This window comes from Brevibacillus sp. FSL L8-0520, from assembly GCF_037963895.1.
GTDB classification, from domain to species: Bacteria; Bacillota; Bacilli; order Brevibacillales; family Brevibacillaceae; genus Brevibacillus; species Brevibacillus borstelensis.
Genome location: NZ_CP150171.1, coordinates 507,501 through 622,843, shown reverse-complemented (window position 1 = coordinate 622,843; position 115,343 = coordinate 507,501). Strand labels below are relative to the sequence as shown.

The 115,343-nt window shown below is 52.5% G+C and carries 110 protein-coding genes and 2 riboswitches (2 of these 112 cut by a window edge); of the genes, 37 read left to right on the top strand and 73 right to left on the bottom strand.

The window, feature by feature from the left end:
* Window positions 1-244, bottom strand: partial view of a cytochrome ubiquinol oxidase subunit I gene (locus tag NSQ24_RS03425; RefSeq protein WP_003389838.1) — the 5' end (the start) only. Its footprint begins 1,070 nt before the window's first position; the window shows 244 of its 1,314 coding nt (coding positions 1-244); the start codon lies at window positions 242-244; its stop codon lies off the left edge, out of view.
* A 375-nt stretch (window positions 245-619) separates the two neighbouring features.
* On the opposite strand from NSQ24_RS03425, the gene NSQ24_RS03420 reads away from it, so the two are divergent.
* On the top strand, window positions 620-1,375 hold the full coding sequence (locus tag NSQ24_RS03420) for a class I SAM-dependent methyltransferase (RefSeq protein WP_122958059.1): 756 nt from the start codon (window positions 620-622) through the stop codon (window positions 1,373-1,375).
* A gap of 663 nt (window positions 1,376-2,038) precedes the next feature.
* On the opposite strand, the gene NSQ24_RS03415 is transcribed toward NSQ24_RS03420, so the two are convergent.
* From NSQ24_RS03415 to NSQ24_RS03405, 3 genes are read right to left on the bottom strand one after another with little or no spacing between them, the layout of a single operon-like run.
* Window positions 2,039-2,227: a hypothetical protein gene (locus NSQ24_RS03415; RefSeq protein ID WP_024983798.1), complete on the bottom strand. Its 189-nt coding sequence runs from the start codon at window positions 2,225-2,227 to the stop codon at window positions 2,039-2,041.
* 22 nt (window positions 2,228-2,249) lie between these two features.
* Window positions 2,250-2,435: a hypothetical protein gene (locus tag NSQ24_RS03410; RefSeq protein ID WP_024983799.1), complete on the bottom strand. Its 186-nt coding sequence runs from the start codon at window positions 2,433-2,435 to the stop codon at window positions 2,250-2,252.
* Between the two features lie 12 nt (window positions 2,436-2,447).
* Complete coding sequence (locus NSQ24_RS03405; RefSeq protein ID WP_024983800.1) at window positions 2,448-2,783, bottom strand: sigma factor-like helix-turn-helix DNA-binding protein; 336 nt, start codon at window positions 2,781-2,783, stop codon at window positions 2,448-2,450.
* A gap of 274 nt (window positions 2,784-3,057) precedes the next feature.
* Here NSQ24_RS03405 and NSQ24_RS03400 point away from each other — a divergent pair, with 274 nt between their 5' ends.
* On the top strand, window positions 3,058-3,609 hold the full coding sequence (locus NSQ24_RS03400; protein WP_024983801.1) for a hypothetical protein: 552 nt from the start codon (window positions 3,058-3,060) through the stop codon (window positions 3,607-3,609).
* Between the two features lie 115 nt (window positions 3,610-3,724).
* Here the strand turns inward: NSQ24_RS03400 and NSQ24_RS03395 are convergent.
* Both NSQ24_RS03395 and NSQ24_RS03390 read right to left on the bottom strand, forming a co-directional pair.
* Window positions 3,725-5,055, bottom strand: a protein-coding gene (locus tag NSQ24_RS03395) for an IS1182 family transposase (RefSeq protein WP_122958896.1) whose coding sequence is annotated in 2 segments (ribosomal slippage) — window positions 3,725-4,515 and window positions 4,515-5,055 — 1,332 coding nt in all. Because the reading frame shifts where the segments join, the coding sequence is not laid out codon by codon here.
* A gap of 165 nt (window positions 5,056-5,220) precedes the next feature.
* The gene (locus NSQ24_RS03390) at window positions 5,221-6,186 is read right to left on the bottom strand and encodes a hypothetical protein (protein ID WP_024983355.1); all 966 of its coding nucleotides are present in this window, start codon (window positions 6,184-6,186) and stop codon (window positions 5,221-5,223) included.
* A gap of 875 nt (window positions 6,187-7,061) precedes the next feature.
* Window positions 7,062-7,166, top strand: a riboswitch (SAM riboswitch).
* A gap of 81 nt (window positions 7,167-7,247) precedes the next feature.
* Here NSQ24_RS03390 and NSQ24_RS03385 point away from each other — a divergent pair.
* Complete coding sequence (locus NSQ24_RS03385) at window positions 7,248-8,549, top strand: homocysteine synthase (protein WP_339167244.1); 1,302 nt, start codon at window positions 7,248-7,250, stop codon at window positions 8,547-8,549.
* A gap of 133 nt (window positions 8,550-8,682) precedes the next feature.
* Here the strand turns inward: NSQ24_RS03385 and NSQ24_RS03380 are convergent, their stop codons facing one another.
* Window positions 8,683-9,189 carry a GNAT family N-acetyltransferase gene (locus tag NSQ24_RS03380; RefSeq protein ID WP_339167242.1) on the bottom strand — a complete coding sequence of 169 codons (507 nt, stop codon included), beginning with the start codon at window positions 9,187-9,189 and terminating at the stop codon, window positions 8,683-8,685.
* 226 nt (window positions 9,190-9,415) lie between these two features.
* Here NSQ24_RS03380 and NSQ24_RS03375 point away from each other — a divergent pair, with 226 nt between their 5' ends.
* Window positions 9,416-9,901, top strand: a complete 486-nt coding sequence (locus NSQ24_RS03375; RefSeq protein WP_227277770.1) for a MarR family transcriptional regulator — start codon at window positions 9,416-9,418, stop codon at window positions 9,899-9,901.
* Between the two features lie 69 nt (window positions 9,902-9,970).
* Window positions 9,971-11,170: an MFS transporter gene (locus NSQ24_RS03370; RefSeq protein WP_024983352.1), complete on the top strand. Its 1,200-nt coding sequence runs from the start codon at window positions 9,971-9,973 to the stop codon at window positions 11,168-11,170.
* A 62-nt stretch (window positions 11,171-11,232) separates the two neighbouring features.
* Here the strand turns inward: NSQ24_RS03370 and NSQ24_RS03365 are convergent, their stop codons facing one another.
* The 9 genes from NSQ24_RS03365 to NSQ24_RS03325 form a co-directional block, all read right to left on the bottom strand.
* Window positions 11,233-11,841, bottom strand: a complete 609-nt coding sequence (locus NSQ24_RS03365; RefSeq protein WP_003389845.1) for a TasA family protein — start codon at window positions 11,839-11,841, stop codon at window positions 11,233-11,235.
* A 100-nt stretch (window positions 11,842-11,941) separates the two neighbouring features.
* The gene (locus NSQ24_RS03360; protein ID WP_003389846.1) at window positions 11,942-12,481 is read right to left on the bottom strand and encodes a signal peptidase I; all 540 of its coding nucleotides are present in this window, start codon (window positions 12,479-12,481) and stop codon (window positions 11,942-11,944) included.
* A gap of 312 nt (window positions 12,482-12,793) precedes the next feature.
* Window positions 12,794-13,885, bottom strand: coding sequence for a hypothetical protein (locus NSQ24_RS03355; RefSeq protein WP_339167240.1), 1,092 nt, complete (start codon window positions 13,883-13,885; stop codon window positions 12,794-12,796).
* A gap of 12 nt (window positions 13,886-13,897) precedes the next feature.
* A complete protein-coding gene (locus tag NSQ24_RS03350) occupies window positions 13,898-14,548 on the bottom strand; it encodes a hypothetical protein (RefSeq protein WP_243014784.1) in 651 nt (216 codons plus the stop codon).
* Complete coding sequence (locus tag NSQ24_RS03345; RefSeq protein WP_243014785.1) at window positions 14,541-15,812, bottom strand: TasA family protein; 1,272 nt, start codon at window positions 15,810-15,812, stop codon at window positions 14,541-14,543. The genes NSQ24_RS03350 and NSQ24_RS03345 overlap by 8 nt, the downstream gene beginning before the upstream one ends.
* A complete protein-coding gene (locus tag NSQ24_RS03340; protein ID WP_003389850.1) occupies window positions 15,809-16,354 on the bottom strand; it encodes a signal peptidase I in 546 nt (181 codons plus the stop codon). The genes NSQ24_RS03345 and NSQ24_RS03340 overlap by 4 nt, the downstream gene beginning before the upstream one ends.
* A 468-nt stretch (window positions 16,355-16,822) precedes the next feature.
* Window positions 16,823-17,977: an HD domain-containing phosphohydrolase gene (locus NSQ24_RS03335; protein ID WP_051925502.1), complete on the bottom strand. Its 1,155-nt coding sequence runs from the start codon at window positions 17,975-17,977 to the stop codon at window positions 16,823-16,825.
* A gap of 45 nt (window positions 17,978-18,022) precedes the next feature.
* Window positions 18,023-18,646 carry a response regulator transcription factor gene (locus NSQ24_RS03330; RefSeq protein WP_024983347.1) on the bottom strand — a complete coding sequence of 208 codons (624 nt, stop codon included), beginning with the start codon at window positions 18,644-18,646 and terminating at the stop codon, window positions 18,023-18,025.
* Entirely contained in the window at window positions 18,639-20,198 is a 1,560-nt protein-coding gene (locus tag NSQ24_RS03325) for a sensor histidine kinase (RefSeq protein ID WP_039070406.1), read from the bottom strand. The genes NSQ24_RS03330 and NSQ24_RS03325 overlap by 8 nt, the downstream gene beginning before the upstream one ends.
* A 257-nt stretch (window positions 20,199-20,455) precedes the next feature.
* Here NSQ24_RS03325 and NSQ24_RS03320 point away from each other — a divergent pair, with 257 nt between their 5' ends.
* The 5 genes from NSQ24_RS03320 to NSQ24_RS03300 all read left to right on the top strand — a co-directional run bounded on the left by NSQ24_RS03320 (window position 20,456) and on the right by NSQ24_RS03300 (window position 26,304).
* Entirely contained in the window at window positions 20,456-21,508 is a 1,053-nt protein-coding gene (locus tag NSQ24_RS03320) for a helix-turn-helix domain-containing protein (RefSeq protein WP_243014788.1), read from the top strand.
* On the top strand, window positions 21,505-22,734 hold the full coding sequence (locus NSQ24_RS03315; protein ID WP_003389856.1) for an MFS transporter: 1,230 nt from the start codon (window positions 21,505-21,507) through the stop codon (window positions 22,732-22,734). Before NSQ24_RS03320 ends, NSQ24_RS03315 begins: the two co-directional genes overlap by 4 nt.
* Window positions 22,735-22,846: 112 nt before the next feature.
* Window positions 22,847-23,785, top strand: a complete 939-nt coding sequence (locus NSQ24_RS03310; protein ID WP_003389857.1) for a MoxR family ATPase — start codon at window positions 22,847-22,849, stop codon at window positions 23,783-23,785.
* Between the two features lie 3 nt (window positions 23,786-23,788).
* Window positions 23,789-24,982, top strand: a complete 1,194-nt coding sequence (locus NSQ24_RS03305) for a DUF58 domain-containing protein (protein WP_339167237.1) — start codon at window positions 23,789-23,791, stop codon at window positions 24,980-24,982.
* Window positions 24,979-26,304: a DUF4129 domain-containing protein gene (locus NSQ24_RS03300; protein WP_039070403.1), complete on the top strand. Its 1,326-nt coding sequence runs from the start codon at window positions 24,979-24,981 to the stop codon at window positions 26,302-26,304. The genes NSQ24_RS03305 and NSQ24_RS03300 overlap by 4 nt, the downstream gene beginning before the upstream one ends.
* A gap of 144 nt (window positions 26,305-26,448) precedes the next feature.
* On the opposite strand, the gene NSQ24_RS03295 is transcribed toward NSQ24_RS03300, so the two are convergent.
* From NSQ24_RS03295 to NSQ24_RS03280, 4 genes are all read right to left on the bottom strand, one after another.
* A complete protein-coding gene (locus tag NSQ24_RS03295) occupies window positions 26,449-26,799 on the bottom strand; it encodes a multidrug efflux SMR transporter (RefSeq protein ID WP_003389860.1) in 351 nt (116 codons plus the stop codon).
* Window positions 26,800-26,816: 17 nt separating this feature from the next.
* Window positions 26,817-27,131: an SMR family transporter gene (locus NSQ24_RS03290; RefSeq protein WP_003389861.1), complete on the bottom strand. Its 315-nt coding sequence runs from the start codon at window positions 27,129-27,131 to the stop codon at window positions 26,817-26,819.
* A gap of 50 nt (window positions 27,132-27,181) precedes the next feature.
* Entirely contained in the window at window positions 27,182-27,724 is a 543-nt protein-coding gene (locus NSQ24_RS03285) for a TetR/AcrR family transcriptional regulator (protein ID WP_003389862.1), read from the bottom strand.
* Window positions 27,725-27,928: 204 nt separating this feature from the next.
* On the bottom strand, window positions 27,929-28,354 hold the full coding sequence (locus NSQ24_RS03280) for a hypothetical protein (RefSeq protein ID WP_141334161.1): 426 nt from the start codon (window positions 28,352-28,354) through the stop codon (window positions 27,929-27,931).
* Window positions 28,355-28,430: 76 nt separating this feature from the next.
* On the opposite strand from NSQ24_RS03280, the gene NSQ24_RS03275 reads away from it, so the two are divergent.
* Window positions 28,431-28,916: a hypothetical protein gene (locus NSQ24_RS03275; protein WP_122958070.1), complete on the top strand. Its 486-nt coding sequence runs from the start codon at window positions 28,431-28,433 to the stop codon at window positions 28,914-28,916.
* Window positions 28,917-29,180: 264 nt separating this feature from the next.
* On the opposite strand, the gene NSQ24_RS03270 is transcribed toward NSQ24_RS03275, so the two are convergent.
* Together NSQ24_RS03270 and NSQ24_RS03265 are read right to left on the bottom strand one after the other, a co-directional pair.
* On the bottom strand, window positions 29,181-29,393 hold the full coding sequence (locus NSQ24_RS03270) for a YezD family protein (protein WP_024983341.1): 213 nt from the start codon (window positions 29,391-29,393) through the stop codon (window positions 29,181-29,183).
* Between the two features lie 141 nt (window positions 29,394-29,534).
* Complete coding sequence (locus NSQ24_RS03265) at window positions 29,535-29,804, bottom strand: DUF2325 domain-containing protein (protein WP_024983340.1); 270 nt, start codon at window positions 29,802-29,804, stop codon at window positions 29,535-29,537.
* Window positions 29,805-30,524: 720 nt separating this feature from the next.
* Between NSQ24_RS03265 and NSQ24_RS03260 the strand changes: the two genes are divergently transcribed.
* A complete protein-coding gene (locus NSQ24_RS03260; protein ID WP_024985259.1) occupies window positions 30,525-31,970 on the top strand; it encodes an IS1182 family transposase in 1,446 nt (481 codons plus the stop codon).
* Between the two features lie 154 nt (window positions 31,971-32,124).
* Here NSQ24_RS03260 and NSQ24_RS03255 read toward each other — a convergent pair whose 3' ends face one another.
* From NSQ24_RS03255 to NSQ24_RS03235, 5 genes are all read right to left on the bottom strand, one after another.
* Window positions 32,125-33,147, bottom strand: coding sequence for an NADH:flavin oxidoreductase/NADH oxidase (locus NSQ24_RS03255; protein ID WP_003389870.1), 1,023 nt, complete (start codon window positions 33,145-33,147; stop codon window positions 32,125-32,127).
* Between the two features lie 235 nt (window positions 33,148-33,382).
* On the bottom strand, window positions 33,383-34,045 hold the full coding sequence (locus NSQ24_RS03250; protein ID WP_024983338.1) for a hypothetical protein: 663 nt from the start codon (window positions 34,043-34,045) through the stop codon (window positions 33,383-33,385).
* A gap of 207 nt (window positions 34,046-34,252) precedes the next feature.
* Window positions 34,253-35,353, bottom strand: a complete 1,101-nt coding sequence (locus tag NSQ24_RS03245) for a citrate synthase/methylcitrate synthase (RefSeq protein WP_339167234.1) — start codon at window positions 35,351-35,353, stop codon at window positions 34,253-34,255.
* 101 nt (window positions 35,354-35,454) lie between these two features.
* On the bottom strand, window positions 35,455-36,531 hold the full coding sequence (locus NSQ24_RS03240; protein ID WP_339167232.1) for a DUF418 domain-containing protein: 1,077 nt from the start codon (window positions 36,529-36,531) through the stop codon (window positions 35,455-35,457).
* A gap of 135 nt (window positions 36,532-36,666) precedes the next feature.
* On the bottom strand, window positions 36,667-37,566 hold the full coding sequence (locus NSQ24_RS03235; RefSeq protein ID WP_024983336.1) for a LysR family transcriptional regulator: 900 nt from the start codon (window positions 37,564-37,566) through the stop codon (window positions 36,667-36,669).
* Window positions 37,567-38,059: 493 nt separating this feature from the next.
* Between NSQ24_RS03235 and NSQ24_RS03230 the strand changes: the two genes are divergently transcribed.
* Together NSQ24_RS03230 and NSQ24_RS03225 are read left to right on the top strand one after the other, a co-directional pair.
* Window positions 38,060-39,712, top strand: coding sequence for a DUF6583 family protein (locus NSQ24_RS03230; RefSeq protein ID WP_003389877.1), 1,653 nt, complete (start codon window positions 38,060-38,062; stop codon window positions 39,710-39,712).
* 191 nt (window positions 39,713-39,903) lie between these two features.
* Entirely contained in the window at window positions 39,904-43,056 is a 3,153-nt protein-coding gene (locus NSQ24_RS03225; protein ID WP_003389879.1) for a S8 family serine peptidase, read from the top strand.
* A 140-nt stretch (window positions 43,057-43,196) separates the two neighbouring features.
* Here the strand turns inward: NSQ24_RS03225 and NSQ24_RS03220 are convergent, their stop codons facing one another.
* Genes NSQ24_RS03220 through NSQ24_RS03205 form a run of 4 tightly spaced genes read right to left on the bottom strand, consistent with a single transcriptional unit; the run spans window position 43,197 to window position 45,719 of the window.
* A complete protein-coding gene (locus tag NSQ24_RS03220) occupies window positions 43,197-44,219 on the bottom strand; it encodes an NAD-dependent epimerase/dehydratase family protein (RefSeq protein WP_339167230.1) in 1,023 nt (340 codons plus the stop codon).
* Between the two features lie 19 nt (window positions 44,220-44,238).
* Window positions 44,239-44,820 carry an ATP-dependent Clp endopeptidase proteolytic subunit ClpP gene (clpP, locus tag NSQ24_RS03215; protein ID WP_003389881.1) on the bottom strand — a complete coding sequence of 194 codons (582 nt, stop codon included), beginning with the start codon at window positions 44,818-44,820 and terminating at the stop codon, window positions 44,239-44,241.
* 48 nt (window positions 44,821-44,868) lie between these two features.
* Complete coding sequence (locus NSQ24_RS03210) at window positions 44,869-45,123, bottom strand: hypothetical protein (RefSeq protein ID WP_003389882.1); 255 nt, start codon at window positions 45,121-45,123, stop codon at window positions 44,869-44,871.
* A complete protein-coding gene (locus NSQ24_RS03205; protein ID WP_024983330.1) occupies window positions 45,120-45,719 on the bottom strand; it encodes a helix-turn-helix domain-containing protein in 600 nt (199 codons plus the stop codon). The genes NSQ24_RS03210 and NSQ24_RS03205 overlap by 4 nt, the downstream gene beginning before the upstream one ends.
* 224 nt (window positions 45,720-45,943) lie before the next feature.
* Between NSQ24_RS03205 and NSQ24_RS03200 the strand changes: the two genes are divergently transcribed.
* From NSQ24_RS03200 to NSQ24_RS03190, 3 genes are all read left to right on the top strand, one after another.
* Window positions 45,944-46,225, top strand: coding sequence for a hypothetical protein (locus tag NSQ24_RS03200; protein ID WP_003389884.1), 282 nt, complete (start codon window positions 45,944-45,946; stop codon window positions 46,223-46,225).
* A 36-nt stretch (window positions 46,226-46,261) separates the two neighbouring features.
* Window positions 46,262-46,390, top strand: coding sequence for a hypothetical protein (locus tag NSQ24_RS03195; protein WP_003389885.1), 129 nt, complete (start codon window positions 46,262-46,264; stop codon window positions 46,388-46,390).
* Between the two features lie 287 nt (window positions 46,391-46,677).
* Window positions 46,678-47,844, top strand: a complete 1,167-nt coding sequence (locus NSQ24_RS03190; RefSeq protein WP_003389886.1) for a cation:proton antiporter — start codon at window positions 46,678-46,680, stop codon at window positions 47,842-47,844.
* 102 nt (window positions 47,845-47,946) lie between these two features.
* On the opposite strand, the gene rpmG is transcribed toward NSQ24_RS03190, so the two are convergent.
* The 3 genes from rpmG to NSQ24_RS03175 form a co-directional block, all read right to left on the bottom strand.
* A complete protein-coding gene (gene rpmG, locus NSQ24_RS03185) occupies window positions 47,947-48,096 on the bottom strand; it encodes a 50S ribosomal protein L33 (RefSeq protein ID WP_003389887.1) in 150 nt (49 codons plus the stop codon).
* Between the two features lie 59 nt (window positions 48,097-48,155).
* On the bottom strand, window positions 48,156-49,364 hold the full coding sequence (locus NSQ24_RS03180) for a GTP-binding protein (protein ID WP_327969998.1): 1,209 nt from the start codon (window positions 49,362-49,364) through the stop codon (window positions 48,156-48,158).
* 286 nt (window positions 49,365-49,650) lie between these two features.
* The gene (locus NSQ24_RS03175) at window positions 49,651-50,610 is read right to left on the bottom strand and encodes a hypothetical protein (RefSeq protein ID WP_024983327.1); all 960 of its coding nucleotides are present in this window, start codon (window positions 50,608-50,610) and stop codon (window positions 49,651-49,653) included.
* A gap of 327 nt (window positions 50,611-50,937) precedes the next feature.
* Here NSQ24_RS03175 and NSQ24_RS03170 point away from each other — a divergent pair, with 327 nt between their 5' ends.
* Genes NSQ24_RS03170 through NSQ24_RS03160 form a run of 3 tightly spaced genes read left to right on the top strand, consistent with a single transcriptional unit; the run spans window position 50,938 to window position 54,453 of the window.
* On the top strand, window positions 50,938-52,305 hold the full coding sequence (locus NSQ24_RS03170) for a hypothetical protein (protein WP_024983326.1): 1,368 nt from the start codon (window positions 50,938-50,940) through the stop codon (window positions 52,303-52,305).
* Between the two features lie 35 nt (window positions 52,306-52,340).
* On the top strand, window positions 52,341-53,051 hold the full coding sequence (locus NSQ24_RS03165; RefSeq protein ID WP_003389892.1) for a response regulator transcription factor: 711 nt from the start codon (window positions 52,341-52,343) through the stop codon (window positions 53,049-53,051).
* Complete coding sequence (locus NSQ24_RS03160; RefSeq protein ID WP_039070395.1) at window positions 53,038-54,453, top strand: HAMP domain-containing sensor histidine kinase; 1,416 nt, start codon at window positions 53,038-53,040, stop codon at window positions 54,451-54,453. Before NSQ24_RS03165 ends, NSQ24_RS03160 begins: the two co-directional genes overlap by 14 nt.
* A gap of 81 nt (window positions 54,454-54,534) precedes the next feature.
* On the opposite strand, the gene NSQ24_RS03155 is transcribed toward NSQ24_RS03160, so the two are convergent.
* A complete protein-coding gene (locus tag NSQ24_RS03155) occupies window positions 54,535-55,167 on the bottom strand; it encodes a nitroreductase family protein (protein ID WP_024983324.1) in 633 nt (210 codons plus the stop codon).
* 190 nt (window positions 55,168-55,357) lie between these two features.
* On the opposite strand from NSQ24_RS03155, the gene NSQ24_RS03150 reads away from it, so the two are divergent.
* Entirely contained in the window at window positions 55,358-56,104 is a 747-nt protein-coding gene (locus NSQ24_RS03150; protein WP_122958074.1) for a glucose 1-dehydrogenase, read from the top strand.
* 292 nt (window positions 56,105-56,396) lie between these two features.
* Here NSQ24_RS03150 and NSQ24_RS03145 read toward each other — a convergent pair whose 3' ends face one another.
* The 3 genes from NSQ24_RS03145 to NSQ24_RS03135 are packed head-to-tail and all read right to left on the bottom strand — an operon-like array spanning window position 56,397 to window position 58,733.
* Entirely contained in the window at window positions 56,397-58,055 is a 1,659-nt protein-coding gene (locus NSQ24_RS03145; protein WP_003389896.1) for a b(o/a)3-type cytochrome-c oxidase subunit 1, read from the bottom strand.
* Between the two features lie 15 nt (window positions 58,056-58,070).
* On the bottom strand, window positions 58,071-58,538 hold the full coding sequence (locus NSQ24_RS03140) for a cytochrome c oxidase subunit II (protein ID WP_003389897.1): 468 nt from the start codon (window positions 58,536-58,538) through the stop codon (window positions 58,071-58,073).
* 33 nt (window positions 58,539-58,571) lie between these two features.
* The gene (locus tag NSQ24_RS03135; RefSeq protein ID WP_031932603.1) at window positions 58,572-58,733 is read right to left on the bottom strand and encodes a hypothetical protein; all 162 of its coding nucleotides are present in this window, start codon (window positions 58,731-58,733) and stop codon (window positions 58,572-58,574) included.
* A gap of 731 nt (window positions 58,734-59,464) precedes the next feature.
* On the opposite strand from NSQ24_RS03135, the gene istA reads away from it, so the two are divergent.
* On the top strand, window positions 59,465-60,973 hold the full coding sequence (gene istA, locus NSQ24_RS03130; protein WP_024985313.1) for an IS21 family transposase: 1,509 nt from the start codon (window positions 59,465-59,467) through the stop codon (window positions 60,971-60,973).
* Window positions 60,973-61,695 (top strand): IS21-like element helper ATPase IstB, encoded by a 723-nt coding sequence (gene istB / locus NSQ24_RS03125; protein ID WP_122915621.1) that lies wholly within the window; start codon window positions 60,973-60,975, stop codon window positions 61,693-61,695. Before istA ends, istB begins: the two co-directional genes overlap by 1 nt.
* Window positions 61,696-61,721: 26 nt before the next feature.
* Here istB and NSQ24_RS03120 read toward each other — a convergent pair whose 3' ends face one another.
* From NSQ24_RS03120 to NSQ24_RS03110, 3 genes are all read right to left on the bottom strand, one after another.
* Window positions 61,722-61,949 (bottom strand): hypothetical protein, encoded by a 228-nt coding sequence (locus NSQ24_RS03120; protein ID WP_339167225.1) that lies wholly within the window; start codon window positions 61,947-61,949, stop codon window positions 61,722-61,724.
* Between the two features lie 621 nt (window positions 61,950-62,570).
* The gene (locus NSQ24_RS03115; RefSeq protein ID WP_003389899.1) at window positions 62,571-63,227 is read right to left on the bottom strand and encodes a response regulator transcription factor; all 657 of its coding nucleotides are present in this window, start codon (window positions 63,225-63,227) and stop codon (window positions 62,571-62,573) included.
* Window positions 63,202-64,293: a PAS domain-containing sensor histidine kinase gene (locus NSQ24_RS03110; protein ID WP_003389900.1), complete on the bottom strand. Its 1,092-nt coding sequence runs from the start codon at window positions 64,291-64,293 to the stop codon at window positions 63,202-63,204. The genes NSQ24_RS03115 and NSQ24_RS03110 overlap by 26 nt, the downstream gene beginning before the upstream one ends.
* A gap of 222 nt (window positions 64,294-64,515) precedes the next feature.
* Here NSQ24_RS03110 and NSQ24_RS03105 point away from each other — a divergent pair, with 222 nt between their 5' ends.
* The gene (locus NSQ24_RS03105; RefSeq protein WP_339167223.1) at window positions 64,516-65,685 is read left to right on the top strand and encodes an MFS transporter; all 1,170 of its coding nucleotides are present in this window, start codon (window positions 64,516-64,518) and stop codon (window positions 65,683-65,685) included.
* Between the two features lie 70 nt (window positions 65,686-65,755).
* A complete protein-coding gene (locus tag NSQ24_RS03100; protein WP_152562223.1) occupies window positions 65,756-66,280 on the top strand; it encodes a GNAT family N-acetyltransferase in 525 nt (174 codons plus the stop codon).
* A gap of 309 nt (window positions 66,281-66,589) precedes the next feature.
* On the opposite strand, the gene NSQ24_RS03095 is transcribed toward NSQ24_RS03100, so the two are convergent.
* The 8 genes from NSQ24_RS03095 to kdpA form a co-directional block, all read right to left on the bottom strand.
* On the bottom strand, window positions 66,590-67,630 hold the full coding sequence (locus tag NSQ24_RS03095) for a copper amine oxidase N-terminal domain-containing protein (protein ID WP_039070388.1): 1,041 nt from the start codon (window positions 67,628-67,630) through the stop codon (window positions 66,590-66,592).
* A 121-nt stretch (window positions 67,631-67,751) separates the two neighbouring features.
* The gene (gene yunB / locus NSQ24_RS03090; RefSeq protein WP_194247070.1) at window positions 67,752-68,405 is read right to left on the bottom strand and encodes a sporulation protein YunB; all 654 of its coding nucleotides are present in this window, start codon (window positions 68,403-68,405) and stop codon (window positions 67,752-67,754) included.
* Between the two features lie 96 nt (window positions 68,406-68,501).
* Window positions 68,502-71,297 carry a calcium-translocating P-type ATPase, SERCA-type gene (locus NSQ24_RS03085; RefSeq protein ID WP_024983317.1) on the bottom strand — a complete coding sequence of 932 codons (2,796 nt, stop codon included), beginning with the start codon at window positions 71,295-71,297 and terminating at the stop codon, window positions 68,502-68,504.
* A gap of 130 nt (window positions 71,298-71,427) precedes the next feature.
* On the bottom strand, window positions 71,428-72,090 hold the full coding sequence (ytaF, locus tag NSQ24_RS03080) for a sporulation membrane protein YtaF (protein ID WP_003389907.1): 663 nt from the start codon (window positions 72,088-72,090) through the stop codon (window positions 71,428-71,430).
* Between the two features lie 172 nt (window positions 72,091-72,262).
* Entirely contained in the window at window positions 72,263-73,219 is a 957-nt protein-coding gene (locus NSQ24_RS03075; RefSeq protein WP_003389908.1) for a sporulation protein, read from the bottom strand.
* 354 nt (window positions 73,220-73,573) lie between these two features.
* Window positions 73,574-74,131 (bottom strand): potassium-transporting ATPase subunit KdpC, encoded by a 558-nt coding sequence (gene kdpC / locus NSQ24_RS03070; RefSeq protein WP_172920763.1) that lies wholly within the window; start codon window positions 74,129-74,131, stop codon window positions 73,574-73,576.
* Window positions 74,132-74,173: 42 nt separating this feature from the next.
* Entirely contained in the window at window positions 74,174-76,213 is a 2,040-nt protein-coding gene (gene kdpB / locus NSQ24_RS03065) for a potassium-transporting ATPase subunit KdpB (protein ID WP_172920764.1), read from the bottom strand.
* An 87-nt stretch (window positions 76,214-76,300) separates the two neighbouring features.
* Window positions 76,301-77,974, bottom strand: coding sequence for a potassium-transporting ATPase subunit KdpA (gene kdpA, locus NSQ24_RS03060; protein ID WP_339167220.1), 1,674 nt, complete (start codon window positions 77,972-77,974; stop codon window positions 76,301-76,303).
* A 747-nt stretch (window positions 77,975-78,721) separates the two neighbouring features.
* Window positions 78,722-78,866: riboswitch (cyclic di-AMP (ydaO/yuaA leader) on the bottom strand.
* A 238-nt stretch (window positions 78,867-79,104) separates the two neighbouring features.
* Here kdpA and NSQ24_RS03055 point away from each other — a divergent pair.
* Together NSQ24_RS03055 and NSQ24_RS03050 are read left to right on the top strand one after the other, a co-directional pair.
* Window positions 79,105-79,485, top strand: a complete 381-nt coding sequence (locus NSQ24_RS03055; RefSeq protein ID WP_003389914.1) for a DUF2294 domain-containing protein — start codon at window positions 79,105-79,107, stop codon at window positions 79,483-79,485.
* A gap of 37 nt (window positions 79,486-79,522) precedes the next feature.
* Window positions 79,523-80,080, top strand: coding sequence for a DUF3267 domain-containing protein (locus NSQ24_RS03050; protein ID WP_024983313.1), 558 nt, complete (start codon window positions 79,523-79,525; stop codon window positions 80,078-80,080).
* Between the two features lie 108 nt (window positions 80,081-80,188).
* On the opposite strand, the gene NSQ24_RS03045 is transcribed toward NSQ24_RS03050, so the two are convergent.
* From NSQ24_RS03045 to NSQ24_RS03015, 7 genes are all read right to left on the bottom strand, one after another.
* Window positions 80,189-80,392 (bottom strand): copper ion binding protein, encoded by a 204-nt coding sequence (locus tag NSQ24_RS03045; RefSeq protein ID WP_003389916.1) that lies wholly within the window; start codon window positions 80,390-80,392, stop codon window positions 80,189-80,191.
* A gap of 64 nt (window positions 80,393-80,456) precedes the next feature.
* A complete protein-coding gene (locus NSQ24_RS03040) occupies window positions 80,457-80,627 on the bottom strand; it encodes a hypothetical protein (RefSeq protein WP_155807946.1) in 171 nt (56 codons plus the stop codon).
* Between the two features lie 19 nt (window positions 80,628-80,646).
* Window positions 80,647-83,064, bottom strand: coding sequence for a heavy metal translocating P-type ATPase (locus NSQ24_RS03035; protein ID WP_338462723.1), 2,418 nt, complete (start codon window positions 83,062-83,064; stop codon window positions 80,647-80,649).
* Between the two features lie 106 nt (window positions 83,065-83,170).
* Window positions 83,171-84,721: a diguanylate cyclase gene (locus NSQ24_RS03030; protein WP_339167218.1), complete on the bottom strand. Its 1,551-nt coding sequence runs from the start codon at window positions 84,719-84,721 to the stop codon at window positions 83,171-83,173.
* Between the two features lie 261 nt (window positions 84,722-84,982).
* The gene (locus tag NSQ24_RS03025) at window positions 84,983-85,900 is read right to left on the bottom strand and encodes a pseudouridine-5'-phosphate glycosidase (protein WP_003389919.1); all 918 of its coding nucleotides are present in this window, start codon (window positions 85,898-85,900) and stop codon (window positions 84,983-84,985) included.
* Window positions 85,901-85,903: 3 nt separating this feature from the next.
* On the bottom strand, window positions 85,904-87,004 hold the full coding sequence (locus tag NSQ24_RS03020) for a carbohydrate kinase (protein WP_003389921.1): 1,101 nt from the start codon (window positions 87,002-87,004) through the stop codon (window positions 85,904-85,906).
* Between the two features lie 261 nt (window positions 87,005-87,265).
* Window positions 87,266-88,204, bottom strand: coding sequence for an EamA family transporter (locus NSQ24_RS03015; RefSeq protein WP_003389922.1), 939 nt, complete (start codon window positions 88,202-88,204; stop codon window positions 87,266-87,268).
* A 109-nt stretch (window positions 88,205-88,313) separates the two neighbouring features.
* Between NSQ24_RS03015 and NSQ24_RS03010 the strand changes: the two genes are divergently transcribed.
* The 9 genes from NSQ24_RS03010 to NSQ24_RS02970 all read left to right on the top strand — a co-directional run bounded on the left by NSQ24_RS03010 (window position 88,314) and on the right by NSQ24_RS02970 (window position 95,043).
* The gene (locus NSQ24_RS03010) at window positions 88,314-89,000 is read left to right on the top strand and encodes a GntR family transcriptional regulator (RefSeq protein WP_003389923.1); all 687 of its coding nucleotides are present in this window, start codon (window positions 88,314-88,316) and stop codon (window positions 88,998-89,000) included.
* Complete coding sequence (locus tag NSQ24_RS03005) at window positions 89,000-89,485, top strand: GNAT family N-acetyltransferase (RefSeq protein ID WP_024983308.1); 486 nt, start codon at window positions 89,000-89,002, stop codon at window positions 89,483-89,485. Before NSQ24_RS03010 ends, NSQ24_RS03005 begins: the two co-directional genes overlap by 1 nt.
* Before the next feature lie 99 nt (window positions 89,486-89,584).
* Complete coding sequence (locus tag NSQ24_RS03000; protein ID WP_024983307.1) at window positions 89,585-89,770, top strand: hypothetical protein; 186 nt, start codon at window positions 89,585-89,587, stop codon at window positions 89,768-89,770.
* 191 nt (window positions 89,771-89,961) lie between these two features.
* The gene (locus tag NSQ24_RS02995) at window positions 89,962-90,417 is read left to right on the top strand and encodes a MarR family transcriptional regulator (RefSeq protein ID WP_003389926.1); all 456 of its coding nucleotides are present in this window, start codon (window positions 89,962-89,964) and stop codon (window positions 90,415-90,417) included.
* A 116-nt stretch (window positions 90,418-90,533) separates the two neighbouring features.
* On the top strand, window positions 90,534-91,160 hold the full coding sequence (locus NSQ24_RS02990) for an FMN-dependent NADH-azoreductase (RefSeq protein ID WP_122958081.1): 627 nt from the start codon (window positions 90,534-90,536) through the stop codon (window positions 91,158-91,160).
* Between the two features lie 82 nt (window positions 91,161-91,242).
* Window positions 91,243-91,629 carry a DoxX family protein gene (locus tag NSQ24_RS02985; RefSeq protein WP_003389929.1) on the top strand — a complete coding sequence of 129 codons (387 nt, stop codon included), beginning with the start codon at window positions 91,243-91,245 and terminating at the stop codon, window positions 91,627-91,629.
* A gap of 101 nt (window positions 91,630-91,730) precedes the next feature.
* Window positions 91,731-92,492: a pirin family protein gene (locus NSQ24_RS02980; protein WP_122958082.1), complete on the top strand. Its 762-nt coding sequence runs from the start codon at window positions 91,731-91,733 to the stop codon at window positions 92,490-92,492.
* A 151-nt stretch (window positions 92,493-92,643) separates the two neighbouring features.
* On the top strand, window positions 92,644-93,990 hold the full coding sequence (locus tag NSQ24_RS02975) for a cytochrome ubiquinol oxidase subunit I (protein WP_003389931.1): 1,347 nt from the start codon (window positions 92,644-92,646) through the stop codon (window positions 93,988-93,990).
* Window positions 93,991-94,014: 24 nt separating this feature from the next.
* On the top strand, window positions 94,015-95,043 hold the full coding sequence (locus tag NSQ24_RS02970) for a cytochrome d ubiquinol oxidase subunit II (protein ID WP_003389932.1): 1,029 nt from the start codon (window positions 94,015-94,017) through the stop codon (window positions 95,041-95,043).
* 52 nt (window positions 95,044-95,095) lie between these two features.
* On the opposite strand, the gene NSQ24_RS02965 is transcribed toward NSQ24_RS02970, so the two are convergent.
* The 7 genes from NSQ24_RS02965 to NSQ24_RS02935 all read right to left on the bottom strand — a co-directional run bounded on the left by NSQ24_RS02965 (window position 95,096) and on the right by NSQ24_RS02935 (window position 103,944).
* Complete coding sequence (locus tag NSQ24_RS02965; protein ID WP_003389933.1) at window positions 95,096-96,613, bottom strand: acetyl-CoA hydrolase/transferase family protein; 1,518 nt, start codon at window positions 96,611-96,613, stop codon at window positions 95,096-95,098.
* A gap of 468 nt (window positions 96,614-97,081) precedes the next feature.
* Window positions 97,082-97,399, bottom strand: a complete 318-nt coding sequence (locus NSQ24_RS02960; protein ID WP_255320311.1) for a multidrug efflux SMR transporter — start codon at window positions 97,397-97,399, stop codon at window positions 97,082-97,084.
* A gap of 20 nt (window positions 97,400-97,419) precedes the next feature.
* Window positions 97,420-98,073 carry a LytTR family DNA-binding domain-containing protein gene (locus tag NSQ24_RS02955; protein WP_024983303.1) on the bottom strand — a complete coding sequence of 218 codons (654 nt, stop codon included), beginning with the start codon at window positions 98,071-98,073 and terminating at the stop codon, window positions 97,420-97,422.
* A 199-nt stretch (window positions 98,074-98,272) separates the two neighbouring features.
* A complete protein-coding gene (locus NSQ24_RS02950; protein WP_003389938.1) occupies window positions 98,273-99,742 on the bottom strand; it encodes an alanine/glycine:cation symporter family protein in 1,470 nt (489 codons plus the stop codon).
* 311 nt (window positions 99,743-100,053) lie between these two features.
* Window positions 100,054-101,505, bottom strand: coding sequence for a SulP family inorganic anion transporter (locus NSQ24_RS02945; protein WP_338463493.1), 1,452 nt, complete (start codon window positions 101,503-101,505; stop codon window positions 100,054-100,056).
* Window positions 101,506-101,827: 322 nt separating this feature from the next.
* Window positions 101,828-103,120, bottom strand: a complete 1,293-nt coding sequence (locus tag NSQ24_RS02940) for an MFS transporter (RefSeq protein WP_339167212.1) — start codon at window positions 103,118-103,120, stop codon at window positions 101,828-101,830.
* Window positions 103,121-103,449: 329 nt separating this feature from the next.
* Window positions 103,450-103,944 (bottom strand): hemerythrin domain-containing protein, encoded by a 495-nt coding sequence (locus tag NSQ24_RS02935; protein WP_003389942.1) that lies wholly within the window; start codon window positions 103,942-103,944, stop codon window positions 103,450-103,452.
* Window positions 103,945-104,117: 173 nt separating this feature from the next.
* On the opposite strand from NSQ24_RS02935, the gene NSQ24_RS02930 reads away from it, so the two are divergent.
* Window positions 104,118-104,822 carry a Crp/Fnr family transcriptional regulator gene (locus tag NSQ24_RS02930; protein WP_003389943.1) on the top strand — a complete coding sequence of 235 codons (705 nt, stop codon included), beginning with the start codon at window positions 104,118-104,120 and terminating at the stop codon, window positions 104,820-104,822.
* A 166-nt stretch (window positions 104,823-104,988) separates the two neighbouring features.
* Here NSQ24_RS02930 and NSQ24_RS02925 read toward each other — a convergent pair whose 3' ends face one another.
* The 10 genes from NSQ24_RS02925 to NSQ24_RS02880 all read right to left on the bottom strand — a co-directional run.
* On the bottom strand, window positions 104,989-105,177 hold the full coding sequence (locus NSQ24_RS02925) for a hypothetical protein (protein WP_003389944.1): 189 nt from the start codon (window positions 105,175-105,177) through the stop codon (window positions 104,989-104,991).
* A complete protein-coding gene (locus NSQ24_RS02920; protein WP_031932617.1) occupies window positions 105,167-105,694 on the bottom strand; it encodes a Rieske 2Fe-2S domain-containing protein in 528 nt (175 codons plus the stop codon). The genes NSQ24_RS02925 and NSQ24_RS02920 overlap by 11 nt, the downstream gene beginning before the upstream one ends.
* Before the next feature lie 124 nt (window positions 105,695-105,818).
* Complete coding sequence (locus tag NSQ24_RS02915; RefSeq protein WP_003389947.1) at window positions 105,819-106,388, bottom strand: 4Fe-4S dicluster domain-containing protein; 570 nt, start codon at window positions 106,386-106,388, stop codon at window positions 105,819-105,821.
* The gene (locus NSQ24_RS02910) at window positions 106,381-108,555 is read right to left on the bottom strand and encodes a molybdopterin oxidoreductase family protein (protein ID WP_003389948.1); all 2,175 of its coding nucleotides are present in this window, start codon (window positions 108,553-108,555) and stop codon (window positions 106,381-106,383) included. The genes NSQ24_RS02915 and NSQ24_RS02910 overlap by 8 nt, the downstream gene beginning before the upstream one ends.
* Complete coding sequence (locus NSQ24_RS02905) at window positions 108,542-109,582, bottom strand: hypothetical protein (protein WP_003389949.1); 1,041 nt, start codon at window positions 109,580-109,582, stop codon at window positions 108,542-108,544. Before NSQ24_RS02905 ends, NSQ24_RS02910 begins: the two co-directional genes overlap by 14 nt.
* Window positions 109,583-109,929: 347 nt before the next feature.
* Window positions 109,930-111,441 carry a nitrate/nitrite transporter gene (locus tag NSQ24_RS02900; RefSeq protein WP_172920770.1) on the bottom strand — a complete coding sequence of 504 codons (1,512 nt, stop codon included), beginning with the start codon at window positions 111,439-111,441 and terminating at the stop codon, window positions 109,930-109,932.
* A 195-nt stretch (window positions 111,442-111,636) separates the two neighbouring features.
* Window positions 111,637-111,813 carry a hypothetical protein gene (locus NSQ24_RS02895; RefSeq protein ID WP_155808001.1) on the bottom strand — a complete coding sequence of 59 codons (177 nt, stop codon included), beginning with the start codon at window positions 111,811-111,813 and terminating at the stop codon, window positions 111,637-111,639.
* A 388-nt stretch (window positions 111,814-112,201) separates the two neighbouring features.
* The gene (locus NSQ24_RS02890) at window positions 112,202-113,647 is read right to left on the bottom strand and encodes an ATP-binding protein (protein ID WP_172920771.1); all 1,446 of its coding nucleotides are present in this window, start codon (window positions 113,645-113,647) and stop codon (window positions 112,202-112,204) included.
* Window positions 113,644-114,342: a response regulator transcription factor gene (locus NSQ24_RS02885; protein ID WP_003389952.1), complete on the bottom strand. Its 699-nt coding sequence runs from the start codon at window positions 114,340-114,342 to the stop codon at window positions 113,644-113,646. The genes NSQ24_RS02890 and NSQ24_RS02885 overlap by 4 nt, the downstream gene beginning before the upstream one ends.
* Window positions 114,343-114,686: 344 nt before the next feature.
* Window positions 114,687-115,343 carry the 3' portion of a hypothetical protein gene (locus tag NSQ24_RS02880; protein WP_171506549.1) on the bottom strand. The gene runs 249 nt beyond the window's last position, so the window shows 657 of its 906 coding nt (coding positions 250-906); its start codon lies off the right edge, out of view — the gene reads right to left on this strand; its stop codon occupies window positions 114,687-114,689.

Here is a 115,343-nt window from a genome sequence, read left to right as displayed (position 1 = left end):
AAAGCAGGCTGAGCTGAAGCCCGATACAGGTGCCTGTCACGACACCGACCGCAACGGTCACGGTAAAGCCCTTTACCCAGCGGCGGGCCATCAGCGTGTACATTGGATCTTTGCGCCGGATGCCCAGCCATTCGGCAATCGAAATGATTACGGGAATGCCTACGCCCATAGCGGCAAAAATGATGTGAAACCCAAGCGTCAACGAGGTCAAGATACGAGCCAGCATCGTGTTGTCCAGTTCCATACGTTGTCTCCCCTCCCGAAAACAACATTTTCACAGTGGTTATATGTGAATGTGATCACAATCCTCTTTATCATATGGCTTGTGCATGCATTATGCTGTGAACAACGAAGGACGAATTGGTTACGGAAAAACGGCGAATTGGTTACGAAAATAAGGCGATGCTCGGTCATCGGCCAAAGCGCCTCTGCTGTGGTATGATTTGAAGCAACGAAACGGAAAAGGAGTGGTTGGGATGTCCGCATTTTGCACGTGCTCTTTTACTCGTATTCAAGAGGGATGGGGATCATAACTTCTTGTCTTCATTCAGAAAATTGTTTCCCTGTCCCCTCTTCATCTGAATGAACAGAAAGCAGGACAAACAGGGGGAATTTGATCATGAGCATGGAGATTTTCTTTGACATTCACAGCAATCTGCCCCGGGAAGGCCCCGGAAACAATGATTCGACCCGAAAAGCTTTTTCGTATGTCAAAAACATTCCGGGCGATGCTCGCATTCTCGATGTTGGCTGCGGTCCGGGCATGCAGACCATGGAGCTGGCAAAGCTTTCGGACGGCCCGATAACGGCAGTCGATACGCATCAGCCGTTTCTGGACGAACTGGCCCGGCGAGCTGCGGAAGCAGGGGTTTCCCATCGGATAACGCCTGTAAATGCCTCGATGTTTGCGTTGCCCTTTGAGCCTCTTTCCTTTGACGTGATCTGGTCGGAGGGAGCGATCTACATCATGGGCTTTGGCGAAGGGCTGCGGGCATGGCGTCCTCTGCTGAAATCAGGAGGATACCTGGCTGCAACAGAGCTTTGCTGGCTTCGGGATGAACGTCCTGACGAAGTGGAGCGGTTTTGGGCTGAGGCTTACCCGAGCATGAAAACGGTTGAACAAAACCTGCGGATAATCGCTGAGGCAGGCTACACCTTGCAGGAGCATTTTGTTCTGCCGGATTCGGCCTGGTGGGATGACTACTATGAACCGATGCGTGAGCGGATCAGTCATCTGCAGGATCGGTACAAGAACGACCGGGACGCGCTCGCGACGCTGAAAGAAGCCAGCCGGGAAGTTGAGCTGTACCGAAAGTATTCCAGCTATTACGGCTACGTGTTTTACGTGATGCAAAAGAGCGATTCAATCGACTGAGATGATCGCTGTTTGTAACAGACAAAGGGAAAGCCTCTAGCTCTCCTCTTTTTTCTCAGGCAACTTGTCCCAGATGACGATGTTTAGCGTGGCGATCGGTTCCAAAAAAAGCGCCCAAATTGCCAAGCGCTTGGCAATTTCTACGCCACAAAAAACGAAGAAAAACGGAGCTAGAGCGAGATCGCACTTTTTTGACCAAAAAACCCATTTTGTTCACGCCTGGCGGACAATTCTTATCGATCGCCAGGGCGTTAATTGCCGAAAACGGCAAAAAACGGCCGAAAATGGAGATTCGAACACAAGGTGACATAATACCGATATTTATTCAGCACCCTAGCGTAACTGACACAAATTTATGTAAGAAGATCCAGCATAGCGAAGCTTTTGAAAAAACCCCTTTGTCAATAGAGATTGAACTGTGACCCGTAAGATGGACACTTTAAAAAAGTGACCCTCTTGCGGGTCACAGTTCAAAAAGGGGGGATTAGTCATTTCTTCATGGTTTTCAGTTCTTTACACAAACGCTGCTGACTCATCAATACTCCAAACAGTGTAGCTCCTGACAGAAGAAGTAAAACTGTTATGATTGTGGCCATGTTCATTTCCTCCTTATCATTTGATATAATTGTGAGCAGAAAGAAATCGCCATTTTCTTTCTGCTATTTATTTTTCCAGGGAAGGATCGGATACTTCGGATTCTTCTTTTTTTTGACTTTCTTGCTCTTTGTTAGCTTGTAAGGACACGTTTACTATGTCCCGTATTTGAATGGTTAAACTTACATGTCGGTAAATAATGCAGATGGCTAAAACTGCAACAAGTCCAGCAATTATGGTGATCGTTGTTTCATTCATCCTTCCTCCTCCTTTTCTCTGATCATGATGAGATCAGTTCCAAAACTGCTAAATGTAAACTTTGCAGACTATCTTCGAGTGGCATACGTATAAACCACGTCATTTTTTCTAGTTCGGGTTGTAAGTATTTTAGTAAGGCTTCCTGCGCTTCCCGATTTCCTCGTTGCGCATCATGCACCAATTTGCAAAAGACATCATCTTCCAGCATTACGTTCCTCCTTTAGGCAAAGACAATTTTTTTATGAAGTCTTTGTAATCCTTGTACTTTGCAGGCGTGGAGTCGAGAACGGGAGATACGGAGTTCTTGCGCTACTTCACGTTCCGTTCTCCCTTCAATCACCACTCGTTGAATGATGAACCTCTCACGTTCAGGTAAGCTGTTGAGCAGTTCTTCGACAAATAACTGGGAATCAATCGAGTCGTGGTACGGAACTTCCTTGTGATCGTCAAGGAACATTTCCCGCCGATACTGCTTTTTGGCTTGGTATTGTAACTTCCAAGCCGTCCGTTTGATCTGCTGAAGAAATTGAACTTTTGTCCATGTCTGTTTTGGCATAGAATCCCCCCACCTACTAGGTACAAAAAGGGGGGTTTTTGCTCACCTTCTCTCTATAAATTTTTATAAAAGCAGGAACACACGTTCTATTTTACCAAATTTTATGTGATTAACCGAGACCTTTTTCCTGTCACTAGTAGAATATTTTTGGGGAATATTGGTTTGTAAACAATTCGAATTGTCACATAAAACAATTCTTTTCATTTGTAACTTTTTACCTTTTCCTGCGTCTAAAAAGGTGAGGCTACAAAAAAGGATATGGAGGGTGTTTCATTTGAAAAAACTAGCGTTCGTTCTTCCTGTTGCTTTATCCGTTACACTTGGATGGTCAGGATCAATTTCCCCCGTTTTTGCTGAAACGGTTGCTCCAGCACAAGCTGCACAAAAACAAGGCACTATTGAGCATATGAAAGTAGTACGAGTTGATGGAGTTACCATTGCCGTATATGATACTTGGTTTAATCCAAAGAACGGATCGCAACGAAACGACTATCTTTACTTCTATGAGGATACTAGGGATATTAAGAAAGATACCAGATTCAGTAACGAGGAATCTTCTTTGTTTCAAAGAACAGCTAACAATTATAAAGATAAGCGTTGGACATCCGTCGAGGCTGTAGAGTTGAACGGAAAACAAGTGGAAGTGTTAAAGGCGAATAATAATGCAAAGGGTAACCCTGCTTACCATATGGCCTATATCGACAAATCTACTGGTATGCCAATAAAAGTAGAGGACTATAACAGCAATAACGAAGTTATGGCGGTCTATCTATACTTTTTTGATTATGTTCATGAAATAGGTGACAGGTTTATAGAGGAAAAGTAAAAAGCGCGATTTCTCGCGCCCAGGCTGTCGAGAAACCCCACAATATGTTGGAGTTTCTTCTTTCATAACAATAAAATTGAGCACGAAGTGCTGGAAGTCTTAGATAGCACCACACCTAACATGCCTTTGCAAGGTGGAGTGCTATCTTTTTTATATTTTGAACGGTTGCTGTCAGCAACGCTTGCTCTTGGACATTTTCACGTCCGCGCAACCTACAATAGCGAAGTCCATGCAGTTCTTTGGCATCTGCAAAACTTCGCTCTATCGTTTGGTATCTCAACCTGTATAGGTATTTTCCTGACTTACTTAAGCGGTTCTGTCGAACCCATTCTTTACTCTCTTCCCATACATGCCTGGTTATCACCTTTTGGTGATTTTTTGACCGTGTACACATAGTGAGCATCGGACATGCCTTACATATTTCTTTATTTGACTTATACATTCTGTATCCGTTACGGTCAGTTGTCGAATAAGCAAGCTCATGTTTTTGGGGGCAAATATAGACATTCTTTTCGGGATCATATTTAAACCGCCATTTGGCGATAAGGCCTTTAACAGGTGAAAAAGCTCGATGGCCAATGACGGCAAAGATATTTAGATCGTGCAGAGCCTTGCAGATTGGAGTAGTTAAATAGCCAGCATCCAATGCAACGGCTTCAATGGTATCTGTAAACCCAAACTTCTCAATTTGGTGTTGTAGCCGATCTACATAAGGAACAGAATCATGAACGTTACCCGCAGTCACGTGTACATCAGTTATGATATTGTACTTATGATCGACTGTCCGATGATCGAGATAGAAAAAGCCTTCAGGCTTTCCGTCACGAACCATGTAACCACTGTCCGGATCAGTAGTACTCACCTTGATTTCCTTTTCTTCCTTCACATCCTCTCTAGGCTTCAATCCTTTTTTCCGTGTGCTTCACGGTCTTCATTAATGGCTGCTTCTAAATCACTAAGGTAGGCTCGACTAGATTTTTCAATAACATGCTTCTTAAATTTACGTTTGTTCGCATTTGCTTTCAGATGAGTGGAATCACTTATCAAAACACGTCCGCCAACCATGCGATGTTGGATAGCAAGGCGAACGATTTCATCAAAAATCTCTTGGAAAACATTTGTGTTTTTAAAACGAGTTCGACGATTCCAACTGATGGTAGTGTGGTCTGGAACTCGATCTGTTAGTGAAAGGCCAAGAAACCAGCGGTAAGCAATATTCGTCTGAATTTCCTTTTCGAGTTGTCTTTCTGACCGGATACCGTAAAGGTATCCAATGAAAATCATTTTAAATAAAACCACCGGATCAATGGCTGGTCTACCGTTATCTTCACAATAGTATTGGCGTACTTTTTCTCGGATGAAAGAGAAGTCTACATGCTTTTGAATAACTCGTAGCAAATGGTCCTCCGGGACCAACTCATCAAGGCATACAAATTCATATTGCATTTGTTGCTTTTTTTCATTAGAGGAAAGCACAATAATCACCCGCCAGTAAATGTAATTACAAGAATATTATAACACATTAACGCGGTGTCGTCATAAAATACAGGGAAATAAAAATGGCTGTCGACTTTCTCGACAGCCTGAGCGCGATTTCTCGCGCCTTTTTTATTACGATCGGTAGAAATCTTCAATTGCATCTAGCAGCCCCGGAGTTCCCGTCACAACTTCAAGCGTATTTCCGTAAAACACGATTGGCACATCATTGATAAGCGGGCTAAAAGTGTCAATGTAATCATTAAAGATTGCCCTCTTGCTCTTGTTGAAATCGCTATCGCCTTCCATGTTCACACCGATGAAGGCCGTAGCGGATGAGCGTTTACCACCAGCAACTGGATCTCCATATACGTCCACGACTTCATCATTACGGGCACTCCTATAAACCAAGTTCACATTCTTATCAGGAGCCGAGTGATAATATGTTGCTGGTTGAATACAAATAACATCAAAAATATTGGTGCGATTAGCGATAACTCCTATATTGTGAGCAATATTTTCCCTGTTTGCACCATAGCCATAGTATGGGCACCACATAAAGTATCTTTCATAAGTGTTGCGAATACGATAAGACAGATCATTCAACAGTTTCACCATCGGATTTGAGGTTGGTCTGGAACTGTCAAGTTTCTCCTGAATCGGATAAATGGCTTCTGTACTGAAGTAAAAACCTGCAAAATCCTTATCCCAATATGTTTGTCCCAACCGATCAACGATTGTACTTTTCACTTGTTTCATATAATCTACATAGTCAGAATAGAATTCGTCCGCCTTCTCGATAGTAGATGAATTGTTGTGAAGCATAGGGAGGGAAATGTACATTTCCTCTCCAGCAATGTCTGATCGCTTCCACACTCTTAGAAAATCCTCCAAATAGCTAATGGATTTCGAAATGACTTGCGCTCGATGTGATTTAGATTTCAGACGGTCAAACCTCGTGCTTGCATCATCCGGATGTCCGAGGTGAATAATATACACGTTAAGCCTTCGACCGTCGAGTGCGTTAAGCATACTTGTAGTTACGTTATAACCGTCGCCTGTATAAATGTGTAATCCTCGAATGCGGTTCAGTGCTATCATAATGCAAAGTCCTCCTTGTTTTTGTAAGAGATAAACGACTTTTTGACCGGTCATCTTGTCGCTTTCACTTACTAGGTAAAATACAAGGAAATTTGCTCACTCTTTTTTTTGAACAGGTAAGGGATTGGCGTGGAATAATTGATCGACGTGAGGGGAAAAAAGTGAGGAATAAAGGTGAATTAGTCATGTTCCCCTCCAAAACTCAGCTACCGCATTATTCTGAGGAACTGGAAAAAGAGAAGGAAGAAAACGACAAATTTATCAGGGACCTTCGTGTTAGGGTTGAAGATATCATGAAAAGACAAGAGCTATGCAGGCCATCTTCACGAGAACAACACCAATAGGCTAGGGGAGCTACTCCCTAGCCTCAACACAGGATATTGTGCATATGTATACCTATACCTGCCTCTCGTTATGGCCCGTACGCAGCCATCGACCGGTGCAAAAATGCGCAAGGAAAAGCATCCATCACTAGGGCGCCCACTTCGAACAGGAACCTTGCAGTAACGGATTCGCCAAAATCAACTGAATATATTCAAAGCAATAAAAAAAGCCGGAGGCCTGTGCTTCCGCTCCGATTTTTTCCTTGCGCCAGTCCCGCATTGATCAAGGACAAGGTTTCCCAGCCTACTGCAAACTCATTTTCCATGGCTCTTTCCTTTCCTCCTTATTGTTGCTGTGAGGAAAAACAAAAAGCCCAAGAGCGTACACCACCCGAAACAGCTCCTCCCCACCCTCCAGATGCAGAGAAAAGACCATACGATAGCAGCGTTCTCGAAATCACAGAAAAACCACCAATTTAGTCGGAAATTTGATTGACCTTCCGAAATTGTCCCCTTATAATACCAAATAAGCGCTATAAGAAAATTGCAAACATTTCATCAAGAGTGGTGGAGGGACAGGCCCGATGAAACCCGGCAACCTGCGCAAGGACGCATGGTGCCAAATCCTGCAGAATCGCTGATTCTGAGAGATGAAACCGCCCGGCATGTCCGAAGCCTTCCCCTCTCAGGAGAAGGCTTCGTTTTCTTTATATCTTTTGACGAGAGGAAGAGATGCCCATGTCAGACCAGCAACAGTGGAAACCGGAAACCCTTGCCCTGCACGGCGGCCAATCCGTCGATCCTGTGACAGGATCGCGAGCAGTGCCGATCTACCAGACGACGTCCTATGTGTTCCGCGATACGGAGCATGCGGCCAACCTGTTTGGCCTCAAGGAGCCAGGCAACATTTACACGCGGATCATGAATCCGACGCAGGATGTATTTGAACAGCGCGTTGCCCTTTTGGAGGGCGGGGTCGGGGCACTTGCCACTTCGTCCGGCCAGGCTGCGATTACATTCGCCATCCTGAACATCGCCCAGGCGGGTGACGAGATCGTCTCCTCCAGCAACCTGTACGGCGGCACCTACAATCTGTTTGCCCATACACTGGGCAGACTGGGGATCAAGGTTCATTTCGTCGATCCGTCCGATCCGGAGAATTTCCGGGCCAAGATCAACGAAAATACGAAAGCTCTTTTCACCGAAACAATCGGAAATCCGCGAATTGACGTCGCCGATATCGAAGCGATTGCGGCCATCGCCCACGAAAACGGAGTTCCGCTGATCGTAGACAATACGTTTGCCACGCCGCTGCTTTGCCGACCGTTTGACTACGGTGCCGATATTGTCGTTCACTCCACGACCAAGTTTATTGGCGGACACGGCACCGCGATCGGAGGAATCGTCGTCGATTCCGGCAAGTTTGACTGGAACAACGGAAAGTTCCCCGGGTTGACCACACCGGACCCGAGCTACCACGGCGTCGTCTACACGGAGGCTGTCGGACCGCTTGCCTACATTATCAAAGCGCGCGTGCAGCTCCAGCGCGATATCGGCGCGGCCGCGGCTCCTTTCAATTCCTTTTTGTTCCTGCAAGGGCTGGAGACGCTTCACCTGCGGATTGAACGCCACAGCCAAAACGCATTGGCGGTAGCCCGCTATCTTCAGCAGCATCCCGCGGTCGAGTGGGTCAACTACCCTGGCCTGGAGGACAGTCCTTACCACGAACTCGCGAAAAAGTACCTGCCGAAAGGAGCGGGAGCAATCCTCACCTTTGGCATTCGCGGCGGTGTTGCCGAGGGCAAAAAGCTGATCGAGTCGGTGAAGCTGTTCTCCCATTTGGCAAACGTCGGCGATTCCAAGTCGCTCATCATCCACCCGGCTAGCACCACTCATCAGCAAATGAACGAATCCGAGCAGCTTGCTGCCGGTGTGACCCCTGGCATGATCCGCATTTCCGTCGGTACGGAAGCCATCGACGACATCATCGCTGATCTGGAGCAGGCACTCCATGCGGCGGTAGCGGTCAGCAAGGTGTAGCTGAACATTTAACGAGCCGGGAACAGCCTTTTTCCTGAACCCGCCATAGCAAAAGGGACGACCCTCTGTCGCGAATGACGCGGACGATGGTCTTCCCTTTTTCCTTTTCCTTGGCAGAGGGGCCAAGGTGAGCTCAAATAGATTTATAGTAAAAAACAGTTGCATGCAATTCCCCATCCGCCGATCTGGCGTAGTCAGGGATGCGGCCCGCTTCCTTATATCCGAGTGAGGCATAGAGCAGGTTGGAAGGATCTCCTTCTCTCGTGTCGAGAACAAGGAGCGTCCGCCCCGCCTGCTTCGCCCTCGCCTCCGCTGCTTGCATCAATCTGCGGCCGATTCCCTTGCGGCGATAATCCGGATGGGCCATCAGTTTGGCGATTTCCGCCCTGTGTCTGCCGTTTTGCTTCGTGGATGCATGCAACTGGACGCTTCCGACAATCTCATTGTTGATTTTGGCCACAAGCAGAATGACCCCGGGCTGCATTACGTTCTCCCAGTACCGCCTTGCCTCTGCCTGCTCCATCGGCGGGAGAAAACCGACAGACGCACCATCCTCGACAACCTTTACCAAAATCTCCGAAAGCCTCTCAACATGCTCGGCAATGCGATTGCATTCTTCAACCTCTACTTCACGAAACATAGCAGACACCCCCAACTGCTGGTTTTGGCCAATCTATTCTTTCTACTATACGCTGTGGGTAATCTTTCTTACAACAAGCGATGTACTTTTAACAGACGACGTATGTTAACAGACTCTGTCAGAACGACAATTTCGTCGGCTTGCTTGCAATGCTACCGAAGCTTGTGGTACATTGGTATTGTTTCCTTGGAAACAATACTGAGGAGGAGGCTGCTCGACATTGGATGTGAAGGAAAGCATCTTCCAGCAAATTCTCGTTCTGTCTCATAAGCAGGAGGAGCGAAGAAAACAGAGACACGACCGATTGCTCGATGAAATCAACCGACTTGCTCCCGACTGTGCGCCATGCAAAAATTTGAGCCTCACCGAGCTGCACGTGATTCAATGCATCGGTCTCGGCGGCGATGCAAACGTGACGGCGATCTCTCAAAAAATCGGGGTGACGAAAAGCGCTGTTTCCAAAATCACGGCAAAGCTGCTCACAAAAGGACTCATCACGCGCTACCAGCTTCACGGCAATCAAAAGGAAGTCTATTTTCGGCTTTCACGACAGGGAGAAGCGGTTTTCTCCATCCATGAGCAGCAGCATCAAAACATCAGCAGCGAGTGGAAGGCGTTTCTGGGGCGGTACACCGCAGAGGAGCTCGCCTTTTTGCACCGCTTGCTGCAGGATGCACTGGAACTGGCTGATCAAAAACAACGCGATGAATGACATTCGATCTTCGTCGCATTACTTTTGAACATATTGTTTCCACGGAAACAAAAAAGGAGGAAAACAACCATGATACAAAAACAAACGGTTGGCTCGTCTACTATTTTATACCTGCTGGGGATTACGATTTTAATCGGTACCTTTGCCCAAAATCTATTCTTGCCGATTTTGACCGATATGCAGCAAACCTTCCATGCTTCCGCTTTTGCGATCAATCTGACCGTTTCCGTTTTTACGCTGATGCTTGCCGTGATGCAGCTCGTGTACGGCCCTCTGGTTGACCGCCTCGGCCGCCGGAGAGTCCTGCTTCCTGCCCTGCTCCTGTTTGTGGCCGCCTCCATCGGCTGCGCTTATGCCCCTTCTCTTGCCTATTTACTGTTCTTCCGGGCGCTCCAGGGTATCGGCTTTGCCGCGATTCCGATCGCAGCTGCGACGGTCATCGGGGACCTGTTTGAGGGGGCAAAAAGAGCAGAAGCGATGGGCACCTATCAAATGATGCTGGGATTGGGCCCGGCGCTTGGGCCGCTGCTGGGCGGCTGGCTGGGGGGACTTGGCGGACATCCGGTCATTTTTCTGTTTCTCGCTGTCAGCTCGCTGATTCTTTTTGGCGCCAACGCCTGGCTGCTCCCGGAAACCAGGCCGTCCGGCTTGTTGGCGACGAAAAAAGAGGGGCGACCGTTTGCCTCTATTTTGACCCATCCAGTGGGAGGAGCGATCATTTTTATCGCTTTTGCGCAAATGTTCACCTATTACAGTTTCCTCGTGTTCCTGCCTGTGCAGGCCACTCACTCCTTTGGACTGGATCCGAATGAGATCGGCGTATTGTTTCTGTGCATTTCGCTCGTATTCATTGCAAGCAGCAAAATGAGCCGTCTTCTGTTGAAGCGCTTCAGGCTTGAGCGCGCTTTGTTGATGACCGCCATCGCGAATGCCGCTGCCACCGTTCTCTTCATGCTGCTGGCCAACATATCGCTGACCGCCCTGATTTTCGGCAGCATGGCGTACGTTTTGACGCTGGGGATCGGCATGCCTTTGCATACGACGCTTTTGTCCGAGGCTTTCCTCAATGAACGGGCTACAGCCATCGGCTGCTACAATTTTGTCCGCTACATAGGGATGGCGGCGGGCCCCGTAATCGGTGCCTTCCTGTTCAAGCTGGGGGACAGCTGGCTGGAATTTGGCTTTGCCGGGCTGTTTATCGCCGTCTCTGCATGGGTTGGCTGGATTCGTTTCCACACCGCTTCAAATGTCGTCCGTCCCGGCCAGTAGTACTTGCCAAAAAATCCCCACTCGTCTTTGAGTGAGGATTTCTTTTTGCGGCAGCCAACCAATTATTTCGGCTCGCCGGCTGTTTGCTTGCCTTCCAGCTTCAGCGTCAGGTTTACGCTGTCTTCCTGGAAGCGGTTTTGATCATTGCCGTCATCTGCGAATTCAATACCCATGTAAATGCGGTCTGTCGTGTCAGGCGGCAGCGTGAGGAGCTTGGTAGCCCAACTGCTGATATCCACTTGACCGCTGTCTTTCAATTCCTTCAGCGATTTGCCGTTCAGCGGATGGACGATGACCCGCTCGGAGATCGGGATGCTCGGATCTGCGCTGGACAGCCAGTAAACCTTCAGGTGATTGTCGAGATCATCAGAGCCGTTGTCGCCGTTTTTGTCGGCTACCGTGTAATCTACGCTCATCAGCAGTTTATTGATGTCGATAGTCCCTGTGTTGGTGATGTCAAATGTTCTTTCAAACCAATCACCGGGCTTCATGTTTTCCACTTGGAAGACGGACTCGGCTGGTGTTGCGCCGATTTCCATTTTACCGGCGGCAAACGTATTGTCCTTGATTTCGCTTGTGGCATTGAACCATGCGAAGGTGCCTCCGCCGATCAGTGCCGCGCCAAGTCCTACGGATGCCAAGGTTACCGCAAATTGCTTTTTCAAGCTCATGTTTTTCTTCCTCCCACGCATTCATGATATTTATGATGACTTGAAGCCTGATACCAGAAAGAACTGCTATCAGCCCCCAAGGTATCACCGCGAGGGTGATTTACGGCTGCGGCTTTGCCGCCGTTTTCGCTTCCTCTTCCTTGATCATTCGCAAGAGCTTCCAGACCTGGCTGACGATCAGGTAGAGTCCGGGCAAGCCCAGCATCAGCAGCATGCCGAGTCCCGATCTGGCAAACTCGATAAAGTAACCGATGAGCGGAACGGAGTACTGCACTTTGCCGATAAACCGGTCTGGCGTGACCGGGGCTGTGTCCTTTCCGTCGTTGGCGTCGCCCTTGGTAATCAACTGGCCATCGCGTTTCTCGATGACGCGGTGCGTAATCGTGAGGCCTTCCGGGTCCTTGAAGGTAATGATGTCCTTTTCTTTGACCTCCTTGAAGTCGACCGGCTTTACCGCGACGATGCTTCCCGTGTTGAAGGCGGGAGCCATCGATCCGCTGAGCACGACCATGATCTGGTTGCCGAACAGAACCGTTTTCCCTCCGTTTATCTTGCTGACGAAGAGAAGACCCGTGATGGCGATGACCGCGATTAAAAACAGACTCGTCAGAATGGATATGCACTTTTTCAACAGGACCACTGGATGATCTCCCCGCTTTCCTTGGCGTTCGGCTGTATGCCGTTCACAGTTCTCATCTTACGGATTTTCCGTTTTCCCATCTTCCTGCGTCAGGGTGAACTTCCTGACTGTCCGGGATGATCCGAAGCACCGGAAAGTATGGCTGCATTTTCATACCGAGGGATGACCTTATCTCAGCTTTTCATGGTGCAGTGGAACGACGGAAACGACTTTTGGCATGAAAAAACCAGCGAGTGGTGACCCGCCGGTCTTGTTTGATCCGTTTCTGTTTGATCCGTTTACACTTTGTTTGAATGCACGCTGCTAAAGCACTCAGCCTGTCGAGGCTGGCAGACTCTCGCCGTCTTGGTTCGACGGCGGAGTATTGTCTTCTCCCGGGCTCGGAGGCGGCTGATCCTCGCCTTCTCCGCCTGGAGGCTGCGGCGTCTTTTCCCCTGTGCTCGGAGACTGAGGTTCTTCTCCTGTGTCCGGTGGCTGCGGAATTTCTCCTCCTGCTCCCGGCGGCTTCGGTGCTTCTCCTCCTGCTCCCGGCGGCTGAGGTGCTTCTCCTCCTGCTCCCGGCGGTTGCGGAATTTCTCCTCCTGCTCCCGGCGGCTGCGGAATTTCTCCTCCTGCTCCCGGCGGCTTCGGTGCTTCTCCACCCGCCCCCGGCGGTTGCGGAATATCTCCCCCTGCTCCCGGCGGCTTCGGTGCTTCTCCCCCTGCTCCCGGCGGTTGCGGAATTTCTCCTCCTGCTCCCGGCGGCTTCGGTGCTTCTCCCCCTGCACCCGGCGGAGGCGGTACAGGGGTTTCCGTCCCCGGCGGCGGAGAGCCCGGCGTACCAGTCCCCGGTCCAGGTTTGGCGGGCGGAGGTGGCGGGCTCACCTCCACGACACTCGAGCTTTCCTTGTATTCCGTAACGACCGTCAACGGAATCACGTGCCGGTAAAAACCGCCCAAGGCTGTTATGTGCAGTTCCCCTTCCAGTGTTTCATGTTCGCGCTTGACTTGATCCCGTATATGGCCGATGCGAAACTCGATGCCGTTCCCGCCGCCTTCCCGGCTGATCTCGAGGCGCCCCTCCGGCTCACCCGTCACTTTCAGATTTTCCACGTCCAGATCGAGATGCGGACGCTGCGGCTTGAATACGAGCGTAAAGGTGCCCTCGTCGATGCAAATGTCTACATCGCGTTCCTCCGTGCTTTTTCCTGCTTCCGTCTTTACTCTGGTAATCGTTACGTGCTTCTCCACCTCTGTCACGAGGCGAATCGCTTCCGTTTCCGTTGTAAAGACGTCTTCATTGGTTCCCAGACTGACAGGGACTGTCTGCTTTTTCTCACTGGTCAAAAAGGCAACTGTACCTTCGAGGGGGAGGAGCGCGAAGATCAATGCGAAAGCCATGAGGCCCGACACCAGCTTTTTCACCATTCGTCCCCCCTATTCCGCAAAAATGGCATCCAGCGTGGCCTGTTTGGCCAGGAAGCGTATTTCCAGGTTCCCCTTCAGCGCTTGAAAGCTGTGATCTACGCCTTCCTTTGGCAAATAGACGGTGATCGCAAACGTCTTGCTTCGCTGATGGGGAGAGAAATGCTCTTCCGTTCCGTTCACATGCTTCAGCCCGGGCTGCTCCTGATGCAGCCCCCGGACCAGCCCGTCATAAATGACGCTGCCGCCGCTTTCAATCCGGATGCACAGAACTTCTTCCAGCTTCTGCACGTCTTCCGGCTTGCCCGCTTCCTTCACCTCAGCCACAATCTTGTAGATAAATTCCAGATCGCTCTCTCCGCTGGAAAGGGTCGCCTCCAGCTGGCGGGCGTCTCCCGGGATCATCCGGGACAAGTCGACTGCCTGGTTGCCCCCTTCAATCACCCGCCACTTTTCGCCAAACACGCTGCTTGTAATGTCCAAAAGCCCGATGGCAAATTGGTTGCCTGTATCTTTGACCCCCTTCCACATCCAGCTGTAGGTGCCGGCTGGCTGTACCCAAAGCGAGGCGGTCAGCCCCAGCAGAAAAATACCGCCTGCCCATTGTTCGGCAAGCCGCAGGCGTTCCTTTTTGGGTCTTTGTCCGCTTCGCCGCTCAATCATATTTGTTGTCTTCCAGGTAGAGGTCTGCCTTGAACAGATGGAGGGCAAGTTTCTTCGCATCCCCGTTCTCCTCGCTTGTCTCCTTGAATCCTTCAATGCCATCGCCCACTTGAACGCCGCCGCTGTCCACTGCGTATTTATTTACGTTGGCAAAGTCATTGCCGACGATCTGCACTTCGGTCTCCCGGTCGTTTGCTACGACCACAGCGTGTTGAACGCCCGAAAACGAATTGTTTGCGATGAATGCCCCTTTGATCGTCTGATCCAGCAAGATCGCTGCCTCGGCTCCGGCAAATGTGCTGTCTTTTACCGTCAGCCCCTCCAGCGTCTTCTCTCCGCTCAGATCGGGCATCGTCCGGATTGCCGCGTCGAACTGGCCGTCAAACGTGCAGCCGCTGAAGCTGACGTTGGAGCCGACGTACAAGCCTGTCCCGCTGCCTTCAAAGCGAATGCCTTCAAAAGCGGCGTTGCTCACCTGCAGCTCATCTGCCCGGACGACGACCTTGCCTTCCTTGCCGGGAGCCGCTTTCCACGTCACCTTTTCCGGCAGCTTCATGTCGGAAAGATCGTAGCTTCCTTCTTCGAGGACAAAGGTCAATCCCGTCACGCTGTCCTTTTCCGCTTCCTTGCTGACCATCCGCAGCGTTTCCACCAGCTTGGTGCCGTTCAAATCCTGCGGTGTGAACGTCATGACAGGACCGCCCTGAGCAAAGTAATGGCCATTATCCTGCTGGGTAGCCAGGAAACCAAAGGTCACATCGGCCGACTTCTGCTGCACTTCATTTCCCGTGCTTTCCGGAAGGTATACGGAAAAATGCAGATCGTCACTTTCATCCTTGGGCAGCTCCGGAATGATCACATTGGCCAAAGTAAGCTGGCTGACCCGCCCGTGGTAAAGCAGCTCGCCGCCTTCATTTTCCCTTCGCACTTCCACGACCAGCCGATCGTACACGATGTCGTCTCCGCCTTCCTTCTCAGCCAAAAGCGCGTATTTCACCGGGACGTCACTCTGATTGTGGACCGTCAGCGTCTTTTCAAACCGGACTCCGGGCAAAAACGGCTGATCGTCGGCGGCTTGAAACCTGGCTTTCGTCTCTCCGAGGGAAATTTCCAGCTTTCCTGCCGCAAATGTACTGGAATCTTCCACTTGGCTCGTAAAGTAGGCGTACGTGCCAAAGCTGGTACTGGCTACGATGGAAGTCAGAACAGCCGTCCCCATCGCGATTCGCTTCCACGGCCAATTTTTGACCTGTTCCCACTTCATGAAAGTTCCCCCTCAATTGTCTCAGTTTGCGTACGCTTCGACCGACTCTGGCCCTTCCGATGCGAATACGCCAAAGCCACGATAAAGGCAGCCAATGCGGCGAGCAAGACAGGCGGCTTCCGAAGTCCCTCCTGGACTGCAGCCGCGTACGGAATGGTGACGACCACTTTGCCGACAACGCGGTCCGGATCGGTCCACCCTCCATCCTCACCTTGATTGGCGTCTCCTTTCGTTTGCAGATAACCGTTTTCCATTCGATGCACGATGCGGTGAGTCGTAAGGGAAAGGCCATTTTGCTCTTGCCAGTACGTAATGATATCGCCCACGCGCGGCTGCTCTTCCCCGTACCTGCGAACGATGACCATATCGCCGGCATTTATCGCGGGGGACATGCTTCCCGTAAGCACAGAAAGCACCCGCCAGCTGCCGATCCCCGGCATGCGGTCATCGTTTAAGCGGCTGGTTGCGAACAAAAAAAGATTGAGGATGACAAAGACGATCAGGATAAAAATACCGCTTCTCTTTCCCCAGCGAGCTGCCACGCCGATCACCTCTTTTTTTCATTTTACGCGGAAGTCAGGGGCCCATCTTCCATCGCCGGAAGGACTGCGCATACACATTGGGAGGAAGATTTTTATTCGCCGGGATGAGACGATCTCAGACTGAAGGATGAGGGAAACAAAAAAGCTTGCAGATCTCACCTCTCGGGGAGTGTTCGGCAAGCTGTCAGTTCAATTTCTTCTATTTTTCGGGGCGGCTGCACAGGACGAATGGGAACATACGAGAGGGTGGCCGGAGTGGCACGGATACGGGAAAGGTCTTTGCCGCAATAGGGGCAGATCCATTCGTACCGTTCTGCGCTGCTATACGATCGCTTTTGGCATTTCCCGCATTTCTTCTGCCACACTTGCCTTCCCTCCTGACCGACAGTTCATACGTTATGATTACCATTTATTTATACCATCTGCATCAGGCTTCAGGCTGTTTTCTCCTATCCTTCAGGCGGAGATTTAGCCAACCATCGGCGGGACATTGGAAACGGTGACGGGAAGGGGCATCTGTATCGAGCGCGAAAAAGCGCAAACCACACGCTCATCGTATACCGTTCCTGCCATCAGGCGGATTTGCTCGCAGGCTTCCTCCACCGTTAGCGGCTCGCGATAGGACCGGAAGGTGGTCATGGCCAGATAGCATTCCACAATCCCTAAAGCCTGTGCGAGCACTGGAATTTCATTCGCCTTCAATTGAGTGGGGTAACCGGTGCCATCGTAGCGCTCATGATGCGAATGCAGCGCAGCAACCACGCGCTGACAGGCCGGATCGTCCTTGAACAGCTCCGTCCCGATGAAGCAGTGCTCCTGAATGACCTGATATTCGTAAGTGGTCAGCTTGCCTTCCTTTTCAAATACATAATCAGGCCACTTGATCCGGCTGACGTAATGCAGGAGGGACAGCAAATTCACCTCCCAATCGCTCACCTTCTCCTCCGGAAACTCGCGGAGCATCCGCTTGATCAGCCTGCCCATCTGCTCGATCTCCCGGGAGCTGATCCGCGTTTTTCGCTCGACCGTGGGCACAAGCTCGTTTAGCAGGGTCATCGCGTATTCGCGTTTCCTCTCGTCTGCCGCCCGCCTGGCACCGCCGACCCATCTGTTCAGGGAGTAGTACCCGAGCCAAGCGCAGATGCCGCTTCCAGCCGCGAGCGAAAGGTGGGCAAACACATCCATCGCGGCAGCTTGCTCCAGTTTTACACCGAGTGAAAAAGCGTAGATCAAACAGCTCACGGTTCCCCATATAAGCAGCAACATCCGGTTGTGAAAGAATGTGAGATACAGCGGATAAATCAGAAAAATGTTCCACAATCCCGCATCATACTGCCGGTTGGACAGACAAAGAAACAACAGCAAGGCGATGACGAGAAAAGCGGACACGTGCGGTGATCTGGCGTCCGGCAGCACATAGCGCTTGTGCAGCAGGTAGACGGTCCAGGATACCGCTCCACCGATGACCAAGCCCATAACATGTACCCATGGAGAAGAGATGGCATTGGTTACTGCCAGAAGCACTGCAATCAGCGCATCGACCGTGACCAGCACAGCCAGCCAATAAAACATCCTGTCCGCCAGAAATTCGGTATGATTTCCTTTCCTCTTTCGCAGTTCCATGTAAGACCCTCTTTACCGTTTTTACAATCGGCTTTATTTGCTTATCTACCGCGGCACCCTGACCATGCCTTTTTTCAAACCGTACAGCACTGCTTGCGATCGATTGGGCTGGCCCGTCTTTCTGAGAATGCTGCTGACGTGGGTTTTGACGGTCGCCTCTGATATGTATAGCCGGTGAGCGATTTCCTGATTGCTGAGATTTTCGACAATCAATTCAAAAATCTCTTGCTCCCGCTCTGTAAATACGACATCGGCTTCTTCCTTGCGTCTCCGCTGGAGCTTGGATTGAAAGCAGGAATAGCCCATCATGACCATGTCCATGGTGTGAAGGATTTGCTCTGGTCCCGTGTCCTTCATGACGTACCCGTCTACATGGGAGTCCAATGCCCGAAAAACGTCCTCGCTTTCATCATAGGCAGTCAAAATCATCACTTTCAGCTCAGGCAGCTTCTCCTTCATCGATTTGCAGCTGTCGATTACGGAGATGCCCGGCATTTTCAGATCGGATATGATCAAGTCCGGCTTGCTGCTCATCGCCTTTGCCACGAGTTCGTCTCCGTTATTGGCTTCCTCAACCACTGTATATCGGGGCGAACTCTCCAGGATCATTTTCAGGCCCTCCCGGACGATCCGGTGGTCGTCCGCCAGCAGCAATCTTACCTTATCCATACATTTCCACTCCTTTTTTCGGTACAATCGCCACAATTTCGGTTCCTTCATTCGGTCTGGATTGAATGTGCAAGGTCCCACCCACTTCAGCAATCCGCTCTCTCATCCCCAGAAGCCCGTAGCTGTTCTTCAGGTCGGCCTTTTCTTCCGGCAAAAAACCGATCCCGTCGTCCTTGATGCGCACTGTGATTTGCAGGGAGGACGCCTCGACGGTCACCTCCAGACGGGACGCGGCGGCGTGTTTCACTACATTGGCCGAAGCCTCCTCCACCAGTCGGTAAATCGCATCGAGGATCGGCAGTGGTTCCTCTCCCAGCCTGCCGCGCGTCACAAAATCCACGTCAAGCCCGGTCCCCACCGTAATTCTTTTCAGCAATTGCTGGACAGCCTCGGTTATCCTTTGCGTCGGCCGGGCATCCCGCAGGTGTGTAATGTACTCGCGGACCTCGCTATGACACCACTGGATTCGCTCCTCCATCTGCTGCAGCCTTTCCAGAGAGCTCTCCCTCGCCTCCGGAGGCAGCGTCTGCTTGATTTGAAACAATTGGGCAGACAGGAAAAACAGTTGTTGCGCCAGCCCGTCATGCATATCCTGGGCCAGCTTTCGCCGCATTTCCCGATGGAGGGAACGCGCCATTTCATAGCGGACGCGATTTTGCTTCACGTGCTGGCAAATGACGACAGCCATCATCCGCAGCAGAAGGCATTCATAGCGGCTCACTTGCCGTTTGGGCGAAACCGAAAACAACAGGCATCCCACGGAACGGCCGTCCTGCCTAAGCGGCATGCAAGCATACGTGTCTTCTCTGCCTGTAAAGTCATGCAAAGGCAAAAGGGTCAAATGCTCCAGCCCTTCCGCTCCCAGATCGAGCAAGCGCTGAACAAAGTAGTCTCTCCGCCAGTTCCCATCTCCTTCCCGCTCCTCAAACAGACATAAATAGGCGTTTTCCGCGCGAAACATCCGTTTGACCGTCTTTTCCGCCTCATTAGTAAGATAGATATTCTGCTCCTTCTCCGACATCCGTCTCATAAACAGATATATTTGCAAACATTTGGAATAGGCCCCTTTCAGTTGTTTGATCATCGTAAAGACCCAATAAGACAGGCTGATCCAAAGCAATATGTCAAGCAGCAAGCGAAGGTGATCGAGATAGGGTTGCGGCAGCAGCAAATCGTGAGGTATCCATGCTTGAAGAACGAAGTAAGCGAGGAGAAAAAGGGCGGCGACCAGGAGAAACTGTTCCAATCGCAAAACAGCCGTCAGCCAAAGCAGCGTTGTATAGGCATACAGCATGAACGGACTGTTCGACTTTCCTGTCAGGACGATAAACAGCAGCGCCACTCCCAGATCGACCAATCCCAGAAAGAACCACGACTTCCGGGGGAGCGCGTACCAGAGCACCCCTGCATAGACGACAACCAGCCCCAAAAGGAGAAAATAAAACGTGTCGTGATTGGCTGACGACTGCATGTAGAAGGAAAAAAAGGAGAGAAACAAGACCCACTGCAAAAGATACAGCATCAGACGAATTTCTTTTAACAATTGGTTCATTCCGATTACCCTCAAAAGCTTCGTCAGAGTAAATATCGACTGATATGATGCAGACGACCTAATCGTATCCCAGTTTCCAGTCATTTACAACAAGTGTAAAATGTCGAACATCTGCTGATATTTCCAGTCTTTTCGACGGAACCTTACAGATTCGACGAAAAAGATCCGGCCAAATTTCGGTATTCGGTTTTTATTGAACAATTCATTCGGTAAATATAGAATATAAACAACTACGATTCGGAAAGGATGTCCATTCGATGAAGCTTTTGGATATGAGCTATGGCCGCAGCAGCTATCAGGTGACACTGCATTCTTCTCCTCTGTTCGAAGCAGCCTTGGGGATCGCGGCTGCTACTTATGATGAAATCCATCCTACTCTGGAAAAGCCGAGGGAGCATTGGCTGGCGATGATCGCCGCTCTCCCGCCTGACGTTCAAACAGAACTGTACGACGCGCAGCGGCATCATACTTGGAAAACGCTTTTGCAGCTGCTGCATGCTCGCCCTTTTCCCGATCTCGATGCATTCCTTTCCTATCTGGAAGGATTGCCCGGACAGCAGCTTCGTCTGGAAGCATTGCCCTACCTCGGGAGAGAACGCGAGGATGCGCGCTATCTTGCGTCAACAGGAAACCGCCTAGCAGTGGCAGAACTCCTGCAGGCTTGTGCGGGCCACAAGTTTTTCCCCGCGTACATCTCCCATGTCTCCGAGGTGGATGCAAATGAATTGCGACGCCATTTGATAACGCTTTTCCGTGGCTGGTACAGCATCCACGTACGCCCGCAAGAAACGGAGCTGGACAGTCTCTTGCAGCGCGACTGCGATCAGAAGCGCGCCATGCAGCAAAAGCTCTCTCCGGAAGCGCTCGTCGAATGGGCGACAGGGGGAAAATACGAGCCCGAGCCTTCCGTCGCTCGCGTACTGCTGGTTCCCCATACGCTGTACCGCCCGTGGACGATCCAGGCTGACGCTCCCGACACCAAGGTGTTTTATTACCCGGTCGCAGACGAAAACATGGCAGAGCAGGTCGATCCGTACCAGCCGCCGCATCTGCTCGTTCAGGCCTGCAAGGCATTGGGCGATGAACATCGCCTGCGCATCGTCAAGCATCTGGCAGAGCGCGCTCACAGCCTGCAGGAGCTGGCGGTACGGATGGACATGGCGAAGTCGACGCTCCACCACCATCTCTCCATGCTCCGCTCGGCCCGCTTGATCGAAATGGACGCCTCCAAATACCAGCTTCGGCGGACTCATGTCGACCAGCTCTCGCTTTTCCTGTCGGAATATCTGGACAAGGACTGCAGCCGATGAGGTCTTGGAAGCTGGGGGCGAACCCTTCATTTTGGCTGATTGTCTCGGGACAAGCCGTCTCCGAAATGGGGGCGAGCCTGGGAACGCTGGCAAACAGCTGGCTTCTGCTGGAGGCGACCGGTTCTCCCGCAGCAGTGGGCAGCATGTGGCTTTTGTACTTTCTCCCCTCGCTCGCCGTACAGTTGTTTATCGGACCGTATCTGGACCGCTGGGACCCGAAGCGAGTCATGATAGTTTCCCAATTGGCGAGAAGCGCAGCGTTTGCGTGCAGCTTTGCGGCTGCGCTGACGGGCTTGGGCGGAGTCTGGCCTGTCTACCTCACGTCTTTGGTAAACGGCCTGGTTCAACCGTTGTACGTCCCTGCCAGCCTGTCGCTCCTGCCCTCTGTCGTAAAGCCGGAGGCGTTGACCCGGGCCAATGCCACGCTTGACGGCACCTTGCGTCTGGCGATGGTCGGCGGCCCGTCGCTCGGCGGGCTTTTGATCGGCATTTTCGGCGGTACGGCAGCACTCGCTCTGACTGCGGCCGCCTTTGCCGCAAGCGGCACTCTTTTGGCTTTTTGCCAGAGCAGGTCTGTCAGTGAACGGGCGAAGCGGGAGGCCTGGATCTCGATGTTTGCCGAGGGTCTTCGTTTTTTTGGCAAAGAGCCGCTGCTTTTGCGTCTCGGAGTGCTGCTGTCATTTGTCCAGTTCGCCGTGGGGGTCCAGATGGTGCTGACCTTGCCTTATGTGGTGGACGAGCTGCATGGAACAGCTTCCCACGCCGGTCTGTTATTGGCTGGCTTCCCGCTGGGCTACGCCTTTGGTTCGATGCTGGTTCCAACCTTGTCCAAACGGTGGCCGCGTTCTGTCATCATGATGCTCTCCCTGCTCCTGGGCGGCACAAGCTTTGTCGCGCTGGCACTGGTCCACTCGATCTGGCTCGCCGTATGCATCGAAATCATCGCCGGCATCACAGCTCCCTTTTTCCATGTGCACAACACCAGCCTGTACCAGACAAGGGTTCCCCGGCAACTGCTGGGACGTGTGCTCTCTGTCCGCCTGCTGATTATTCGCGTCACGATGCCGCTCGGCGTCTGGCTGGGCGGACTGCTGGGGGAACAGGCGGGGATTCGCTTCGTCTATGCAGGTATGGGACTTTTGATCGTGATCGCCACTGTGCTGCTGCCTCTCCGGGCCCGCCTGCTCGAAGCCGGACAATGCGAGAGAACAGTCAACACCCCTTGATCAATCTATAAAATTTTATGAAAATTTGGCGATATCAGGATACTTGATTGTATAATGGATGACGAGTTGTTTTTTTGCAAAAACATCGGATAAAAAAGGGGTTTTTCTGAGAATGACACATCCAAAGCTGGAATCTTTGCTGGATACAATAAACAGAGTGATCGTAGGCAAGGAGGATCAGGTTCGGCTCCTTTTGACGGCTATGCTCGCACGCGGCCATGTCCTGCTGGAGGACCTGCCCGGGATGGGCAAGACTGTTCTGGCCAAAACGTTGGCCCAAGCGATTGGCGGCACCTACAACCGCGTGCAGTTTACCGCAGACCTTTTGCCTTCGGACGTCGTCGGTCTGCATGTGTTCAACCCCCGCACCAATGAATTTGAGCTGCGCCGCGGACCCGTTTTTGCCGATGTGCTTTTGGCGGACGAAATCAACCGGGCGACGCCCCGTACACAATCCGGTCTGTTGGAATGCATGGAAGAGCGTCAAGTGACTATCGAGGGCGTGACCCTGCCGCTGCCGTCCTCGCTGCTGGTGATCGCGACCCAAAACCCGATTGAATCCGAGGGTACATATCCGCTTCCGGAGGCGCAGCTGGACCGCTTTTTGTTCCGTCTGGCGCTCGGATACGGAAGCAGAGAGGATGCGCGTGAAATTCTGCGGCGTTTTCGCGGCCAGTCTCCGCTGGAACAGGTGCATGCTGTCGTCAGCCCCGACGAGATCGCGGCCTTGCAGCGGGAGACGACGGCCATCCACGTCAGTCCCGCTGTCGAAGAATACGTCATCGACCTGACGGAAGCGACCCGGAATCACCGCTCAGTGGAAGTGGGACTCAGTCCGCGCGCCATGCTCGCGCTCCTGCGCTCCGCCCAGGCCGCTGCCCTGCTCGACGGCCGCAGCTATGTCCTTCCAGATGACGTCAAACAAGTATTTCCTCCCCTGGCGGTCCATCGCATCCGTCTGTCGATGGAAGCGGAGCTGCACGTCACCGAACAGGAAATCATCCAGGAAATCCTCCGGGAAGTCCACGCGCCGGTCGAAGAGGGCGTCTAAAGCATGAGCACGCGGCAGACGTACCACGGTTTGGGCTTTATACTTCTGATCTTTGCCCTGTTTTCAGGCAATTGGTTTCTTTGGCTGTTCGGCGGGTTCTTCTTTTTTATGTCCGGGCTCGCTAGCTGGTGGGCTAGAAACCTGACCCGGTGGGTGCAGGTGGAATGGTCTGCTGATCAAAGCCGGGTCATGCCCGGCACGCCGATCACCGTCCGGCTGCGGCTTCACAACCGTTCCTGGCTGCCGCTTCCGGGGACGCTGGTCCAATTTTCCCTGCCCGACCATGTTGTCCCAGAGCAGGCAGACGAGGTGGTGGAGCGAAATGCGCGAACCTGGATACGCTTTCGCTTTCATCTGCCGATGCGAAAAACCGCGGAGCGGACATTCGTGATCACTCCGCACAAACGAGGCGTGCTCTGGCTTGGCGAAGCCCAGTTTGAAACCATTCCGCTGTTTGGCGAAGAAGCGGAGGCTCTTGTGCTCCCCTTCTCCTTTTCGGTGCTCGTGTATCCGCTGCCGCTGCCCATTCCCCCATTGGATACGGGAACAAGCGAGCCGGAGGGCAGCCGTGTCACGCGAAGCCACCCGATAGAGGACGTTACCTTTTTGCGGGGTGTCAGAGCGTATTCCCCCGGCGATCGCCTGAAGCATATTCACTGGAAGGCGAGCGCCAAAACCGGACTCTTGCAAACAAGGCTGTTCGAGCCGACGGCAAATCCGAAGTGGATCGTGATCGGTCACATCCTGCCCTCCTACGAGCCGGTTCTGCAGAAACACAACGATGCCGTCAACGAACGGACTATCTCCGGCCTGGCAGCGCTGTCCGTCCTTTGCCGCCGACAATCGCTGTCCTACGAGCTGTTGCTGACGGTCCGGCAGCGCGGCCGGGAGCATTACCACCAGACTGCCGGAAGCGGCAAGGCGCATCACATCCAGATCATGACCCATCTGGCCAAGCTCCACCAGTACGCGCCGACATCCCTCGCCGCTGCCCTGCACCGGCTTGAGCAGCAAAGCGCCGCAGAAGCGCGAATCGTCATCGTGACCCCCCGGCTGGATGAACCGGCATTGGAAATGATCGAGCGGCTGACTCGGCGCGGCTATCACATCACGGTGCTGGACGTGTCGCAGGACCAGCCTGTCATTCGCCGTTACGGACTTGCTGCTGCCAATCAAAGGAGGGTGAGCTGCCGATGAGCCGATCCTTTCTGATCCGCCAGTCTTTTCTCTTCTGGCAGGAATCCGTCCTGGCCGCTGTGCTGTTGATGCTGATCGGCTGGCTTCCCTCCCTGCCGGGTAGCGTAGCCGGCTTTGCCTGCGGCGCCACTGCTCTTCTCGCTCTGGGCCTCTGGCTGTACGAGGGCGGCGGACGTCATATCATGCTTCACTTTTTGCTCTATCCGCTGGTGATTGCGGCTGGTGTTCTCGTGTACTATTTGTTTGGCTCCCTGCTGCTTGCCGCTCTTGCTGCAGCGCTATTTTTCTGGCGGGTCCATGCCCTCTCGACGCTCACATATACCCGGGCCACACTGCAGCGGCTGTTCGTGATCGCGCTCTGCATCTCGCTCTTCCATTTGGCGATTCTCGCCTTGTTCGGGTCGATGATGAAAGACGCGGTCTACGACGCAAAGCAGCTGTCCCCCGTTTTGGTGCTGATACTCGGCGGCTATTTGCTCTCCAGTATAGGTGAGTATTTGACGCGGCAGGACACGAAGGGAGCTTTTCCGCCGTCAGCGTATGCTGCATCTCTGGGCGGGCAATTGCTCGGATCGCGCCTGCTGCTGGCCCTTGGCTATACGGCGGTGACAGGTCTTTTGCTGCTTGTCTTGAGCTTCCTTTGGGGGGTTGCCAAAAAGCCGCTCGGCGACGCGCTCTACTGGTTGTTCGGGCCTGCTTTGCGAGCGGCCGGAAATTTGATAGAACAGCTGGCAGGCGCTCTGGGGAACAACCAAAGAGTGAATGACCTGATGAACGAGTCTACGGAAGCAACGGATGAACTCCCGCTGGACGAGATGGAGTTTGCCGGAGAGCCATTATTTTCGCTTTGGGAGCCGTATCTCATCGGGGGTATTGTTGTCGTTGTGGCGGCCTCGGTGGGCTGGGCGATTTGGAAGCGGAGACGGCGGACTGCAAGTCTGAGCGCTGCTGACATCCCCGTCCAGGCTGAAACCGCCTTGCAGGAACTGACCGATGAAGGAGCCAATGAAGGACGGCCGATCTGGAATTTGGACGAGCTGCGGAAAAAGACGGCAGGCCCCGAGGAAGACCCGGTTCGCTACAGCTACTACCGCTTTTTGCTGCACATGGCAGATGCCGGCTTGCGAATCGAGCCCTTCGAGACAAGCCAGGAGTATTTGCGACGCCTGCGCCGAGAGTGGCCTCATCCGGACGCGCTCGAATTGGCTGGACGCATCACGCGGTACTATGAGCAGTACCGGTATTTGGAAAAGCCGCTGTCTTCGGAGGAGCTGGCCGACCTGCGGGATTGTGTGGAAACGATACAAAAGACTATGGAATAGGAAAGAGGGTGCCCGACTGGGACACCCTCTCTTTCATGCGTCTTCGCACCGTAGTATACCGGACTAATCGCCAAATGAAGCAAGGAATACGCCTCTCTTCCTCACGCGGGGTTTTCCTTTTCCCCGCCAAACCGGAAGTGACATCTAGGCGGCTTCTTCTGCCTCTCCATCCGATTTTTCCTTCGCTTTGTTCAAAATGACAATTCCCACGATAACAAGGACGAGCGCAACAACCTTGATCAGGCTCAGGCTTTCCTGAAAAGCGAACACCCCGATCAAAGCAGTCAAAGCCGTTCCTACTCCTGACCAGGTTGCATAGGCCGTGGAGAGCGGAATCGTCTTGAGGGCAAAGCTCAGACACGTAAACGAGGCCAAAAAACCGATGGCCACACCGATGGAGGGCCAGAGAACCGTAAAGCCTTCCGATATTTTCAGCATCGTAGAGCCGAACGTCTCCAGCGCTATCGCCAAGCTTAAATAGATCACACCTGTCACAACCGATAACCTCCCACTTATTTCGCAAGATTCAGCAGGACAATGCCAATGATCAGGATGGCAATGCCTGCGATCGCTTGCTTGTTTACTTTTTCTCTAAACAGGTACACGCCCACAAGCACGGTCAGAATCGTCCCGACGCCGCTCCAGGTCGCATACGAAAGCCCCAGCGGAAGTGCTTTCAGCGCCAGGGACAATGCATAGAAGGCCGCTCCGTAACCGATCACCACGCCGACACTCGGCAAAAAGCGCGAAAAACCGTTGGACAGCTTTAACATGGTAGAAGCGAATACCTCCAGGACAATCGCTGCCCCCAGAAATACATAGGCCATGATTCTTTTCCCCTCTCATTTGTGTACGTGCAATTCCAGGCCAGCTCCGCTCAATCCGATTCTCCCTTGGTGAGCTGGATTAATCTCGCGATGACTTTCGCTTTCATCTCGTCATTTACAGGATTGAACTGGAACATGTCGTTATACCACAGTCCATCCGCGACGAGGTAGATGATATTGGCTAACACAGGGTCGATCTGGTCTTCTCCGGTCTTGGCGTAGAACTGCAAAAAACAGTCCTCCAAAGGACGGAGCAGCTCTCGGTTCTCCATCACTCCACTGAACAATGCCGAATACAGCTCATTATTTTTTGACTTGTCGTCGCCCGTCAGCTTCAAGTACGTCCGAGTCCATCTTCCGCGAGGGTCATCGTCTTCATCGTAAATGGCTTGGAATTGCTTTTCGACTTGTTCCTTGGCATAGATGACGATGGCTTCGATCAAGGCTTCTTTGGTTGAGAAGTGATACAAAAGTCCTCCCTTGCTTACCTGGGCCTCCTTGGCAACGGCATCCAAAGTGAGCTGGGCTGCTCCTTCGGAAAGAATGACGCGAGTCGCGGCCTCGATTATGTCAACGCGTTTAGATGAACGCATATGTCATGCCCCCCTGTTTTGTCCACATCATTAGTGTACCGTCTGGACGGTTTAGTTTTCAACGTTTTTTTATCTATTCCACCTATCACCCTATCAAGACTGACTGGCTCAAGTGTTGTTCGAGGTCGAGGACTCGCTCACGTGTTGCTTATGTCCCGGACTTGTTCCCGTGTTGCTCAGGGCCTGGGCTCGCTCAAGTGTTGTTCATGCCCTGGGCTCGTTCGCATGCTGCTCATCTCCCGCCGCAGCTTCGCAAGGCTTCCGTTGACAGCCCCCCTTCCCGTGAATAATGTCTGTCTTCGCTTTTGCCATTTTTAAAAATGAATGAACCAAATGGTTAATGGAAGAGGAGAGGAAATCATGCAGGGCTTGCAGCAGTGGCTTGGCAAGCGGGTGACAATCTCTTACCTTCCCGCAAAAGCGCTTTTTCTCAGCCTGCACGTCCTCGCCAATCCCGACCACCACACCTCCCGTATCGGCCGGGTGCGCGAAAGCAGCCGTGGTTTCAAGCTGCGATGAAAAGGCCGCAAATGAGCCGTATAGCCTTGCCTTTGCCTTTACTTTGCCCTCCGTTTTTTTCAGACAAAACAGCCACCAGAGTCGGTGGCTGTTTGCTTTGTTTTCTTTCATTTGCTCGGGCTTTTTTCTGGCATAGCAGCTACCGGAATTCCTTCCGAAACAAAACGCGATCCTGTCCCTTGCCGTCATGGCTCACAAATACGGGCACGCCATCCACCTCGCCGTTCCCTTTTTCTATCTAAAATCCCATGCGCTCCTGATGGAATGCGGCGATCCTCGCGGGGTGTGGGGAAGAAGCTTTCTCCCGATCCGCCCCGAGCTCTTGCAGGCAATCCGCAAGAAGCAGCTCTCGGTCTTTACCTGTCACTTGCCCATGGACACCAGCCGGCCCATCAGTACTGGCGGTGCGATCATGGAAGCGTTGGAAGCCCAAACTATGCAGCCTTTCTGGCGGGAAGGAAACGGGCATGTCGGCATGATTTGCCGGGTAAAAGAGACGGATACCCCGTGTTTAATCGATCGTTTAACATCGATTTTCGCCATCTCCTGCGTTGACTTTGAGGGAAACAGCGAGAGAAGATTCAGTGCATTGCCATCGTTCCCGGCTGCGGGGATGTGGTCGACCGAATGCGTGAAGCGGAAGCGCTGGGCGCCGATGAGAAATCTGATGTGAAGCTTATTTCTCAGACACGGTGGTGGCTGTAGAGACTGGGCGGTTTTCCACGGGAATGGACGGCGGATCGAATCGTATAATGCAGCCCATTTACGTAAGATACTTGTTTGGCGATGATCACGGTATGGCTCCTTCCTGACACAGGTTGCCACATATTACCACTGCGGACGAGAACAAAAAAAGATAGCTCATTTCTTAGCCAAGAAGCAGAGCTATCCTGCCTATGTTTTTGTATGTAAGGAAGCTTTCTTTCGATTGTGCGAATCACCCGCCTTGCCGTGTGCGTCCGACCGGCAGCCTCTCCTTGGGCGTGGCCGTTTTTTCCAGCGGAAACCGCTTTTTCTCGGTCCGCTCGATCTGGGTGATCTGCGATTCGTGCACGATGATGTTCAGCGTCCCGTACTCCAGCCCCTCAAGAGCTTGCAAAATCATCTCCAGACGGGTGTCAACGGATTTTCCATGTCCTTTGTTCGACATACGTTCCACTCCTGTTTATGCCCGATTTGATTTGCTTTCTCGATTGCATGGTCGCGGGTTATCCGGACCTGGCGCGATTAAAGAAATGAATAATCTGCATTATTCATATCATATAAGTCGGATTTAAAGGCCAAAAAAGTACTACAACACCTTTTCCATCATCGTACACGAGCGTCTGCAAAAGACAATCGGAAGCTTTTTGGCTTTCGCCTGGCTCTTTACGTGACAAGACAGATTGTGATTGACGAAATCCGTAAACACTACGATCATTTTCGTATCAGCGGGGATGTTCACTTTGTACTGGGAATGTTTGCGTCCCGTGACGTGATAAATTTGCCGGTAACCGCGTCCGTGGAGCACATCGGTGATATTGCCCAAGCGGTCTCCGCCAATGACCAAAACTGCTGACATCGCTTCTCCCTCCAGACCTTTTCCTTTTTTCAATACCGTACAATCCGTTCGTGATTTCTGTTCGCTTGCTGTTCTCGTGTATTCCTGATCGTCAAAAGACAAGCAGAGCCCCTTGGTTGCGGGGAAACCTCCAGTTGTCCAGTCGGTTTCGCAGTGTTCGCGCGTAATTCCAAGTATTTTTATAGGTTTTTACATCATTATAAAAAGTTCGTTGTTGCCTGTCAACGGCTGTTTGTGGTGTGAACTGTTTCCGCTGGTAATTAATTGCAATTCATCGTTGTTTCGTGCTTTTAAAAATGGTGGGTGTTCGCGCGATAGTGGAGGAGATGAAACAGGGAGAAAACACTTCAGGTTCGGTGGGACACTTGCTGGGGGGCTGTACTGGCCGGCCCCATTTCAAAAGCGGAAGCCGCGTCCAAAAGCAGTATTTTCAAAGATGCGATTCAGAGTTGGACGCTAAGGGCAGCTTCCGCTTTTGGAATGGAGCCTGGGCGGTGTCCCAAAGACCTTCGCTGTTTTCTCCCTGTTTCATCTCTACAGCTTTTCGTTTTTACCGGTATTTTTAGAAGGAGAATCAAGGAAGACGCAAAAAAGAAAGACCTTCTTATTGGGAAGGCCTCAGCCTGTAGACAAAGTTCCGTAAGGAACAGGGTCTGCAGGCTTTTTTGTTGAATATAGAACATGTTACGTTTTCAAAAGTTATTTTTTAGAGGTGGCATTATGCTTAATAAGCAAGAGGCCGAAGGGCGTTATCAGATATCTGCATTCTCGCTAGATGAGTTGGTGCCAGAAGATCATCTCGTAAGAAAAATTGAAAATGCAATCGACTTTTCGTTCATCTATGACTTGGTGGAAAGCCTCTACTGTCATGACAATGGCAGACCCAGTGTTGACCCTGTAGTCTTAGTTAAAATTGCTTTCATCCAATATATTTTTGGAATTCGTTCCATGCGACAAACGATTAAAGAGATCGAAACCAATGTTGCCTATCGGTGGTTTATTGGCTATGATTTCAGTCAGCCCATTCCCCATTTCACGACCCTAGGCAAGAACTATGTTCGCCGTTTTCGGGATACTCAACTCTTCGAGTCGATCTTCCTTCGAATATTGGAGGAGGCGGTTCATCATGGATTCGTGAAGCCTGATGTGCTTTTCATTGATGCTACGCATGTAAAAGCCAGTGCGAATAAGCATAAATACGTGAAAGAAATCGTTGAAGAACAAGCGAAGAAATATCAAGAGCTGCTGGACGAAGAAATCAATCAGGATCGTATTGCACATGGAAAGAAGCCCCTTGAAAAAAAGACAGAAACTTCGAAGAAGGAGGTGAAAGTCAGCACAACTGACCCGGATTGCGGATTGTTTGTAAAAGGGGAAAAGGAACGTGTATTTGCTTATAGTTTTCATACAGCATGTGATCGAAATGGATTTGTGCTTGGTGCCAAGGTAACGCCAGGCAATGTGCATGACAGTCAGGTTTTTGAGGATGTTTTGAATCAAGTGCGAAAGACGTTTGCACAGCCTCAAGCTGTGGCAGTGGACTCGGGATACAAGACGCCTTACATCAGTAAAACACTCCTTGATGACCAGATTCGCCCCGTTATGCCCTACACAAGACCACGCACCAAAGAAGGTTTTTTTAAAAAGCACGAATATGTGTATGATGAATATTTCGACTGCTACATCTGCCCGAACGAGCAAATCTTAACATATGAGACAACAAACAAGGATGGGTACCGTATCTATCGATCAAATTCTCAAGTTTGCCGAAGTTGTCCGTTCTTGAAACAATGCACGGAAAGTAAAGACTACACAAAGAGAGTGAGTCGCCACATCTGGGCTGATTACCTCGAAGAGGTAGACCACCTCCGGCATACCGAGGAAAACAAACAAATCTATAGCAAACGGAAAGAAACGATTGAACGTGTATTCGCTGATATGAAGGAAAAGCATGGCATGCGTTGGACGACCTTACGAGGACTGGAGAAGGTCACGATGCAGGCGATGCTTGTTTTCGCTGCCATGAACTTGAAAAAAATGGCGACCTGGCTATGGAAATCAGGTCGCCAAAAGGTGAACGATCAAAACACCTTCGGTATTTTCATCAAATTATTAAACAAACTCCCTCTGCTGTTCGTTCAGCGAGGGAGTTTGTCTGCAACCTGAGACCTTCTTATTGGGAAGGCCTTTCCTTGCTTCTTGTTTCTTTAGACTTTTATTCATCTGCTTGTGGAAACAAAGCTTCGTTCCGATATCGCAACGGGTCGGTCACGCCAATCGTTTTTGCTTTGTTTATCTAACTGAGACAAAACAGCATTCCTTAAAAAGCCCGTCCGTATTGCTTTGGAGGCACGAGTTCGCCGTTTAGCTGCTTGATCGCGTGCAGCGCCCAGTACGGGTCGCGGAGCATAGCGCGGCCGACGGCGACCAGATCGGCGTCACCGTTGCCCAGCGTCGCTGCGGCAAGATGGGGGTCGTCGAGGATGCCTACGGCGATGACCGGGACGTCAAGCGCTTCCTTGATCGCACGGGCCATCGGGACCTGGTAGCCGGGATGGATGCCGGGGCGGCCACCCGAACCGATCGGGCCTTCTCCGCCGCTGGTGATGTGGAAGATGTCCACGCCCGCCTCCCGGTAACGCCGGCAAAGCTCGGTGCTGTATTCCAATCCGTAGCCGCCGTCGATATACTCGACTGCCGATATCCGCATGATCAGCGGCATTTCCGGCGGCAGCACGCTTTTGACAGCCTGGATGACTTCGATGCCGAACAGCGCGGGGTCCTGGCCGTACTCGTCGCTCCGCTTGTTGGTAGCCGGGGAGTGGAACTGGTGGATCAAATAGCCGTGCGCCCCGTGCAGCTCGATGGTGTCTACGCCAGCTTCGACAGCCCGCCGCGCTGCATCGCGGAACAGCCCGACCATTTCCTTCACCTCGTCCGTGGTGAGGGCACGCGGCGTCTTGAACTGATCGCTGAATGCGATAGGCGACGGTGCGACAGGCACTTCCGCATCCTGTGCCTTGCGTCCAGCATGAGCGATCTGGATGCCGATCTTCGTTCCGTATTTCTGCACTTCGGAGATGATTCTTGCGAAGGCGGGAACTTGCTCGTCAGACCACAGGCCGAGATCGTAATCGGTAATCCGCCCGTCCGGGTCCACATCGGTCATTTCCATGATGATCAGTCCGGTACCGCCGACAGCCCGGGATACGTAGTGGACGAAATGCCAATCGTTCGGCGCGCCGTCCTTGGCCTCTACGGAATACTGGCACATCGGGGGCATGACGATACGGTTTTTGAGCGACAACCCTTTGTACTGAAATGGGGAATCCAGCTTGATCATAGCCATACTGTTAGCTCCAGCTCCTTCCTTTTCTTTCGGTACGTTTATCATCTCAAAAGCGCCCCCGATTGGCAAAGCTTCTTGACACTTTCGTTGCAGTTTTGACAGGAGGAGACACCCGATACAACTGGTGCGGCCTTCCGCCATTCTCTGATGGCCCGCCATTTTCCTCCAATCAAGAAAAACAAAAGCCCACAAGCCGAAGCGTTCCGACTTGCGGGCAGTCCAGTGCTCCTCATTCATACAGATCTTCTGTAATGAGAACAACCTCGCCGAGGTGGCCTGGATTGTCAGGAGAGTCGCTTTTCATCTCAAGCAGATAAAAGCCGTCCACATATGTAAAGGAAGCGGAGACGGCGTCCTTTTTTGCCGGCACGCCTGCCGAATTGACCGTCAGCCCCAACGCTCCCATCACCTTCATGATATCATCCGGATATTTGTAAGGCGCTCCCTTCTCTATCGACAGCTTAATCCGCACGGCTTTCCCGTCCATAAATATGACGCTGATCGTCCCGATTCCAACCGTATAATCATTTTGTCTGTACGGCATCTGCTTTTCTGTGGACGTCAGTATCCTTTCGCCATTCTCGGATTGAATCGGTGTCCCCAGTACTGCGGAAACCTCTTCTTCCGTCTTGCCCGCAATTAATGTAATATCAAATAGTCCCGTTGCTGCATTTTCAATTTGACCAGGTTCGCTGCCGGCTGCGGCAGCCCCCGTGCCCTGCTCTGGATTGGCACCCGGCTTAGCAGTATCCGGTACGGGTGTTTCCTTTGCTTCCTGCTGTCCCTGGACGGATGCGGTCCTTTGATCAAACACATCCTGAGGCTGCGTCTTCTCTGTGGTACAGCCCGTTAGAATTGCGATAGCCACTATTAGGTATGCAATCTGTTTCATGACAACCCCCTTCCGCCTCCCCTTCATTATACGCCATCCGAGCTGAATTCACTATTTTCTGTAAATAAATATCATAGACAAACATAAAGAAAGCTTCCATTGAAGCTCTTCGAAGAGCAGATTCTTCGTTACAGGAAGCGAAAAAACCCCCTTGGGCAACCTGTATGGCCGCCTTTCGGGGGTCGTCAAAAACTTTTCCTATTTCCTTTATTCCGGCATGGAACCGATATAGTTGGACTGCGGGCGGATAATCCGGTTGTTGCTCGCCTGCTCCAGGACGTGAGCGCTCCAGCCTACCACACGGCTCACGGCGAAGGTCGGCGTGAACAGGAAGTCATCCAGGCCCACGGCACGCATCACTGCTGCGGCAAAAAACTCTACGTTGGTATGCAGCTTGCGGCCCGGTTTATATTCGTCCAAAAGCTTCAAGCCGACTTGTTCCACGTGGGTCGCCAGGTCAAACCACGGATCGTCGGCAGAGAGCTGGGAAGCTACCACGCGAAGCGCTGTCGCCCGTGGATCGATTGTCTTGTAAACGCGATGGCCAAAGCCCATCAAACGCTCGCCGTTTTCCAGCTTGGCGCGGAGCCAAGGCTCTGCGTTTTCCTTCGTGCCGATGGCTTCGATCATTTCCGTTACTTCAGAAGGAGCGCCGCCATGCAGCGGTCCTTTCAATGCGCCGATTGCCGCTGTGATCGAAGAGATCAGGTCCGATTGAGTCGAGGCGACGACTCGTCCGGAGAATGTCGATGCGTTCATGCCATGCTCCTGGGTGAGGATCAGGTAGGCATCCAGGGCCCGGACATGCGCCGGACTCGGCTCCTGACCTTTCAGCATATACAGGTAGTTGGCTGTATGATTCAGGTCCTGGCGGGGATTGAGCGGTTCGCGTCCAGCCAGGCGGGCAAAGCGGTGAGCGATGATTGTCGGCATTTTCGCGGTCAGAGAAATCACCTGATCGAGGCTTGGCGGCCATGCGTGATCGGGAGCAGCCAGCGCAGAGACGCCGGTCCTCAGCACACTCATCATATCGACATCCGCAGGTATCAGATCGAGAATGCCTTTTACATGTGCAGGCAGTTCCCGGTTGGCCCTCATTTTGTCTTGCAGCTCGGCAAGCTCCTGTGCGCTCGGCAGGTGCCCGTACCAGAGCAGGTGAGCGACTTCCTCAAAGGTGTGATGAATCGCCAGATCCCGCGCCCAGTGGCCGCGGTAAACCAGGAGTCCGTTTTGGCCATCCACCAGACTTAAATCCGTTTCGGCTACGGCAATCCCGTCTAAACCGATTGCTAACGTATGTGTTGTCATGATCACCACTCCTTTTTTCTCCGTATCTTTCCCTTAAGTATATCGATTAAAAAACACAAAGGGAAATAGAAGAAATCAGGGGTTTTGATCACTTTCTGCAATCAATTGGCAGGCGTCGCCGGCTTTGTCCTTCGACGCCCATACGTCATGAAGCGCCAGACGGTTTCCATCGGACCTCGTTCGAAATATCTCATCCAGATCGTGCTTGCGACCAACTGAAAGACATAGATGCCGATAGCCAGGTACAGCCACTGAACAAGCGGCATCGGCTGGATGTGGAAGAAATGAATGATCGTCATCACGAGAAATGTCTGCCCGAGATAGTTGCTCAACGCCATTTGACCTGCGTACCCAAAAGGTCGCAGCACGCGCTGGATCCTTTCTTTCGTCAACAGAACAAACAGGCCCGCAATAAAAAACAAGGCAGTCGGCAGGGTTCCCAGATTGACCATAATTTCACGGGCAGCGTCCATCGTTTCTCCCGGATGTACATAAGTCCAAATCATGGCGCATTCTACTGGAATGCTTAGCACCAGTGCGGTCAGACAGACGCTTTTCAAAAGCTTAACGTGCGTAGCCACAGCACTGATCAGGCCTCGTTTCCCTGCATACAAGCCCAGCAGGAACATCGTGAAAATGGCGAGAATGTCGCTGCCAATAGCGCTTGCCCAGGTGTTTATTTCCACGCCCGACAGCGTTTGCCAAAGCACGATCGCCTTTGCCGCCGTGTACAGAAGCCCTGTGCCTCCCGCCCAAGCCAGGATGGTTGATGTCTTTCTCCGATAAAACGGTATCAACAAAAATCCGATGACAGCATAAGCGGTCAGAATGTCCCCAAACCAAATCACCATATGCACAATACCAATCAAAAGCAGGGCCAGCAGCCTCCGGGTAAAGCGCCAATACACTTTGTCCCTCCGCTGCTCAGCACGAGACATGAAAATAAAAAATCCCAGGCCGAACAGGAATGAAAAAATACTATAGAACTTGGTCTGAATCATTACATCGTACAGCAGTCTCAAAAGCGCATTAATCCCCGTCTCTTCCGGCATCGGCATCTCTTCCGTATAAATAAGAAAAGAGGGCATGTTTACGATCAAAATGCCAAACAGAGCAATCCCCCTGACGATGTCGATGGAAAAGATCCGATCTCTTTTAGCGATGGGTTCCGCCCCCATTGGTTTCAACCCCTTTGTTTAATCACACTAAACAAAAAGGAGTATACTAAAAGAAAAGAAAGCTGTTCCAGCGATATTCCTTACAGTTTGCTTACAGCTTTGTAATCTCTGTTCGTTTTTCTCTACCGGGGCACGCTAATGCACAGTCTCCATCGGTGAGTACAAGGCCTCCAAAATATCGACAAAGTGCTGTGCGGCCTCGCTCAAGCCTGTTTTCGGAACGAGCAGGTAGGAAGCCGCACTGGGAACAGTCAGCCCGGGAGTAGGCAGCTCGATAAAGCGGTTCTCAAACAGCTCCCGGCTGATCGCTGACCGTGGCAAAAAGGAAACCCCGAGACCTTCTTCAATAAACCATTTGGTAATATCGACCTGGGAAACGGCCATGGTCCGAAGCGACAAGCCCCGCTGTCTGAGCAGCAAAAGCAGATCGTCCCAGTAGCCGGGGTGATTGTGGGTCAACAGTCGCTTCGTTTGCAGCTCCTGCTCCCAGTCAGGCAGCGGTGCCTCCATGTCTCCACCGTAATGCGGCACGGCAAATACGACCGGGTCTTCGTACAGTTTGTAGGCGGAAAGCTGCAGCTCACCCGGAATCATTCGCGTCAATCCGATATCAGCCTGTCCACTCTGAACGAATGGCCCAATCTCGACGGAATCAGCCAGCTTGATCGACAAGTCCACATCCGGATAAAGCTTGGTGTAGCGATGAATCAAATGGGACAACCGGGTTCGGGCAATGATCGGCGAGACAGCCAATTGAAGCTTCTCGCGGTAGCCCTGCCGCCACGCCATCAGATCTTCCAATCCGTGATGCCACTGCTCCAATAGTCCTCTTGCGTGCGGCAGGTAGCGCTTGCCTGCGGGCGTCAAGCGGACCCGCTTTCCGACGCGTTCAAACAGCTTCAACCCCAGTTCGGTCTCGAGAATGCGAATATGTTGGCTGACTGTTGGCTGCGCGATAAACAACGCCTCCGCGGTCTGATGGAAATTCTCTGTGGTTGCAGCCATCACAAACGTCTGCAAAACGCGAAAATCCAAAGGTCCCCCTCCTTTATCCTTGCAGGCTTGACCCTTGTATATATGATCGGGTCGTACCGGGTTCTCACCATTCTATTCTATATCGCAAAGAAAAACGTCCCCATGCTGCTGCCAATATTGCGAAGCACCTGCTACTTGCTTTAGGCTCGGCACTTCTTATTTTGCCATGCAGACAGGCGTACAGGAAGGGAAGACTCTTTTTTTGCGCAAGCCATCGCCACATTTGTCACAGGCAGTGTCCACCGACCGGAAATATCCGGGACTTTTGCCGTCTTGTCAGCCGTTCTCTTGTCTACCATTATCACGAAACACGACAGGAAATCCAGCCAACGGACAGGATACCCCCCCTTTTCTCCTGGTTCCATCTTCCTCTTTTTTAAACATATTACCAATTTTCGACATCTTTGCCCTCTTTATGTGGTACAATACGAAATCGGGGCGAGAAACGTCTTTTTTTGCCCCTACAGAGAGAAAATATTTGAGGAGGAAGAAAATGGAGACCACCACAAACGTGACCCCGCCTCGCAAAAGCTCGAAAAAGGCGCTGCTGATCGCCGGTGCAGTCGGGGTTGCGATTCTAGGCGGATTGGGTACTGCGTACGCCAAGCTGGACCTGTTCAAAAGTGCCAAAACGATTTATTTAGAGGCAGAGGCCAACAATGTCAAGCAACTGGCAGACGATGCCTCCCAGTCCTTTGGAGAATACGAAAAATATATCAAGCCTTACCTGGAGAAGCCTGTTCACTCCACGATGGAACTGAGCCAATTCAACATTGACGCAGATATTCCGGACCCGCAGGCTCAAAAGGTTTTGGACCTGTTGAAGAGCGCCAAGCTTGTCGTTGAAGCGAATGCGGATGAACAAAAGCGGCAGCAGTCCGGCAACTTTGAAATCCATCTCAAAGACAACAAGCTGATCAACATGGAGTATTTTGTCGACGATACGAAGATGGGCTTCCGTTTCCCTGACTTCTACCCCAAGTACGGCTATGTTGATTTGAAAGACCGCGATGTGATCAAGGAAAAGCTCGGCGAAGAGCTGCCGAAGCGCCTGGTTACCAACAAAGATATGTATGAAGCGATCAAATTCAGCCGCGAAGAGGTATCCAGCATTTTCGCTCCGTATGCGCTGATGTACGCTGAAAGCTTGAAAGACTCCCAGATCGCGATGAACAAAAACGCCTCTTTCTCCGAGGAAGGCTACAAGACAGACGCACGCGAAATCACTGTCACCTTCAACGCCGAGGAAGCGAAAGCGCTGTTTACGAAAATGGCCGAAAAGGCAAAAGCGGATGAAAAGCTGTTCGACCTGATCTACAACCGCTACCACAACGTATCAACACTGCTCATCGACAGCGGATACCCTGACGTACAGGAGCTTTCCAAGGATGAGTTCAAGAAGGAATACGAAAAAGCTTTCGACGATGCACTGAAGGATCTGAAAGATACAAAAAACTCCAAAGAACAGCTGAAAATGATCGTTCTCGTAGATGGAGACCATCAGATTCTTTCCCGCAAGCTGGTATTTGTCGAAGAGAACCAGAAAGAACAAAACATCTGGTCCAGCGTAGGCTTCAAAAACGGAGCAGACACGTACCAACGCTACTCCCTGTTCGTTGAGGATGGCGGCGAAAAAGGCGAAATGACCCTCAGCTACAAAGCAAACAAACAAGGCGACAAAACAACAGGAACGGTAGCTTTCCTGTTTGACGCCCAGCCGGACGTATTGCTCGACTTGACAACCAAATTCGAGACAACGAAGCAAGCCGACAAGGAAAACGGCACGTACGACTTCACGCTGAAAGCCAAGTCCGATTCTGATCCAGAGACGATCTCCCTGACCGGCCAAGTGACATCAGCCGTAACCAAAACAGAAAACGGACGCGATACTGACGGCACGTTCAAGGTGAACTTTGAACAATCCACTCCTGACATGCCAAAGAGCTTGAGCATGAACCTCAAGTTCAAGGAAGAATTCGGCAAGGCAATTACCATGCCGAGCTTGAGCGCTGACAATGCGGTCAACGTCGCGACTGTGACAGAAGAAGAAATGATGCAGATTCAGCAGGAAGTAGGCACTGCTGCCCAACAGTTTATGATGAAAAACATGGAGCTGTTCCAAGAGTTCATGCCTCCTATGCAATAAACCCGGGCTTTCGTTCGGATGATTCGACAAAAAACCTCTTTCTTTTGAAGAAAGAGGTTTTTTTGTCGATAAAAAAATGGCAAAACCTTGCAATGAATATAAAAAATTACTTTTCCTTTGAAGGAATACAGTTTCTCCAGACGAATAATTACCAATATTTAGAATTCTATCAAATGACAGGAGGAGAATGTGTGAAAAAACAAGCGAAATCGTTCATTCCCTTATCCCTCTCCGCAGCCTTATTGTTCAGCGTTGCTCCCGGCGGTGTCTACGCTTCCGAGGATCTGAGCAAACGGGAGCTGTCAAAGCTGAACAGCGTCACCAATGCAGTAGTGGAGCAGGGAGCAGCAACAGCCAAAATCTCTCCCCGCCTGAACACAACATCGCGGAAAGAGGTAAGCGTCATCGTGCAGCTGCAAGGAGAACCTGCCGCGAGCGAAGCGTCCTACAAACGCGGTTCGCGCTCTTCTGCCACGCGCTCGGCTGAATCGCGTGTCTCCCGCGAACAAACCTCCTTCTTGAAGGAAGCGCGCAAGAAAAATATCGATCTACATGTAGAACGCACTTTTTCACATGTCTTCAACGGGATGGAAATGACGCTGCCTGCCAACGAAATCGAGAGTCTGGCCAGCCTGCCGCAGGTAAAAGCAGTTTATGAAAACACGATCTACACCATCCCCGATGTCGAGCTTGACGCGATGAATGGCCGCGAATTCAAGTACGATATCGCTCCCCTCAAGCAGATTGGCGTCCTGGATATGTGGGATGCAGGTCTCACCGGAAAAGGGTTGAAGGTCGGTGTCATCGATACAGGTGTCGACTATCTGCATCCTGACCTGAAGGATGCCTACAAAGGCGGCTACGACTCCTACGACAATGACAAGGACCCGTATGAAGAGGCGCCCATCTCGCCCGATGACGATGCAAAAGGCGAAGGCGGCTACGAGGGCTCCTCGCACGGTACGCACGTCTCCGGGACGATTGTGGGCCGCGCCAAGAACAAAACGTCCGATGTGCAGGTAAAGGGGATCGCCTATGAGGCCGATCTCTACGTGTACCGGGTACTCGGACGAAAAGGCGGCAGCTCCGCACAGGTGATCGACGGTATCGAAAAAGCGGTGAGAGACGGCATGGACGTAATCAACCTGTCACTCGGGGCAGACATCGAAAAGAATGCCGACTCCCCCGACTCGATTGCGGTCAACAACGCGATGCGCGCAGGCGTCATCACTGTAGTAGCCAACGGCAATGCCGCCTCCGACGAGCCGGGCAGATTTTACTACACGGCCGGCTCCCCGGCAGGAGCGAAGCTGCCGATCTCTGTCGCGGCAGTGAATTCTCCAAGCATTCTGTACGACGCTTCCGCCAGCTCATCTCTCGGCCAAGACTACCAATTCCACGTCATGGCCTGGCAGATCAGGGAAGACAATTTCAGCGAGCTGATCGGCACAAATCCGCTCCCTGTCGTGTACGCCAACCTGGGCTCGGTTCAAGATTTTGAGAAGGTAGACGTAGCTGGCAAGGTCGCTCTCGTGTCCCGCGGCACCCTCGCCTTCACTGACAAAATCATCAACGCGAAAAAGGCTGGCGCTGTAGCGGTAATCGTCTTTAATGGAAACGACAAAGACGGCGATGGACAGGCAGACCTCAATCTCCCGCCGGAAGATCGCGGCGGTTATGTGGACACCATACTGGGCGACCAGATGGATGCTATCCCTACCTTTGACATGAAGGGAACGGAAGGACGGGCTCTCGCCTTGCAGCTCCTGAACAATCCGTCCAGCCCTGTCACCCTTACCTTCTCCAGCGACTATCCGACCACCAGTGACAATGGAGACAAGGTAGCCAGCTTCAGCTCCCGCGGTCCCGTGCTTGGCGACAATTACTCGATCAAGCCGGATGTAGGCGCCCCAGGGGTTTCCATTCTGTCCGCTTATCCGGCATGGTCCAAGCTGATCGACGGTGCCAGCTACGAGAAGGCATACGCTCGCTCCAACGGAACCAGCATGGCGACCCCGCACGTTGCCGGCCTTGCTCTCCTGTTGAAGGAGGCCCATCCGGAATGGACTCCCTTTGACGTAAAAGCCGCTCTGTCCAATACGGCAAAGCCGCTGTATGAGGAAGAGGATGTTCTCTACGATGTCTACTCCCAGGGAGCAGGCCGCGTCGATGGATTTGCGGCGATGAAAACTCCTGCCCTGCTGCAGACAGTAGAGCAGCTCACCATCTTAAACGAAGATTTTGAAGCGGAGACGATCGAATACAACGGCTCCAACTACAGCTTCGGTCTGCTGAAAGCAGGCAGCAAGCCTGTTTCGCAAACGCTGCAAGTCAAGAACACGTCCGATAAAGAAGTGAGCTACAGAGCCGAGGTCAACATGCACAGCTCGGTAACCACCGATCCTTATCGTCCAAAGGATACACCGGACCCGAACAACATCGATGTCAAGCTGTCGACCAAGAATATCACCGTAGACGGCGGCGAGATCGAAACCTTTACCCTGACTGTAGAGCCGCAGGAGGATGCGGAGGAAGGCGTGTACGAAGGTGAAGTTGTCCTGCGCAGCTCCGATCGCAGCATTCCCAAGCTCCATCTTCCGTTCGTCATCCACGTGGGCGACAAGCCGGAGGATACCCACTTTGGCCTCGACAATATGAAGCTGTCCAGCGCCATCCTGTCTCCGGACGGTGACGGCGAAAACGATACGATCACTGTAGAAGCATTGCTCCAGGCTGAAGGCGTCAATGTGATCGAGCTGGAAGCCTGGAGCATGGATGACACGTACATCGGTACGATGGCTGCTCTGTTTAACGATTACAAACCATTTGCTCCCGGCCCGATCACCTTCTCCAACATCGACGGCACGTACGTGAACGGTTCTCTCATACCGAAGAAGCTGGATCCAGGCGTCTACAAGCTGCGCCTGGTGGCACAAGTAGTCGACCCTGATCTGCCGAGAGGCGAACAGGTCGTCGAAACGTATGAGATCTGGAAGTCGTTCAAGCTGGAAATCAACGAAACGGAAAAAGGCAAGCGGACAACGGAGAAGAACGACGATAGCCTGAAGCAAGCGGCTGAGGAATTTGAAGGCAATGTCGTCAATACTGACAAAGTAGGCGAGGCTGTTCTGGAACTGCCGGAAGACTCTGATGCAGTGACCTATGCCGTCACCGAAAGCTCCCATCCCGAGCTGATCGACAATGCGGGCGTACTGCTTGCATTGCCGGAAGAAGGCAATGAAACCGTCACACTCTGGGTTACGATTGCATCCAAAGACAACCCGGATCAAACTGAAAAAGTGAAAGTAAAAGTGAAGCTGGAAGCTGGAGAAGAATCGCGATAACACCGCAAGAAGGGCTGTCCCCGAAAAGTAGGAACCTACTGGACGGGGAAGCCCTTCTCTATTGTTTCATCCGTTTATTCCCTGCTGCCCATGGAGGGTTGGAGATCTTCACCCTCCACGATAATCGCCATCATTTCCCTCTACGCAAGTTTCCCCAAAGCAGTGAGAATCTCATCTTCAATCGCATATAAACGTGAGTCTGGTCCCCCTGCTGCGGGAGGATGGGAGGATTCCCAGGCGATCGTCCGGGCAAAAGCTTCTGCGCGTGAAACTTTTTCGGAAAAACCGAGCAGACGGCGAATCTTCCCCGTATCGATCTCGATGTGTTGGCTGGTCTCTATCCCCAGTTGCATGGAGGGGGGCAGCATGTCGGGAGCTGCCGTTACGATACTCCCCTGCCAGCCAACTTGTGCCGCGATGCCCATGATCCAGTCACGCAGCGAGTAGCTGTCCGACTCCCCGAGGTTGAAGATTTCCCCCTTTGCCCGATCGTCCTCCGCTGCCAAAACGATGGCTGCCGCCACATCCTCCACGTATCCGCGGGTCCAGCGCCAATTGTCCAGCCCCTCCTCCAGCAGGATGTACCGTCTGCCGTCCAGCATCGGCTTCAGATACGGATACATGCGGTTTTGATAGTCTCCGGGGCCGTATACCATCGGCAGGCGGAGTACTGTTCCCGGCAGGCTGGGGCTGCTCATGACGACCCTTTCTACGAGCACCTTGTCGTAATCCTGTCTGTCTTCTCTCATGCCGCGGAACGGATACCGCTTCTCGCCCAGCGGCGACTCCTCCGTCAGCAGCCCGCGCTCGACAGGGCCGTCCTCGATCCGGTTCAGGATCTGAAACGCCCTGTATACATCACAGCTGCTGATCGCTACGACACGATCGGCAATTCCGTCGAAAACAGTCATCATACTCGTCGCATCGGACTCGGTATAAGGAAACATGTCAATCACGACATCTGCCTGATACTCGGCAAACTGCTGGCGATAGCTTTGCAGCTGCACTCGGTCCCCGATGATTCGTCTGACCTCATCAGGAAATCCACCATCTGCTTTCAACTCGCCGCGGTTGAACACCGCTACTTCGTGACCGGCCGAGACAAGCTGTCTGACCACATGCGGGCCGATAAAACGAGTCCCTCCCAGCACCAGGACTTTCATCTCCCATCTCTCCCCCGCGCTACAGTTTTTCGATCACCTTGTCGACAATTCCGTACGCTCTTGCTTCCTCTGCGGTCATGAAATAATCGCGGTCGGCATCCCGTTCCACTTTTTCAACCGGCTGCCCGGTCCGCTTTGCGATAATCTCAAACAGCAAGCGGCGATGGTTCAGAATTCGATCTGCCTGGATTTTGATGTCGCTTGCCTGTCCCTGGCTCCCGCCCCACGGCTGATGAATCATGATCTCCGCATTGGGCAGGGCGTAGCGTTTACCCGGAGCTCCTGCCAGCAGCAGGAAAGAACCCATCGAGGCGGCAGACCCGATGCATATCGTAGAAACCGCAGGCTTAATGAATTGCATCGTATCGTAAATGGCCATCCCCGCCGTGATAGAGCCCCCCGGGGAATTGATGTACAGATGAATATCCTTTTCCGGGTCCTCCGCTGTCAGAAACAGCATTTGGGCGACTACCGCATTGGCTACTTGATCGTCGATTGCGCTGCCCAAAAAGATGATCCGGTCTTTTAACAGACGGGAGTAAATATCGTAAGAACGCTCTCCATAGCTGGTTTGCTCCACTACAACCGGTATCAGATTCATGTTCATGCCTCCTGTCTTCTTGTTTACTCATTTCCACACAACGAAGAGTTACGCGGCAGCTCTCCTGCCCAGCATAGCCTGAGGGGCTGCCTGTTTGCGCTCGGCCGCTTCAAATCCGGACGACACGATGGTGACAGTAGCGGGATTCTCTTTGGGCCCGACTGTCCAACTGGTTACCGTCGCTTCCTGCTCCACTGTTCCACGGCCGCTCTCACGCGTAGGAAAGGGAATGACCGAACGATCCTGCTGCCTGACATCACTTTCCCAAATGACTACTGCTTGCTTTTTCATTACCGGCATCATTTCTCTTCTCCTCCTTGGGCGATTTGGGGATAAACAGCCAGCACAACTTGATACGCTTCCTCTGTCTCGTCATGTGCTTGATATTTCTCGACAAGCTGGCTTACCAACTGCACGTACTCCTGCACAAAAGCGCTGCGCTGCTCCTTTGTTGCCAGCCGGATACTGGTATCGACCGTCGCACTCGGGACCTCCTCCTGCTGATCCGATCTCTCCAGGAGTGTAAGGGCATCCCGCTTAATCCGTTCGGCGGCCGTGATCAGATGGGACAGCGACCCTTGATCCTTGATCCGGTCGACGGTCTCTTTCGGCCAGTTAAGCGTCTCCGACAAAATGTAGGTCCGGGCGATAGCCTGGTACAGCACCTCTACCAGATTTCTCACCTGCCGCGTACCGACCCGACGTACCAAACCGACCTTTTCCAGCGCCTTGAGATGGTAATTGACCCGTTGGGGGATTTCGTTGATCCCGCGGGCCAGTTCGGCCGCGGAGGCAGGTTCGGTCAATCGGCCGAGGATTTCCGCCCGCAGCGGATTGAGCAGAGCCATGGCCTGATCCGGCGACTCGACGACATACGTTTCCAATACTTGTTGATCCATTATATACACCTCGGAAAACTTATTGTTCACGTAAAAATATTTTATTACGTGAATCTCCCTTTTGTCAAATGGTGGAAAGGCCTTTTTTTGCAATCCATGTATCAGCCAGTGATAAAGCTGCTCCAGATTTTGTGGGTTGCACCCACTCCCGGAACGGAGTTACAATATGGGGTACCAAGAACCGAGGTTCTTGCCAGCGCCAATCAAAAGGGGGGAAATCACCGATGGAAGATCTGATTCTTCTGTTTTCGCTGGATGATTTCTTCGCCTTGCTCGCCTTGTTCGCGGGCTGCTACACCTCTGTTTCCTACATACAGAACTGGTGTCGTCCGCAGAGATTGCCTAATGGCTGGCGTTCTAGCGATACTTACGAACCTTCTATCAATCGTTGCTTGGTCGAGACGTATCCGACGGCGGCAAGGCAGCCGCAGCGCAGACTGATTCTGCGACGCTTGCGGTATGCAGACAGCGACAACGACGGCTCGGCACTCCTGTTTCCGGCATGATCAGAAAATCTGTCGTAAATAAGGAGGTTGATCAGTATGATCGCCAAGTATATCGGAGAAGCTTTGTTGGCTGTAATTGCACTCCCGCTGTTTGCTTACCAGACAGCAGAAAGCTTGCACGCTCTCGCTGATGTGTTTGCTCAGATGACCGATTACTTTAAATGAACATATTATTGGAAATAGGCAACCAGCCTGGCCGCAGCATTACGGTCAGGCTGGTTTTTCTTCTTGTCCAAATCCCACGTTTTCCCATTCGCAAAATGAGGAATACGTCTTTACTTTACCTCGGCATTCGGATATAATGATTATATAATTTAAAAAGCACGAACTTTTAGGAGGAGCCTGTCACCAGTGGCTTTCTTTTGCCTTTTTTCGCAAAAGAGCCAGTGGTGGCAGGCTCTTTTTGCTTGTTTTCCATTTGCAAACAATTTAGAAAAAGGTGGGGATACTGTATGCTAATCTTCCAACTGGCTGTGATCCTGCTCGCCTCCAAAATTGCCGGAGAAGTGAGCTCCAAGCTCGGACAGCCTTCCGTCCTCGGGAAATTGCTGATTGGGATTATCCTGGGCCCTTCGGTGCTCGGCCTGATCTCAAATACGGAGATTCTGAAAGAGATCAGCCAAATCGGTGTCATCCTCCTGATGTTTATTGCCGGGTTGGAGACCGATATAGACGAATTTAAACGAAGCGGAAAATCCTCCATGAATGTCGGCGTCGTCGGCATCGTCGTTCCGCTCGCTCTCGGATACGCTGCCGGAATGGCCATGGGACTGCCCACACTGGAGTCTGTATTCCTGGGTCTGCTGCTTTCTGCCACCAGTGTGAGCATCTCCGTCCAGGCTTTGAAGGAGCTCGGCAAGCTGAAATCAAAAGAAGGCGCAACCATCCTGGGAGCCGCCGTCATTGACGACGTGCTGGTCATCATCGCACTCGCATTTGTCATGAGCTTTGCGGGCGGTGATGTCAATCTGGGAATGGTCGTACTCAAGAAAGTGGCCTTCTTCGCGGTCGTCATCCTGCTCTCCTGGAAAGTCGTTCCGTGGGTCTTGCGGAAATTTGCTCCGTTGAAAGTGACGGAAGCGGTCGTAACGGCCGCCCTCATTATCTGTTTCCTGTTCGCCTACCTGGCGGAATACACCGGAGTGGCCGCCATTATCGGCGCGTACATCGCCGGCATCGCCATCAGCCTGACCAATTATCGCCATGAAGTAACGGAAAAAGTGGAAACGATCAGTTATTCCATCTTCGTACCGGTCTTCTTCACCTCAATCGGGGTGTCGGCCCAATTCAACGGCATTGTCGATCATCTCTGGCTGATTGTCGGCCTTAGCATTTTGGCCGTCCTGACGAAGTTTATCGGCGGAGCACTCGGCGCAAAGGTGTCCGGATTCGGCTGGCGCAGCTCGTGGGGCATCGGGTCCGCGATGGTGTCTCGCGGTGAGGTCGCCTTGATCATTGCATCGATTGGACTTGAGGCGGGGCTTTTGGCTGACAGCATGTTTGCTGTATTGATCGTCGTCGTCCTTGTGACCACGATCGTGACCCCGCCGATGATGAAGATCTTCTTCTCTGAAAAAGAGACAGGGAAAGAGCAAATTGCCCTGAGAAAAGAAGCGTAGCTGCATGCAATGCATCTGCCAAGAACCAACTGGCTTCAGCATACAAAGAAACTCTCTGCCCGGGACGAACCGGCAGAGAGTTTTTTCATGGATGCCGCAGCTTTACTTAGTTTCGCGGTGCAAAGTGTGCTTTTTTAAGCGGGGAGAGTATTTTTTTAATTCAAGCCGCTCGGGGTGATTCCGCTTGTTCTTCGTCGTGATGTAGTTCCGGTCTCCTGACTCTGTGCATTGCAGCGTTACCTGTACGCGCATCTACGCTCCTCCTTTTTGGGCTGCATCCCTTGAAAGCCCATTGATGATTCGGCTGTTTCTCACAGCGCTGTTTCCACGACAGTATCTGCTGTCGGGAGCGGATCGGCAATCGCGCTCCAATCTCCGCGGTACTCATCCTCAGTCAGCAAGCACCGATCCAGCTTCTGCTCAATCTCTTCCCTGTTCATCTCCATGCCGATAAACACCAGCTCGGTTTGGCGATCTCCATGGTCGGCATCCCATGTTTTCGCCCACTCCGGATCTTCTGCCAGGATGGCCTCCCGCTCCGCTTCAGGCAGAGCTGCGGCCCAGTACCCGGCGGCGCCGATTTCAATCGAAGTTCCTGCCTGGCTCAGCGTCATGGCCAGGTCATTGCGCGTCGCGATCCAGAAAAAGCCCTTGGCCCGCACCACCTCTTCCGGCCAGTCCTCCAGCCAGCTCGCAAAGCGCTCCGGGTGAAACGGTCTTTTGCGTCGGTAGACAAAGGAAGAGATGCCGTACTCATCCGTTTCCGGCGTATGCTCTCCGTGCTCCAGCTCTTTGATCCAGCCGGCAGAACGGCTTGCTTTTTCAAAGTCAAACAAGCCGGTATTCAGGATATCCCTCGGGTGTACATGCCCCCGGCTGGTCCGGATCAGCTTGGCATCCGGCTGCAATTTGCGCAGGACCGCTTCCAGTTCATCCAGTTGTTCCGGCTCCACCAGATCGCACTTGTTTAGGATCAGCACATCACAAAACTCGATCTGGCTGATCAAAAGATCCACGACATCGCGGCGATCTTCCTCTGCAGCTGCCTGACCGCGCTCAAGCAGGCTTTCTCCGGAGGAAAAGTCGTGCCAAAAACGGTTGGCGTCTACGACCGTCACCATCGTGTCCAGCCGGCAAACGCGGGACAGGTCGATGCCCATTTCCTCGTCGACATACGTGAAGGTTTGGGCAACTGGCACCGGTTCGCCAATCCCGGTCGATTCGATCAGAATGTAGTCATACGTCCCTTCAGTGGCCAAACGCTCCACCTCTGTCAGCAAATCCTCCCGCAATGTGCAGCAGATGCAGCCATTGGACATCTCCACTACCTTTTCCTCGACCCGGGACAGCCCGCCTCCCTGGGCAATCAGCTCCCCGTCAATATTCACTTCGCTCAAATCATTCACGATGACCGCGACTCGCATCCCTTCCCGATTGTTCAACACGTGGTTGAGCAATGTTGTTTTGCCTGCTCCCAAATACCCGCTCAGTACTGTTACCGGAATCCGATTGTCACTCATGCCTATGTACAACTCCCTGTTTGTGGATTGTGATGCGCAACAAATAAATCGTAACAATTACGATTTAACAATCATCCTACACCCCGCAAACAAAAGTTGTCAAGATAAATCGTATTCATTACGATTTAACAACTGCCTGAATCTATTTGCTCCTCCTCTGCTGGAAACAAAAAAAGCTGTCCCCGTCTGCGATAGACAAGGGACAGCCCTTAACCGTCAGTATTCAATGAAAAAGTGCTCGACAGGAGCTGTTTCCTATCTTCGGCTTTCTTGCAAGCTCACATGTTTATTTTTTTGCGGACCGAACGCTCTGAACCGAAGTCCCGACTCCTTGGCCATCTAATGTTACCTTGTACTGTTTCGGGTTATTGAGCGCTGCTTGATCGATCAAAGGTACAAACTTGGTATACTTCCACGTCAGGGCGCTGTATACGCGGCCATTTTTGGTCGGAATGGTCACAAGGATGTCTTTTACTTTGTCCGAGTTGATATAGCCGATGTTCAGCTTCGGCAGGTATCCGGCATCCAGCTTGCCTACGGAAGCAAAGAAATGCTGGCCCCTTCTTCCTTCGCGAACGACGATGCGCAGATCATCGACCGGCAGGCCAAACGCAGCTCCCTCTTTGTGTCCGACCAGCATGACATGGTCTTTGATGCCGTCACCGTTCACATCGGCATACTTGGTGTCGAGTACAAATGTGATGTCTTTATCCAGAGAGATTCCCGTATTGAGGAACACATCAGGAGACGGAAAGTTGTCTGATTCCCCCGGGCTTACAGTCAGGCCGACAAGCTTCGGCTTCTGGTTTTCCAGCTTCCAAATGCTTGTAGCGTGAGCGATCTGGTCGTTTCCGTGCAGTCCCCACATTCTTTGACGCCCCACGTATTGAATCGACCCGTTCTCGGTCACATAGGGAACCAGCTCAGCCAGCTTGTCGGAAAATCCGTTAGTCGGCTGCGTCACTTTCCCCTGCTTGTTATAAATCCCTCTGCGCAGGTACTCGTCTTTGTTTTCCTTGATATCGATATAGGTCGTCGCTCTCGTCTTGTTGTCCACGACTTTGGCGCGGAATCCGTCAATGAACTGGATCGTGAACAAGATCGACTCCTCCGGCGCAATCCGTACGATCTGAACTGCTGTCTGCTGACTTGCTTGTGCCTGAACGGGTGCTCCCGTCCACGTAGAGGTCAATGTGACTGCTCCCCCCAAAACAACTGTACATAACGCTCGTTGCCATGCTTTCATTTCTTTCTTCCTCCCTTAGTACCCAGGCTTTCCTGCTCTTTTTCTCCTGTTATCATTAGCACAGGTCCAGAGTCATGCCTCTTTTCATGTATGTCCCATCCACTTATCCGCCATATTTCGCAATGGATGGGTTTCATTTCTCTGTAATCATAAACGGTATAACCTCCTAAATTGTTGCAGGCAGGTTTCTCCATGCCCATTCTTTTTTTAAGCGGGTCTGTTTTTTTTACCGGTTTGCAACAAATTCACCTCTCGGGCAAGCTACAATAGAGTGGGAATGAAATCATGCGTCTATTTGAGCACCAACAGAAAGGAACGAAAAGACAGATGAAAAAAATCTGGCTGTATTTGGCTGTCTTGTCTGTCGCGCTGACCGGCGGCGGCTGCGGCTTTACCGATACTCCCAACGAACTGATGCGTGCGCCTGCGGCCGACGTCAACCAGCAGTCGATCAATCAGGCGGTCATGCAGTTTCTCCCCCCCGGCTCACAGCTGACCGTGCCGTTGAACCCGGCAGAGTCTAGTGCTGTCGCCCTTCACGACTTGACAGGCAACGGCTCGCCTGAGGTGATCGCCTTTTACAAGACGGAAAAAACCGACTACGAGATCGGCGTCCTGGTCTTGTCACAGAGTGGCGGAAACTGGAAAAAGACTGCCTCTTTCACCGGGATCGGCCGGGAATTGGACTATGTCGATTACGTTGACATGACCGGCGACGGAATTCCCGAGATGCTGATCGGATGGGGCGGAGGAGACGGCCTGAACAAGGAGCTTTCCGTCTATTCCCTAAAAGAAAATCAGCCCGTGGAACTGCTGAAGCAGCCTTATTCGGTCATGGCGGTAGGAGATCTTGCCGGCAATCGGGAGCAAGAGCTGGCCCTCGTCGTTCACGACAACAACAATCTGGTATCCAAAGCAGAGGTGTACGGCCCAACGGACGGGAAACTGTCCAAATGGACGGAGATCCAACTGGACGGCAATGTAAACGGCTACGAGCAGGCAGTCATCGGCAAGGCGTCCCCGACAAAAAATGGCATTTTCATCGAAGCCGGCCTCGGAGCCCATTCCGCTATGACCGAGCTGTTGATCCTGGAAAATGGCCAATTGCTCCGTCCATTGGCTGGCACCCGGGAAGAAATGGAACTGACTTTTAAACCATACAGCCTATATAGTGAAGATATTAACGATGACGGGATTATAGAAATAGGAATTCATACACAGCCGCCAGGCACGGACGAAATGGCCATGGCGGAAATCCCCTGGATCTCTTCCTACTATCAGTGGGATGGCAAAAGCGGCCTAAAGCATATGGAGGATCATTTCCAAAGCACCAGGCTTGGCATCGATTTTCGCATCCCGGATAAATGGAAGGACAAGTTTACGGTTGAGCGAAATCCCGATTCCAATTCGACCGTGGCCCACATGGTCTACTACGGTCAGAACGGCGAGCAGAAAGCGACCCTCCTCACCTTCCAATCGATCCCTCAGCAGGAGTGGGCGAAAATGGAAAAATCCTCTGAGGGCAAGCAGACGCCGTATCTGGTATTGTCAGAACAGGGCAAGCAAGTGCTCGTGGCGATCCAGCCGCAAAAGCCTGACAATCTGAGCAGTGCCGCTTTGCGCGAATACAACGCCATGCTGCTGACCTCGGACGAAATCAGACAGTTGTTCCGACCGTTGAAAATGCAGCTCTAAGCTCGGCCGGTTCGGTTTTCTAAGGAGACGAGAACATGAAAGTACTGCTGTTAGAAGATGAAAAATCAATCCGCGATTTTGTCCGCATCAATCTCAAGCGCGAGGGATGCGACGTCATCGAGGCCGCCTCTGGCGAAGAGGCGTTGACCATTGCGGACAGCCAACCGAATATCGAGATCGCCATCCTGGACGTCATGCTGCCGGGAATCGACGGATTTGAAGTGTGCGGACAGCTCCGCCGCAAGTTTCCCCGCATGGGAATCATTATGCTGACGGCGAAGAGCCAGGAGCTGGACAAAGTGATGGGGCTGGAGTTTGGCGCAGATGACTACGTCGTCAAACCATTCAGCCCGGCAGAGCTGCTCGCCCGGGTAAAAGCCCTGCACCGCAGGCTTACTGCGCTCGAGGTGCAGGAGGAAGATTCCCGCATTATCGACATTCCTCCTTTCCAACTGCTTCTCGACGAGCGGAAGCTGATCAAGCACAAACAGGAAATCGATTTGACGCCGAAAGAATTTGCCATCATCAAGCTGCTTGCAGAGAACGCCAACAAAGCAATTAGCCGCGACGACATTTTGACCGAAGTGTGGGGACAGTTCTATATCGGCGATCTAAAGGTAGTGGACGTGAACATCCGTCGAATCCGGCAAAAAATCGAAGACGATCCGGCCCATCCCGCATACGTCGAGACGGTCTGGGGCTATGGTTATTTATGGCGAAAGGAAACCGCTGATGAGGGGAATTAGAGCGCGGCTCGTCATTCATTTTGGCCTGATCCTGCTGTTGATCGTCCTCGTCCTTGAGGGGCTGTTCTACTGGGCTGTGCATACCTACTATTTCGGCACGGCCACAGAGACTCTGGTGACGAGATCGACGACCTTCACCAACTTTATCAACAAGTACGCGGACAGCTACCACTTGAGAGACAAAGCCCGCTATATATTGGAAAACGTCTCAAAAGAAGAAACCGCCAAAGTGGAAGTCCTTGATCTGACTGGAAAAGTCATTCTCAACTCTTACGGCTTTCAGACGGCAGAGGTCATCGAAACGCCAGATGTGCTCAATGCCTTGCAAACCGGCATGGGGTTGTATGTCGGCAAGTCTCCGTACACGCGGGAGAGGGTGATCGCGGTATCCAATCCGCTTGTCTACATGGGAGAGCAGGTAGGTGTCCTGCGCTACTCGATTTCAGCCGAGCCGCTGTACGCTGCCGTATACCGGATTGCGATGTACGGTGCGGGAGTCGGGGTGATCGTGGTGTTATTCGCCTTCACGTTGAGCCTGATCATCGCCAAGCGCATCGTCGGCCCGATTCAGGAGCTGACCCGGGCGGCTACACAGATGGCGACCGGAAATTTCTCCGCGCGGGCAAAAAAGCAATTTAATGACGAAGTCGGTACTTTAGCCGAGGCGTTTAACTACATGGCAGCGGAGATAAGCAAGAATGAACAGATGAAAAACAACTTTATCTCATCGGTTTCCCATGAACTGCGGACGCCGCTTACCTCGATCAAAGGCTGGGGCGAGACGTTGATTTCCGGAGGGCTGGAGGACAAGGAAGAGACGATGCTGGGGCTGGAGGTCATCTCCAAGGAGACGGACCGGTTGATTGGTCTGGTAGAAGAGCTGCTCGATTTCTCGAAGTTTCAGTCCGGTGAACTGAAATTATCGACGGAGCGCCTCGATCTGCGCGATATTGTAGAGGATGTGCGGATTCAATTCGGCCTTCGGGCACAGGACGAGGGCATTGACTTTTTCGTCCATATCCCGCCCTCTCCTGTTCCCGTGCAGGTGGACCCCAATCGGATGAAGCAGATCTTCGTAAACCTGCTGGACAATGCTTTCAAATTCACTTTACGCGGAGGCTCTATCCAGATTTCATGTCAGACGGATGAGACGCATGTAAAAGTGCTGGTCAGCGACACAGGGGAAGGCATCGCCCCGAAAGATTTGCCCCATATAACGGAAAGGTTTTTCAAGGGACAATCCAAGCGATCAGGCAGCGGTCTCGGTCTTGCCATTTGCAAAGAGATCGTTCACCTGCACGGCGGCCAATTTTCCGTGTCGAGCACCTTGGGCAAAGGAACGACGGTAACGGTCGAGCTGCCGCTGGCACAAAGCCTCACCCCTGAGGAGAAAAGCGTATAGCCGATATTTGGCCAACCAACAAACAAATTCAGCCAACAAAAAACGCCCGACCACGCGAGCGTTTTCCTTCTTTCATCCGTATTAAAAGCTGTTTTCAATCACCAATTCATCCAGTCCGAATCGCTGCGTAGGATGGGCAGGAGCGCTCGCCTTGCCCAAAGTAATGATCATCGAAGGCAAGTAGCGGCTAGGAATATTGAAAGCCTGGATCAGCTTCTCTCTGTCGAATCCACACATCGGGCAAGTGTCGTAGCCTTTTGCCTTGGCGGCCAACATCAGCTGCATGGCTGCCAGGGAAGAGTTGCGGATCGCTTCATCGCGGGCGAGCTGCGGGTTGTCTCGGTATGCGTTCTCGATTTGGCTGATCATCGTGTCGCGCACCTGCTCGCTTACGTAGCCTTGAGCCAAAGCTCCATCGTAAACGGGGCGAGCCGACTTGTCGGCCTCCAGATCAGCCAAAATCACAATCGCTGCATGAGCTTTCACCACTTGTTCCTGACCGTGGGCGATCGGCAGCAGGCGTTCCTTGTGAGCCTGATCCGTTACTACCAGAAAGCGCCAGTGCTGCAGATTCCAGGAGGATGGAGCTGTAGCTGCTAACCGCAGGATTTCATTCAGTACTCCTCTCGGAATCGCTTCATTGGGATCGTACTTTCGGACGCTGTGACGCGCTTCCATAGCTTGCTCAGCAGTGAGTTTCATGTCTGTTTGCATGATATACATCCTCCTTTATTTCATCAAGTAGCAAAGTCAATACTTACTTTACTATAGTTACATACTGCATTTCCAGCCTATTTTTGTATATCTTGCAGTTGTATGTATGAAGGTACGCTTCGCTTTCAGTTTTCAGCTATCCTTGCTATTTCATGCACCGCTATATCTACTTCATTAGGAGGGTTCCGTTATGCCGTTTTCCGAAAAAGTTGTCGTCGTTACCGGTGCAGGACAAGGTATCGGCTATGCTGTCGCCGCCATGTATGCCGCCCGGGGTGCAAGAGTCTGCATTGCCGAAAAAAACCGGGAATTGGGGGAACGGGCTGCGGCAAAAATCAGCCATGCCGGAGGAAACGTCTTTTTTCAGCAAGTGGATGTTAGCTCTCCTGCCGATATTATTCGGCTGATGGAGGAAGTCGCGGAGCGCTGGGGCCATTTGGACATCCTGATTAACAACGCCGGGGTATCCACATGGAAGTCTCCGTATGAGCTGTCCGTAGAGGAATGGGACCAAGTGATCAATACCAATCTCCGCAGTGTCTTTCTCTGCTCGCGGGAAGCCGCACTGTTGATGCGGAGAACCGGCGGAGGCGCGATCGTCAACCTCTCCTCCACGCGCGCCCACATGTCCGAGCCCCACTCCGAGGCATACGCCGCTTCCAAAGGCGGCATTCTTGCTCTGACTCACGCTCTGGCGCTTTCCCTCGGTCCGGACCGTATTCGCGTCAACGCCATCTCCCCTGGCTGGATCGAAACGGGCGACGAAGAAGCACTCCGTCCGGAGGATCATGAGCAGCATCCCGCCGGCCGCGTAGGACGTCCGGAAGACGTCGCCCGGGCCTGCCTATTTTTGACCGACGACGAGAACGACTTTGTCACCGGTACCGAGCTCGTCCTCGACGGGGGCATGACTCGGAAAATGATTTATCTGCCTTGACTTCGCTCTCTAACGAACTTCGCTTTCGATTATTTCGTTGAGCCGCCTTTCTCCATATGCAGGAAGGCGGTTTTTCTTTCTATGTACAAATTCTATGGACAAAAATTTCTTCACTCAAATTGAAAAGCCACTCGGCGTAAAACCGAGTGGCTTTTGTTGTGGCTTCTGCTTTTGCTTCTGCTTTTGCTTCTGCATTTGCTTCTGCTTTTGCTTCTGCTTTTGCTTCTGCTTTTGCTTCTGCATTTGCTTCTGCTTTTGCTTCTGCCTTTGCTTTTTACATTTGTCCCAACGTTTACCAGGTGCGAATTGGTGGCGAACCAGGCGGATTGTGGGTCAGCTGATCGGCGATCGGAATGCCGTATGCCATCACGATAAGGAAGAGCAGTACGCCCACCCATACCGGCCAGCGTTCCAGAATCCGGGGCGTATGCTGCTCCGCCTCTGTTTCCGCGATCGGGTATTCGGTCTTTCCTTTCGGGGCATAGAAGGTCAGGTAGCCCAGGATCAGGATCAGCAGTACAGCCGCTACGAACAGCAGCCCGCCGCCAAACGCCATGACGCGTTGGTAATCCATCCAGCCGAGCGCCAGCGGATGATCCATGTAGGTGGTATAATCCGTCCGGCGAGGCGTTCCTTGCAGGCCCAAATAGTGCATCGCAAACGACATCAGGAACATTCCCACCGACCAGAATACGGTTTGTACCATCCCCATGCGGTTGGCTGTACGGGTCAATGTCCGCCCGGTCAGCACAGGGATAAGCCAATAGCTGACACCGAAGAAGGTCAGAGCGACAGCGGCACCTACTGTAATGTGGAAATGGCCGGTGACAAAGATCGTATTGTGTACGACCGCGTTCATCTGGTTGCTGGCGTTGATGATCCCGCCGGCACCTGCCGGGATAAAGAAGAGCATGCCGACGAATGGCGCGAAGAAGCGGACATCGGACCACGGCAGCTTTTTAAACCAGCCGAACAGTCCCACTCCTCCCTTTTTCCGCCCCGTTGTTTCAAAGGTGGCGAACATGGAGAAGGCAGTCATCAGCGACGGTACGACAACGATCAGCGTCAAAATGACGTGTATCATTTTCCAGCCTGCGGAAATACCCGGCTCCATCAGCTGATGGTGGAAGCCGACCGGCATGGAGAACAGAAGCAGCGAGATAAAAGCAAGCCGAGCGAGCGAATCGCTGAATACATGGCCGCCGATGACGCGCGGAACGCAGACGTACCAGGCGATATACGCAGGCATCAGCCAGAAGTACACCAGCGGATGGCCGAAGAACCAGAACAAGGTACGGCTGAGCATGACGTTAATGCTCGGTGTCCAGCCCAGAGACCAGGGGATGAGCTGGAACAGAACTTCCACAGCAACCGGAACGGTCGCGATCAACCACAGAACAAAAGTTGTGACTGACATGTAGACAAACAGTGGAGACAGCTTGCCTCTGTTTTCCCGTCTCCATTTGCGGTAGCTGCTAAAGATGGCAAATCCGCCAAACCAGCTCCCGACGACCAGGAGCGCAGCCCCGATGTAGAAGTACGGCGACGCCTTCAGCGGCGCGTAAAAGGTGTAGAGAACGGAAGCGTCGTTCGTGACGATCGTCACGACAGCCATCGCTGTCCCGACAGTCATCAGCACCCATCCTGTCCAGCCGAGCCCGCGGGCAGTTCCGTGCAGAGAGCCTCCCGTCGTTTTGGCTACCCCGGACAAGAGGAATCCGATGATGAAATACGTCGTAAAAATAAGTGCCATTAACACTCCGTGCGCGGTCAAAATCTGATAGTAATTCGTCCAGCTGGGCAGTTCGACAAGTCCGCCCCGCACCATTCCTTGGAGCATCCCGGCCAGTGCAGCCAAGCCAAACGCCGCATAGGCGACCCAAACGTAAGCGAGACTGAGACGAGCCGTAGGACGGTCGACTTGCGCCTGCCCGATTGTTGTATGATTCATGTTATTCACCTGCCTCTATTTTACAATAATGGTGGTCGCCATCACCTGGTGGCCGGCGCCGCAGTATTCGTTGCACAAGATCAGGTATTCTCCCGGTTTGTCAAAGGTGTAGGATGCAGAGTTGATATGGCCCGGCATTACCATGAAGTTGACGTTGGTTCCCGGTATTTGAAATCCGTGGACGACATCCGGACTGGTGACGTGAAAATTCACCTTGGAACCGACCGGAACTTCCATTTTATTGGGCGCAAAGCCGAAAGCAAACGCCGTCATGTACGCATCGTACTCGTTGTCACTCAGCTTTTTCAGGCCAGGGTTGTCGAACGGAGGCGTTTCTGTCACTTTGGCCGGATCGATCATTTCCATGTTGCTCGGAGGAGCCATTCCCATCGCGAAGGCATTCACACACAGCAGCACGATGAATAACGCGAGGCCCCCTGCTCCCAGGGACAGCCAGATTTTTTCATAACGGTGCAGATGCATCGTTTCCTCTCCTTTCTCTTTGAACTCGCTCTTCTATGCACGACCCAGGAATAGTCCGAACACACCAAACCAGCTTAGGAGTATGATTGCGCCTACCAGCAATACAGCGATAAATGTCCCTTTCAGGTTTTGCGACTCAGGCTGCGGCTTCTTCGCCTTGTCCATCTGACGCTGCGTATCTGTTCTCGTCTCCACGGCTCGCTCCTCCTTTCCTGAAACCGTGACCGGCGTTATTCCTTTTTACGCCTTCATTCTACCCCCCGGCCAGTTGCGGTGTAATTCAGGGAAAACCCCTAAAATGCTCCGGGAACCTCCCGATATTCCCCGATTCCTGACACATTTTGTACAACAATGGCGAAGTTGCAACAAAAAAGCTGGCGCCGGTTGAAATCCCGGCGCCAACTTCCAGCCTGGCATCTGACATGCCCATCATTGGGTTTGCTACTGATCAGTATGCTTCTTTAATTTTCTTGAACCGAGTGATTAATCTGGAACACAATACCCTACTACCGGAACAGGTCCAACAGGAATCGTTCTGTAGTAAATCGTATACCCACCATTATTCCAATTGCATAATTCATTTGCTCCATACAATGCAGTTAATACAGCTGCTACAACCAACGGGAGACCGAATTCAGATGCTAATGCAGCAGCTCCAGCACCCGCAGCTAACGCTTTACCAATTTTAGAAGCTTTGCTTGCACTTACATAGTATTCATCAAAAATGGCTGCTGGTTGAACTTTTGCAGAGGAATTTTTATTCTTGCAAGCTGAATGTTTATGGCAGACTAAAAATGTAGGTTATGGCAGTTAATTTATGCAGACCCGTAGGGGCTGCATAAATTAAAAAACCACTTGCCAACATCCCCTTATCAAAATACACTCCTGTTGGGCATTACAGACGACGGGAGGTATAAAGTTAGGAGATGTTAGCAGTGGCAGAAATTAATTATATCAGGCATGAGGCAAACAAAAAAGGGCGAGCTTATAGCAAGATTGCCAAACAAATGAATCGTGATTCAAGGACGGTTCAGAAGTATGCAGAAATGGATGATTTCAATCTACAAGAAAAGCCCAAGCAAATTCGAAAAGCTAGAGTCATGGAGCCCGTTAAACCTATTCTTGATCAATGGATCAAAGAGGACTTGAACAAGAAAAAGAAGTTCCGAAGAACAGCACAACGCTTGTTCACGCAATTAGTGGAGGAATACCAATTTACAGGATCATCTCGCTCTGTCAGACAATATGTTTCCCAACGTAAGCACCAGTTAGCGGAGACAAGTGATGCTGCGGCATTGCCATTGGAAACGAGACCTGGATCAGCTCAAGTTGATTTTGGAGAAGCACCATTCAAATATCAGGGAGAAAGTGTTACCTTGCCATTCCTCGTTCTCTCGTTTCCTTATAGCAACACGTTCTACTTTCAAGTTTTCCAGTCTCAGAATCGAGAATGCTTTCTGGAGGGATTAAAGCGTATCTTTCACTATATAGGTGGAGTTCCAAAGGTCATTCGATTTGATAATTTATCACCAGCGGTGAAAAAGATCATGCCAAATGGTCAGCGTGAACTGACGGAGGAATTTCAAAACTTCGTTTTTCATTATGACTTTGAATACGAGTTTTGCAATCCCGGTAGTGGCAATGAAAAAGGGCACGTAGAGGCGATGGTCAAGTACGTTCGCAACAACTTCCTGCTTCCTGAGTTGCAGATACACAATCTTGATCAGCTAAACGAAACCCTTTGGAAAAAAGCCGAGAAAGATCGGGAGAGACCTCATTATGTGAAAGAAACCATGCTTTCCGAACTATATTTGGCAGACAAGGAACACCTTCTTCAATTACCTGCCAAAGAGTTTGATTGTATCCGATATGAACGAGTAAAAGCGGATAAATACGGATATATCCGAGTCGAAAATAAACTCTACTCAACGTCTCCCCGTTTTGCCAAATGTATGGTTTTGGCAAAGATCTCATTTGACCGAGTCGATATTTTAACTGAAGAATATGAGCTGATCGTACAGCATCCCAGGCTGTATGGCAAAGAGCCAAAATCAGTGATTTGGCAGCCATATTTGATATTGATGGCAAAACGGCCAACTGCTATTAAATACACAAGTTTTTATGAACAATTGCCAATCGAATGGCAAGTCTATCTCTCGAATTGCACGGTCCCAGAGAAGCAAGAAGCTCTCCAGCTACTATCCGTCATTTTAAAAAACGATGATATGAAAATACCCACGCAAGCTTTGCAGCTTGCCTCTGAGAATGGTCACCCAGCCGTTGATTCTATTAAGCAGATCTATTATCAACTCATGAATGGCCGTGGACAAAGGGATACCATCCAACCGAAAGGTTTTGTTCCTGCCGTTCCAACAGCCACTAGAGGATTAGCCCATTACAATGAATTTTTTAAGGGAACGGGAGGTCATCACTAGTGGATGCATTGATAAAAGAATATTCAAAGCGTCTCAAGTTGAGTTGGGTTCGGCAACATTTCCATGAGGTTGAAGCTACTACAAATGAAGAGTACTTACTCAAAATACTAGAAAACGAGATACAACAACGAGAAGTACGGAAAATCAATCTGCTCTTTAAACAATCTTCCTTGCCAAGAATAACAGGAAAGCCATTTGAATGGGGTCATATTCAGATGGGACAAGGTCTCACGCAGGATCATATCCTTCATGGTGGATTTATAGAGGAGAAAGAAAATCTGATCTTTTATGGCGGTGTGGGAACGGGGAAAACGTACTTATCCACTCTGATTGGCTTAAATGCCATTCAGCAGCAAGGGAAAAAGATAAAGTTCTTTACTGTCGCTGGATTAGTCAATCGGCTGCTAGACGCTCACGAGACTGGCTCGTTGAGCCGATTCTTTAACCATATTGAGAAGCTAGATCTGTTAATACTCGACGAACTGGGGTATATTCCTCTGCATAAACAAGGTGCAGAACTGCTATTTCAGATTATCTCCATGTGCTACGAAAGAAAAAGTATTATTATCACGACCAATCTACAGTTTGGCCAATGGAATCATATATTTGGTGATCCAATTTTAACAGAGGCAGTTATTGATCGCTTGATTCATCACTCTCATTTGATCGTCTTCAATGGCGAAAGCCATCGATACAAAGAATCGCTATTACACGGTAAATAATTTAGGGGTTGGCAAGTGGTACATTTTTAATTGCCATTTGCTACATTTCTTACTTGCCAAAAACAAGCTGAATCAGAATTCGTTGTTATTATATCCGCTTTTATATCTAAAATGTTTTTTCCGATAGCAATATTTCCTTTTCTAATCTCGTTATTTGCGAAACTCAAAATCTCTTCAAATTTTTCAAAAGCTTCTTTGCTTACACCTGCTTCTTTATGGTTTTTAAAGCCGTTTACAATTACACCGTTTTGCACCGTAGTCTGCTCTTCTAAATTGGATTTAGCAATTTCTAGGAGCAATTCTAAATCATAATCATTTTTTTGTTGTTCAGCATGAACACTTGGGACTAATACTTAGGAATATCCGGTAAAAAGGAAAGCAGTCGTTACTGCAACGGACAAGAACGAATGAACTAATTTATTTTTTCTCATTTTTAATTCCTCCAATCCTATATTCAAGGTAAGTAAGCCAAAAAACCAACGCGACTGTAATTCCAACGGAGACCTTCCTGCTTATGCCTAAGCTGATGTCAAGATCAAAAAAACTGAAAACAAGAAGCCCAAGAACGATAATCAAAAGGATCCTCCTAATAATTCCACCCCTCCCTTTTTTTATAATATTATTATAAATATATTAAAATGAGAATGTTGTCTATTTTTGTCGATGATCATAACTTTTTTCAACTACCATTCTCTATACCTCTTGACGTTTTCAATAGTCAATAAAAAAGGTAACTTCTGGTACCATTCAGAAGTTACCTTTTGGCTGTCTATACCAGCGTGCTTTTTCTACACCCTGTCTCCTCTGTCAAGCTTCGACTCCTGGGATCCTGTCCCTTCGGTTGCTTGCTTCCGTTGTTGGTCGCTGGCCCGACTTTATTCAAAATCAAGCCATCCCTTTTTGATCGCATACCGGACCAGATCGGGCCGGGTGCGCAAATGAAGCTTCTCCATAATATGAGCCTTGTGAGATTCCACGGTCTTGACAGAAACCGTCAATTGCTCGGCAATTTCCTTGTTGCTGAAGCCCTTGGCGATCAGGATCAGGACTTCCTTTTCCCGCTCCGTCAAAATCTCGTATTTTGCCTGCTCCTCGCCGTTTTTCACCATTTGCAAAAATTCCTCGATCAGCGATTTGGTCGCCGACGGATACAGGTACGCCATCCCTTTGGACACGGTCCGGATGGCGGCGATCAGGTCGAGATCGGGAGCGCTCTTTAAAATGTAGCCCGCAGCCCCTGCCTGCAGCACCCGGAACAGGTACTCTTCGTCGTCATGCATGGTCAACACGAGCACCTGGATGTCGGGAGCGGCCTCCTTCAATCTCCCCGTGGCAGAAAGCCCGTTTTCGCCCGGCGGCATGCTGAGATCCATCAAAACCACATCCGGCTTGATTTCCAAGGCCTTGTCAAAAGCCTCTTTCCCGTCTGCGGCATAGCCTACGACTTCCAAATCCGGCTGGGCGTCGATCAGCATGCCCAGACCGGAGCGGACCACGGCATGGTCGTCAGCGATCAGGACGCGTATCCCCATGTTCTGCTTCCCCCTTTGGCAATGGTATGCGAACAATAACAGTGGTGCCTTCCCCGATCGCAGAACGGACATCGACGCTTCCTCCCAGCAGTTGGGCCCTTTCCTTCATCCCGAACAATCCCAGCCCGGAGCCTCTGTGCTCGGCTGCTTCCACGTCAAAGCCGACACCGTCGTCCACGATAGTAACCACCACTTCTTTTTCTCTGTCTTCAAAGACGATACCCAGCTTTTCCGCCTGGGCGTATTTGGCTGTATTCGTCATCGCCTCCTGGACGATGCGGTAGAGAGCTGTTTCCATCGCTGCCTGGTAGCGGCGCCTTGCACCCTGCACATGGAGATCCACGGTGAGGCCAAAGCTCTTTTCCACCCGTTTGATCAGGGAGCGCAGAGCCGGCAAAAGCCCGAGATCATCCAGGGCTGAGGGGCGCAGCTCCAGAGCCATCCGCTTTACCTCTTCCATCGCTTTGGCGGTCAGTTGCTGGACATCCGCGACATGCTGCTTCATCGCCCCGCTCAGCTTGCTCTGTCCAAGGACGTTCAAGCCGACAAGAATGCTGTACAAAGCCTGCCCTACGCCATCGTGAAGCTCCCGGGAGATGCGTTTCCGCTCTTCCTCCTGAGCCTGGATGACGAAATTGGTCAACTTATGCTGGTACCGTTCTTTTTCCGCCCGCTGCTGATCAGTCATGTCGCGGAGGATCATCACCATTTTGCCTGGCGCCCCTTCCGGCAGTCTGGTCGAACTGGCAGCCACGGGATATTCCCGGCCCTCTTTTGTCCTGAGCCGCATCTCAAAGGAAGGCATTTGCGAGCGTTTGAAAAAACAGTCTGTACAGGTGCTCTCCTCCTGACATGTCGCCATGCCCAGACATACTTCGCATATATGTTTTTTCCCGACCAGTTCGTCCTGCGACCATCCGGATATCCGTTCCATAGCGGCATTGACGGTCACGATCATCCCGCTGTGATCGACGACGAGAACAGCATCGCTGATGTTCGTAAAAATCGACTGCAGCAGCGAGACGGTCTCTTGAGACGTACCCCGTTCTTCCTTCCACGCGTTCACCTTGTTCCTCCTCGCAGACAAACATCCATATTGCTATTGTAGGCTGTGGGCCGGGGAAAGTGTATCAGGGAATTCCCTTAACCTCCGCCCTCCATCCACCTGTTAATGGGACTGGAGGCACGGTTTATGCACCGGAAAACATGAGCAACCCGGCACCTCCTTCCTTGCACGCCATATAGCTGATAAAAACAACTGTGCGTTGGCACACCGGGGGAGCTATGCATGTCAGGGAATCAAGCAATCTGGCTGTTTACTGGAGCCGCTACTCTGTTTTTGGTCGGAACCGATGTCTTTATCATGTCGCCGCTGCTGCCTGCTATATCCGCTGAGTTTGGTGTGACACCGGCTGCCGCGGGCTGGCTGGTGACGGTCATGGCGGTCATGTATGCATGCGGCTCTCCCTGGGCCGGTACATTATTTGACAGGCTTCAGGAAAGGCGCAGCTATGTATTGGTGGCAGGATTAGTCTGTTTTGCGCTTGCCAATCTGGGGACAGCGCTTGCCGACAGCTTTCTGCTACTGCTCGGCAGCCGGTTGGCAGCCGGACTTTCGCTGGCCGCTATCGCCCCTTCCGTCTACGCCTTTGTCAGCGGTCTCGCTCCTGCCAACCGGCGGGCGGCATGGCTGTCTGTTGTCGTCTCCGGCAATCTCACCGGCTTGTGGGTCGGTACGCCGCTCGGCACTTTGCTTGCAGGCTGGGAAGGCTGGCGCTTGCCGTTTCTCTGTATAGCCGCAGGAAGCTTGCTGCTTGCACTCCTGAATGGGCGCGTATGGCCAAAGATGCGGAAAAACACTCTGATGCCCCAGACAAAGCGCCGCCCTCTCTGCGATGTCCTGCGCTCTGTCGTGGTAACCATATTGTGGTCGATGGCGATGTACGGGGTGTATACCTTTTTGGGAACGGCCCTTGCCCAGCAGAACGAGTTTACGTCCGCACAGCTTGCCGTATCGCTGACGGCATACGGAGTCGGAGCGATGCTGGGGAGCTTGAGCGGCGGAAGGCTCGCCGACTGGATTGGAGAGCGTCCCGTTTCTACTGCCAGCCTGCTTGTGCTCGTCCCCTTTCTATCTCTGGTCGGTACGCTTCCCTCGTCAAATTGGCTTTATCCGCTCCTGTTTCTGTGGGCGTTGGTCGGGTATGCCTTCGTGCCGTCCTACCAATCGCGCTTGTCCAATGAGTATCCGGGCGAAACGGGCAGAATCATGTCCTGGAACATTACCGGCATGTACATCGGGATGACGCTCGGTTCTTATTTGGGCGGACCGGTTTATCAGCTATGGGGGTTTACTGCGCTGGCGCTGATTTGCGGAGGATTTGCGCTCGGGGCCGGAGTGTTGAGCCTGGGATTTTTAGGCAAACAGGTGAGGAATGCGCCCCCTGATCACCTATAAATATGAAATCTGTTTTTCTGTATTTTGCGTGTTATAATTTAGCAAATTCTTTTCGAAAGAAGGAAGATCGATGAGCGAGTTACATAATATCACGATCAGAACACTCGGACCAGAAGATGCCGAACGATTCATAGCCTTGCGCCTGGAGGCTTTGAAAGCAAATCCGGAAGCTTTCTCGACCACCTATGAAGAAACGATCCAGGACAAAAACCTGCTGGACACATGGAAAACCCGCTTGACCCCCACCCTGGATTTGTTCACGATGGGCGCATTTGTCGGCGATACCTTGGTCGCTGTAGCCACGCTCAAACGGGAAACGTATGTAAAACTGCGGCACAAGGCTTCTCTGGCAGGCGTCTACACCACCCCTGCCCAGCGCGGGAAGGGCATCGCCAAAAAGCTGATTTCAGCCATTATCGAGAAGGCAAAAGAGCTGGACGGTCTTGAACAGATCAATCTGACCGTAGCCAGCGACAATGAGGCTGCGCGCCATCTCTACCTCTCCTTGGGCTTTCAAGTATTCGGCACGGAAAAGAATGCCCTCAAGCAAAACGGCGTTTATTCGGACGAAGACTACATGGCTTTAGCCCTGTAGCCCTTGTATGAAAAATCGATGTTGCAATCACCGATCTTGCTTCTTGCACCATTTTCCGAAACTATTTTCTGCGGCCTCCGCATTCTCCATCAAATGGAAAAAATGGGGTGGGATGCATGGAGCTGTTTATCTTTGTGTTTGAATTTATCGGCAATATTGTCGGCATGCTCCTCAGCAAAGATCGTGCCTAGCTGGCGGGGTTTCAGTGCCTAACTGATCCGACTCAAAAACCGTACCGGGAAGCCCTCTCAGCCCCAAAAAGAAAAGCGGGCCAGCATGACAAGCTGGACCGCTTCTTTGTTTTCACTCTTATTTTTTCGGCTCATCAGCTGCCGCCGGCTCCACGGTCACCAGGTTGTCAGCCGGCTCCACGACGATTTTCTCTGCCACGCCCTGCGGAATGGCGCTGCGGGTCAGCTTTGGACTGTAGAAAGCAAATACTTTCGCATCCTTTTTCAGATCCGCGATCGCAAGCGCCTTGTTGCCATCTGTAGTGACAATCTTCGTCTGGTCGTTTACGAGCAGGTGGATCTTTTCAAACGAATTGTCGGTCAGACGCTCGCCCTCGACAGCGATTCGCACTCCGCCATCCTTGTTGTCCTCGACACTGGCGACAGACCCGAATGTTCCGAGAACGTCCTCGGTCTGCATGCTGTTCTTGATGACGATCTCTTTCGCCGCCGTTTGCGGCGGCAGGCTCATCGCCATGAATTTCTCGTGGACAACCTCGATTTCCATGCCCAGCTTCAAGTCTGCTGCCTTGGCTTCCTTGCCGTCCGCTGTGACGATTTTCGTTTCATCCGCTACATGCAGCAGGATGCCCCGCTGATAGCCATTCAGCAAAATCGATACTTTGCCGTCCGTGTTGCGGATACTGGTGATCGTTCCCGCCTTCTTTGTATAATCCTGCTCCTCTTCTGCCGCAACACTGACAGAGTTTCCGGACACCTGCACCGGTGTTTGCAAAATTTGCTCCACAAAGGCGACCGGCACATAGGTGTTGCCGTTAATCAGCTTTGGCGTCGCTCCCACCGATTTGTACATGCGGGCAAAGGGATAACGGTCCTCGCCAGCTTTGGCATAGCTCCAAACGGCCCCCTTTTTCACTTCAGCCGCTTTGGTCTGGCTGTTCCAGCTTACTTCATATCCGAGCGACTCCGCTACTTCCCGAAGCGGTACCAGAATCGTCTGTTGCTGCTTATCGTCAATGGCGAGCTTGCCAATTTCCTGTCCTTTTACCTGTACGGACAGTTCGCGTACGGGCTCAGACGTAGCGAATGCGCTGACTCCATTCATCGTGAGGACTGCTGCTGCCAACAAAGTTATGGAAACAGATTTCATTTTTTTCATGCTGTCATCTCCCATTCATCTCTTGTTTGGATGTTGTCCTGCTATTGGGACGACAGCAAAGAAAAAAACGTTTCACGATTTTTGAAAACGGAGTGTTTATAGTTCAAGCTTCTCCCCTGATTTAAGGGTTTGCTACGCCCTGCGGAGCCCGCGGATACGGCACATCCGGCTTGCCGGCGGGGTTGTTGTACAGATAATCGGGCACCTTGCCCACGACGAGCGCTTCCGTGATCGGGATCTGGGTCACTACCGTTTTTTCCTCGGTGGCAAAAGGGATGACAATCCTGAGCGTAACCTCCACCTGGATGTAGACCGTGACCAGCACCATGTTGATTCCGGCCTGCTTCATCCCCGTCTCCAGCCTGGTCTTTACCGAACCAACCGGGACAAAAGAGACAGGGATTTCAGGACCGTAATGCTCGAGAAACACGCTTTTGGTCGCCAGGCCAAGCGGGACGGTAATCTTGACGTTCTCCTCCTCGAACTCCTTCATCCGGTTTTGAATCCGGGTGGTCGTTTCCCCCACAATCCGGGCGTACTGTTCAAAATTGAAATTCATCGCCTTGACGTTTCCCTCGTTGTCCTTTTCCATGACGATAATTTCGTTGAAGTCCACTCCCTGCTGGGTCAGCCGCTTGGTAACCACGTCCGTGATCGCGAGCTTCGCCACCTGATCCGCTTTCTGGGTCGCAATCAACAGCAAGGTCGGTTCGATCCGTTTCTCGACGATCACGAACAGGACCATAAACGCGATAAGCAGCGCGACAAGCGTCATGAAGAATCGTCTCCCCCTCCGCCGCCAGCCTCCTTTTCTATAGCGAACCACGATTTCGCTCTCTCCCGGCTTTTTGACATCTGCCTTGCAGAGGGATCAGGAACGCACTGTCCCTGCAGTCGATTTGTTCGCTGGGCGCGGACGTCCGCGCCGCAGCACACCTCCCATACCCGCGACGAATGTAGGTATGCCGGCCGCTACGATAATCAGTGCCCAATCGCGGAAGTACAGATCGGTCGTTTTGAAAATCGGCTGCAGCGCATCCAGATACACGACCCCAAGCACGAGCACGATCGAGGAAAGCACGGCCCATACAAGATACTTGTTTTCAAAAATATTGCGATGGAAAACGCTGTGCTGGCTGCGGCAGTCAAAGACGTGGATCAACTGGGCCATGACGAGTGTGACAAATGCGACAGTCTGCGCGTGGACGAGGTCATCCGGGTTCTCCCGCCAGGTCAGCCAGAAGGCCAGAAGCGTCATGAGGCCGATCAAAAAGCCGCGGCTGACAATCTTCCATCCCAATCCCCTGGCGAAAATGTTCTCGTGCTTGTTGCGCGGCCGCTGGTACATCGTGTCTGCCTCGGGCGGATCGACCCCCAGCGCCATCGCCGGCAGCCCATCCGTCACCAGGTTCACCCAGAGAATCTGGATCGGCACCAGGGGCAGCGGCATCCCCAAAATCATGGCGAAGAACATGACCAGAATCTCACCCACGTTGGAGGCGAGCAAATAGCGAATAAATTTCCGGATGTTGTCGTAAATGTTGCGGCCCTCTTCGACCGCAGCAACGATCGTGGCAAAATTGTCATCACGCAAAACGAGATCGGCGGCTTCCTTGGTCACATCGGTACCGGTAATCCCCATGGCAATCCCGATGTCTGCCGTTTTGATCGCAGGCGCGTCGTTTACGCCGTCGCCAGTCATCGCCACTACATGCCCGTTGCTTTGCAAGGCGCGGACGATCCGAAGCTTGTGCTCTGGCGAGACCCGGGCATAAACCGCGACCCGCTCGGCCCGTTCGGCCAGCTCTTCATCGGTCAATCGATCCAGCTCGCGCCCCTCCATGATCTCTCCGTAGCCGCGCATCAGCCCGATTTGGCGGGCAATCGCCTCAGCGGTAATGCGATGGTCGCCGGTAATCATCACCGTCTTGATGCCTGCTTGATGACACAGATTGATCGCCGGGCGCACTTCCTCGCGCGGCGGGTCAATCATGCCCGCCAGTCCGACAAAGATCAGGTCGGTTTCCTTTATTTCGGCCGATTGACCCCTGCGATAGCCTTGCAGCGGCTTGTAGGCGAATCCCAGGACCCGCAAAGCCTGGGCGGCCATTTCCTCTGTCTGGTCCAAAATCCGGTGGCGCATCGTGGCGGACAGGGGCTGCACCTGGCCGTTCCACATGATGTGGCTGCATCTGGAAAGCAGCGCTTCCGCCGCCCCCTTGGTCAACAGGACATAGCTTCCGTCGCTTTTTTGCTCCACGACCGACATCATTTTGCGGTCGGAGTCAAAAGGCAGTTCGTCTACGCGAACACCCTCCTGACGCCCTTTGCCTGTCTCCGGATCGAAGCCGAGGCCCTTGGCCGCCAGTACCTTGAGTGCGCCTTCCGTAGGATCTCCCACCACCTGCCACCGCTTCACCGCTTTCCCCATGCCAAGCAGTCTGCGCGCCTTCTCCTCTTCGCAGGAGAGCTGGGCGTTGTTGCAGCGCTGGGCGATCTGCAGCAACTGAACCAGCGCCTGATCGCGGTCGGGAGCAATTTGCTTGCCCTGCAGAAGAAAGGCGCCATGCGGCTCGTAGCCGCTGCCGGTTACCTGATAGGTCGTGTTGCTATGCCAGATGTGGGTGACAGTCATTTTGTTCTGCGTCAAAGTTCCTGTCTTGTCGGAGCAAATGACTGAGGCACATCCAAGCGTTTCTACGGACGGCAGCTTGCGGACGATTGCGTTTCGCCTGATCATCCGCTGTACCCCCAAAGCCAGGGCAACAGTCACGATGGCCGGCAAACCTTCCGGGATTGCGGCGACCGCCAAACTCACACCGGCGAGAAACATCGTAAACAGCTCATGACCATGCCATACCCCTGCTCCGATCACGACCAGCGTGAGCAGAACGGCGACGACTACGAGGATTTTCCCCATTTGCTCCAAGCGGATCTGCAAAGGAGTCTCGGCTATCTCCGCCTGATTCATCATATGGGCGATCTTTCCGATCTCGGTATCCATTCCTGTGGAGACGACCAGCCCTTGCCCGGTCCCTCCGGTCACCATCGTGCCCATGAATGCAAGGTTTTTCTGGTCTCCGAGCGGCACCGCATCATCGGACACAGCCGAGAGCGCCCCCGCGGTTTTGGAAACCGGAACAGACTCCCCTGTCAATGCCGACTCCTCGATCTCTAGCCGATTGGCTGAAAACAGACGCAGGTCAGCCGGGACCCGATCCCCTGCTTCCAGCAGCACCAGATCGCCGGGAACGAGCCGGGATGCCGGGATCAGGAAAAGCTGGCCGTCGCGCATCACGCGGGCCATCGGGGAGGCCAAATCCTTTAAGGCCTGCAGGGACCGTTCTGCCTTGGCTTCCTGAATAAAGCCCAGCACCCCGTTAATGAAAATGATGGCGATAATCGTGATGGCATCGAGATACTCTCCGAGAAAATAAGAAATCAACGTGGCAACGAACAGAATCAGCACCATGAAATCTTTAAACTGGTCAAGCAAGACCGTAAACAGCGGCTTGCGCTTGTTCGCGGCCAACTGGTTGGCGCCGATCTTGGCCAGTCTGCGCTCCGCTTCACTCTGGGACAGTCCTTCTCTGGCGTCGCTGTTCAGCGCTCTCGTCACATCAGCAGCCGCAAGCGTGTACCATTTTTGATTGGGCCTTGTGTCCACCTGAATCTCCTCCATCCCGTTCACACTTCATCTCATATGTATGCAGACAGGCCCCAAAATAACCCACTTGTCCGGGGAACACACAAACAACCCGTCCTTGCTTGCAGAAAGGACGGGTCGATTTACGATCTCACGTGAAGCTTTTGAACAAACCGATACAGATGAGCAGGATGGGGGGAAACCAGGTAAGCCGCGACAGCCACTTCCACCTTCCGGCCTGTTGCCCCAATACCACGCCAAGATACAGCAGGCCACCGCTCATCGCGGCGATACATGCAGCTACCGTCAGGGGAGAATAGCCTAAGAATGTCAAACTGATCCCCGCGCCAAAAGCGTCCAGCGACAGCGCCAATCCCAGCAAAACCGCTTCCCTGCCCGTAATATGCCCCGATTTGTCGGCATCCGCATAAGAGGGGTCTCTGAGGATCTGGATGATCAGCCCAAAAATGCGGAATTGGGATACGAGCGCCGGATCGCCGCTTTGTTCAGACTCGCCTGCACTTGTCTGGTCCTTTTTGGCTGAACGGGCAGAGACCAGCCGCCACAAGGTAAATGAGCCCATCCCGATCAGTACAGCCGCTCCGATTTGTTTGCCCCACTCCGGTGACAGCCAGAATACAAGCGTCGAACCTACTGCCATTACCGTATACACCACGGCAAAGGAACAACCGGCGACGACGGCAAGGGATATCAGAGGAATCCGCATATTCCGAAGACCGTATGTCAATCCAACGGTGACGCTATCCATGCTAATCGCCAGGGACACAAGAAGAAGCGAGAGCCAGCCGCTCATGATGCCATCACCTCTCTTTCCCGTTGCCCTTTAGAATACGCTCCGCGCTTATCCGATGTGCCCTTTTTGACCAGGGGCGTTTTCCCGCAGCTTTCGCTCATCTGTAAACACGATATGTTTCAAGCAAAAAGAAAAGCCCGGAGGGTATGCCCCGGGCCAAAAACTTGCGTGTTTACAGATCATCAAAGCCGCCAAAGTCAAAATCGTCTCCGCCTTCATCGCCGCCGGACTCTTCGCCCGACTCCCCGAAGGCAAGCTCACCCGCATCCGACATGAGCTCGCCCAAGAGCATTCCTCCCAGGAGGCCCGCAGCCATTCCGCCGATCATGCCGCCCATGCCGGAACGACCTCCATGCATTTGCCCATAGGAAGCCATGGAAACATACGGGATGGCTTGCGGATTTTCCGCGTACTCGCGCAGTTTTTCCAGCAAAAAACGGGACAGCTCCTCTTCCTTCTCTGCGGCAAGCAGCTCCTGCGGCACGATGAGCTCTGCCTTGTACTCCTTCTGGCGTCCCATCAGCATGCCCGGCACGGTCAAGTCGAGCTCGAGCAGCAGCCGCATTTCGCCAGGCGTGGAGAAAAAGACGACATCCAGCTCGCGCAGCGGTATCCCCAGCGACTGCCCTGTAAAGAACGAAAACTCTTGTCCATAAGGAGTCAGACCGCCGGAGTCCGGCTTTTGCCGCAGGTCCAGCCGGTTCAGGGCGTTCAGTACCCGCTCCACCGGCTCCGGCGGCAGCACCTCCACCCGATCCATGTCAGTCGGATCAAGCGCCATTTCCACGTCCAGCTTTGTCTGCAAGCCGTACTGGATAGACGGCGACGAGATCGCCAGCCCCTGCGGAAGCTCAAAGGAAACGGGGATGTCCACTGTGTAAGGCTTTGGCAGTACCTTAAAGCTGTGGGCAACCTGGACGGAATGCACCTGACGGGTTACGATTTGCCCTTTGACCCGGGCGTTCATCATCAAAAGAACGCTCAGCTCTGTAATCCGCTGCTCCACGTTCCCGCCTTCGATATGAATGTGTCCGGTCACGGTTTCACCCAGGCGATAAGCCGGCTGATCCAGCCGAAGATCCACGGTTGCTGCGCCTACGCCGAATTTGGCCATCAACTTTTTGAACATGACGGTTTCCTCCTTATCAAATAAACGAACGCTAATATATCCAGTGTAGCAAAAGCTGGATGGCTGCGCGAGTGGCACCGGCAATTGTTCACGAAACGATCATGGAGGAACGCCGCCTGCCTCTTACCGCCTTGTTAATCGATCGTTTAATTGGCGCTCCTTTCCGGGTCAGCTTCCGGGAATGCACACGGTAGCTGACTTGCGGCAAGTCACTGGCAAGCCTGCTTCCTGAAGGAAAAAAGAAGCAGACTTCACGGTCTTTCCCGCTCCTTTTTTCCTGCCGGCTCATTTTGGCCTGCCACTCATTTTTATCTGCCAGTTCATTTTGGTCTGCCAGCTCCTTTGGCCTGCCCTCTACTTCATCCGGTCGAGCGCAATATTCAGCTTGAGTACATTCACCCGGGGCTGTCCAAAGACACCCAGACTCCGCTCCTCGGTATACTCGTCAATCAAGGCGTTCAGCCTAGCCTGATCGAGATTCCTCGCTTTTGCGATGCGCTCTGCCTGTACGCGAGCCGCCTCGGGGGAAATGTGCGGGTCCAGCCCGGAGCCGGAGTTGGTCAAGAGATCGGCGGGGATCTCTTCCCGCTTGACTGTCGGATTGGCCTTCAGAAAAGCCTCTATGTCCTTTGTCGTCCGCCCGGCCAAAGCCGGATTGGACGGGGCGTAGTTGTTGGAGCCGGAGCTTGCCGCATTATATTCAATAGAAGAAATGCGTCCCGCAAAATACTTCGGGTCTGTAAACGCTTGGCCGATCAGCTCTGAACCGATCACGTTTCCCTTGTCATCCACGATCAGGCTGCCGCTCGCCTTGGCGGGCATCGCCAGCTTGGAGATGCCGGTCATCGCCAGCGGGTAGGCAAGCCCGCAGATCAAAAGCAGAACGACACTGAGACGAACATTTTGCAGCATGGACATTCACCTATTCCTTTCCATTATGGGTGTCGTGACGATTTAGACCAGGCTCAGCGAGACCAGCGCCAAGTCGATCAGCTTGATGCCGACAAACGGAGCGGCGATTCCGCCCAATCCGTATAAGGCAAGATTGCGGCCAAGCAGCCTGCTTGCGCTCATCGGGACGTATTTGACCCCTTTCATCGCCAGCGGAATCAGGATCGGGATGATGACGGCATTGAAGATCAGCGCGGACAGTATGGCGCTTTGCGGTGTAGCCAGCTGCATGATGTTGAGCGCCGACATCTGCGGAATTGCCAGCATGAACATCGCCGGGATGATCGCGAAATACTTGGCGACGTCGTTGGCGATGCTGAACGTCGTCAATGCTCCGCGGGTCATCAAAAGCTGCTTGCCAATCGCTACCACCTCGATGATTTTGGTCGGATCGGAATCGAGATCCACCATGTTGGCTGCTTCCTTCGCCGCCACGGTACCGCTGTTCATCGCCAGCCCGACGTCCGCCTGGGCCAGCGCCGGAGCGTCGTTGGTGCCGTCTCCCGTCATAGCGACCAGCTTCCCTTGCGCCTGCTCTTTTTTGATCAAGGAAATCTTGTCTTCCGGCTTCGCCTCCGCAACGAAGTCGTCTACCCCCGCCTCACGGGCAATCGTCGCCGCCGTCAGCGGATTGTCGCCCGTGCACATGACGGTGCGGATGCCCATCCGCCGCAGCTCCTCGAAGCGGTCCCGCATACCCGGCTTGACTGTATCTTTGAGATAGATCAGCCCGAGGATGCGTTCGTCCACGGCTACAGCCAAAGGCGTGCCGCCCTCTGTGGCGATCAGCCGCATTTTCTCCTCCAGCTCCGCGGGAATCTGACCGCCTTTTTCTGCGATATGCGCCTTGATCGCATCGACAGCTCCTTTGCGTATTTCACGCCCGTCCGGAAGCAGCGTGCCGCTCATTCTCGTCTCCGCCCGAAATTCGATTCCCACTGCCCGAGGGATATCCAGAACAGGCGAAGAAACTCCCTGCCGCTTTGCCAGTTCGATAATAGACCTTCCCTCCGGCGTCTCGTCAAAGATGGAGCTTTGCGCCGCAGCCAGGCTCAATTCCTCCTCGCTCGCATTCCCGACCGGGAAAAAGGCCGCGGCCATCCGGTTCCCAAACGTAATCGTTCCGGTTTTGTCCAAAATAATCGTGTTGATGTCGCCTGCGGCCTCTACCGCTTTCCCCGATTTGGCGATCACATGGAACTGCGTGACGCGATCCATGCCGGCGATGCCGATGGCTGACAAAAGCCCCCCGATGGTGGTAGGAATCAGGCAGACCAGCAGCGCGATCAGCGTCGCCATGGGGATAGCTGCATTCACGTAACCGGCGATCGGCAAAAGCGTCGTGCAGACGATCAGAAAAATCAGCGTCAGCGTGACGAGGAGCGTGCTCAATGCGATTTCGTTCGGCGTTTTTTGCCGCTTGGCCCCTTCTACGAGACTGATCATGCGATCCAGGAACGATTCGCCCGGATCGGCAGTGATCCGCACCTTGATCGTGTCGCTGACGACCCGCGTTCCGCCGGTGACCGAGTTGAAATCCCCGCCCGCCTCCTTGATCACGGGGGCGGACTCTCCGGTGATCGCCGATTCATCCACCGACGCGACGCCTTCGACAATTTCGCCGTCGCCCGGGATCATTTCGCCCGCCTCGACGATGACGAGATCGCCCTTTCGCAGCTTGGTGGCCGGGATCGCTTTGACGCTTCCATCCTTTTGGACGAGCCGGCCCACCGCATCCTGTTTCGTTTTTTTCAGGCTGTCCGCCTGCGCCCTGCCCCGGCCTTCGGCGAGCGCCTCGGCAAAGTTGGCAAAGAGGATCGTGAACAGCAGGATCAAGCTGACGGCCGCATTGTAGCCCGGATCGGACTGGCCGCCAAAAGAGGTCGGAAAAAAAGCCAAGAGCAGCGTGATCAAAAATCCTGCTTCGACGACGAACATCACCGGATTTTTGCACATCACGCGCGGGTCCAGCTTCCGGAATGAATCCAGCAGAGCCCGTTTGTACAAATCATGGGAAAGCGCGGTTTTGCGCTGTGTACTCATCGAAAGTCTCCTTCCCCCGGAGCCGCTTTGTTTATACTCCGGGTCGGCAATAATCCAAGGTCAGCCATATCAATTACATACACGTGTCTATCGGATCGTCAGCCACTCGGCCACTGGACCCAGCGCAACGACCGGGAAAAAGGTCAGCGCCCCGACGATCAGGACTGTCGCCAAGAGAATAAGCAAAAAGACGCTGCTGTCGGTCTGTAGCGTGCCCAAGGTCACCGGCACCGGCGTTTTTCTGAGCAGCGACCCGGCTACCGCAACCATCGTGATGATGGAGATGTACCGCCCAAACAGCATGACCAAGCCGGTCGAAATATTCCAAAACGGCGTGTTGTCCCCCAGCCCTTCAAAGCCCGAGCCGTTGTTGGCAGCCGAGGACGTGAATTCGTAGACGACCTGCGAAATGCCGTGAAAGCCGGGATTGGAGATGGCGGTGCTGCCCATCCCGGTGGCAAGAGCCACGGCGGACGGCGCCAAAATGATCAACGGGTGGACGAGAAGCGTGAGCGCGATCAGCTTCATCTCCTTTGCCTCGATCTTGCGGCCCAGAAACTCGGGCGTCCTCCCGACCATCAGCCCGGCCAGAAACACCGCCAGCAAGGCGTACATCAGGATGTTGACCATGCCGACTCCGTCGCCGCCAAAGACGCAGTTGAGCATCATCTGCGCGAGCGGAACCAGGCCGCCCAGCGGCGTCAGGGTGTCGTGCATGTTGTTGACCGTGCCGGTCGTGGCGGCTATGGTCACTGCGGTAAACAGGGCGCTTTGCACGATGCCGAAGCGCACTTCCTTTCCTTCCATGCTGCCCATCTCCTGAGAGAGGCCCGCTTTTGCCAGAGCCGGGTTGCCGTTCGTTTCACTGATGTACGCCATGGTTAAAAAGGCAAGGAACATCAGCCCCATAGCGGCAAACAAAATCCACCCCTGCTTGCTGCTTTTCGCCATGTGCCCAAACGCAATCGGCAGCGCGGCCGGGATGACAAACATCGAGAGCATTTCCAGCACATTGGTAAACGGCGTCGGGTTTTCAAACGGATGGGACGAGTTGACGCCGAAAAAGCCGCCTCCGTTCGTTCCCAGATGCTTGATCGCAACCAGGGAAGCTACAGGCCCTCGCGCGATCTGCTGTTCCACGCCTTCGAGCGTATGGGCGGTCGCCGCCGGCTCCAGCGTCTGCGGTACTCCCTGGCTGACCAGTACCAGCGTGACGACGACAGCCAGCGGGATCAGCAGCCGTGTATGGGCACGCACCAGGTCGACGTAAAAGTTGCCGAGGCTACTTTGGCCGGTCACTCCCCGCATGAATGCCATCACGGCGGCGATTCCCGTCGCTGGCGTAGTAAACATCAGGTACATAATGACAGCCATTTGCGACAGATAGGAAAGTCCTGTCTCGCCGCTGTAATGCTGCAGGTTCGTATTGGTCAGAAAGGATGTGACGGTATTGAATGCCAGCAGCGGTTCCATCGCGCCGATGCCCGCCGGATTGCCCGGCAAAATCCCCTGCAGCCGCAAAATCAGATAGCAGATGGCGGCCATCGCCAGGTTGCTGGCCAGCAGAGCCACAACATACTGCTTCCAGTTCATGTCCCCTGTCCGAATGCCGGACACCTTATAGAGGGCCTGCTCTACGCCGCCGAACACTTTGTCCATCCTGGTCCTCTCAAGGGCAAAGGCCCTCTCCAGATAACGGCCCATCGGGATGGCGGCCGCAAGCAGCAAGGCCAAAAACAACGAAATTTGGATGAAGTCCACAACAAGCTCCTCCTCACATGTTTCAAACAGACGGACTCTAGTATTTCTCCGGATAAACAAGGGCGTGGCACAGGTATACGATCAGCCCGGCGGCGATCAACAGCAAAACGCTCATTCCTTCTTCCCCTCCTGCTCTTCTGCTACTGCCTCGCAAAACTTGACGACGCCGTAAAAAATCGCAAACGACAAGGCGATCAGCAATACGGAAACCGCGTCCATCTTCGAGCCTCCCTCCATGCTCAGGAAATTGCTTATAGTCCAATCCACCCGGAATACTTGCTTGCTTTCATCCTCCCTTTGACTTGTCGTGTATGAGCCGAGCGGACTCTTTCGCTTACGCCTCTGCCCCTCTCCCAAGCGATGCCCGGAGCGGTGCCTTTGGGTAAAAAAATAGACCAATGCTTACTCCTTCCCCAGGCGACAAACAAGCACAGGCCACTGCGGGCAGCCAAAAAAACAGCCGCTCGCAAACGGATCGGGCCGGACGGCGATTCATCCAGAATCGCTTCTCCCTTCGATCCGCCGGTGTCTCTTGCTTTGCCTTGTCGGGGAAAAAGTACTCATTGGTCTACCTAACGCCCAGCCGGCAATCCATTGCCCTCTTTGCGCTCTGTCTCCCTGTTCCTTTTTCCAAAACAGACGATTTTTACTGACAGAAAAACGAAAAGACCTGCAAATCAGATCGAACAGGCGGATTGCTGCCGCATTTGGGCAACAAAAAAAGCCTCCTCGAACAGGCGGTCTTTTGACCTCCCTCGCTTTAGCCGACGAAGTTAGCTGACGGGTAGGATGGCGAAAGAGTTTCTCATCCCTTCCACAAAAACCGTGGAATTAACCCCTACTGATTGGGTCCTCCGCTCCCGGGCGCCCCGGGACTAGGCCAGATTTGCAATTGGTTGTTATGTGTCATTATAAGTCGGACGCGATTGGTTGTGAACGGCTGATTTTGACCGATTTCCGATTCTTTTGGGAGAAAAATCGGAATGAAAACGGATAAATCGTTCATTCTCTCAAGCGATCAAATTATTTTGCCCGTTATCTCCCGTTTCCTTTTTTCTCCATTCTCGCGTTGACAGCCTCTCTGGCGCTCAGTAAGATAGGGCTCAATGACAAGATAGGGAGGAATTGGTTTGGCCGTTTCCCACAAGAAGAAAATGGAAGCCGAGATCAGCGAAGCGTTTATCAAGTTTCAGCGCGAACTGATCGGACGCGGCCCGCAGGAAGGAAAATCGTACATCGTCGGCGATATGGTGATCTGCCGCTTCAAAGGCGTCCTCACTGTCGAGGAAAAGCATTTGGCTCATCATGAAAAGGGACGCCGCGTGGTCAAGGAAATGCGAGAGGTCCTGCGCGAGATGTACAGCAAGGAGTGCGAGGAGATCGTCGAAACCATCACCGGCTGCAGGGTGCTTTCCAGCCACAGCGATATCAGCACAAAAATGGGCGAGCGGATCGAGGTTTACGTGCTGAACAAGGATTTGGAGAAGGCGCTGTTGGACATGAAAAGCTAAACTCTAGTGAGTCATCGCCGTTTGGAGGGAACAAAGCTTGAACGAAAAGTATCGGAGGCAGCAGGTGGTGCTCGATCCTCTGAAAGCAAACATTTACAGTATCTTCTTTTCCATCGCTTTTTTCATCGCTGCCCTTTTCCTGTACGGCGGCGAGGTGACGTTTTCCGTGTCGATCCAAGGTCTTTTTCTCTTTCTGCTATTGGTGGTCGCCGGGATTGTTGTCCATGAATGCTTGCACGGGATTGGCTTTTTGCTCAGCAGGGAAGTCTCGTTCTCCGACATCCGCTTTGGATTTGTACCGAAGAAACTGGTTTTCTACTGCTGCTGCGCAAAACCGATTGCGGTATCCCGCTACCGGTTCGCAGTACTGCTGCCCGGCTTGATCTTGGGATTGGTCCCTTTTTGTCTTTCCCTTATGGGACATTCGCTTTTTTGGTACTTGTGGAGCTTTTTTATGATAGCCGGCAGCTTTGGCGATGTTTACATCCTGTGGACACTGCGGAAGTATGACCGGCAGACGCTTATTACCGATTCTGTGGACAGCATCGGTTATGACGCCTATATTCCCGTGGAAGATGGCAATGGAAGCAAGTGAGGTTTGTCACAGCAGCGTTCATCCACCCCAAAAATACAAAAAAAGCCGCGTATGCGAGTGACGTTTGCCATCACCCGATACGCGGCTTCTTTACTTCCAAAAACCGTTTTACGCTACAACATCGTAGCCCTGATCTTCAATCGCTTCCTTGATCGCATCCACAGTCAGTTTGCCTTCGTCGAAAGACACCTCGACCGTTTTTGCCGCCAGGTCAACTTTGCCTGCCGCACCCAGCTCCTTCAGCGCTTTTTCAATCGAGTTTACGCAGTGGTTGCAGGACATTCCTTCTACTTTCAGCGTTACGTTTTGCATCATGATCTCTCCTTCTCAATTTTCCTTTTTATATGATAACCATGCCGCCTCACCGCTCCCAAGGTCAACCCTGGGGATGAGACAGATGGGTCTTGCCTTGTTCTATGGCATGGCCAGCCGGTTGCTGGTGAGGAGCCTCGTCGGGACCGGCCCAGACTGTGTACAGCTGATAGCCGCCGATGACGAGCAGCAGATAGACGATTGCCGAGAGCGCCCATTTTGTTTTGAGATTCATCCTCGTTTCCCCTTTCCCATTACAATTTCACCCGCTGCAGGCGCAGGGCGTTCAGCACGACAGAGACAGAGCTGAAGGCCATTGCGGCCCCGGCCAGCCACGGCGCGAGAAAACCGAGTGCTGCGAACGGAATCCCGACTGTATTGTAGGCGAATGCCCAAAACAGATTTTGCTTGATGTTGCGGATTGTCTTGTGGCTCATCACGATCGCGTCGGCGACACTGGTCAACTCTCCGCGCATCAGCGTGATGTCCGCCGCTTCCATCGCCACATCCGTTCCGGTGCCGATGGCCATGCCGATGTCGGCTGTAGCCAGTGCGGGCGCATCGTTGATGCCATCTCCCACCATCGCTACTTTGTGGCCTTGCTGCTGCAGCTTTTTCACTTCGTCCGCTTTTCCTTCCGGCAACACCTCGGCAATCACCTGGTCAATCCCCGCCTGACGGGCAATCGCTTCTGCCGTCTGCCTGTTGTCCCCGGTCATCATGATGACAGTCAGGCCCATTTCCTTCATCCGCTTTACCGCTTCGCGGGAAGTCGGCTTGATCGTATCTGCCACGGCGACCATACCAGCCAGGCGTCCATCGACAGCAGCGAGCATCGCTGTTTTTCCTTCCTTCTCTAGAGAGGACATGACATCTGCGGCCTGTTCATAGGAAATCGATTTTTCGGCAAGCAGGCGGCGCGTTCCGACGAGCACCTCCCTGCCGTTTACGACCGCGCGGATCCCGAATCCGGGAATCGCTTCAAACGCTTCAGCAGCCCCCAGTGAAACTCCTTTTTCGCCAATCCCTTTGACAATCGCCTGGGCCAGCGGATGCTCCGAATTTTTCTCGGCGGCTCCGACCAGTGCCAGCAGCTCGCTTTCGTCCATGTCATAAGCAAAGACGTCCGTGAGCTCGGGTTCGCCTTTCGTTACGGTACCCGTTTTGTCCAGTACAATGGTATCCAATCGGTGCGCCGTTTCCAGATGCTCTCCGCCTTTAAACAGGATGCCCAGCTCTGCCGCGCGGCCCGAACCGGCCATGATCGAAGTAGGCGTAGCCAGTCCCAATGCGCACGGGCAGGCAATGACGAGCACCGCGATTCCCTTTTCCAATGCCGAGGCGAAATCGCCCGGCGAAACGAACCAGTACCAGATCACGAAGGTAAGGACGGCAATCCCGACTACAACCGGAACGAACACGCCGGATATGCTGTCCGCCAGGCGCTGGATCGGAGCCTTGGAGCCTTGCGCTTCCTCGACTACGCGGATGATTTGAGCCAGTGCCGTTTCTTTTCCGACCTTGGTCGCCTGAATCTGGAGAAAACCGTTTTTGTTCAGTGTCGCGCCGATCACGTTGTCTCCGACAGTCTTATCCACCGGAATGCTTTCACCAGTCAGCATCGATTCATCGACAGCCGACTGTCCTTCCAAAACGACGCCATCTACCGGCACCTTTTCGCCTGGCTTTACATAGACGATGTCCCCCGGGCGCACTTCGTCTACCGGAATCGTCATTTCCTCTCCGTACCGTATGACCACTGCCGTCTTGGCCTGCAAGCCCATCAGCTTGCGAATCGCCTCCGAGGAGCGGCCCTTTGCCTTGGCTTCAAACAGCTTGCCGAGCAGGATCAAGGTAATCAATACCGCGCTGGTCTCAAAATACAGCTCAATCATGTGGGCCCCTGTGCCGATGGATTGGATCGCCATGTACAAACTGTAGAAGTAAGCGGCCGAGGTGCCGAGTGCGACCAGCACATCCATGTTGGCGCTTTTGTTGCGCAAAGCCTTGTATGCTCCAACATAAAATTGTTTACCGACAACGAACTGAACCGGTGTCGCCAAAGCCAGCTGCACCCACGGGTTCATCAGCATATCGGGCAGCCAGATGAACGAGGTAAAGGAAAAGTGGCTCACCATCGCCCACAGAAGCGGCAGGGAAAGGATCAGGGAAAAGAGAAACTTTCCGGTCTGCCGTTCGATTTCCTGGGCCCGGCGGTCCGCCGTTTCCGCCTCGGACTGCTCATCCTTGCGTACGGCCTGATACCCCAGCTTTTCCACCTGCCTGATCAGGTCGGCGACGCTCGCCTGGCTCGCGTCGTACTCGACAGAGCCTGTTTCCAAGGCGAGGTTGACATGCGCCTGGATGACGCCCGGTACCTTTTGCAGCCCTTTTTCAATCCGGGTCGCGCAGGCAGCGCAGGTCATTCCCGAGATGTTGAGCTCTACCTTGTCGGTGATCACTCCGTACCCCAAATCCTCGATTTTTTTCTGGATGTCCTGAAAGCTCATTTTTTCGGCGTCATAGACAACTGTCGATTTTTCCAGGGCGAGGTTGACGCTTGCGGACTCGACGCCTTCGAGCTTTTGCAGACCTTTTTCGATCCGAATGGCACACGCTGCACATGTCATGCCGGATATGGCGACTGTCGCTTCTTTTACTTTGCCGCTCATGTTGATTCCTCCGAACCAAATACCCATATGGGGTATATTTTTATTAGTATTCCCCTTACGTCTTTTCTTATCGCAACTTCAGTATACAGTACCCCCATAGGGTATATCAAGCGTTTTTTTCAAAAAAAAATTCCCCGCTTGTCCATTTCAGCAAAACGGGGTCTGCGAAGCCATCCGAACGCAGTTGCGCCCTGCTTTTTTTTGCTTCATAAAGAGCCTGGTCGGCTCGCTCTATGGCATTTTCCGGGGAGATTGCCTCGGCAGGCAGGAGCGTTGAGACGCCTACGCTCACCGTCACCACACTGCTTGCCTTTGAGCCGCTGTGCGGAATGGCCAGAGATACGATTCGCTCCCTCACATCCTCCGCTATTCCAAGGGCCCGATCTGCGTCTGTACCCGGCAGCAGCACCGCAAATTCTTCTCCACCATAACGGGCGACCATCGCTCCCTGAAGCTTCAGCGCAGATACGGCTGCTGCAGCTGCTCCTGCTGCTTCCCGCAAACACCTGTCTCCCGGTTGATGCCCGTAGGTATCGTTGTACATTTTAAAATAATCGAGATCAAACATAATGAGCGAGAACGGAACCCCACTCGATTGACATGCTTCCCACTCCGCGCGAATTCGCTCGTCGAAGCAGCGCCTGTTGGCTACGCCAGTCAATCCGTCCATATTGGTCAAATCGCGCAAAAGCTGGTTGGCTGACATCAGCTGCTCCTCTGCCCGCTTCCTAAGCGTAATGTCGCGAAAATGAATCAATTGGGCCGGCTCGCCTCGATAGGAAATCCATGTACTCGCCGTCTCGACATCGACCTCGCTGCCATCCTGGCGGCGAAACCTTGTCTCGATCAGATCCGTGACAGACTCCATATGCTTATGCGCATACGTATCGCGACAGGCTTCGGCTCGCCACTCCTCTTTCGTAAAGGTATACAGCGGTTTTCCCAGCAGCTGCTCCCTTTTTTCCAGTCCCAAAAGCTTTAAAGCAGCGTCGTTGGTCAACACAACTCTGCCTTCCCACACCACAAGGACTCCGTCTGGAGAGAGCTGCACCAAGCGCCGGTAGCGCTCCTCGCTCTCCTCAAGCTCGTAAAGCAGGTGATTGGTCCGGCGAATATACGTCATGACCAAATAACTGAGGATCCCCCCCATGAGGGATATTGGCCACTGATACATCGCCACTTGCATTAACAAAGATGTATCGGGAAGATTCATGTACAGAGAAGATGTGGCCACGACAATCCCGTAGAAGTTCAAAAGGATAATCCTGCTCGAGGGCTGCATTCGGAGATACGACAGGGCGCCACACCCGATTCCGATCAGGATGGCAAAAAATGCAGCAGTCAGCGAGGCGGCACTTACACCATACAATCCCACCCGTCCGACCGCGATGATGACGGCTGAAGCCAGGGCCGCAGGCATCCCTCCGAAAAAAGCTGACAACACAATCACTATATGTCGCAAATCCGCCACCACAGAAGGAGAGACTCTGATCGCATACAGCATCAGCAGGACACCTACCATGCCAAGCAAACCGCCATACACCAGACGGATGCGGATGGGGGACTGGGGTACGACCAGCTTTCCTTTGTAAATATGACCGATGATCAAGAAGCACGAAATCAAGATAGCCAGATTGGTACCGAAATCTTTTAACACACTCTCACGCCTTCTGCTTTCTTAGTATGCCACATGCGACCCCGTCACGGGCGATCAGCATGGCAGACGTACTCCGCTACATCATAAAGCTGCAAGGTTCACTTGTAAATGTTTTCGGACCCTCTTCCTTGAAATCGCAAGCCCGTTGTTGTCAGTTTGTCACCTTTTTGAAATGGCAAAAAGCCCTGCTCCTCCCATTCGGAACAGGGCTTCCCGCATTTGCTTTTGAGCCTTGCATATTCATTAGCCTTGCGTATTTATTTACCCTTGCTTTTTATGATAAGCGGCGGCAATCTGCGCAGCCACGGCTGCATTGTGCTTCACCAGGGCAATATTGGTTTGCAGGCTTTTGCCTTCTGTCAGTTCTTTTACTTTCGAGAGCAAGAACGGCGTTACCTTTTTGCCGGCGATTCCGTTTTCTTTCGCTTCCTTCAGCGCTTGCAGAATGACTGCCTCGATCTTGCCGTGATCAAGCGCATCCTTCTCCGGTACCGGGTTGGCGATGACAAGACCGCCGTCCAGACCGAGCTTCCACTTCGTATCCATCACGGTTGCGACTTCTTCTGGAGCATCCAGACGGAAATCGACGCCAAAGCCGCTCTCTCTTGCGAAGAAGGAAGGGAACTCATCCGTGCGATAGCCGACGACAGGCACCCCTTGTGTCTCCAAGTATTCGAGGGTACGGCCGATATCGAGAATCGACTTGCATCCGGCGCATACGACTGCGAGGCCCGTTTGCGCCAGCTCGGTCAGGTCAGCAGACACGTCCCAGGTGATTTCGCCTTCGCGGTGAACACCGCCGATGCCGCCTGTGGCAAAAACGCGGATGCCTGCCAGCTGGGCTGCGATCATCGTACCGGCTACCGTCGTCGCCCCGATTTTGCCGCTGGCGAGAATGTACGGGAAATCGCGTCGGCTTACTTTTTCAACGGATTTGTTCGTCGCGAACTCTTCCAGTTCACTTTCCGACAGCCCGATCTTGATTTTTCCGTCCATAATCCCGATCGTTGCCGGTACCGCGCCGTTGTCACGGATGATCTGCTCGACTTCCTTCGCCATCTCGATATTTTGCGGATACGGCATCCCGTGGGAAATGATTGTTGTTTCCAGGGCTACAACTGGCAAGTTATTGTCCAATGCATGGCGCACTTCATCTGTAAAAGTCAGGTATTGTTTCATCCGTTATCGCTCCTCTTCGTATTGGTTTATCGTTTGTTCCAGTTCCTCCGGCTTCAGCAGCGGCGATACCGAATACTCGGTCTGCAGCGTCAAGGCCGAAGCAGCCATGCCGAGCCGGCACGCTCTGCCCAGCGGCTCACCGTTTACAACCCCGTACAAAAGACCGGAGGCAAAAGCGTCGCCCGCTCCCGTCACGTCCACTACCTCTGTCGGGTAGGGGGCCAGCTTCTCCGCCTGGTCCTCCGATTGATAATAAATGCCCTGTTCGCCGAGCGTCACCACGACACTTTTCACGCCTCGTGCCCTGATTTTCCGGCACGCTTCTTCGCAGTCCTGCATGGTTTTGATCTCCATGCCTGACAAAAGCTCGGCTTCCTCTCGATTCGGCAGGATTGCTTCGACTCCGTCCAAACGCTCGGGCAGTTTTTCCGCCTTGGCAGAAGAAACCGGATCGACGAACAGCGCGATGCCCTCATCCCGGCAGCGTCCGATCACGTATGCCAAACAGTCTGCAGGAAGGTTCGTATCGAGGTAAACGGCCCGGGCGGCTGCGATATGGGACCACCGTTCCGCAAACATTTGCGGCGTGAGCGTATCGTAAATATCCATATTCGCCAGAGAGACGACCATTTCGCCTTCCTTGTCCAAAAGCGCCGTGTACGTACCGGTTCGCTGAGTGGGCAACCGCCACACCTGGCTGATATCGACCCCGTGCTTTTTCGTTTCCTGCAAAATCCAGTCGCCTTCCTTGTCTTCCCCGACACAGCTGATCAGCGAGACATTGCAGCCAAGCCGACCGAGATTTTCCGCGATATTGCGGCCGACCCCTCCGCATGATTCAGAGATGGTTACCGGATTCGATGAGTGGAGCCGCACTTGCTGCTTGGCCCGCGCTTTCCGGTCCAGATTGGCTCCGCCGATGCAGACGATCAGCTCTTCGTCGCGAAGAATATAGGCCCGTCCTTTGATTTCGCCGCGCTTGGTCAGCTGCGCGATATAGCCAGCCACCGCCGACCGGGAAATGCCCATCTTGTCAGCCAGCTCCTGTTGGCTGACGAACGGATTTTCACGAATGTAGCGGAGGATTTGTTTTTCTTTGTCCACGGCCCTCCTCCTTTCTGCCTTAGTAGCATTTGCAACTCGAACTGCTCCTCTTTACAAACAAAAGTTTATCACATAGACAAAAGTTTTCAAAGAGAAAATAATGGTGCCGCAAGAAAAAACGCATTCTTTGACCATCCGCGAAAAGATGGGCACAAGAATGCGCTTCTATAACGGCTATGCTGTGTTATGTTGCTTTTTTGCTAATCCATGGTTGATCGCTTTTGATCGCCTGCATTTTCCGACCTCTATGCCCGCCCTTTTTTACGATCCTACGGCATTCTGCAGCGCCGGCTCCTTCGCTTTTTCCCGATGGCGGGACAGGGCAAAAATCGTCCCGATAATGCACAAACCGCCGATCCACTCAAACATCCCGAACGACACATGCAGCCAAACAACGGTCGTAATCACGGCAGACAATGGTTCCGCGCAGGCAAGCAGGCTGGTTTCTGTCGGGCGGATATAGTTCAGACTGTCTACGTACAGATAAAAGGGAATCAAGGTCCCAAACAAGACGATGAAGACAACAGCCAGAACCGATGGAACCGACCAGATCATGTCAGTTGCTTGCCAGGGCTGTTTTGCCAGGCAAAGACCGATGCCCCCGATCAGCATCGCCCAGCCAAGGACGACTGTAGACCCCCAGCGCCCCAGAAGCGGCTTCGGGTATACGGTGTAAAAAGCAAGCGCCAGCGCCGAGGCCAGCCCCCAAATAACGGCGGCAGCGGAAATCGTCAGCTTCCCCGGATTTCCTCCCGTGATGAGCAGATACGTCCCCCCGAGAGCCAGGATCAGAGCCGTCACCTGTGCTGCTGAAGGCAACTGCCGAAGTTTGATGACGAGATACACAACCAGAAAAACGGGCCCCAAATACTGCAGCAGCGTCGCAGTCGCCGCATTGCCCGCTTCGATCGAGGCAAAATACGTATACTGGACCGCGAGCATGCCTGCGATCGAAAACAGCAGGAGCCGGGCCAAATCACCGCCGGAGAACAAAATCCGCCAAACATTCTGACGATGCGGCCCACATAATGACAGCGCGAGCAGGATCAATCCGGAGGCGAGCAACCGTGACGCTACCAGCCAATCCGTCTGAAACTGATAATGCTGCATGAGCGATTGGGCCACGGTGCCTGAGACTCCCCATAAGATCGAAGCGACAATCACCATTGTAAAGCCGCGGACGCGTAATGAAGAAATCATGGTGTTTTTTCTCCTCTCCCATCCAATATATTATGCAATATATCGCATTCTGCTGTAAAATACAAGAAGATGCTTCTTTTACCAAAACGCCTTCTAAGGAGGACTTGTCATGCCTCTTCCCCCCAATTTGCGAAAGGTCGAACGAACCTCCGCGAAAAACAAGGTATTGCAGCAGCTGCAGACCTGGATCATAGACGGTACCCTGCAGCCGGGCGAAAAAATATTGGATACGGAGCTGGCCGACGCGATAGGAGTCAGCCGGACGCCTGTACGGGAGGCGCTGCAAATCCTGGAGCTGCAGGGCTTTGTAGAGATGCAGCCCGGTGTGGAGACGCGAGTGACCAAGCTGGCTCCCGAAGACGTCCCCAACATCTACCGGCCGCTCATCGCCTTGGAAGCGCTGGCTGCGGAGCTGGTCGTGCCCAAGATCACCGATGCGGTGCTGGACGAATTGACCGAGCTGAACAGGCAGTTTTCCGAAGCGATCGAGACAAGCCAGTCATATGCCGCCATGGAGCTGGACGAGGCGTTTCACAAGCTGATCCACGAAACGGCCGGAAATACGTACATATCATCCTTTACCTCCCTCTTGCACATGCATTTGCGCCGGTTAAAATTTGTCTTCTTCCAGCATTTTTTGCCTGCCCGCACTTCAGTAGAAGAGCATCGTCTACTGATTCAGGCCCTCCGCGACAAAAATGCGGCGGCCGCTGTCGAAGCGATGACGCAAAACTGGCTCAGACCCATGCATGAGGTAGCACGCCAACTGGAAAAAGCAAACAAAGGAGACGACTGATGAATAGACCCTGGCTAAAGCTTTCCCTGATTGAGTCGAATGAAGAAAGAAAGGCATACCGCTCTCTTTTGCTTTTGGCAGATGACTGGGCCGAGGCCGTTGACCAGTACATGTACGAAGGAGAGCTGTATATCGCCCAGGATCAGCAGGACCAAGTGCTGGGCGTTTGTCTGATGCACGCTTTGTCCCCCGAGGAAGCGGAGATCAAGAACCTCGCCGTCCGGCCGGAATTCCGCGGACAGGGAGTGGGGAAGGCCATAATTGAAGAGCTTTGCAGCCGCTTCGCCTCCAAAGGCTTTTCACGGATCATAGTAGGCACCGCCAATTCCAGCATCGACAATCTGGCTTTTTACCAAAAGGCGGGCTTCCGCATGACAGAAATTCGCAAGGATTTTTTCTGTTCCTATCCCGAGCCCGTGATTGAAAACGGGATCCGGGCATGGGACATGGTCATGTTTGAACGCCCTCTGTCTGCATCTTGCTGAAAAAGTCTTGGAAGCTGTCCCCGCTTGCCGATTCCCCCGGCGAAAGGATGATTTGCTGTCCATCGGCACATACTACCGAAAAAAATGGGTGGGATGATGGTGTCGAATCAAACAGACGGACGATACAACAACGCGCAGGCAAAAGGCGAAGACAAGCAGGAAGGCGAGTTCTTCTACTTTGATCTGTCAGACGAGCACCATGAGAAGCTCTTGGAAAAGGAATTGAAGGAAGGTCACGAAAATCCTCTTGGACCTCTGGAAGAGGTAACAAAAGTGGAATATTAAAATCAACCTGGAACCGGCTCCGGCTATGAAAACAAATGGCCGGAGCTTTTTCCTGCTTTCCCTTTCTACATTTGATGCGGGATACGTTGCTGCCGTTTTGTCCGCTTCTTTGACAAGCACCACTAAGAGGTGTATAATTATCTTAAATTTGAGATATGTACTGAACTAAATCCTAAAGGGGGTGCACGCAAATGCCCGAAGAACAGCAACATCGTGACGACTCGCTTTTGCTGATGGTGGTTTTGGCCCGTGCCTATAACTGGGTAACGGCACATACCACGCGGGAAATCCGCCAGCATGGGTTGAATCCCACCGAGTTTGGCGTACTTGAGGTGCTGTACCATAAAGGTCCCCAGCCTCTCCAGCAAATTGGCGAAAAGATCCTGATCTCGAGCGGTAACATTACGTACGTCGTGGACAAACTAGAAAAGAAGCAGCTTCTGGTCCGCAAGCCATGTGCCGAAGACCGGCGGGTTATTTACGCAGAACTGACGGAAAAAGGTCAACAGTTTCTGGCTTCCATCTTTCCCTCCCATAAAATAGCCATTGAGCAAGCCGTCAGTGGCCTCAATCCGGAGGAAAAGAGAAGCGCAATCGAGCTGTTAAAAAAGTTGGGGCATTCTGCTCAAGAGCGCTTTCATAAATAAAAAAACATGGAAGTGTAAAAACTCTTGACAAGATCCTCGATACGTAATAATCTTAAAATCAAGATTTACTATTTCAAGGTTATATACTTTCCTTTTGAAAGGGGAATAAGAAAAGCATGAGTAAAGTATTATTTATCAAAGCCAACAACCGTCCCGTGGAGCAAGCAGTCAGCGTAAAGCTGTACCAAGCTTTCGTGGACTCTTATAAGGAGACCCATCCACAAGACGAGATCGTAGAACTGGATTTGTTCGCAGAAAACCTGCCATACTACGATGTAGAAAAAATCAATGCCATGTTCAAACAAGGCAAAGGAATGGAAATGACTGCTGAAGATCAAAAAGCAGCTGAGCTGGTTAACAAATATCTGAACCAGTTTATCGAAGCCGACAAAGTGATGATCGCATTCCCGCTGTGGAACTTCACTGTACCTGCTGTCCTTCACACGTATTTCGACTACCTGTGCCAAGCAGGCAAAACGTTCCGCTACACTGCAGAAGGTCCAGTTGGGCTGTTGAACAACAAAAAAGTGGCTCTGCTGAACGCACGCGGCGGCGTATACTCCGAAGGTCCTGCTGCCAATGTTGAAATGGCTGTTAAATACGTGCAAACCATTCTGGGCTTCCTGGGCGTGAAAGACATGTCCACTGTCATCGTAGAAGGCCACAATGCGTCCCCTGACAAAGCGGAAGCACTTATTCAAGAAGGCATTGAAAAGGCTGTAAAACTGGCGGAATCCTTCTAAGGCCCGCCGGCCTTTTTTTGGACTAATATCTCAAATTTAAAATACTCTAATTTAAAATTATTTTACAAGGAGTGAATGTATGATGGTAGATGTAGGTTTGTTGATCATTCGTCTTGTTGTCGGTCTTACTTTTGCAGCTCACGGTACACAAAAATTGTTTGGTTGGTTTGGCGGTCACGGATTAAAGGGTACGGGCGGATGGTTTGAATCCATCGGCATGAAGCCCGGCGTCGCCATGGCTCTGATGGCTGGTTTGAGTGAACTGATTGGCGGACTGCTGTTTGCTGCCGGAGTCGGCACCTGGGTAGGCGCTGTGCTGATCATCGGCACGATGCTTGTAGCGATTGTAAAAGTCCACGGCCCTAACGGATACTGGGCAACACAAAACGGCTACGAATACAATCTGACCCTGATTGCTGTCGCTTTGGGCGTTGCTCTGATCGGTCCTGGTGCCTATACGCTGTTCTAATCAAAAACAATCAGCATGTTATGCCTTGCCCTTATGCAAAACAACAGCTAGCATAGAAGCTACTTTCTATGTCATACATGTCCCATAACAAGGAGGCCATTATGCACATTTCCATCTATACACCGGACCAGCAAGGAAAAGGCCATTTCGGCAATGGCGAAATCGTGGAGAGCAAACCGATTGCTTTTCCCCACGAGGAAACGGCTGTCAAGCGCGTCGGCCCCCTCTTTTACTGGGCTTGGGCCAAATCGCTGACGACGTTTGAAATACCGCTGCATCCGCACTCCGGCTTTGAAATCGTTTCGTACGTGCTAAACGGAACGGTTGGTCACCGCGATACACTAGGCAATTTGCAGCAAGTATCCACCGGCGGAGCGCAAGTAATGCAGACCGGATCAGGAGCTTATCACGCCGAAGAAATGAGTACAGGCACGGAAATGTTTCAAATCTGGTTTGAGCCTCATCTCTCCCAGGCGGTCAAGGTGCCGCCCACTTACAACCAGTACAATCATGAAGAGTTTCCGCTCGATGTGATTGACGGCGTACAGGTGAAACGGGTGATCGGTACGGATGCGCCGATTTCTCTCGTGACCGACTCTTTGATGAGAGATATCATCATCCCGGCCAATCATTCCTATCGTTGGCAGCTTCCAAAGGGGTATTCCCTGGCAGCAGTTGTCGTTTCGGGCAAAGGGGAGCTGCATTTGGCAGAAGGAGCGAGTGGCCTTCACGGCGGCGATTTTGCCGTGGTGTCCTCGGATCAGGCCGGAGAGCTCCGGTTTAGCGCCCCTTCCGGTGAATCGCTCCGCCTCGTTGCGATTCAGGTGCCGTCAGAGGTGGACTACCCGCTATACCGAAAGTAAACAACTAGGCAACCTTCCAAACCGTACGATTGAACAGGCCGCTCCGCTGACTGGAGCGGCCTGTTTGTTTGCCTTTGCATATTCCGGCCCCTCCCAAGAGACAATAAAAGGGAATGTTTGACAAAGCATCACAGTGAAAGGACGTTATACGGTGGACGATCTTGTACTGGCGCGAGCCACATTTGGCACTACGATGGCCTTTCACATCATCTTTGCCACTTTGGGCGTAGGGCTGCCCCTGATGATTTTGCTGGCCGAAATTCTCTTCCAGCGCACCCGGGACCGCGACTACGAGCTGATGGCCAAACGCTGGACAAAAGGACAGGCCATTTTGCTCGGTGTGGCCATTCCCTCCGGCACCATCGCAGGTGTACAGTTGTCCCTTTTGTGGCCCGGCTTTATGGAAGTAGTCGGGAAAGTGATCTCCCTGCCGTTTCAAATCGAAATTTTCGCCTTTTTCCTGGAGGCGCTCTTCATGTCCATCTACGTCTATGCCGCCGATCGATTGACCCCGCTGATGCGGCTCGTTTCCGTTTTTATGATCCTGCTTGGGGCTGCTGCTTCAGCGGTTCTCATCACCAATGTCCATGCTTTTGAGGGTACGCCCGCCGGTTTTCGCATTGAAAACGGAGAGGTCGTGGATGTGGACCCCTGGGCGGCATTTTTTAATCCGAGCTTTTTCGTCACTGCGGGCCATGTCGTCGTCTCCGCCTTTATGACAGGCGCTTTTGCCATCGCATCCGTCGCTGCCTGGAAAATGATCAAGTCCGATCAGGAGAGCCGGGAATACGCCTTCCACCAAAAAGCGCTGCTCCTCGGCTTGATCGTCGGCGGGTCTTTCTCGCTCCTCACCGCCTTGAACGGCCACGAATCGGCCCAACTGCTGCACCGCTATCAGCCTGAGAAGCTGGCGGCAGCCGAAGGTCTTTTCCAGACCCAGGCCTATGCCCCGCTGGCCGTCGGAGGTTTTACCGATCCGGAAACCCAGGAAGTGAAATACGGAATCGAAATTCCCTGGATGCTCAGCTTTTTGGCGGGAAACCGCTTTGACGAGGTGGTGGTCGGGCTCAATGACTTCCCTCGGGAGTACTGGCCTCCCCTCTATATCCACACCTTGTTTAACGGCATGGTGGGAATCGGCTCCCTTCTGATCGTCGTCGGATTGCTCGGCTTTGCCTGGAAAAAACTGCTGCGCCGCTCCGTGTTTCCGCGCTGGGTGCTGGGCATCTTTGTCCTTAGCGGCCCGCTGGCTTTGCTCGGCATCGAATTCGGCTGGATCTTTGCCTGTACGGGCCGCCAGCCCTGGGTCATCTACCGGGTGATGCGCACGGCCGACTCTGTCACCCAATCAGCCGGGATCGGCCCGCTGTTTTTCACCTTTCTCGCCGTTTACCTGTTTCTCGGCATCGTGACCATTCTGGTCTTTCGCAGCTATTTTGGCCGCCACCCGCTGGAGCTTCATCCAACGGACCGGCCGTCGGGAGAAACAGCCCCCTAATTTGATCCAAGGAGGCTTCTGTTCATGACGGACACGATTTTGGCGATTACGCTGGTGTGGATCTTTGTGGTGATTTACGCAGTAGCCGCATCCTTTGACTTCGGCGCCGGCTTCTGGTCGATGGTTTATGTAAACCGCATAGATACAAAGGCGACAAGCATCGCCAACCGTTACCTGTCCCCGTCATGGGAGGTTGTCAACGTATTTATCGTGCTGATCGTCGTCGGGCTGGTCACGTTTTTTCCCGGAGCCACCTACACGCTCGGCACCGTGCTGCTCATCCCCGGAAGCCTCATCCTCCTGCTGATTTTGATCCGCAGCGCCTTTATGGTTTTCTCCCATCTCGTCCGCAAATACGATAAAACGCTCGCCTTCTTTTCCGGAATCAGCGGCCTTTTCATCCCGGCTCTGCTGATCCTGGTCCTGCCGCTGACGCAGGGCGGATTTATTCAAACGATCGATGGGGTGGAAAGACTGGACTGGGGAGCGCTGCTGACGAGTCCGCATGTATACGCCTATGTAGGACTGGCTGTGAGCAGCACCCTCTTTCTCTCCTCGCTGCTGCTCGCGGACTACTCCCGCGTAGCCAACGCACAGCAAGCCTTTCGCGTCTACCGTCGCGACGCCATTCTCATCGGTCCCCTCACCTTGCTTGCCGCCGTTTTGACAGTCGTCACGATGAAAACGGAGGCGAGCTGGCTCTATGAGAGGCTGCTTGCCTATCTCCCGTGGCTGATTGCTTCCGTCGCGTGGTTTTTGGTCGGTTATATCGCTCTGTTGATCCCGCCGGAGCAAAAACGGCTTGCCTATGCGCCGCGACTTGCCGTTGTCGGCGTCATTATTCAATATCTCTTGGCAAGCTACGCCTACGGAGCCGCCCGTCTGCCCTATATCGTGTACCCTACCGTTACGATCGAATCCGGTTTTACTCACCCCAACACGTTCCGGGCTTTGTTCGTGAGCTATCTGGTCGGCTTCGCCATCCTCATCCCCGGGTTTGTTTTCTTCTGGCGGATGTTTATGAAAGATGAACAGTATATTCAGCAAAAATAACCTGCGTGGGGTCTGCTCCGTCTTTTCTGGCATAAAAAAAGCCTCCCCCCGATTAACGGGAGGAAGCTGTCTCTTTTGCAAGCATGCTGCCTTCCTGGGCATATTGCGTATGCCAGGAAAAGGCTTTTTCGAGTACATGCGGTGTATGGCCGCCGCGGGTCAGCGCTTCCTCGAAATAATCGCGGAGCTGATCCCGGTACAGCGGATGCGCACAGTTTTCAATGATCAGGCGGGCTCTCTCGCGGGGAGCCAGTCCGCGCAGATCAGCCAGCCCTTGCTCGGTCACGATGATGTCTACGTCGTGCTCGGTGTGGTCCACATGGGATACAAACGGAACGATACTGGAGATGTGTCCGTTTTTGGCAATCGACTTGGTGACAAAGATGGCGAGGCGGGCATTCCGGGCAAAATCGCCCGATCCGCCGATGCCGTTCATCATGCGTGTGCCGGATACGTTGGTCGAATTGACGTTGCCGTAGATATCCACTTCCAGAGCCGTGTTGATGGAGATCAAGCCCATGCGGCGAATCAGTTCGGGATGGTTGGTGATCTCCTGCGGCCGAAGCAGCAGCTTGTCGCGATACTGGTCCAGGTTTTCCATGACGTGCTTCATTTTTTCAGCCGTCAGCGTGATGGAGCAGCCCGAGGCAAAAGCGATCTTGCCCGCATCCAGAAGGTCGAATACAGCGTCTTGCAGCACTTCCGAAAACACCGTCAAGTCGGAAAACTCGGAATCCAAAAATCCGTTGAACACCGCGTTTGCAACCGTTCCGATCCCCGATTGAAGCGGAGCGAGATTGCGCGGCAAGCGGCCCTTTTCCACCTCTTCGCGCAAAAAGCGGATCAGGTGGCCTGCCATGACCGCCGTCTCCTCATCCGGTTCGACGATGGTAGACGGAGAATCCATTTGATTGGTGATAACGATTCCTTTTACCTTCGCCGGATCTACCGGTATGCCGATTTGGCCGATGCGCTGGTCTACCTTGGTCAGCGGGATTGGCTCGCGCTCGCCCTGTTTTCCCGGCGTATACACGTCGTGCAAGCCTTCCAAAGCGGCAGATTGCACCATGTTCAATTCAATGATGACATGCTTGGCGTACTCGACAAATATATTGGAGTTCCCGACCGACGTGGCGGGAATGATGTATCCGTCTTCGGTTACTGCAACCGCTTCCACAATGGCGTAATCAATCGGATCCAGCACGCCGGAACGAATCCATTCGGCAGTGTGGGATAAATGCTGATCGATAAACATCATTTCGCCGCTGTTGATTTTTTTGCGCATGACCGGATCTGCTTGAAACGGCAGCCGCTTGCGAACAATGCCTGCCTCGGCCATAACGGCGTCTACATCGGAACCGAGCGATGCCCCTGTATATACATTGACGGAAAACGGTTTTCCTTCCCGCTTTGCCCGTTCGGCCAGCGCGACCGGAACTACCTTGGCATCTCCCGCCCGGGTAAAGCCGCTCAAACCCAATGTCATGCCGTCTTCGATCCAGCTTGCTGCTTCTTCTGCTTGAACAATTTTATCGTGAAGGCGTTTATCGCGTAAGCGCTCCCATACCATGTATGACCACCTGCCACTTTCGATCTTGTTTTCTTTACAGTATCACACGGTCGCTGAGCGGGCACTCGATTTGGGTCGAAGCAGAAGAATTCGCGGTGAAACAGAAAATTTGGCAGTTAGTTGTTCGGCTGGTGAATGATAGATTCCGGAACTGGTTGTCATTACTCTCTGCTGTTTCATTTATTGCCTGTGGGTCGGACTTTAGTGGAGGAGATGAAAAAGCAGAAAACGCTCCAGTACGGTGGGACACTTGCTGCGGGTAACACTGTCCGGCTGCACTCCAAAAGCGGAACCGCGTCCAAAAGCAGCGGTTTCGGGGGAAGCTGTTCAGAGTTGGACGCTGAGAGCGTGTTCCGCTCTTTCCGTTCCGCCTGGGCGGTGTCCCAAAGACTTTCGCGTTTTCTGCTTTTTCATCTCTACAGCTTGTATTGTCTTTCATGCTTTCTTCAATCAGAGAAAAACAAACGTTTAAGAGATGAGTTTCAGTCCGATGGCAGCAGCTAGCACCATGGCCATGAACAGGATACGACGCCATTCTTTTGATTCACCGAAGAAAAGCATGCCAACTAAAGCGCCTCCCACAGTACCAATCCCCGTCCATATCGCGTAAGCCGTACCCATAGGAAGACTTCTCATTGAAAAAGTCAAACAAATGAAGCTAAAAATAATCCCCCCGGCAACAGCAGATAAGCCTTTGAAGTGATTATAAATAGACAGTTTTTTAATCCCCACTTCTGCAGCGATATCAGCGAGAGAGGCACCCTCAACCTGAATGTAAAAAAGCAAGCCGATGACCGGCTTGCCGTTTAAAATCCCAATATTTGTCGAAATGAACTCGCATACGACTGGCTGACAGGCACGCGGGTGCGCTGCTTGTCTTTCATCTCTAATAGAAAGGTTGAATGGAAGTGAGGGTGGATATAACCGATCGCCTCCAGATTGACCAGAAAAGAGCGGTGGCAGCGAATAAAGCTGGCGGGTGACAGCATTTGCTCCAGCTCTGACAGGCTGTAGCGGTTTGCATACGAATCCGTCGCTGTATGCAGCAATGTCTTCCCTTCCTGGGAGCGGATGTACATGATATCGGATATCGGAATGGGCAGCCAGCCATCCTCTCCTTTGCCGATCAGCACTTTCGGCTGCGGCATGAACTGCTTGGGGTAGATCGCTGTAATGCATCCTTCTACGCGGCCGCTACGCAGCAACGGAAGGGAAACCCCGTAGTACGGGATGCCAAAAACACCGCTTTCCACATACTCCGATACTTTTTGCCTGGCCGTCAACGCTCTGTACGTCGCTGACCCTTCTCGCACCTGATCTCCCGGTTTGATTTTCAGATCAATGCTTGCGCTCGGCTGATAGTAGATATAGCGTCCGCCTTCCGAAATCGCAACAGAAACGCCGTCCGGTATTACCTCTCCGATCATTTGCAGTACTTCGGGCACCAATGTTTTCTCCATAGATCATCCCTCTGTATCCTGTTTCTCATCTCTATTAAACCACAATTTTACCCGCTGTGAGCACGAGACACGGAAATGACACAGCTGCATTCTGTTGGAAAATCAGACACAAAAAACTGGCATCGCACGAGGCAATGCCAGCAAACGATTCGATGTTTTCCCAAGCAAAGAAGCGAGCAGTTTTTCGCGTGCTAAACCATCAGGAAGATTTCCGCTTCGGCTCAGACGCATCGTGGTATTTGTATTCCTTTTCCCAGAAATCCGCATCCTTGATTCCCAGCTTTACCGGATCGAACACAGGGTCTTTTCCTTGTTTTTTCTGATCCTCGTAATCCTTCAGCACCTTCAGCGCCGGCTTCGTCAAAAGAAGTATGGCGATGACGTTCAGCCAGGCCATGCTTCCTACCCCGATGTCGCCAAGCGTCCAGGCAAGACTGGCCGATTTCACGCTTCCGTAGAAAACGACGCCGAGAATCACGATCTTCAATGCGTAATCCGACCAGATTCGTTTCACCGTGCGGTTCAAGTAGGCCAGATTGGTCTCGGCCATGTAGTAATAAGCCATAATCGTTGTAAATGCGAAGAACAACAGGGCGATCGCGACGAACGGAGCCCCAAATCCGGGCAGCACCGATTCGACAGCCTGTTGGGTGTAAACCGGCCCCGGCTCCACATCGCCCAGGTTGTTTACAATCGCGGGAGCACCTTCAGGCGTTACGTTGTACATCCCGGTAAAAAGAATCATGAAAGCGGTTGCAGTACAGACGAAAAGGGTATCGACATAAACGGAAAAAGCCTGAACAAGCCCTTGCTTCGCCGGGTGCGACACTTCCGCCGCAGCCGCTGCGTGAGGAGCCGTTCCCTGTCCGGCTTCGTTGGAGTAGATTCCGCGTTTTACCCCCCAGGCGATAGCAGAACCGATGATGCCGCCGAAGGCCGCGTCCGCTCCGAAAGCGCTTGAAAAAATCAAAGACAGAACAGCTGGCAATTGAGAAATATTGAGAATGACAATGATTAAGGCAACCAAAATATACCCGAGAGCCATGAAAGGCACTACGATCTGGGCAACGTTTGCAATCCGTTTCACACCGCCAAAAATGATGAAGGCAAGCACAGCAACGAGGAAAATGCCTGTAATTGCCGGATGAATCCCGAAAGCGTTTTCCATCCCTGCGGCAATGCTGTTCGCCTGAACGCCAGGCAAAAGCATGCCTGTAGCAAAAACCGTCACGATGGCAAACAACACTGCGTACCACTTCAGCTTGAGACCCTTTTCAATGTAGTAAGCAGGACCGCCTCGGAATTGTCCGTCTTGCTTTGTCTTGTACACTTGGCCGAGCGTCGCTTCGACAAAGCCTGATCCGGCCCCGAGGAAGGCGATCAGCCACATCCAGAAGACAGCCCCTGGACCCCCGTAAGCGATAGCGGTTGCAACACCGGCGATATTACCCGTACCGACACGTCCGGACAAGGCCATGGACAAAGCCTGGAAGGAAGAAACCCCTGCCTCTGAGCTTTTTCCATCGAACATTAATTTGACCATGTCCTTGATGTGCCTGACCTGCATGAAGCGGGTTGCAAGCGAGTAAAACAAGCCGGCTCCCAGGCAAAGATAAATCAATCCCTGGCTCCAAATAATGCCGTTTAACCAGTTAACGAACGCCTCCAAAAAATGACCCCCTCTTCCTAATCATTATATGATCTTGTTTAATTATAAAATATTGACTATATTCAAACAACTGAAAATGTTTTCACTCGACAAAAAAGGGGGAATCTTTTGTTCCGAAGAAACAAAGAACCATCTCTATTCCTGTTCCGTCTTTTTTTAGCTGCAGCCAGGTTTTCGCTTGCCCGAGTTCCCCGATTTTGGCCCACAAGCACCAGCTTGGTTCTGTCACCAAAAAAAGTCCTGACAGTAGCAACTCAAGGTTACTACTGCCAAGACTTTTCCAATTTCATTTGCGTTCCGGTACATTTTTTCTAGTGCCCAGACGGCAAGGCGAGTCCGATCCGCTCAATCAGCTTTTGGCTTTCTTCATTCAGTCCTTCGAGCACAATCTCTTTGCCGGCCTGCCGATAAGCAGCTACTACCTTGGAAATGGCCGTTACCGCCGATTGATCCCACACATGAGAATGGCGGAAGTCCACTACCACCCGCTCAGGGTCGGACTGGACATCGAACTGTTCGACAAAATGACTCATCGTTCCAAAAAACATCTGTCCGGAGACGGTGTATACCTTCACACCGTTTTTATCGTACAGGACATTTGTCTTCAAGCGAGCCATCTTCCAGCCAAATACGAGAGCGCTAATGACCACTCCGGCGATAACGCCTTTGGACAGATCGTGCGTAGCGACCACAATCGCTACGGTGACAATCATCACGACTGCGTCGCTGAAAGGCACGCGGCGCAAATTGACGAGAGACTTCCAGTCAAACGTGCTGATGGAGACCATTATCATGACGCCAACGAGCGCTCCCATAGGGATCTGCTTGACGACGTCGCCCAGCACCATGATCAAAAACAGCAGGAACAGTCCAGCCACCAGTGTAGACAGTCTTCCGCGGCCTCCCGATTTCACATTGATCACCGATTGGCCGATCATCGCGCATCCGGCCATTCCGCCAAAAAATCCGGTCACGATATTGGCGATGCCCTGGCCCTTTACTTCCCGGTTCTTGTCGCTTTTCGTCTCCGTCATCTCATCGATGATGGTCGCTGTCAAAAGCGATTCCAAAATCCCGACGAGAGCAAGTGCAAAGGAATACGGGAAGATGATCGTCAAGGTCTCCCAGCTAAACGGGACATCTGCAACATGAAATACCGGCAGGGTCCGCGTTATTTCCCCCATGTCACCTACTGTCCGCACATCCAGACCTGCCCAGATGGCCAGAACCGTCATCACGATGATCGCGATCAATGGAGCCGGCACCGTTTTCGTGACGAGAGGCAGCAAATAAATAATGGCCAATGTTCCCGCGACCATTGCGTACATGATCCAAGATTCGCCGACAAAATGAGGAAGCTGCGCCATAAATATCAGGATCGCCAGCGCATTGACGAAGCCGATCATGACAGAGTGCGGCACGAAGGTAATAAACCGGCCGATCCTGAACACGCCCATGATGAACTGGAGAACCCCTGTCAGCACAGTCGCGGCAAACAGGTACTCGATGCCATGGTCCTTGACCAGCGTCACCATCAGCAGCGCCATTGCGCCTGTCGCAGCGGAGATCATCCCTGGACGCCCACCCGTAAATGCGATCACACAGGCGATGCAAAACGACGCATACAAACCCACCATCGGATCGACTCCGGCGATGATCGAAAAGGCGATCGCTTCAGGAATCAAAGCGAGAGCTACCGTCACTCCCGCGAGCACATCACCCCGCAGGTTGCATAGCCAAGTCTTTTTCAGTTGTGAAGTAATCAATGCATGACCTCTTTTCTGCTAAATTTTCCGAGTCTCGTTCAAGCTTTTGATTTTGCCGAAAAACACATTGACTTTCTCCTCGCAAGAAAGTCGGGGCCGTTGAATACGAAAACATATTATAAAGGATATAGGCAAAGTTTGACCATGTTAAATTATGGCAGGAGCTGTTGTATTCTGCTTCTGTTCGCAGAAAATAAAGTTTTAGACTGTATCCGTTGATTTGCTCCCAAATAAAACAGCGGAAGCCACGGACCAGAAAACAAAGTCCCAGACTCCCGCAGCTTTATTAAAGCTATCGATCCCGTTGGTTGGATACTTCTTACGTCACTCCTTGGCTCTTTATAGACACATCTTTTTCCAATGTTAATTCGTGAAATGATTTCACGCGTAGCTGTAAAAATGGGGTGAACCATAATGTACAAGCCGAAGCTAACAATCCAATGCCACCCGCAAATAAAGCGAACCGTAAACCCATTGCTCCCCCGATCATCCCTCCCATTAACGAACCAAGAGGTAAAGAACCCCACGAGATAAATCGAAATGTAGCGTTCACGCGACCTTGCAGGGCATCGGGTACAATTACTTGACGTAAACTGATGGTACTAATGCTAAACATTGAGACCCCCATTCCGAAAAGAAGCTGTCCGAGCATCATAATCAACGCAATACTTAATTCTGATCCTACTGCTAATGGAGCAAGCAAACCGCCACTTGCTGCGATCGTAGCGGAACCCACAATTGTCGGACCTACTCCAAAACGATGTACAGCCCTTTGGGCAAGCAGAGAGCCAAATAGGTACCCTACTCCTAGCGTTCCATAAATGATGCCGAGAATGCTCGCACTGATTTTGAGTTCCTGCGATGCATATAGAACATAAACACTAAAAATAACATTCCAGGAAAGGTTAAAGACTGTTGAGCAGCGCACCACTCCCCACAGCAACGGTTTTGTGTAAACCGTATGCAGCCCTTCTTTCATTTCCAGCCACATGTTTTTTGGTTTTTTCGCATCTGTCACGACTTTCTCCAACTTGCGAATCCGGGCTATGTACACAGCGGATACAAAAAAGAATACCGACGTGAACAATATTGCAAAAGGAGCGGTGATTACCTGTTCCAATCCACCTGATAAACCCGGCCCAGCAATTTGTGCTGCAGATTTACTTGTCTCTAGTTTGCTATTTCCATCAACAAGCTGCTCCTTGCTCACGACGGAAGGCAAAAAGGATGTATAGGCAACATCAAAAAAGACAGTACAGATACCCACTATGAAGGCTACCAAATATAGAACTGTCATATTCAGGAATCCAATCAAGGCTGTCAGCGGCACAATGAGCAGTAATGCACCCCTGAAAAAGTTAGCGGCGACAAGAATGGGTCGCCGGGGAAATCTGTCTATCCATACACCAGCGAGCAAACCGAAAATGATAAATGGCGCATACTCGGCAAAACCAAGCAACCCCATTTGCATGGGACTGGCCCCTAAATAGAGAGCTGCCACTAATGGCATTCCTAATAATGCTACCTGAGTCCCAAACTGTGATGCAGTTTGCCCAATCCAGAGCCTGCGAAAATCTGTGTTCGTTAACAATCCTTCTGCCTTGTTACTCATGCTCGTTCCCCCATTTTCGTCACAACTCATTGCCATTCAAATTTGCATTTTTAGTATAGGGGAACTTACGTTTCAAGATCTTGCGCTTTCATTATCACAAAATGTTGGATGATTCATTTTGTTATGAAGGCCTTTGTCTGCACTTTTCGTTTATAATGCCATACCATTTACTCCTCGGTTCCGCCAGTTTCTTTCCGAGTCTGCAACATTATTTTCTTCGAACAGCTCCGACAATCTCCTGTACCCTGCTTGCGACTCTTATGAATAACGGCAAAAAGCCCGTCCCTTGCATAACCGGTACGGGCTGATTCAACCTGTATCATCTCACGTTATTTTCTGCCTACCTTTTTCAACACGGCTTCCCTTTCGTTTTCATGCAGCAATTGATTGGCCATCGGAATTAACATCAGATTTTCTTTGCTCAGGTGGTCCAAAACGAGCTGCCACGCCTCACGCATCAAGGCAATCAGCCGGTGGCTGCTCTGTTTGGTCTTTTGACAGCATTCCGTTTCAGATTGAAGCTGCAGAAGGGTGGCGCGAATCCGTTCGTGCTCCTTTTTCATTGCAGAGACCGGGTGAACAAGGGTAAGGTTCGCTTGTGTGATCAGAGGAAACAAAATCTCTTCCTCTTCCGTAAAGTGGTGGAGCATATTTTGCACCAGGTCGGCTGTAAGGGCCACAATCTGCTCTTCCTTCTCCGCATCCCAATTGGAACCGGAGTATAGGAGTTTTTTCAGTGTTTCTAGCTGCTGCAACAAATGGTCGTGTTCCCCGCGAAAATATCGCAGCAATGTCGCACATTCCCCCCTTTCCACAACATTCATGATAGACCCCGTTCCTCGCCTCCATAGTGAGGATCGTCACAATCTGCTCAAAAATACATGATTTTTCTTGAAATGTGACTGTAGTCACTGCATTTCCACAGCTCCATCCGATAGAATGGTTTGGACTACTCAACAAGTATCGACGTCTGCTCGTATGAAATGGGGGAGCGCGATTGGCTAAAAGCCTTACCTTTGTCCAGCAGATCTCGCCTGACTTCCTGGCGAGGCTGTATACTCTCGCCACGGAGAGAAATTTCCCGGCCGGAGCCGTTCTCTACATGGATGGCGACCCTGCTGAATACCTTTATCTCATCTCGTCCGGGCAAGTAAAGCTGACGAAGACCACGGTTGATGGAAAAGAGCTTACCCTGCAAGTATTCGGTTCAGGCGAGCTCGTCGGGTTGGCCGGCTTGTTTGAAGCAGAGCTGGTCCACACTGCCAGCGCGGCCATACTGGAAGACGGAGCGGTCCGAGTGATCCCGCGCGCTGGCCTGGAACAGATTCTGATAAAAAACGGGGAGTATTGCGTAGACTTCATGCGTTGGATGGGAATCATGAACCGGCGCATGCAATCAAAATTCCGCGACCTGTTGTTGAACGGAAAAGTCGGCGCCTTGTATTCCACGTTGATTCGCATGTGCAATACTTACGGAGAAGAGCGGTCCGAGGGCATTTATATCAATCTTTCTTTGACCAACCGTGACCTTGCTCATTTTATCGGCTTGACCAGAGAAAGCGTAAACCGGATGCTGTCAGACCTGAAGAAGCAGCAAGTGATTGATTTGCTGCCGCATGGACATATCCTGATCAAGGATCTGACCTATCTGAAGGAAACGATTTGCTGTGACGATTGCCCGCCGGAAATTTGCCAAATATAGCTGCAAGCAAAAAGCACCCTGCCGTCTCCATTGGCAGGGTGTTCGATTGCCTGGCAAGCCGCTGTCTGTCTCTTGCGACTCTCTACTGACGCACTTTTCGGCTCAGTTCTGACCTATTCTAACTCAGTTCTGACTCACTAAACTGACTCACTTCTGACTCTTTTTCCTACTCCCGCCCCCGCTCTCGCCGATAAATCATATATGCAAGCGGAAACAGCAGAAGATTGACAACTGAAAGCATAACGCTCACTTCATATCGCTCGGCGAAGTACATATTCACCGTATACTGTGTACAAATGATGCTACCCAAAAGCACCAAAGCCAGCAGGATGATGCCTCTGACATTATGTTTCATACGGTTTCACCCCGATTGCGTAAATACTTCCCCCTTCGATCTCCAGCTCTATTTCGGGCAGCGCCCTTCTCGGCGGCCCGGCTAACGGCTCGCCGGTCATGACGTCAAATTTGCCGTGGTGGCACGGGCAAAGCAGCTCGTTTTTTTCTGTACTCCAGAAAACCGGACATTTTAAATGAGTGCAGGCATTTTGATAGGCCCTCCACTCGTCCTCTCCTACCCGTACAAGCAATGCCCCTTCGTGGTCGCTTGGATAGAAGAATTCCACTGCCTCCCCTGTTTTCACAGCTTCCGCTTCGACGATCTTTTTCCGGGGGTATTTCCCGCTTCCCGGCGCCAGCAATTGTTTGGCAGCCAGCGTCCCCCAAGGCAATGTGGAGACTGCGAACAATCCGACACCGCCCAGCACCGTTTTCATAAAAGCCCTGCGGTCCAGCGAACGTTCATTCGACCGATGGATATTGTGCGTATAATTGTCGTCCCGCTCCGGCACGTTCCTTCTTTTGTCGTCACTCATCCTGTCCTTCCCCCTTTTCAAAGCAATCGTTCCGTTCGGCTCTGTTGCCTGGCAGCCGCCGCACTCAAGGACTTCAAGCAGCGCTTGTCGTCTTGTCGCCTATACCGCGAACCGCACCATGCGGCTAAAAGAGCTTCTCCCTTCCCTGCAGAATGCCTGGCAAGCTGATCCTCACGTTTGTTTCGCCCTCAAGCGGATTGAACGGCTGGCTTGCAACCCATTTGCCGTTGGACAGGAGGTGCTGCTCCTGTTTCCGTGCGAGCTCCGCTTCGTCGATCCACTGCAGGGTGTTGGTCGGGCAGACAGATGCGCACATGGGCGGAATGCCGTCCTTTGTACGGTCGTAGCAAAGATCGCATTTGTACATCAGGTTTTGCTCCTGATCAAATTTCGGGATACCGTAGGGGCAGGCGATCGTACAATTCTGGCAGCCGATGCACTTTTCGACCAGCGCCGAGAGGACAGCGCCGTTGTCGGCGATCTGGATTGCCTGCGCCGGACAGCTGCGGGCACAAGCCGGATTGACGCAATGCAGGCACATCAGCGGGATCGTTTGCCGCGTGTGAAAAGGATCGACGTCCATTACGTAGTTGCGGTTGCGATTGTCATGACCTCCGCACTGCGTGCAGGCAGCCAGACAGCTTCGACAGCCAATGCAGTTGTCCATTTCAATGTAGAGCACTTGCTTACCCATGGCGGCGCTCCTCCCTCCCCAGCTTGATGAGTTGTGCGGCGCATGCCTTGAACTCTGGCATCTTGCTGTACGGATCAAGCGCTGGATTGGTCAATAGGTTGATCGATTCATGCTTGCCCCAGTGATAAGGGACAAAGACCGTATCCGGTCGGATTGCCGCGATGACTTTCACTTTGTAGGGAGCTTCTCCCCGCCGGGTTTTCAGCAAAACCGTCTCTCCGTTTTGGAGGCCGTAGCGTTCAGCGGTCTCGGGGTGAATTTCCAGCAGCGGGTCCGGGTACATGGCATGCAAAAACGGAATGCGACGCGTCTGGTTTCCCGACAAGTAATGGTACACGACACGGCCAGTCGTCAGGCGAAGCGGATAGTCCTCATCCGGCTCCTCGGCGGGGGGACGGTACGGCAGGGCGCATATCTTCGCCTTTCCGTCCGGATGGTAGAACTTTTTGTCCAAAAACAGATGGGGCATCCCTTGGTCTTCCTCGGAGACACACGGCCAAAAGACCCCGTTGTTTTTCTCGATTTTCTCATAGGTGACGCCGGAGTAGTCGGCCACCCCACCCTTGGAGACGCGACGCAGCTCGTCGAAAATATCCCGCGGGTCCTTCAGATGTTCAAAATACTGCCCCCGCCCCATTCGTTTGGCGATCTCGATCTGGATCCACCAGTCCGGCTTTGACTCGGCGTACCACTCCTGGGCCTTTACGTGGCGGATGATGCGTCCCTCGAGATTGGTCGTCGTGCCGTCGTCTTCGGCCCATGTCGTCACAGGAAGCACCACATCGGCGTATTCAGCCGACTCGGATAAATAGAAGTCGCAGCAGACCATGAAGTCGAGGCTTTGCAGTGCGGCCCGGACGTGGTTCTGGTTGGGCGCGCTTACGGCCGGATTGGAGCAGAGCAGGTACAGCCCGCGAATCGTTTTGTCCAGCATCAGCCCGAACATTTCGTAGGCGGAAACTCCTTTTTGCGGCATCTCCTCCACGGGGATCCCCCAGGCGCAAGCCACTTCTTTTACGTGCTCCGGGTTGTCCATCTTGCGGTACCCGGGCAGTTGGTCCGCTTTTTGCCCGTGCTCGCGTCCGCCCTGGCCGTTTCCCTGTCCGGTAAACGTGGCCACGCCTGATTTCGGCCGGCCGATCTTTCCTGTCACGAGCGCCATGTTGGTGTAGGCCGATACGTTGTCCGTCCCCTTGGATTGCTGTTCGGCTCCTCGGCAGAACATGACGATCGCTTCCGGTGCCTTGCCGTAGATCTCGGCAGCCCGGATGATTTTCTCTGTGGCGATCCCGGTAATGCCGCTGACGTATTCCGGTGTGTAGGCTTCCAACAGCTCTTTTGTCTCCGCGAAGCCATTGGTGTGGTTGCGCACAAATTCCTCGTCTACGTAGCCGTTTTTGATCAGCAGATGGACGATTCCGTTTGCCAAGGCCAGATCGGTTCCGGGACGCAGATCGAGGTGGATGTCCGCCCGGCGGGCAAGCGGAGTCTCGCGCGGATCGGCGACGATCAGGTAGCCGCCCCGATTCTGCACCTCCCAGATGCGAAACATGCTGGTCGGATGGCATTCCGCTGCATTGGAGCCGGCGATAAACAGGCAGTCTGTCTGATGCAGGTCGGTCCAGGGAACGGTAGAGCCCCGGTCAATGCCCAGACTGCGGTTGAGGCCTGCTGCTGCCGACGACATGCAAAATCGCCCGTTGTAATCGACATAGCGGGTTTGCAGCGCGACCCTGGCGAATTTTCCTGTCAAATAGCACTTTTCATTTGTCATGGAAACGCCGGAGAAGACAGACAGGGTGTCTTTGCCGTATTTCCCCTGCATGTCCCGGAACCGGTCTGTGATCAGGCTGAGCGCTTCTTCCCACGAGACCTCCTCGAAGCCATCCGGCGTTCCTTTTAAAGCCGGATTCTTCCGCACAAGCGGACGTTTGATCCGATCCGGATGGTTTACCTGCTGGTAAGCCGTCACGCCTTTGGGGCACATTTTGCCGAGGTTGACCGGAAAGTCGTAGCGCGGCTCCACTCCGACGATCGTATTTGTATTCGTATCCACCCTCAGCTTCATCCCGCACTGCATTCCGCAGTAGCAGCAATGCGTGGACACCAGCTTTTCATGAGGATGCACGACATTTTGTATCTCTTTGAAAAATTTATCCGTTTGCATGCTGGTTCGCCTCCTTGGCGTCTATCTGGTGTGTCGGAATACCGGTAAACCGGAACATGCGGTACTTGCGTCGGCAGGGGAGGCACAGTTCGGCCAGATGGTACCCGTGCTCGGTCCGAAATGAAAGGTCGTTTTTCGCAAGCACCTCAACCACATCGGCAGACTGCTCGGCCGAAACGAAGCCTGTGCCGCATGCCTTGCACGCCTTCTGCTCCAGCGCACCGTAATGCTCCCGGTAGTTGCGGGCGAGAACGCTCATCGGACGGAACGGGATGTGCGCCAGTTTGCCAAACGGCAGGTAGATCAGCGTCACGATCACGGCAAACTGGTGAATGATCGTGAGCACCGGATGGCCAAACCCTCCGGCAAACATATTGACGCCGGTCAACGCAAGTCCGGTCACACTGACGAACAGCAGCATGTAAAGCGGCAGGAAGTCGTAAAAGAAGGTTTGCTCCGCCCGAGCCTGCATGTTCTTGAGGCGACGGTACAGAGCCATGCATACGCCGGCAATGACCATGAAGGCGGAAATATTCAGCGCATTGTAAAACAGGTAGGCGAGCAGACCGTCTGCTTTGATTTTCATCACGTCGATGCCCATCGCGACGACGTGGTAATAGCCGTTGTCTTCCATCGTGAAGTACATCCAGCCAAATACCAGCGGGAATGTGACAAGCGCTGAGAGGATGCAGCCCCACCCCACCAGGAAATGCTGTGTCCAGCGAAACCAGCCGCGATTCCAGATGAAGCGGTACGTGAGCAGATGCTCCGCCGACGTTTTGCTCGTACCGCGGCGAAACAGCAGCTTCAAGCCCTTTTTCAAGATCAGCTTGGTGGGCGGCCGCTCCGCCCAGGCGGAGAAACGGTACAGAAACCCGCCGATAAATACCAGCGTCCCGACGATGTAGCCGTACAGGGCCAGGTCGATATGCGTAAAGAATCGAGATCCCAGATAGCTCAACACAAACAGGATACAGACGATGACAAATGCCCTTTGAGCCAATGTGGAAGCAAACGCGTGATTCACGGGAAACCCTCCTTCTCTTTCGGGAAAGCGTTCGTTCTCTTGACGGCTTCATTCTATCAACCCGGCCTTTTGCCGGTTGTGATGTTTGTCACTTGCGTCGGCCCGGGACGGCCTCTTTTGTCGAATCCTGCTCGTTTTGTCATCACTTCTTCACAAACCGGTCGGCTCGTACTTGCAAGTCCGTACATGAAAAAAGACAGGCACATACGACCGCCTGTATGCGCCTGCCTGTATTTGTTTGTTTGTTTGTCTGTCACCGCTTTATCTTTCTTCCATGGAAGCTGTATCGTTCTTTCGCCCAGCTTTACACATCCTCTGTCCTCACCTTCTGTCCTCACCTGCCGCCTCTACCCGGAAGCCTTTTCTGCTCTTTGCTGCGTCACATCGCTAAACATCCCGGCATAGTATTTCACCTCACCGACGTCATTGCGGATCGCGCTGATCGTGAGCCATTCCAAAAACAGACCGTTGTCTTTTCGCTTGTTCCATATCTCCCCGGCCCAATATCCCTGCTCCTCAATCGCTTTCCACATCCTGTCGTAAAACGCCCGATCTTGTTTGCCGGACTTGAGTATGCTGGGGTTCTTGCCGATGACCTCCTCTTTTTTGTAACCGGTCACTTGTTCAAATGCAGGATTCACAAACGTAATCGTCCCTTTTTTATCCGTAACGACGATCGCCTCGACCGTGTTTTCCACGATGCTGAGGGCGAGCGTAAGCCGATCCTGGTAGTACATCCACATCACCATGATGAAGCAGCAGAGCGCCACCTGGGAAAGCGCCATGAAGCCGATCGCGTAATGTCCGGTCAGATTGAACAACAGGGTCAGCATCAGCGGCGGGAAAAAACCGCCCAAACCGCCCATGGCGGAGACAATTCCGTTTACAATTCCCGCTTGCTTGGAAAAATACATCGGCACCAGTTTAAAGACGGCTCCGTTTCCGATACCCGCGCAGGCCGCAATCACCAGACAGCCTACTGTATACAAATGGATCGACAGCGAGAAGGACAGCAGTATGCCCGCAGCGGTCATTCCGGCAAAGACGACCAGCAGCACCTTGAACGAATCCCAGCGGTCACCGAGCCACCCGCCTATCGGGCGGGCCAGCGTAGCGAGGACGATAAATCCTGCTGTGCGCAGCCCCGCATCCACTTTGTCCAGTTCAAAATGGGCGACCAAAAAGTTAGGCAAATAGACGGTAAAGGCCACAAACGAGCCGAACGTAACGAAGTAGAAGAGACTTAAAAACCAGAGTCTTTCGTTTTTGTAGACGCTTTTGATCTGCTCCTTCAAGGAAACGGTTACCCGCGGTTCCGCTTTATCGCCGAGCAAGAGATTCAGCGCCGCAAATCCGGCTAGCAGCACCATGTACAGTTGAACCGTTGCCGACCATCCCCAATAGCTTGCGATGACAGGCGCCCCGAAAGAGCTGATCGCTGTCCCGATATTGCCCATTCCGTATATCCCGTTGACGGAGCCCAGCTTTTCCTTTGGATAATACTTGGGAAGCGACGTCACCCCGACTGAAAAGACCGCTCCCGAGATGCCCAGAAACAGTCCTCCGATCATCAGGTCGGCTGCACTCGTAGCCTCGCTGATGTAATACACGGGGACCAACAGGATCAAAAAACTGATGGCAAACAGCAGCCTCGCCCCGTAACGGTTCGCCAGATAGCCGACCGGTATCCGCAAAAGGGAACCGAGCAAAACCGGAATGGCCGTAATCCAGGCGATTTGCCCCTGTTCGAGCGACAAGCTTTCTTTCATAAATGGCATCAATGATGATAGGATCACCCAGACCATAAACCCGACGACCAGACTGGCGGTCTGCAGCGGCAATTGTATTTTCTTTACCATGAGCACTCATCCTCCTTGAGGAAGTTACACCCTCATGGTAATTGAATTTGGAGCAGGAGATTGTGATAAATCTCACAGGTGCCCTCTCTTCGTTTATGAAGACAACAAAAAGGGGTGGCATAGGCCACCCCGTATATCAATGTGGGAGGGAAGTAGTTTGAAAGCACTCAGACGCGACTTGAACGTTATGTCGTACTAGATGTACAGCTTAGTTGCCGGAACCCGTTGAAGCAGCTGGGTCGGTTGTACCACCTTCAGTTTTGCTTGCATCAGCATCTCCGGACTGAGAATCAGCCGAACCTGTCGATGCATCGGAAGAACCTTTCGACGCATCCGTTGAATCGGTTGTGGAATCCGATCCAGTCGACGCATCAGAAGACCCCGGTGTGGAATCCGAAGCTCCCGTCGACGCGTCAGGAGTCGATTGATCTTGGGAAACAGAACTATCTGTAGACTGATCAGTTTCGGTTGTGGAGGAAGAGCCAGGGGTCGTTGCGCTTCCGTCTTGTTGTGTCGCTGGTTCCGGGTTGCTGGTCGGGCTGGAGCAAGCCACCAAGCTGCCGGACAGAAGAAGTGCGACTGCCGCTAAGGATATCCATCGTTTGTTCATGATTGAACTCCCCTTTCCTGTCTTTACTTTGTGACTTCTTTCGGCCACATGTATATCGTAGCTGGGAAAGATGATCATCCTGTGAGGAGAGTGGGAAAAAACCATGAACAAAATATGAAAAAACGATGACCTTCTCAAACTGTCAGACTGTCAGGAAACCGACCGTTCGCAGTTCAGTGCCGGCAGCCGGACGATAAACACGCTTCCCTTCCCCGGCTCGCTCTCCAGTGTTACCTGTCCGTCGTGCAGCTCAACCAATTCTTTGACGATCGCAAGTCCAAGCCCTGTCCCCTTGTTCTTTTTGGAACGGCCGCGGTCAACCTTGAAAAAGCGCTCCCAGATCCGCTCCTGATCGTCCGGCGAGATGCCGATCCCCGTATCGCTGACGGAGATTTCCACCCACTGTCCATTGCTTCGGGCCGAGAGGCGAATCGTCCCCTCATCGGTGAACTTGATCGCATTTTTCACGAGGTTTTTCAAAATTTGTGCGACCCTGTCTTTATCGGCGTACACCTTGGGAAGGCCCTTCGGCTGCTCTACGATGATCTCAATGCCCTTTTCCTCGGCTTCCGGGCTGAAGGAAAACGCCACCTTGTTCATCAGCGTTTCCACATCAACAGGGAATTTCGCCAGCGTTACTTCATTGTTCTCCAGTTTCATCAAGTCCATCAGATCATCGACCAGCCGACTGATGTGCAAGGTCTCCGAATACATGACCGCGTAGTATTTCTGACGGGATTCCTCTTCCTCGACCAGCCCGTCCTGCAGCGCCTCCAAAAAGCCTTGCATCGCCGTCAGCGGCGTCCGCAATTCATGCGAGACATTCGCAAGAAAATCGTTCCGAACTTGCTCCAGGTGCTGCCGCTCCTGTTCTACACGCTCCAATTTGCCGGCGAGCGTATTGATCGTCTGGGCCAGGTCGCCAATCTCGTCGGCAGTGTCTACCTGTACACGTTCGGAGTAGTTCCCCCGTCCGATCTCCGCTGTCGTCCGTTCGATATTTCTGAGCGGCCTGGAAATGGACCAGGACAAATACGAAACCATCGCCGTAGACAAGAGCACGCCAAACAAGGTCGCCCAGAGAATCGTTTCCCTCATCTGGGCAAAGGTCCGCTCCACTCCCTCAATCGGCGCATGCAGAATGATCCCCCCGTACACCTTTTCCCCTTTGCCCCAAGGGATAGATACGGATAGCATCGGATCTTCCAAGCCTTCCATCTTTAACTCCGTAACCGCATTCTTTCCTTTTAATACGGAATCGGCAATGGAGTGGGCAACCGCTTTTCCCGTAAATACCTCATCCTTCATAGAAGTCGCCACAATCTTGCCTTTTTGGTCAAACAGCCAGATGCGCATGTTAAAGGACTCATCGAGCGAGGCCAATTTTCCAAGCAGTGCCGGGTTGATTACATTGCTGTCTTGGATGGCGGCATTCACTCGCTTCGCCTGACGAAGCATCTCTTCTTTTTGGGCACCGTAAATGTACTCCTTTGCGAGAAAGGAGATCAGGATGCCGGAAAAGCCCAAGCCGATGAGGACCGTAGCCAGAAAGCTGAACAGCAGACGGCGGAAGATGCTTTTTGACATCCCCATCATGCTTCATCCACTCCGAATTTGTAGCCGATCCCCCACACGGTGTGTATGCATTCATAAGGAAGCACCTGGAGCCTTTGCCTGATTTTTTTGACGTGCACATCAATCGTACGGGCATCTCCGAAATAGTCAAAACCCCATATCTGTTCCAATAATTGCTCACGTGAAAACACGGTGCCCGGTGACTTCGCCATGTGCACCAGCAGGTCAAACTCCTTTGGACGAAAACTGATTTTCTCGTCTGCAGCCAGCACTTCCCGTTTTTCAATATCAATCATGAGCCGATCAAAGGTAAGTACCTTCGCCGTATCCTCTTCCTGCTTTTCTCTCGGCTGCGTCCGTCTCAAGATCGCCCGGATCCGGGCCACAAGCTCCCGGGGACTGAACGGTTTGGTTACATAATCATCGGCGCCCAGCTCGAGGCCAAGCACCCGGTCGAATTCTTCATCTTTGGCCGTCAGCATGATAATCGGAGTATCCCATTTCTTGCGGATTTCTCTGCACGCTTCAAAGCCATCCATATGGGGCATCATCACATCGAGAACGATGAGATCGGGAATCTCCTTTTCCACAAGCTCCAAGGCTTGCTTCCCGTCGTTTGCCACGACTAAATCAATTTGTTGTTTGGAAAAGAACAGACGGATAATTTCGCACACATTTGGATCGTCGTCCGCGACTAACACTTTCGTATTTATCATGGTCAACAACCTCCCTTCTGTGGACAGTGCCTGCCATCCGTAAGCAGAAAAGCATAAATTTTTATCATGGTAACATATAATAGCTTGCTTGTGGACCTGCATAAGTCATGCCGCCATAGTATGATTCTCCAGTACAGGATGGGGCTGGATTTTCTGGTACAATCCGATGCATTCCATTGCTTTCCGATACATTCCTTTGATTTCCGAGGCTTTTTTAAATACCGGCATCGGGTGATCCTTGCAAAAACAAAAGCGCTTTTTCTGATAGGCAGGCAAAAGTCCTTCATAGCTTTTATCCATCGAAAAAGGATGTGCCGATTCCGCAGCACATCCCGTACACCTTATTATTTCATGATGGTCAACAATTTGCAAACCCCATACTCAGCCTTCTCCCTGTCCCCCTCGGGAATTCGCTTCAACAGATCGAGCGCGGCGTAAGGCACTTTTAACGCATGCGGATCTTCGTATGTCTTCTCCCAATATTCCGGTGCAAGAACAGATGAAAACTCCGGTTCATGCACTTGGTCCCTTCGTACCTCCTCAGGCATTTGGCGATTGAGGTACATTTGTATGCGGTGGTTAATCATGCCTGCATCGACCAAGTCCTTATAGCCGAAGCGTTCCAGGTCGGTAAGTGCTTGCGCAAACGTAATGCTGTGCTCGGTTTCTCCGGCGAAATGGTACATGACGCCATCGATCTTTCTTCCTGCTGATACTGTATGAAGCTCTTCAAATGCACGCTGCGCCATATCGACAGTGTCTCGATAGGGGGGAACAAATGGCCGGACATCCGGTTCGGTTACTTCAAAGTAGTTATCGATGCCCCAATATCGGTTCTGTCTGTCCTGCGTAGTCAATTCCAATACATGGACCAGGCCGTCCACGATCTCGGCTGTAATGAGTTCCGGCCGTTGCCGTAACGCTTTGAGAGCGAGTACCCCCAGCGCCAATCCGTGTCCGGAGGTTCTCAGTCTTTCTGTATTTGTCTGAATGCCCGTTAC

Excerpts from the sequence above, each read along its gene's own strand:
- NSQ24_RS03145 (WP_003389896.1), bottom strand. The coding sequence starts at position 58,055 with ATGAATCATACAACAATCGGGCAGGCGCAAGTCGACCGTCCTACGGCT.
- NSQ24_RS03170 (WP_024983326.1), top strand. The coding sequence starts at position 50,938 with ATGAAAAAAATCTGGCTGTATTTGGCTGTCTTGTCTGTCGCGCTGACC.
- NSQ24_RS03370 (WP_024983352.1), top strand. The coding sequence starts at position 9,971 with ATGATACAAAAACAAACGGTTGGCTCGTCTACTATTTTATACCTGCTG.
- NSQ24_RS03100 (WP_152562223.1), top strand. The coding sequence starts at position 65,756 with ATGAGCGAGTTACATAATATCACGATCAGAACACTCGGACCAGAAGAT.
- NSQ24_RS02890 (WP_172920771.1), bottom strand. The coding sequence starts at position 113,647 with ATGATGGGGATGTCAAAAAGCATCTTCCGCCGTCTGCTGTTCAGCTTT.
- NSQ24_RS03165 (WP_003389892.1), top strand. The coding sequence starts at position 52,341 with ATGAAAGTACTGCTGTTAGAAGATGAAAAATCAATCCGCGATTTTGTC.
- NSQ24_RS02920 (WP_031932617.1), bottom strand. The coding sequence starts at position 105,694 with ATGAGTGACGACAAAAGAAGGAACGTGCCGGAGCGGGACGACAATTAT.
- NSQ24_RS03095 (WP_039070388.1), bottom strand. The coding sequence starts at position 67,630 with ATGAAAAAAATGAAATCTGTTTCCATAACTTTGTTGGCAGCAGCAGTC.
- NSQ24_RS02955 (WP_024983303.1), bottom strand. The coding sequence starts at position 98,073 with ATGGAGAAAACATTGGTGCCCGAAGTACTGCAAATGATCGGAGAGGTA.
- NSQ24_RS02980 (WP_122958082.1), top strand. The coding sequence starts at position 91,731 with ATGCACATTTCCATCTATACACCGGACCAGCAAGGAAAAGGCCATTTC.
- NSQ24_RS02985 (WP_003389929.1), top strand. The coding sequence starts at position 91,243 with ATGGTAGATGTAGGTTTGTTGATCATTCGTCTTGTTGTCGGTCTTACT.
- NSQ24_RS02885 (WP_003389952.1), bottom strand. The coding sequence starts at position 114,342 with ATGATAAATACGAAAGTGTTAGTCGCGGACGACGATCCAAATGTGTGC.
- NSQ24_RS03365 (WP_003389845.1), bottom strand. The coding sequence starts at position 11,841 with ATGAGCTTGAAAAAGCAATTTGCGGTAACCTTGGCATCCGTAGGACTT.
- NSQ24_RS03325 (WP_039070406.1), bottom strand. The coding sequence starts at position 20,198 with ATGAACCAATTGTTAAAAGAAATTCGTCTGATGCTGTATCTTTTGCAG.
- NSQ24_RS02940 (WP_339167212.1), bottom strand. The coding sequence starts at position 103,120 with ATGAGTAACAAGGCAGAAGGATTGTTAACGAACACAGATTTTCGCAGG.
- NSQ24_RS03305 (WP_339167237.1), top strand. The coding sequence starts at position 23,789 with ATGAGCACGCGGCAGACGTACCACGGTTTGGGCTTTATACTTCTGATC.
- NSQ24_RS03250 (WP_024983338.1), bottom strand. The coding sequence starts at position 34,045 with ATGAAACAGATTGCATACCTAATAGTGGCTATCGCAATTCTAACGGGC.
- NSQ24_RS03150 (WP_122958074.1), top strand. The coding sequence starts at position 55,358 with ATGCCGTTTTCCGAAAAAGTTGTCGTCGTTACCGGTGCAGGACAAGGT.
- NSQ24_RS03195 (WP_003389885.1), top strand. The coding sequence starts at position 46,262 with ATGATCGCCAAGTATATCGGAGAAGCTTTGTTGGCTGTAATTGCACTC.
- NSQ24_RS03290 (WP_003389861.1), bottom strand. The coding sequence starts at position 27,131 with ATGGCCTATGTATTTCTGGGGGCAGCGATTGTCCTGGAGGTATTCGCT.
- NSQ24_RS02900 (WP_172920770.1), bottom strand. The coding sequence starts at position 111,441 with ATGGTAAAGAAAATACAATTGCCGCTGCAGACCGCCAGTCTGGTCGTC.
- NSQ24_RS03230 (WP_003389877.1), top strand. The coding sequence starts at position 38,060 with ATGGAGACCACCACAAACGTGACCCCGCCTCGCAAAAGCTCGAAAAAG.
- NSQ24_RS03350 (WP_243014784.1), bottom strand. The coding sequence starts at position 14,548 with ATGATTGAGCGGCGAAGCGGACAAAGACCCAAAAAGGAACGCCTGCGG.
- rpmG (WP_003389887.1), bottom strand. The coding sequence starts at position 48,096 with ATGCGCGTACAGGTAACGCTGCAATGCACAGAGTCAGGAGACCGGAAC.
- NSQ24_RS02990 (WP_122958081.1), top strand. The coding sequence starts at position 90,534 with ATGAGTAAAGTATTATTTATCAAAGCCAACAACCGTCCCGTGGAGCAA.
- NSQ24_RS03200 (WP_003389884.1), top strand. The coding sequence starts at position 45,944 with ATGGAAGATCTGATTCTTCTGTTTTCGCTGGATGATTTCTTCGCCTTG.
- NSQ24_RS03160 (WP_039070395.1), top strand. The coding sequence starts at position 53,038 with ATGAGGGGAATTAGAGCGCGGCTCGTCATTCATTTTGGCCTGATCCTG.
- NSQ24_RS02895 (WP_155808001.1), bottom strand. The coding sequence starts at position 111,813 with ATGCGTCGACTGGATCGGATTCCACAACCGATTCAACGGATGCGTCGA.
- NSQ24_RS03385 (WP_339167244.1), top strand. The coding sequence starts at position 7,248 with ATGTCAGACCAGCAACAGTGGAAACCGGAAACCCTTGCCCTGCACGGC.
- NSQ24_RS02925 (WP_003389944.1), bottom strand. The coding sequence starts at position 105,177 with ATGAAACATAATGTCAGAGGCATCATCCTGCTGGCTTTGGTGCTTTTG.
- ytaF (WP_003389907.1), bottom strand. The coding sequence starts at position 72,090 with ATGAGCGGCTGGCTCTCGCTTCTTCTTGTGTCCCTGGCGATTAGCATG.
- NSQ24_RS02995 (WP_003389926.1), top strand. The coding sequence starts at position 89,962 with ATGCCCGAAGAACAGCAACATCGTGACGACTCGCTTTTGCTGATGGTG.
- NSQ24_RS02935 (WP_003389942.1), bottom strand. The coding sequence starts at position 103,944 with ATGAATGTTGTGGAAAGGGGGGAATGTGCGACATTGCTGCGATATTTT.
- NSQ24_RS03335 (WP_051925502.1), bottom strand. The coding sequence starts at position 17,977 with ATGGAACTGCGAAAGAGGAAAGGAAATCATACCGAATTTCTGGCGGAC.
- NSQ24_RS03175 (WP_024983327.1), bottom strand. The coding sequence starts at position 50,610 with ATGAAAGCATGGCAACGAGCGTTATGTACAGTTGTTTTGGGGGGAGCA.
- NSQ24_RS03140 (WP_003389897.1), bottom strand. The coding sequence starts at position 58,538 with ATGCATCTGCACCGTTATGAAAAAATCTGGCTGTCCCTGGGAGCAGGG.
- NSQ24_RS03240 (WP_339167232.1), bottom strand. The coding sequence starts at position 36,531 with ATGGGGGCGGAACCCATCGCTAAAAGAGATCGGATCTTTTCCATCGAC.
- NSQ24_RS03035 (WP_338462723.1), bottom strand. The coding sequence starts at position 83,064 with ATGAGCGGCAAAGTAAAAGAAGCGACAGTCGCCATATCCGGCATGACA.
- NSQ24_RS03275 (WP_122958070.1), top strand. The coding sequence starts at position 28,431 with ATGGCTCACAAATACGGGCACGCCATCCACCTCGCCGTTCCCTTTTTC.
- NSQ24_RS03415 (WP_024983798.1), bottom strand. The coding sequence starts at position 2,227 with ATGAATGAAACAACGATCACCATAATTGCTGGACTTGTTGCAGTTTTA.
- clpP (WP_003389881.1), bottom strand. The coding sequence starts at position 44,820 with ATGAATCTGATACCGGTTGTAGTGGAGCAAACCAGCTATGGAGAGCGT.
- NSQ24_RS03410 (WP_024983799.1), bottom strand. The coding sequence starts at position 2,435 with ATGCTGGAAGATGATGTCTTTTGCAAATTGGTGCATGATGCGCAACGA.
- NSQ24_RS03210 (WP_003389882.1), bottom strand. The coding sequence starts at position 45,123 with ATGATGCCGGTAATGAAAAAGCAAGCAGTAGTCATTTGGGAAAGTGAT.
- NSQ24_RS02910 (WP_003389948.1), bottom strand. The coding sequence starts at position 108,555 with ATGCAAACGGATAAATTTTTCAAAGAGATACAAAATGTCGTGCATCCT.
- NSQ24_RS03045 (WP_003389916.1), bottom strand. The coding sequence starts at position 80,392 with ATGCAAAACGTAACGCTGAAAGTAGAAGGAATGTCCTGCAACCACTGC.
- NSQ24_RS03040 (WP_155807946.1), bottom strand. The coding sequence starts at position 80,627 with ATGAATCTCAAAACAAAATGGGCGCTCTCGGCAATCGTCTATCTGCTG.
- NSQ24_RS03345 (WP_243014785.1), bottom strand. The coding sequence starts at position 15,812 with ATGAAGTGGGAACAGGTCAAAAATTGGCCGTGGAAGCGAATCGCGATG.
- NSQ24_RS03220 (WP_339167230.1), bottom strand. The coding sequence starts at position 44,219 with ATGAAAGTCCTGGTGCTGGGAGGGACTCGTTTTATCGGCCCGCATGTG.
- NSQ24_RS03005 (WP_024983308.1), top strand. The coding sequence starts at position 89,000 with ATGAATAGACCCTGGCTAAAGCTTTCCCTGATTGAGTCGAATGAAGAA.
- NSQ24_RS03205 (WP_024983330.1), bottom strand. The coding sequence starts at position 45,719 with ATGGATCAACAAGTATTGGAAACGTATGTCGTCGAGTCGCCGGATCAG.
- NSQ24_RS03280 (WP_141334161.1), bottom strand. The coding sequence starts at position 28,354 with ATGAAAGAAAACAAAGCAAACAGCCACCGACTCTGGTGGCTGTTTTGT.
- NSQ24_RS03320 (WP_243014788.1), top strand. The coding sequence starts at position 20,456 with ATGAAGCTTTTGGATATGAGCTATGGCCGCAGCAGCTATCAGGTGACA.
- yunB (WP_194247070.1), bottom strand. The coding sequence starts at position 68,405 with ATGACGCTTGTCGCGCTGCTTATCGCGTTTATGGTCCTGTTCGTGATC.
- NSQ24_RS03015 (WP_003389922.1), bottom strand. The coding sequence starts at position 88,204 with ATGATTTCTTCATTACGCGTCCGCGGCTTTACAATGGTGATTGTCGCT.
- NSQ24_RS03265 (WP_024983340.1), bottom strand. The coding sequence starts at position 29,804 with ATGTCAGCAGTTTTGGTCATTGGCGGAGACCGCTTGGGCAATATCACC.
- NSQ24_RS03180 (WP_327969998.1), bottom strand. The coding sequence starts at position 49,364 with ATGAGTGACAATCGGATTCCGGTAACAGTACTGAGCGGGTATTTGGGA.
- NSQ24_RS03075 (WP_003389908.1), bottom strand. The coding sequence starts at position 73,219 with ATGTTCAAAAAGTTGATGGCCAAATTCGGCGTAGGCGCAGCAACCGTG.
- NSQ24_RS03285 (WP_003389862.1), bottom strand. The coding sequence starts at position 27,724 with ATGCGTTCATCTAAACGCGTTGACATAATCGAGGCCGCGACTCGCGTC.
- NSQ24_RS03260 (WP_024985259.1), top strand. The coding sequence starts at position 30,525 with ATGCTTAATAAGCAAGAGGCCGAAGGGCGTTATCAGATATCTGCATTC.
- NSQ24_RS03315 (WP_003389856.1), top strand. The coding sequence starts at position 21,505 with ATGAGGTCTTGGAAGCTGGGGGCGAACCCTTCATTTTGGCTGATTGTC.
- NSQ24_RS03115 (WP_003389899.1), bottom strand. The coding sequence starts at position 63,227 with ATGGGGATACGCGTCCTGATCGCTGACGACCATGCCGTGGTCCGCTCC.
- NSQ24_RS03330 (WP_024983347.1), bottom strand. The coding sequence starts at position 18,646 with ATGGATAAGGTAAGATTGCTGCTGGCGGACGACCACCGGATCGTCCGG.
- NSQ24_RS03105 (WP_339167223.1), top strand. The coding sequence starts at position 64,516 with ATGTCAGGGAATCAAGCAATCTGGCTGTTTACTGGAGCCGCTACTCTG.
- NSQ24_RS03420 (WP_122958059.1), top strand. The coding sequence starts at position 620 with ATGAGCATGGAGATTTTCTTTGACATTCACAGCAATCTGCCCCGGGAA.
- NSQ24_RS03190 (WP_003389886.1), top strand. The coding sequence starts at position 46,678 with ATGCTAATCTTCCAACTGGCTGTGATCCTGCTCGCCTCCAAAATTGCC.
- NSQ24_RS02915 (WP_003389947.1), bottom strand. The coding sequence starts at position 106,388 with ATGGGTAAGCAAGTGCTCTACATTGAAATGGACAACTGCATTGGCTGT.
- NSQ24_RS03380 (WP_339167242.1), bottom strand. The coding sequence starts at position 9,189 with ATGTTTCGTGAAGTAGAGGTTGAAGAATGCAATCGCATTGCCGAGCAT.
- kdpB (WP_172920764.1), bottom strand. The coding sequence starts at position 76,213 with ATGAGTACACAGCGCAAAACCGCGCTTTCCCATGATTTGTACAAACGG.
- NSQ24_RS03300 (WP_039070403.1), top strand. The coding sequence starts at position 24,979 with ATGAGCCGATCCTTTCTGATCCGCCAGTCTTTTCTCTTCTGGCAGGAA.
- NSQ24_RS02965 (WP_003389933.1), bottom strand. The coding sequence starts at position 96,613 with ATGGTATGGGAGCGCTTACGCGATAAACGCCTTCACGATAAAATTGTT.
- NSQ24_RS02970 (WP_003389932.1), top strand. The coding sequence starts at position 94,015 with ATGACGGACACGATTTTGGCGATTACGCTGGTGTGGATCTTTGTGGTG.
- NSQ24_RS03405 (WP_024983800.1), bottom strand. The coding sequence starts at position 2,783 with ATGCCAAAACAGACATGGACAAAAGTTCAATTTCTTCAGCAGATCAAA.
- NSQ24_RS03155 (WP_024983324.1), bottom strand. The coding sequence starts at position 55,167 with ATGCAAACAGACATGAAACTCACTGCTGAGCAAGCTATGGAAGCGCGT.
- NSQ24_RS03270 (WP_024983341.1), bottom strand. The coding sequence starts at position 29,393 with ATGTCGAACAAAGGACATGGAAAATCCGTTGACACCCGTCTGGAGATG.
- NSQ24_RS03025 (WP_003389919.1), bottom strand. The coding sequence starts at position 85,900 with ATGAAACAATACCTGACTTTTACAGATGAAGTGCGCCATGCATTGGAC.
- istA (WP_024985313.1), top strand. The coding sequence starts at position 59,465 with ATGTTAGCAGTGGCAGAAATTAATTATATCAGGCATGAGGCAAACAAA.
- kdpC (WP_172920763.1), bottom strand. The coding sequence starts at position 74,131 with ATGCTGCAAAATGTTCGTCTCAGTGTCGTTCTGCTTTTGATCTGCGGG.
- NSQ24_RS03310 (WP_003389857.1), top strand. The coding sequence starts at position 22,847 with ATGACACATCCAAAGCTGGAATCTTTGCTGGATACAATAAACAGAGTG.
- NSQ24_RS03255 (WP_003389870.1), bottom strand. The coding sequence starts at position 33,147 with ATGATCAAGCTGGATTCCCCATTTCAGTACAAAGGGTTGTCGCTCAAA.
- NSQ24_RS03390 (WP_024983355.1), bottom strand. The coding sequence starts at position 6,186 with ATGATAGCACTGAACCGCATTCGAGGATTACACATTTATACAGGCGAC.
- NSQ24_RS03245 (WP_339167234.1), bottom strand. The coding sequence starts at position 35,353 with ATGACAACACATACGTTAGCAATCGGTTTAGACGGGATTGCCGTAGCC.
- NSQ24_RS03010 (WP_003389923.1), top strand. The coding sequence starts at position 88,314 with ATGCCTCTTCCCCCCAATTTGCGAAAGGTCGAACGAACCTCCGCGAAA.